Raw genomic sequence first — 115343 nt, forward strand, 5'->3', positions numbered from 1 at the left:
CCTTCGACGAGCTGCAGCGACGCTCAGCGTCAGCCCACAACGCCTATCGCCTGTGGCGCGCGTTCGGAGACCTCGACTGCACCGAGGCCGCCCGCACCCTGGACGTGCCGACCCTGATCATGCACTCGTCGGACGACCGGGTTTGGTCCTTCGCCGAGGCAGAGGAGCTGCATTCCATGGTCCGCGGGAGCCGGCTGGTCAGGCTGGACAGCAAGAACCACATCCTGCAGGGCGCCGAGCCGGGGTTCGGGGTGTTCATCGACGAGGTCCACTCCTTCCTGGACAGCTGACCGGAGAGGTGGGATCTCCTGACGTCACAGAGTGGCCGGAACACGACTCGGTCAGCGGCGTACGGCTCAGGAAGCCAGGAACCGACTACCCGGGTGGCCCGCCCACAGGCTGAGCCGTGGACCGGTGTGGACAGCGCGTGGAGACTGCCCACCACCGGTGGTCGTTCCCGCTGGTCAGCTGGGTGCCGAAGGCGGGACTTGAACCCGCACGCCCTTTCGAGCAGAGCATTTTGAGTGCTCCGTGTCTGCCATTCCACCACTTCGGCTTGCCGAACCTCAGACGCTTCGGCCGTGGCCACCTCAGCGGCCTCGGAAAGGATAGCGGTGCGGTGCGCCCGGACGACAAAACGGCACAGCCTCTGCCGCCGGACGACCAGGTGCGGGGCCGCGGCACCACGGTGAGCACGCGGCATACCGGAGCGGCACGGTGCTGGTCGTCGGGCGGCACGCGACTCAGAATGGGGTCCGGCGCAGCGGGTTGGCCACGTAGCCGGCGCCGCACGCCAGGACCAGGATCGCCGCGGCCACGACCCCCGCATCACCGACCGGGACGTGGGCTAGTGGGGCCCACCATCGAGCCGGCTCCCCACGGGAGGTCAGGACGCAGGTGGCGAACAGCAGGAAGCCGTAGAGCATCGACGCGCCTTCTGAGGTCAGCGCGAGGAGCCCGGAAAGCCCTGCGCCCCACCCGATCACGAAGACCAGTCGTCGGGGCACGAGGTCGAACCCCGCCACCGTCTCCGCGACCGTGGCCACCAGGAGGAGCTGGATCACGAACCACAGCAAGCGATACCGCGCACCCGACCGGACGCCCAGGGCCGCTGCCGCGCAGGACCGCAGGCTCAGCGCGAAGCCCATACAGCTGCACAGCACGGCGAGCAGACCGACCGTGATCCCTTGGTACGACTCGCCCAGCGGGCTGGCCAGGATCGGCTGACCGGTGGCCAGGGCGACGCTTGCCAGACCGGTGGACAGCACCGCCAGGCGCCAGTCGTGGTCGGCCAGCCAGCCGCGGATCACCCTGCCCCTACTGGTTGCTGAACGATGGTGGCACCTTCGACAGGTCGCACTCCTGGAGCGCCGTCGCCGCCTGCGTGACCAACGCTCGCGACTCCTCGGCGCCCTTCGAGGTGAGGAGTCGGCCGTAGGGCTCGGCAGTCTTGCCGGTGATCTCCGTCATCACATAGGACTCCACCAGCGCCTCGCTGTAGAACCACGAGTACGGCGGCGGCTCGGGGCCAGACCACAGCCTGCAGGACTTGGGGGCAACAACTTCGCCCAGCACATCTCCCAGCACCAGTGGGGAACGAAGTTTGTCGGAGATCAGCATCAAAAAGTCCATGTGGTCCCTGCCGGGTTGCCACATCACGAAGCGGCTCGGTGACCGGACCCCGAGCTCGCGAAGCACCGCGCCGGTCTCACCGGCCATCTGGGCGGCTCGCTCAGCCCGGGCCCGGAACTCCGGCGGCGCACACACGACGACGGGCGTGCTGGTGCAGATGTCCGTGCGACCAGGCACGACCCGGTAGCTGTCGTCGGTCTCGAAGACCAGCGCGCCGACCACCAGGGCCAGGGCCACAGCCGTGAGCAAGCCGGCTCGGCGACGTCGGTCGGTCACGAGCAGGGCGATGATGGGGGCTCCGACGAGCACCATCCAGACCAGTCGCTTCGCGAAATAGGCCGGGTTGGCGACGGTCCCCAGCATCGTCCCGCTGGAGGTGTACTCGGCCAGGCCGGTGACGATCACCCCCATTCGGTCGAGGATGAGCACCGCGACGGTGAGCAGGGCCGCCACCACCGACCCCAGCCAGGACCTCAGCACGACCCCCAGGGCGTACCCGACGACGAAGACGAGCAACGCTCCGCCGGTCTGGGTGAGGGCCGGCCACGGCGTGGCGTTGGGGATCGACGGCTCACTCCACCGGGAGGTGAGCACGACGAACAGGTTGCCCACGGCATACAGCGCCACGACGGGGACGGCCCACGCCGCGAACGTCGCGCAGAAGTGCCGCCACCGCTGTCGGCCGGCGGGGATCAGGGTGAGGATGCCTCCGACGTCGCGCCAGCCGACGACGGCCGCGCCACCGGTGAGCAGGGGAAGGACGAGGACCTGGGCGACCCCGATCGTCTCCTGGCCCCAGAGCGGGTCACCCACCCAGCCGGCGTCGCGCCCCGACAGCACCGTCGCCATCGCCACAAGCATCAGCCCGGTCACCAGCCACGGCATGCCCTTGCCCCACTGTGCCCTCATGCGCTGCGCTCCTCGGGCTCGATCAGGCCGAGCAGGAAGCTCTCGGCCGACTCGGGGGCACGACCCAGGTCGGCGCGCAACAGGTCGCCCTCGAGTGCCGGGCCGACCACGCCGGCCTGGACGGTGACCATCTGGTCGCAGAACTCGAGGGACGCGGACGCCTCGTGGGTGGCGACCACCACCGGCAGCCGCTCCGAGAGCTCGCGCATCAGCTCCCAGATGCTGCGCGCCGCGCCGACGTCGAGGGAGGCGGTCGGCTCGTCGAGCAGCAGGACTGTCGGCGAGCCCAGCAGGCACTGACCGACCAGCGCTCGCTGCTGCCAGCCACCGCTCAGCTGCCGCATCGGGATGAACGCGTGCTCGACGAGCCCGGCCAGCGCGAGGGCCGACTGCACCTCGGGCTCGCGATCACGGCGCCGGACCCCACGCAGGGCGGCGAGGTAGCGGTAGAGGTCGACCACCGACGAGGCGTTGGCCAGGCGAGCGACCTGCGGCAGCACGGTCGTCCGGTCGGCGAGCTCGACCTCGCCGCGGGCGGGACCGAGCTGCCCGGAGAGCAGCTGCAGGAGCGTCGACTTGCCCGCCCCGTTGAGACCCACGACCGCAGTCAGCCCGGGCCGGGTGCGCCAGTCGGGGCAGGCGAGCACGAAGCTGCCTCGCCGGACCGTGACGTCCCGCAGCCGAGGGCGGAGGTCACCCTCGTCGCCCTCGACTGCGAGCTGATCGGCCGCAGTCACCACTTCTGGTTGGTCCAGGCGCTGCCCTTGCACACGTCCGGGCTGAGGTTGTCGTCCTGGCAGGCCTCGCCACGGAGCTCCGCGGCGTCGTACATGGTGTTGAGGTTGCCGTTGACGAACTTGTCCACCCACACGGCCTTGTAGTTGTTGACCCCCCGCGCATCGTGGGGACCGTCGAACTGCGGGACCGTGTAGTTGTAGTGGATCTTGGCGTAGGCGGGACTGCCACCCGGACGTGGGTCGGACGAGGTGGCGTGTCCGCCGATCACGTCGAGCCCGTAGTCGACCCCCACGGTTCCCTTGCCCTGCGCCACCAACCTCCCACCCTCGTAGGCGTTGACGATGCCCCAGTTGTAGTAGTTGGCGAAGGCCGGTGCCGCCAGCACCGTCAGCCCGAGACCGCACACCACCGGGACGGTTGCCCAGCGCTTGATCGATGTCATGAATATCCCCTCTACCTGGAAGAGCCCACCGGGGAGGCAGAAGCGCCCCACCGGCCGGGCCGTGCCCCAGCAGAAGCCACCCACGGGAGCCGGTGTCCAGCGCCCGCGGACGGCTCCGCTCACCCTTGAGACCCGCCCCGTTCGAACGCGGCCATACAACCACAGTCGGCTATGGTTGGCTAGGTTTCTTCCACAGTCTTCGACGAGAAGGGGTCAATCGAGCGTGACAGAACCGGCCAGGGCGAGGCTCAGTCGTCGAGGTCCTCGTAGGCGGGGGCCACCTTGTTGATGGCGTCGCCCATCTTGTGCACACGCAGCGCGTTGGTGGAGCCCGGGATGCCGGGGGGCGAGCCGGCCACGATGACGACGAGGTCGCCCTCCTGCGCGCGACCCGAGGCGAGCAGCGACTTGTCGACCTGCTGGGCCATCTGGTCGGTGTGCCGGGCCATGGGGACGAGGAAGGTCTCGATGCCCCACGCCAGGGACAGCCGCGAGCGGGTGTGCGGTTCGGGGGTGAACGCCAGCATGGGGATCCGCGGACGGATCCGCGACATCCGCTTCGCGGTGTCACCGGACTGGCTGAACGTGATGAGGTACTTCGCGCCGAGCAGCTCGCCGATCTCGACGGCCGCTGCGGCCACGGCGCCACCCATCGTGTGGGGCTTGGTGCCCAGCGGACGGATCCGCTCGAGCCCGTGCTCCTCGGTGCTCTCGATGATGCGAGCCATCGTCTGCACGGCCACGATCGGGTAGGCACCGACGCTGGTCTCGCCCGAGAGCATGAGCGCGTCAGCACCGTCGAGGACGGCGTTGGCGGCGTCGGAGGCCTCGGCGCGGGTCGGGCGGGGGTTCTCGATCATCGACTCGAGCACCTGGGTGGCGACGATGACCGGCTTGGCGTTGCGGCGCGCGATCTCGATGGCTTCCTTCTGGACGATCGGCACCTCCTCGAGCGGCAGCTCGACGCCGAGGTCGCCACGAGCCACCATCACGCCGTCGAACGCCTCGATGATCTCGACGAGGTTGTCGACCGCCTGCGGCTTCTCGATCTTGGCGATGACGGGCAGCCGGACCCCGACCTCGTCCATCACGGCGTGGACGTCGTCGAGGTCGGCGGCCGAGCGCACGAAGGACAGCGCGATCATGTCGGCGCGCAGCCCGAGGGCCCACCGCAGGTCTTCCTTGTCCTTCTCGGACAGCGCGGGCACGGACACCGCGACGCCGGGGAGGTTGATCCCCTTGTTGTTGGAGACCGTGCCGCCGACGGTGACGACACACGTCACGTCGGTCTCGCTGACGGCGGTCGCCTGGAGGCAGACCTTGCCGTCGTCGATGAGGAGCAGGTCGCCGGGGCGGACGTCGCCGGGCAGGCCCTTGTAGGTCGTGCCGACCTCGGTCACCGAGCCCTCGACGTCGCGGGTGGTGATGGTGAACTCGGCGCCGTTGACGAGGTCGACCGGGCCGTCCTTGAAGCGCGCGGTGCGGATCTTGGGACCCTGCAGGTCGACCAGGACACCGACCGCGTGACCGGTCTCGTCACTGGCCCGGCGGATCTCCTGGTAGATCTTCTCGTGGTCGGCGTACTCGCCGTGCGAGAGGTTGAGGCGGGCCACATCCATCCCCGCGTCGACGAGCTGGCGGATCCTCTCGGGAGTGGATACAGCCGGGCCCAATGTGCAGACGATCTTGGCGCGACGCATGTCCTCGACCTTATCGGTCGACCCACCCGGAACGTGACCCCGGTCACCCTGCGGACAGCCGAGCTCCGGGTATGCCGCGGGCCCGCCGCTGGGGTCAGACGACCAGCGGGCGGTCGTTCGGGTTGATCGGGCGCGGCAGCGCTGTGGCGCCGGTCAGGAAGCGGTCGACCCCGGCCGCGGCAGACCGGCCCTCGGCGATGGCCCACACGATCAAGGACTGCCCACGACCGGCGTCACCGGCCACGAACACACCGGGCACCGACGACATGTAGTCCTGGTCGCGCTTGACGTTGGAGCGCTCGTCGAGCTCGACCTCGAGCTGCTCGACGACGCCCGGGCCCTGCGGGCCGAGGAAGCCCATCGCGAGCAGGATCAGCTGGGCCGGCAGCACGCGTTCGGTGCCCTCGACCTCCTCGAAGCCCCGGTCGCCCATGCGCACGTCGACGACGCGGATGCCGGACACCCTGCCGTCCTCGCCGAGGATCTCCTTGGTGGAGGCGGCGTAGACGCGCTCGCCACCCTCCTCGTGGGCCGACGCGACGCGGAACAGCATCGGGTAGGTGGGCCACGGCTGACCCGCGACCCGCTCCTCACCCGGCTGCGGCATGATCTCGAGGCTGGTGACCGAACGGGCGCCCTGGCGGTGCGAGGTGCCGATGCAGTCGGCGCCGGTGTCGCCACCGCCGATGACGATGACGTCCTTGCCCTCCGCGGTGACCTGTCCCTCGACGGTCTCCCCGAGCGCGACCCGGTTGGCCGGCGGGAGGAAGTCCATCGCCTGCATGACGCCGTCGAGCTCACGCCCGGGCACGGGCAGCTCGCGGGGCACGGTGGCCCCGATGGCCAGGACGACCGCGTCGTAGCGGTCGCGCAGCTGCTTGCCGGTCACGTCGCCACCGACGTCGACCCCGCTGCGGAAGCGTGTCCCCTCGGCCTCCATCTGGGCGATGCGACGGTCGAGGACCGACTTCTCCATCTTGAACTCGGGGATGCCGTAGCGCAGCAGTCCACCGGGCTTGTCGGCGCGCTCGTAGACCGCGACGGTGTGGCCAGCCCGGGTGAGCTGCTGGGCCGCAGCCAGGCCCGCCGGACCGGAGCCGACGACGGCGACGGTCTTGCCGGAGAGCCGCTCGGGCGCCTGCGGCTGGACGTAGCCGGCGTCGAAGGCCCGGTCGATCGTCGTGACCTCGATCTGCTTGATGGTCACCGCGGGCTGGTTGATCCCGAGGACGCAGGCCGTCTCACAGGGGGCCGGGCAGAGCCGACCGGTGAACTCCGGGAAGTTGTTCGTGGCGTGCAGGCGCTCGATGGCCTCGCGCCAGTCGCCCTTCCAGGCGAGGTCGTTCCACTCGGGGATGAGGTTGCCCAAGGGACAACCGCTGTGGCAGAACGGGATCCCGCAGTCCATGCAGCGCCCGGCCTGACGCTGGAGCTGGCCGAGCTCCTGCTCCTCGTAGACCTCTTTCCAGTCCCTGATCCGGACCGGCACGGGGCGACGGGCGGGCAGCTCGCGCTCCCGCGTCTTGAGAAAACCTTGGGGGTCAGCCACGGGAGGCCTCCATGATCCGCTCCCAGACCTCGGAGCCGTTGACGTCTAGTCCCTCCGCCTCGGCGGCGGCGCGCACGTCGAGGACGCGCTGGTAGTCACGTGGGAGGACCAGGGTGAACCGCGACCTGGCCGACTCCCACTCCTCGAGCAGCCGGGCCGCGATGGGCGACTCGGTCTCCTGCAGGTGCTGGGCGAGCAGCTCGCGCACGACCGTTTCGTCGTCGGGACGAAGCCCGGACACGTCGACGAGCTCGGGGTTGACCCGGCCCACGTCGAGGTCGAGGACGTAGGCCACTCCCCCGGACATGCCGGCCGCGAAGTTGCGCCCGGTCGGGCCGAGCACCAGGACGATGCCACCCGTCATGTACTCGCACCCGTGGTCGCCGACCCCCTCGACGACGGCGGTCGCACCGGAGTTGCGGACGCAGAAGCGCTCGCCGACCAGCCCACGGAGGAACAGCTGCCCCGTGGTCGCGCCGTAGCCGATGACGTTGCCGGCGATGACGTTCGCCTCAGCCTGGAGCGGGGCCGCGCGGTCAGGGCGCACCACCACGCGACCGCCCGACAGACCCTTGCCCACGTAGTCGTTGGCGTCGCCGACGAGCCGCAGGGTGACACCCCGCGGGAGGAACGCCCCGAGGGACTGACCGGCCGAGCCGGTCAGGGTCAGGTCGATCGTGTTGTCGGGCAACCCGTCGGGATGGGCCTTGGTGACCTCGTGGCCGAGCAGCGTGCCGATCGTGCGGTTGACGTTGCGCACCGCGACCTCGCCGAGCACCGGGGTGCCGTCGTTGATGGCCTCCCGCGCGATGGTGATGAGGTGGTGGTCGAGGGCCTTCTCGAGCCCATGGTCCTGGGTCGTGGTGTTGCGGCGGGCTGAGCCGTCAGGGCTCTCCACGTCGGCGAAGATCGGCGCGAGGTCGAGCCCAGCGGCCTTCCAGTGGTTGACGGCGCGGGTGGCGTCGATCGCCGACACCTGGCCGATGGCCTCCTCGATGCTGCGGAAACCCAGGGCCGCCAGGTGCTCGCGGACCTCCTCGGCGATGTACTCGAAGAAGGTCTCGACGAACTCGGGCTTGCCGGAGTAGCGCGCGCGCAGCTCCGGGTTCTGGGTGGCGATGCCGACCGGACAGGTGTCGAGGTGGCAGACGCGCATCATGATGCAGCCGCTGACGACGAGCGGAGCCGTGGCGAACCCGAACTCCTCGGCGCCGAGCAGGGCGGCGATGATCACGTCGCGCCCGGTCTTGAGCTGACCGTCGCACTGCACGACGATGCGGTCGCGCAGACCGTTGAGCACCAAGGTCTGCTGGGTCTCGGCGAGGCCGATCTCCCACGGGCCGCCGGCGTGCTTCAGCGAGGTGAGGGGCGAGGCGCCGGTGCCACCGTCGTGGCCGGAGATGAGGACCACGTCGGAGTGCGCCTTGGAGACACCTGCCGCGACCGTGCCGACCCCGATCTCGGAGACCAGCTTGACGTGGATCCGGGCCTCCGGGTTGGCGTTCTTGAGGTCGTGGATCAGCTGGGCGAGGTCTTCGATCGAGTAGATGTCGTGGTGCGGCGGCGGGCTGATGAGACCCACGCCGGGCGTCGAGTGACGGGTCGTGGCGATCCACGGGTAGACCTTGTGACCGGGCAGCTGTCCACCCTCACCGGGCTTGGCCCCCTGCGCCATCTTGATCTGGATGTCGCCCGACTTGGTGAGGTAGAGCGAGGTGACGCCGAACCGGCCGGAGGCGACCTGCTTGATCGTCGACCGCCGCTCCGGGTCCATCAGGCGGTCGACGTCCTCGCCGCCCTCGCCCGTGTTGGAGCGTCCACCGAGGCGGTTCATGGCGACGGCCAGCGTCTCGTGGGCCTCCTGGCTGATCGAGCCGTAGGACATCGCCCCGGTGTTGAAGCGCTTGACGATCTCGCTGATCGGCTCGACCTCGTCGATCGGCACCGGCTGCCGCGGCGAGGCGCCACCGAGGTTGAACAGGCCACGCAGCGTCATGAGCCGCTCGGACTGCTCGTCGATGCGCGAGGTGTACTGCTTGAAGATGTCGTAGCGCCGCTGCCGCGTCGAGTGCTGCAGGCGGAAGACGGTGTCGGGGTCGAACAGGTGCGGCTCACCTTCGCGTCGCCACTGGTACTCACCGCCGACGCCGAGCTTGCGGTGCGGGAGCCGCACCCCGTCCGGGGGGTATGCCGCGGCGTGCCGGGCCGCGGTCTCCGCGGCGAGGACGTCGAGGCCGACGCCACCGAGCTGGCTCACGGTGCCCGTGAAGTAGCGGTCGACGAGCTCCTGCGAGAGCCCGAGGGCCTCGAAGACCTGGGCGCCGCGGTAGGACGCGACGGTGGAGATGCCCATCTTGGACATGACCTTGAGGACGCCCTTGCCGAGCGCCTTGATGAGGTTCTTGACGGCCTGGTCGGCGGTGACGCCTTCAATGGCGCCAGACCGCACCAGGTCCTCCACCGACTCCATGGCGAGGTAGGGGTTGACCGCCGCCGCGCCGTAGCCGATGAGAAGGGCGACGTGGTGGACCTCGCGCACGTCGCCGGCCTCCACGACGAGCCCCACGAGGGTGCGGGTCTTCTCGCGGATGAGGTGGTGGTGGACGGCCGAGGTGAGCAGCAGCGACGGGATCGGCGCGTAGTCGCGACCGGAGTCGCGGTCCGAGAGCACGACGAAGCGGGCCCCCTGGGCGATCGCTGCCGACACCTCGGCGAAGATCTCCTCGAGCCGCGCGGTCATCGCAGCGGCCCCACCCGTGACGTCGTAGAGCCCGCGCACGACGTGGGTCGCGTAGCCCGGCAGGTCGCCGTCGGCGTTGACGTGGACGATCTTGGCGAGGTGGTCGTTGTCGATCACCGGGAAGGGCAGGACGACCTGGCGCGCGTGCGCGGGGCCGGCCGAGAGGGCGTTGCCCTCCGGACCGATGACGGTGCCCAACGAGGTGACGAGCTCCTCGCGGATCGCGTCGAGCGGTGGGTTGGTCACCTGGGCGAACAGCTGGGTGAAGTAGTCGAAGACGAGCCGCGGGCGGTCCGACAGCACCGCGATCGGGGTGTCGGTGCCCATCGAGCCGAGCGCCTCTCCCCCCGTCCTGGCCATCGGCGTGAGGAGGATCTTGAGCTCCTCCTGCGTGTAGCCGAAGGTCTGCTGGCGCCGCGCCACCGAGGCCGCGGTGTGCACGATGTGCTCGCGCTCGGGCAGGTCGTCGAGGTGGATGAGGCCGGCGTGCAGCCACTCGTCGTAGGGGTGCTGGGCCGCCAGCGACGACTTCACCTCGTCGTCGGACACGATGCGGCCGTGCTCCGTGTCGACGAGGAACATCCGCCCCGGCTGGAGCCGTCCCTTGCGCACGACACGGGTCGGGTCGAGGTCGAGGACCCCCGACTCGGAGGCGAGGACGACGAGGCCGTCGTCGGTCACCGAGTAGCGCCCGGGACGTAGGCCGTTGCGGTCCAGGACGGCGCCGATGAGCGATCCGTCGGTGAAGGTCACGCAGGCCGGACCGTCCCACGGCTCCATGAAGGTCGAGTGGAACTCGTAGAACGCCCTGCGGGCGGGGTCCATCTCGTCGTTGTTCTCCCACGCCTCCGGGATCATCATGAGGACCGCGTGGGGCAGCGGACGTCCGCCGAGGTGCAGCAGCTCGAGCGCCTCGTCGAAGGAGGCCGAGTCGGAGGCCTCGGGCGTGCAGATCGGGAACAGCCGGTCGAGGTCACCCGGGATGACGTCGGAGACCAGCTGGCTCTCGCGGGCGCTCATCCAGTTGCGGTTGCCCTTGACGGTGTTGATCTCGCCGTTGTGGGCGATCAGCCGGTAGGGGTGGGCCAGCGGCCAGCTCGGGAAGGTGTTGGTGGAGAACCGCGAGTGGACCAGCGCGAGCTGGGTCTCGAACCGGCGGTCGGACAGGTCGGGGAAGAACGGCTCGAGCTGCCCCGTGGTGAGCATGCCCTTGTAGACGAGCGTGCGACACGACAGGGACGGGAAGTAGACCTCGGTCTCGCGCTCGGCGCGCTTGCGCAGGCAGAAGGCGAGACGGTCGAGCCCCAGGCCGACCATGCGGCCGACCGCAGCCGAGACGAACAGCTGCCGGAAGAACGGCATGCAGTCGCGGGCCGCCTGGCCCACGAGCTCAGCCGCGACCGGCACGTCGCGCCACCCCAGGACGGTGAGCCCTTCCTCAGCTGCGAGCTCCTCGATCCGGGCGACCACCTGGGCACGTTCGGTCTCGTCGGTCGGCAGGAAGGCGGTGCCCACGGCATACGCGCCGTTGACCGGGAGGTCGAACTCGACGACCTCGCGGAAGAACGCGTCGGGGATCTGGGTCAGGATGCCGGCACCGTCGCCCACGAGCGGGTCGGCGCCGGTGGCGCCGCGGTGGTCGAGGTTGCGCAGGGCAGTCAGGGCGTGGTCGACGATGTCGTGACCTGCGCTTCCCCGCATCGTCGCCACGAGGGCCACGCCGCAGGCGTCGTGCTCGTGCTCGCGGCGGTAGAGGCCCGTGTTGGCGGGCTGGGCGGAGAAGCGCGCAGGAGTCACGTTCGGGTCACCGTCCTTGGGGGGAGTCAAGTGCGTTGTGGAACCCAAGTTGGGCACACCATTTCACGCGCGTGGACGGCCTTGGCCACGGCTGCAGGAAGGATAGCCGGTGGGCCGTTTGTCCCGCCATGTGAGCCGACCTATTCCGTATGTTGAGACGCGACCTCTCGGGGAACCGCCACCTCGCGGCGCCTCCCGAACCAGACGATGGCGATGCCGAGCAGGAAGACCAGAATGCTCGTCCACACGTTGACCCGCACGCCGAAGATGGTGTTGGCCTCGTCGCTGCGCATCAGCTCGAAGACGATCCGGCCCATCGGGTAGCCGATGACGTAGAGCCCGAAGAGCTGGCCCTTGCGCAGCGCCCAGCGGCGGTCGGCCAGCACGAGGAAGAGGGCGAGGAGCAGGCACCAGAGCGACTCGTAGAGGAAGGTCGGCTGGAAGGTGCCGAGCACGATGGCCTTGCCGTTCGTGTCGCGCACGGCGTGGCCGGCGGACTGGTCCCACTCGTGGATGGTCAGGCCCCACGGGACGTCGGTGGCCCGGCCGTAGAGCTCGTTGTTGAACCAGTTGCCCCAGCGGCCCAGCGCCTGCGCGACGGCCACCCCTGGGGCAGCGGCGTCGATGTAGTCGAGGAAGGGCACCCCGTGGCGGCGGGCGCCGACCCAGGCCCCGAGCGCACCCAGGGAGATGGCTCCCCAGATGCCGAGGCCGCCCTCCCAGATGTATAGCGCCTTGAGCGGGTGACCGCCCGCGCCAAAGTAGGGCTCGGGCGTGGTGATGACGTGGTAGATCCGGCCGCCGATGATGCCGAACGGGACCGCCCAGGCCGAGATGTCGACGGCCTTCTCCTTGGCGTGGCCCCGGTCGACGAGGCGCCGACCGGTGATCCAGACGGCCACGACGATGCCCGCGAGGATGCACAGCGCGTAGCCACGCAGCGGGAACGGCCCGAGGTGCCAGACCCCGGAGGTCGGGCTGGGGATCACCATGGTCACGCAGGTGAGGCTATCCAGTCACGGGCGTGGGAAGTACGGCAGGTCGGGGTACAGGTCCGCCAAGGCCTTCGTGAGACAGTCCCGACCGGCTTGAACCCGCTCGCCCTGAGCCTCCCCCCGCACCGCGCCGACCATGCCACCGAAGTCGGCGATCCCCTGCACCGCGTATCCCCGCTCGCCCATGCACTGCTGCATCGCGGAGGCCAGCCGCGGCTCCATGTGGGGCGGTGTCTCGGCCGCGTACACGGCCGAGACCGGGAACCAGTACTCCTCTTCGCAGGCGTCAACCCGCTCGGCCTCCCCGTCGGTCATCGCGTCAAGGGTCGGCGCCGTGGTGGGCGTCGCGGAAGTCGTCGGTGCGGTGGTCGTCGCCCCCACCCTCGCGTAGGTGAAGATCCGGCTCGTGCCGGTGACCGGGTCCCAGACCGACGTGGTGACGGCGAAGCCGGCTCGGCGCATGCACTGCGCGTACCCCTCCCAGGCAGCATCCACCTCGCTCCGCGTCACGTGGCCGTCGGCGAGAACGGCCCGCTGGGGCGAGTCCGGGTCCAGCTCGTCGACGATGCGCCGCAGTTGCGCCCGCCCGACGCGGTAGACCCCGGGGTCGGTGTAGGTCGCCACCGCCCGCCCCTGCACGGCGGGCGGCTCGTCGACCTCAGGTCCACACGCGCCGGTCAACGCGAGCACGAGCAACGTCACCGCCGCCCCCCACGGCCGACGAGCCGCCGCCCGACGATCTCGATGCGTCATCTACTGGGGCGTGAGCACGGCCAGGGCCGCGGCCATGCGACCATAAATCTTTCTGGTAGTTATAGTCATGTGGATGACTATAACTACCTATATATGGGCAGTCCTCCGGTCGTCCACAGGCCCGCCCACCAGCGGTGGGCGGCTCGGTGCTGCTACTTCGTCGCCGCCTTGACCGCCGCGGCCAGCTTGTCGCGGGTCAGGCCGCTGAGGTCGACGACCGTGCCGTCCAGCTTGACCGTCGGGGTGCCGTTGACGCCGTCCTTCTCCGACTGGGTCTGCACGGACTCGACCCACTGGTTGTGCGACTTCGCCGTGTAGCACTGCTCCCACGTCGTCAGGGTGGGACCCGTGAGCCCCGCCTGCACCGCGAACTGCCTGAGCTGGGCATCGGTGTAGCCGGCGCCCTCGGTCTTCGGCTGACCCTGGAAGGTGGCCGCGTGGTACTGCAGGAACTTGTCCGCGTCAGCGGCGCACGAGGCGGCGTTCGCGGCGCGGTTCGAGGAGTCGTTGCGCAGGTTGTCGTCGAGGAAGGACAGCGGGTGGGCGACCAGCTTCACCTGGTTGGCCTTGACCAGGTCGACGATCTGGAGCCCGAAGATCTCCTCGAACCGCGCACAGACCGGGCACTGGAAGTCCTCGTACAGGTCGAGGGTGGGCACGTTCGCGGGCGCGCCGGGGTTCACGACCAGCCCGGCGCCCATCGCCGCGACGTTCTTGGGGAGCACCGACCCGCCCGCGGTGGTCGCCTCCTTCTTGTCGCTACTGCCCAGGATCACGGCGGTGATGACCGCTGCGAGCACGACCACGACGACCACGGTCGCCACCACGATGCGGTTCGCTCCCCCGCTCCCACCGCTCTTGGCGTTGCGGATCCCGCCCTTGGGGGCGGCCGCCTGGATCTTCGCCTTGCGGCTGGCGCTGCTGCTGGTCATGCGTGGGGCTGCCTCTCGTGGTCCGGGCTGGCCGGGTGGTTCTCGTGGTCTGGGTGGGAGCCGTCCGGGTGGTCCGAGCCGAGTGGGTCGCCGAACAGGGTCCGCTCGAGGCTGAGGGCCGACCGAGGTCGGACCATCAGCCACAGGGCGCAGGCGAGCAGCCCGACGTCGCGGGCGATCTCCTGCGGATACTGCGTCTGGGAGGCCGCAATGGTTCCCCCCTTGCCGAAACAGCCGCAGTCGATGGACAGGCCGCGCGCCCAGGCCGAGGCGATCCCGATGATGAAGACCACCATCAGGAAGTCGCCCACCACGGCGCTGAACCGGGTGAACAACCCCAGGACCAGCAGCACGCCGATCGCGACCTCGAGGATCGGCAGGCCGTAGCCGAGGTAGCCGGCCACGTCGTAGGGCAGCAGCTGGTAGGCGCGGACCGACCTCGCGGACGTCTCGAGGTGGCCGACCTTGAGCAGTCCGGCCACGAGGACCACGCCACCCAGGACCAGACGGGCGAGCAGCCCGATGACGTCGCGGACCCGCGGGGCCGACAGCGCGCTCATGTCAGCGACCGCTCCGGACGCCTTCGGCCAGCTCACCGACCAGGGCGCGGAGCGAGGCGATGCCGGAGGCCGGGTCGTCCGCCTCGGTGAGGCACCGCACGAGCGCCGAGCCCACGATCACCCCGTCGGCGTAGGCGGCGACCTCGGCCGCCTGCGACCCACCGGAGACCCCGAGGCCCACGCACACGGGCTTGTCGGTGACCGCCTTGGTCCGGTTGACGATGACTGCCGCGGCGTCGCCCATCGACGTCCTCGCGCCGGTCACGCCCATGTGCGACACGGCATACACGAAGCCACGGCACTGGGCGGTCACGGCGGCGATGCGCTGCTCCGTGGAGCTCGGGGCGACGAGGAAGACCCGGTCGAGACCGGTCTCTTCGCTCGCCGCGATCCACTCGGCGCCCTCGTCGGGGATGAGGTCGGGGGTGATGATGCCCGCGCCACCGGCGGCCGCGAGGTCACGCGCGAAGGCGGTGGGCCCGTGGCGCAGGATGAGGTTCCAGTAGGACATCACCAGCGGCGGAGCCCCTGCGTCGCGGACGGCTCGCGTCGCGGTGAAGGCGTCGGCGACGTGGACCCCGCGCTTGAGGGCCTGGTCGGCGGCATAGGCGATGACCGGACCGTCCATGAGCGGGTCGCTGTAGGGGATGCCGACCTCGACGATGTCGACACCCGCCTCGACCATCGCGACCATCGCCTCGATCGAGCCCTCGACCGAGGGGAACCCGACGGGTAGGTAGCCGACGAGGGCGGCGCGGTTCTCCGCGCGGCACTGCTCGAGGACGCGACCGACCCCGATGCCCGTGGTCGTGGAGCTCACAGCTGGGTCCTTCCGTCGCCCTCGGCGCGCGGCTCGTCGGCCGCGCCGCCGGGGACCGTGCCGCTGGGGGTCGCGTCGCCGTCGATGAGGCCGAACCACTCGGCAGCCGTGTGCATGTCCTTGTCGCCACGCCCCGACAGGTTGACCAGCAGCAGGGCGTCGGGGCCGAGCTCACGACCGACCTCGATCGCCCCGGCGAGGGCGTGCGCCGACTCCAGCGCCGGGATGATGCCCTCGGTGCGGCACAGGAGCTCGAACGCCTTCATGGTCTGCTCGTCGGTCGCGTAGCGGTACTCGGCCCGCCCGGTGTCGCGGAGGTGGGCGTGCTCCGGGCCGACGCTCGGGTAGTCGAGTCCCGCCGAGATCGAGTGCGACTCGAGGGTCTGGCCGTCGTCGTCCTGCATGAGGTAGCTAAACGTGCCGTGCAGCACCCCGGGCGAGCTGGCCGCGAACCGCGCTGCGTGCCGGCCCGACTCGATGCCCTCTCCCCCGGCCTCGATGCCGATCAGCCGCACCTCGGCGTCGTCGATGAACCGGTGGAAGATGCCCATGGCGTTGGATCCGCCACCGACACAGGCGATCACGGCGTCGGGAAGGCGTCCGGTGAGGTCGAGCACCTGGGCGCGCGCCTCGACCCCGATCACCCGGTGGAAGTCACGGACCATCTCGGGGAACGGGTGCGGACCCGTCACGGTGCCGAGGATGTAGTGGGTGTTGCCGACGTTGGTGACCCAGTCGCGCAGGGCGTCGTTGATGGCGTCCTTGAGGGTCGCGCTGCCGGTCGGGACGGCGACCACCTCGGCGCCGAGCATCCGCATGCGGGCGACGTTGAGGGCCTGCCGCTCGGTGTCGACCTTGCCCATGTAGATGACGCACTCGAGCCCCATCAGGGCGGCTGCGGTGGCGGTCGCGACGCCGTGCTGACCGGCGCCGGTCTCGGCGATGACGCGCGTCTTGCCCATCCGCTTGGTCAGGAGGGCCTGCGCCAGCACGTTGTTGATCTTGTGGGAGCCGGTGTGGTTGAGGTCCTCGCGCTTGAGGATGATCCGGGCGTCGCCGGCGTGGGCGGCGAACCGCGGCACCTCGGTGATGATGCTCGGACGGCCCGTGTAGGTGCGGTGCAGGCGCTCGAGCTCGCCCATGAACTCGGGGTCGACCATCGCCTTGCGGCGCGCCTCGTCGAGCTCCTCCAGCGCGGGAATGAGTGCCTCGGGCACGTAGCGGCCGCCGAAGTCGCCGAAGCGTCCGGGACGGGCCAGCGGCTCGGGGGTCAGGCCGGTCATGGTGTGGCTCCCGCCGCGATGAGTTCGTATGCCGCGCGGCGCGGGTCGCTGCCACGCACCAGTGCCTCGCCCACCAGCACGGCGTCGGCGCCTTCACCCGCGAACCGGGCGGCGTCCTCCGGTCCACCGACTCCGGACTCGGCCACCTTGACGCAGGTGTCCGGGATCAGGGGCGTGAGCCGGGCGAAGGTGTCGGGGTCGACGGCAAGGGTCTTGAGGTTGCGGGCGTTGACCCCGATCACCGAGGCGCCTGCGTCGACGGCCCGGCGGGTCTCGTCCTCGTCGTGCACCTCGACGAGCGCGGTCATGCCCAGCTCGTGCGCCAGCCCCTGCATGCGGACGAGGTCGTCCTGCCCCAGCGCCGCGACGATGAGCAGGATCAGGTCGGCACCGTGGGCGCGGGCCTCGAACAGCTGGTAGTCGTCGACCATGAAGTCCTTGCGCAGCACCGGGATCCGCACTGCCTTGCGCACCGCGTCGAGGTCGTCGAGCGAGCCGTGGAACCGGCGTCGCTCGGTGAGCACGCTGACCGCCGTGGCTCCACCCGCCTCGTACTCCGCGGCCAGGGCGGCAGGGTCGGCGATCGGTGCCAGCGCACCCTTGCTCGGGCTGGCTCGCTTGACCTCGGCGACCAGCGCCAGACCCGGACGTCGGAGGGCTGCCTCGGCGTCGAGGACGGGGGCGGCTGACGCCGCCAGCTCCTCGATGCGGTCACGGCCGACGACCGCCTGTGCGCCGGCGAGGTCTTCGCGGACGCCGGCAACGATGTCGTCGAGCACGGTGGGCATGTCGACAGGCTATCCAGCGGAACTGGGAGCTCCGTGCTGGGGTCAGCCGGTGGACGGGTGGCCCTCCGTGTTACTTGACGCCCACCTCGGGCTTGTTGCTGTCGGGGCTGTCCGGACCGTCGAGCGAGGTCGCGCCGTAGCCGGCGAGTGACAGCACCTTCCCGGCCACCGCACCGATGACACAGATGACCATGCCGATGACGAACACCGCGGTGTTCGCGATGGCGACGCCCCAGGCAGCAATGGCCGACCCGAGGAGGATGACGCCGACTCCCGTCCACGCCGCGAGGCTGTGTCCGTGGTCTTCGTGGATCTCTTGCTCTGCCATCGGCTTGGCTCCTGCTGGTGGTCGTGGTCGTGTGGGGTGGGCGCGGTGGGTGCGGGTCGCGGCCGGGTCGGCACCCATTCTGTCAGGTGGCTGCGCCGCCGTCGCGCAGCGTGGGGTCGTCACCGGCATCCAGCCGGTCCCAGTCCGTCGCGACGCGCTGGCCCCGCGCGCCCGCGGACGTCGTGGGGGCCTCGTAGCGGGCGCCCAGCCCCCGCCAGCGGGAGGCACCCAGCCACCCCGCGACGGAGGCGAGCAGGAGCAGCCCGCCGGCGACCACACAGATCCAGGGCCACGCGGTGATCGTGGCGTGCGTCTCGATCGACCCCGTCCGCCCCGCGGCCTTGGCGGCGATGGCGCCCAGGGGGTCCTCGGGCGCCAGGGCGACGCGCGCGGCCACCACCGCCTCCGCGATGCCGGCAAGGGCCAGCACGGCCAGGGTGAGGCGGCGCACCAGCGCACCGCCGGTGGCGCTGGCCAGGGCAGCCGCGGCACCGACGAGGGCGAGGGCGATGACCCCCGAGGCGACCTCGGTGCCGGTGCCGGAGATCCTGCTCGCCCCGAGCACGGCGTCGTCCACCGTGCCGTTGACCCACACCCGGCCGCCACTGGACAGCAGGATGCCGGAGCCGAGGAGGGCCAGCAGCACCACCGCGAGCTTGGAGGTCAGCCGGGAACGGTTCACTCGACGGTCCTCAGGGCGGCGGCCGTGGCCACGGCACGCAGCGCCGCCGCAGCCTTGTTGACGGTCTCCTCGAACTCCGAGGTCGGCACCGAGTCGGCGACGATCCCGGCGCCGGCCTGGACGTGGGCGGTGCCGTCCTTGATGACGGCGGTCCGGATCGCGATGGCCATGTCGAGGTCGCCGTGGAAGTCGAGGTAGCCGACTACTCCGCCGTAGACCCCACGACGGCTGGGCTCGTAGTGCTCGATCAGGCTGAGCGCCCTGGGCTTCGGGGCACCGGACAGGGTGCCGGCCGGGAACGTCGCGACGAGCACGTCATACGCGGACTGGTCGGGGCGGATGTCGCCGACGACGGTGGACTCGAGGTGGGTCACGTGCGAGTAGCGGCGGACGTTCATGAACTCGACGACGTCGACCGTGCCCGCGGCGCACACGCGCTGGAGGTCGTTGCGGCCCAGGTCGACGAGCATCACGTGCTCGGCCCGCTCCTTGGGGTCGGCGAGGAGGTCCTCGGCGAGGCGCTGGTCGTCCTCAGGGGTCTTGCCCCGAGGACGTGAGCCGGCGATCGGGTGGGTGATGGCGCGACGGCCGGTCACCTTGACCAGGGCCTCCGGTGACGAGCCGACCACGTCGTAGGTCGTGCCGTCGCCTGCCGGGAGCCGCAGCAGGTACATGTAGGGACTGGGGTTCGAGGAGCGCAGTGCGCGGTAGACGTCGAGGGCGTCGGCGGGGCATGGTGTCGAGAACCGTTGCGACAGAACGACCTGGAAGACCTCCCCCGCCCGGATGTCCTCCTTGGCCTGCTCGACCATCTCCTCGAAGTGGGCCTGCGTCAGGTTGCTGCGCACCTCGTCACGGGCCGCGGCGAAGGCGACCCGGTCCACGGTGGCGACCGTCGACGCGGCATCGGCCGCGAGGTCGCTCGTCATGGCGTCGAGCCGGAACACGGCGTCGGCCCAGGCGTCCTCGACGCGCTCGTCGGTGGCGTCGTAGTTCACGGCGTTGGCCACGAGCAGCACCGAGCCGTCCGCGTGGTCGAGCACGGCGAGGTCGGTCGCGAGCATCATCGAGATCTCGGGCAGTCCGAGCTCGTCGGGCAGGGTGGCCGGCACCTTCTCCCACCGGCGCACGGCGTCGTAGGTGATCGCGCCGACCATGCCGCCGGTCAGCGGAGGCAGGCCCTCGATGGGTTCGGTGGCGAGGGCGGCCACGGTGTCGCGCAGTGCTTCGAGGGGGTTGCCGTCCGTGGGCACGCCCACCGGCGGCTCGCCGACCCAGTGGGCCTGACCGTCGCGCTCGGTCAGCGTCGCCCGACTGGCCGCACCCACGATGGAGTAGCGCGACCAGACGCCGCCGTGCTCGGCGGACTCGAGCAGGAACGTGCCGGGCGCGTCCTTGGCGAGCTTGCGGTAGACGCCGACCGGCGTCTCGGCGTCGGCCATCAGCCGGCGCACCACCGGGATGACCCGCCGGTCCTTGGCCAGGATCTGGAAGGTCTCGAGGTTCGGCCAGGTGGTGCCGAACGACAGGTCGGGGCTGACGTCCGTCACGGCTCGACCACGCTCGCCCCGAGGTCGCCGGCGTCGAAGCAGGTGCGGTCGCCGGTGTGGCACGCGGCACCGACCTGGTCGACCTTCACGAGCAGCGCGTCACCGTCGCAGTCGAGCGCCACCGAGCGCACGTGCTGGACGTGGCCGCTGGTGTCGCCCTTGCGCCAGTACTCTCCCCGGCTGCGCGACCAGAACGTCACGCGTCCCTCGCCGAGCGTGCGGCGCAGCGCCTCGTCGTCCATCCAGCCGAGCATCAGCACCTCACCGGTGTCGTGCTGCTGGACGATGGCCGCCACGAGGCCCTGCGCGTCACGCTTGAGGCGCGCGGCGATGGCCGGGTCGAGGACTGCTGGCGAGGTCACCCGGCCATTCTGCCGTGCGTGCGTCCGAACGGTCCGCGCCGCCCACCATCCGACGCGTGGCCGGTGCCCGATGCCGCCCATCCGCCCGGCCGCCCATGAGCACGGGGGATGCCGCGTGCCGGCGCGCCGCGCCGCACGACCCTCAGGTGACGAGGTGGGCCACCGGCCAGGCGATCAGCGCGAAGCGCGCCAGCCGTCCGGTCAGGCACCCGGCGACGAAGAGTGGCAGCCGAAGCCGCGCAGTCCCGGCCACGACGCTGACCGCCGCCAGAGGAGGCAGTCCGACCGTCGCGCTGAGGAGGACGACGGAGGTGCCGGGTAGCGGTCGGGCGAGCAGCCGCACGAGGCGTTCGGGCCGAAGCCACACCGGGACCCGTGCCCCGTGCCCCACTGACCACGGTCGGCGGGTCCTGCCACCGCTGCGAGCCCGTGCGCGGGCGCGCACGCGGTCCACGACTCGTCCGACCCTGCCGTCGGGGTGGAGGCGGTGCGGCCCTTCGCGGGCCGTGAGGTAGATCAGCACCTTGGCGAAGCACTGCCCCACGGTGAGGCTGACGGCCAGGCCCAGCCAGAGGTGCGGGTTGCCTGCGGTGGCCGCCGTGAGCAGGGCCTCCGCGTTGATCACCGGGACCAGTCCCGAGACCGCACCAGCGCCCAGGGCCCCGAACAGGAGACCGGCACCCGCGAGCTCACCTGCAGCGCTCATGGCTCACCTCCCGGGTGGTCTTGCTGACGAGCTGGTGCAGGCGGAAGCAGGACCACACCTTGGCCGCGAGGACGGCGGCCGCGAAGAAGGTCGCCACCCCCACCTGACCAGCGAGGCAGGCCAGCACGATGCAGGAGGTGTTGAGTGCTTTCGCCGGGCGGGACCAGTTCCACCGCCAGAGGAGCAGGTCGACGCCGTGGAAGTCGTTGGGGCCCAGCACCTCGAAGGCCAGGAACCCGAGGGAAAGCATGGTGTCCACGACCGCGAACTCGATGACGTAGATCGCCATGGGTACGGCGAGCCGCGGGTCGAGTGCGACGAAGCAGGCCGCGCAGGTGAGGCTGTTCGCCCGGTCGGCGACGATGTCGAACACGGCGCCGATCCGCGTCTCGAGGCCCATCCGGCGGGCCACCTCGCCGTCGGCCATGTCACCGACCCAGTAGACGAGGTAGGACGCGACCAGCAGACCGGGGCTCTCGTGGGCCAGGGCTGCCATGGCGAGGACGAGCGAGCCGACCGTCCTCAGCAGGGTGATGGCGTTGGGAGCCGTGAGCACGGGTTCGTGGTCGATCCCTCTGGGGCTGGGGGCCACCGCGGCGGGTGACCACACCTCAGCCCAGCGCACGAGCCCACTCCCCCAGCTGGGCGTCGGGCGCCGACGGACGGGCGAACTGGGTGACCGTGCCGGAGGCATCGACGAAGGCGACAACTCCCTCGTCCCAGGCGTTCTGGTTGCCGCGGTTGGCCGCGGAGTCCAGGAACCAGACCGCGGACAGGGGCACGGCGGCATACCCGACAGGCACCCCGAGGTCGCCGACCTCCGACTCGATCTCGGACACGGGCCGGGGGTTGAACTTGTCTCCGGACGGGTCGCTGACCAACCCGAGCAGCGTTGGGGGCGAAGGGTTTCGCGCGACGATGGGCTTCAGCCGCCGCACGGTGGCAGACACCTGGGGGCCGGTGCCGACCACCAGCACGAGCGGCTTGCCCTGGTAGTCGGCCCACGCCAGCTCCCCGCCGCCGAGTCGTTCCACCGTGAAGTCGGGGACCGTGGAGTTGTCCAGAGCGTCCGGACCGCCGCCCAGCTCGTGAAACACCTCCTTCCCGGGTGTGGTGCCGCAGGCCTCGTCCATCCACCCGGCCGCCTCGGGGGTCGGTGGCGGCAGTGACCCGACCGGCGTCGAGTCGCCTACCCGCCGCAGGGCGGAGAGTGCTCGGACCGCCGGCGCGATCCCGTCGCCGCCAGGCCGCTCGCGGAAGTCGGAGAGGGTGATCACGAGCTCACCGGTGACCAGGGTCAGCTCACCCATGACGACACCGGCAGGCACGCCGAGCTGTGGCTCGAGGCGCCGGCAGGCGATCACCTCCACGTCCGGCCGCCAGTCGTTCGTGGAGACGACGACCGGGTCCGAGCACCCACCGTCGCCGGTGGACTCGCAGGTGCCGTAGTCGGCCTGGACCTGGAAGGACGGGGCGTTCTCCTCCACGAGGTCGAGCAGGGTCAGCGGGAGGTCGTCGTAGGAGGAGCCCAGGTAGTAGGCCGGTTTGCCGGCGGCCCCGATCTGGTCCACCGCCGCACGGAACTCGTTGCTGCTCAACGATTGTCCGGCGGTGAAGCCGCCGCCCTCGCCGCAAGCGGCCAGGGCCAGCACGAGGACGACGGCAGTCGTCGCAGGGAGCAGGGTGGGCGGTCTCATCGAAGGTCCTCTCGTTGCCCCTGCTCTGGGTGGATGGCTGCAGCGTGCCGCTCCGGGACGGCCAACCGCGTCGCCGGTGGAGTCCGACCTCGTCATCCCCTGGGGTGGTTCGGGTGTGGACCACAGGACGACGTCCCGAACGCACCCACCCGCGTAGCCTTGGGTCATGTCGGGGCTGGTGCGCCGCCTCACCTGGCGGGACTGGGCAGTCCCTGCGGCGCTCTGGGCCGCGGGGCAGGTCGAGCTGTGGGTGGTCGGCCCGCAGACGGTCGCCGTGCACGGCCCGCGCTGGCCGTTCGCGCTCGTCCTGACCGTCTGTGCCCTGGCCGAGTGCTTCCGTCGCACGTACCCCGTCCCAGCCCTGCTGGTGGTGGTCGGTGCACTCGCGCTCACGACGACGGCGGACCTGCACGCGTTCTTGTTGTCGTCCCTGTACCTGTTGGTCGTCGCCGTGTTCGCCTGCGGGCGCTACGGGAGAGGTCCGACCCGGTATGCCGCGTTGGTGCTTCCCGAGCTGCCGGTGCTCTTGTGGACGTCGGTCATCCCGCAGATCGAGGTGGGCAACGCGTGGGCGTGGGGCCTCAATGCGTGGTGGGTCTTCGCCCTGGGAGCCGCCTTCCAGCACGAGCGCCAGCTGCGCGAGCACGTGGCGCAAGCCGTGGCCGCCCAGTCGCAGGCCGCGTCAGCGGAGCAACGGCTCACCCTGGCCCGCGAGGTCCACGACGTGGTCTCGCACGGCTTGAGCGTCGTGGTGGTGCAGTCGGAGCTCGCGCGGCTGTTCATGACCTCCGACCCGGCGCGCGCCGACGAGGCGATGCGGCGGGTGCAGGACACCGGCCGCGAGGCCCTCGGGGAGACGCGTCGCCTCCTGGAGTCGCTGCGGGACCCGACCCAGAGCGGTCAGACAGCGCAGGCCCCGACGTGGCCCGACGTCCCGGAGCTGGTCCGACGGATGCGGGAGTCCGGCCTGGAGGTCACGCTCGACGCGCCCGGCGACCAACCCACCCTGACCCCGGAGGCGTCTGCGACGGCATACCGAGTCGTGCAGGAGGCGCTGACGAACGCGCTGCGCCACGCGCACACCTCGCCGACGTCCGTCGAGGTGACGCAGCAGGCCGACCTGCTCGTCATCGACGTGCAGAACGAGAGTGAGCCGGCGAGCCAGGCCAACGGGTCGGCGGCCACGCCGGGCTACGGCCTGTCGGGGATGCAGGAGCGGGTGGCCGCCTGCGGTGGCCTGCTGACGACGGGACCCCGGCCCGGTGGTGGCTACCGCGTGCGAGCGGTCCTTCCCTTGCGCGGCAACCCGTGACGACCATCGTCGTCGTCGACGACCAGTTCCTCATCCGCGACGGGGTCGCCGCGATCCTCGACGCCGAGGAGGACTTCACCGTCCTCGGCACCGCGGCCGACGGGGCGGAGGCCGTGGGCCTCATCACGACACTCGCCCCAGACATCGCGCTCATGGACATCCGCATGCCCGAGGTCGACGGGATCGAGGCGACCCGTCAGGTGATCGAGTCGGGGTCTGCCACGAAGATCCTGATCCTCACCACGTTCGGCGCGGACGACTACGTCCTCGCCGCACTCCGGGCGGGCGCGAGCGGCTACCTCCTGAAGGACGCACCACGGGAGTCGCTCGTCGCAGCGATCCGAGCCGTCGCGGCCGGTGACGTCGCCGTCGAGAAGCAGGTGCTGGCCCAGCTCGTGCGCGGCCAACCAGCACGGCGACACCCTGAGGCAGTGGCCGCCGTGGGTCGCCTGTCACCGCGGGAGTCGCAGGTGCTCGAGCTCGTGGCCCAGGGCGCCACCAACCCCGAGATCGCGACGAGCCTGTTCATCGGTGAGACCACCGTCAAGACCCACGTGTCGCGCATCCAGGCCAAGCTCGACGCCCGTGACCGGGTCCACCTGGTCGTCATCGCCCACCGAGCCGGACTCGCCTGACAGCAGCGGCGCGGGTGGATCCGCAAGCCCGGCCCCGGGGGCGATCTCACTCCATGGCACACCTCAGGTGGTCAGGCGGCGACCCAACCAGACCGGGCGTGACGGGTCGCCCGACTCGAAGGCGACCCAGACGCCGTCGCCGACCGCCGGCACCCCGGGGGGATCGGGTACGGGCAGGCAGGACATCGCCCACAACGCCTGATCGCCACTCACGTCGGGCACCCGAACCAGCAGGCGACGGCGCATCAGCGGATCCGTGTTGTCGAGCACCACACCAGCGTGGATCCCGTCGGTGTGACCGGATGCGGCCTCGCTCCAATCGGCGTCAAGGATGACTCGCCCGTTCTGCACGATCACCGACGAGTACTCGCGGTCGTTCCGGTAACGAACGCCGATCGAGCTACCGGACGGCGGTCTCCGGCCATGCACGCCGTCCCCGAACTCGATGATGCTCGCCCCATCAGCGCGTTGGCTGACGAGGTAGTGGTGGTCCCCCGCATCCGAGTCGCCGAAGTCGCTGACGCGGCGCCACGGCCGACCGTCGACCACGACGTCCACCGTGGCTCGGCGCGCAGATCCGTGACGTTCGGTGCCGAGATGGGCCTCCCCCGTGACCCGGTCGGAGTAGCTGCTCAGCAGCTCGGCGACGTAGGCGAACAGCTCCAGGAGCGCCACACCCGGATCGTGCTCGTGAGCGTCCGTCCAGTCCCTCAGCTCTGTGCGGGCGCGGTGGACCAGGTCCTCGAGCGTGGGCCGATCACGACGACCACCCGTCCCGCTCATGGACCCTGGCGTCCGCTCATGACGCCATTATGCGCTCGGAGCCCTCCGAGCCAGGAGCCAGGCGCGCCGCTTCCACCAGCCCTCTCTCACTATCCCTTGGGCGCGGCCGACGCCTCATCGCGAGCCACGGCAAGCAGCGTGGCGAACCGTCCTCCGGGGATCGCCGCCAGCTCCTTCGGGGTGCCCTGCTCCATCACCGAAGCGTGATCCCCAAGAACGACGACATGGGTGGCACTCGAGGCAAAGGCAAGTCGGTGGCTCACGATGACGACTGTGCGCCGCGGATCCGCCATCCACACTGACAGCGGTCCACGAATCTCGGCGAAGGTGAAGCCATCCACGCCGGCCAAGGGCTCATCCAGGACCACGATCGGTGCCGTGTCAGCCAGGATTCGGGCCAGTGCCAGGCGCTGCTTCTGGCCTTCGGACAACGTCTTCGCGCGCTTGTCCAAGAGGTCGCCCGAACCCTCCCCGTGGAGACCTGCCGCGCTCAGGGCCGACGTGAGCAACGAGTCCGCCATGTCATCCGCAGCGAAGAGATTTTCCCTGACCGAGCCGTCGATGACGTGTCCGGTCTGGGCCAGATAGCTCATCTGGAGCAGCATCTCGTCGCTGTTCCAGTCCCGTGTGGGCACTCCGTGAACACGCACTTCGCCTTCGGTGGGCTCGATGAATCCGAGCAACAGTCGTGCAAGGGTTGTCTTGCCGATGCCCGAGCGCCCAACGATGAGCGTGACCCCACCTGACGGGACTCGGAATGAGCAGCCGGCCACAACAGCTGGGCCCTCGCTGGAGTAAGCGAACTGGACGTCTTCGAAGACGACCGCATCGTCTCCAACAGCCGCAGGAGAACCCGACCCCGCACTGCTGGTCAGCCGCTGGCCCAGCAGGTCGACCAATGTCTTGGACGTCGACATCGAACGGCGAACTGAGTCGTATCCGTTCAGCAGTCCCCTGATGGGACTGGTCAGCCGGGCAAAGAGTGAAACGTAGAAGTAGGCGTCGCCGACGCTGGTGACGTCGGTCCCTTGCATGGACACGGCGAGAACGACGGCCAGAATGCCGATCTGCCCGAGGTCGTTGATGAAGTTGATGGATCCCAGGTACCTGCTTTCACGGACCGAGAGGTGCCTGTCGATCTTCCCAAGGCCAAGGCTCGAGGCACGGAGCCGCTCGACGTAGGTGTCCCTACGCTCGTGAGCCAGCAGGACGTCCCGGTTCGCGAGCACGTCCGCCGTGAACGAGAAGAGTGAGCGGCGCCGGTCGTCGAACTCCTCACGCTGAGAGCCCAGACGGCGGCCTTGCACGAAGCTGATCGTGGCGAACAGGAGGGCCACTGCTGCACACAGCCCCGCAAAGCCAAGGTGTACCCGCACGAGAACGATCAGGATGGTTCCGAGCGTGAAGAGGTACTGCACGGCCTCAACCAGCAATGCGTAGGCGCCTGACACTGCGCGGGCGCCCTGTTGGATGGCGCCCGCAGCGCCGCCAGGTTCGTCATCCTGTTGGTCGAGTCGAGTCGTCGCCCTGGTGAAGGCGCTCTTCACTCCAGCTTCGAACAGCTCGGAGAAGAGCCGGCAGGAAATGGTCTCCCTGGCGGCCGAGGTGATGACGATGAGGAGTGCAGTGACTGCACTGATCAGCACATAGACCACGACTGCCTGCCCGAACTCCATGCCCGTCAGGAGAGAGCCGGCAACTCTCGACACGGGATCAGAGTCATCCGACCCGACCGCCCCGATGGGCGCGGTGAACAGCGAGGAGTAGTCGTGGTTGTCCACCATATTGGCAACAGTCGTGATGACTCGGGACTCGATCAGGGACTTGGTCGTGGCTACTACACCCGAGACAACCGAACACGCGATCACGGCCACAACGCTGAAGCGGCTTCCGCGAAGTGTGCTCCTGAGAAACGGAAGAGTTGTCCGCCACATGGCTCCCCCCAACGTGGTGCGCTGGCACTACCCCTCGTGCCAGCAGTCAGCTGGTGCACAGCGAGCCGGAGCCCACTCCGAGATTGTCGGCTGGCCCAGGGCGCCGCCATCCCTCCCGCAAGGCTCCCAGAGCGGGGCGTGAAAGGAAACCGTCAGGCGCGGATGGCGACCAGGTGCCGGTACCCGGTGAGGAGCGCGGCCCCGTAGAGGACCGCCACCACGACCAGCAGGGCGTTGAAGCCGAAGATCAGCGCGAGGTACTCCAACGCCCCGCCGACCATGGCGCCGAGGAGGTTGGCTCCGAACGCGACGGTGCTGGAGCCGGCGCCCTTGAACCGCACCGCGAAGAGCAGGTTGGCGATGAAGATCGGCGCGAACGCGATGGTCACGCCCGCCAGGAACCGCGGCACGAGGGACAGGTCGAGCAACGCGTCCTGCGGGATCAGCCAGGCCGCCGCCAGCGCGGCCAGCAACGCGGCATACAAGAGGACGGGGCGACCGATGGTGACGCGCCGCGCCACCTCGATCGCCGCGAGGACGCTGAGGAGCACGCCGGCGAAGACCGCCGCGTTGACCGCCCAGGTGGTGCCGAAGAGCAACGCGAACTGCACGACGTTCTTGGTCTCCAGCAACAGGAACGCGGCGCCCATGAAGAAGAGGTCGACGTAGGGCCGCATGGTCCGCAGCGGACCCGCGACCGTGCGCACCCCGACCAGCGAGGCCAGCAGGACCAGCCCGAGCATCCAGAGGTAGAACGAGGGGATCGTGCGCGACCCGAGGTATGGGAACGGGCGGTCGTCGACGGACGGCTCCAGCGCGGCGCTCCGGGGCGACCACGTCGTCGTGCACCCACCGGTGCTGGCGTCCTTGCGCAGCGTGAGCACCGCCTGCTGGCGCGGTCCGTAGCTCGGTCCGAGCTGCACGCACGGGGCCGCGTCGTAGACGGTGCGCACGGTGTTGGCGTAGCGGTCGAGCAGCCACGGCTCGTAGTAGTTGTACATCGCGAACGTGCCGTCCGGCTTGAGCAGCGAACGGGCCTGGGTGAGCGCCTGGGTGGTGAACAGGTAGTTCTCCAGCCGCAGCGCCGACTGTCCCGTGACGATGGTCGCGGAGTCGGGCAGTGCGAGCAGGATGAGGTCGTAGTGCCGGTCGGTGCGCTCCATGAAGGCCCGGCCGTCGTCGACGTGGGTGGTCACACGCGGGTCGGAGAACGGACGGTCGGGGTGGTGGTCCCGGCCGAGCTGCATGATCGCGGGGTCGATCTCGACCGCGTCGACGCGCTTGGCGCCCTGCGCGAGCGCCACCGCCACGTCGTTGCCGGTGCCCGCGCCGATGACGAGCACGTCGTCGCGGGAGCCGGCATAGGTGTAGGGGTAGAGGTAGAACGGCGAGTCGCGCCGGATGTCGGCCACCGGGAGCGCGGTCTGGAGCGGAGTGTTGTTGACCTCGACCCGGAACAGGCCGCCGGCCAGCTGGGTGGTGTGGATCTTGTAGTACGGCGACCACTGGAAGCTGCCCACGACGGACTCGGCCCCGAGCATCAGGACCAGGGCCGCGAGGGCGATCGCCGGCCACCGCCGCAGCAGCCGCAACCGGCGGCCGAGCAGGACGACGAAGACGGCCACTGCGACCAGCCCCCACCCGAGCGGAGGCAGCCGCAGGAACGACAGGGCCGCGAAGCAGACGATGCCGGTCAGGCTGCCGACCACGTCGAGGCGGTAGGCCTCGAGCGGCTCGAACCGCGCGAAGGTGCGCGCGACCTCCTGGGCGAGGGCCATGAGCGTCGCCACGGCGAGGACGAAGATGACACTCAGGCTGAGCCACCGTGGGAGGGGTGCCAGGTCGAACATCCCCACCAGCTGCCACCGCCCGCCACGACCCGTCCCCGTGCGGACCGGAAACGCCAGGACGAAGCCGACCAGCGCGACGAGGAGGAGCGGCGCCAGCGGGAAGAGGTCGCGGGTGGCCCTGGCGCGCAGGAAGCCCATGCCGATGCCCAGGAAGCTCGCCAGCAGGACGAAGTTGGTCATGTGGACGAGGTAGAGGTTGTTGGACGAGGTCCACCGGATCAGCGCCAGCTCCACGAACAGCATGAGGGCGCTGGCGAGGACCAGCCTCGTGCGGTCGCCTGGTGCGAGGAGGCGCTCGGCACCCGTGGGGCGCGCCTCCGCCCGCACGGGGGTGGGCTGGGCGGCGTGGCCCACCTCGTCGTCCAGCTGCATCGCATCCCCCTCGTATGCCGGTCGGCACTGACCGAGGGAACCGTAGCAACAGCGCGGGCTAGTGGCCCGCCAGAGCGGCCACGACGGGGGCCATCACCTCCGCGAAGTCGGCACCGATCACCACGTAGGAGAACCCCAGCTCCGCGCGTCGTCGCTGGAGCTCCTCGATGGCGGCCGCGGGGTCGCCCGGGAGCACGAGCAGCGAGTCTGCCTCGCGCAGCGCGGCCGGGTCGGTCTCCCGCGCCGACGCCATGAACGCCGCGATCCCGTCACCGATGACCGGCACGTGGAGCGCGAGCTCGACGTCCCGGGTGGACCGGAAGCCGAGGGCGAGCTCGGCGACCTCGGCGCGGGTGTCCCGCGACGTCGTGGAGAAGGTGACCGTGTCGGCGACCTCGCTCGCCAGCGCCTGCGCCTTCGGTCCACGGACCGCCATCACGACCGGCGTGTGGACCTCGGGTCCGTCCAGCTCGCGCAGCTGGGATACGGCTTCGCGCACCTCGCGCAGCCGCTCAGCCGGCGAGGTGACGGGCAGGCCGCGCTCGCGCAGCTCGTCCTCGATACCGGGCCGACCGGTGCCGATGCCCAGCTCGAACCGACCTTCGGTGAGCACCGAGAGTGAGTGCGCCTCCCACGCCAGGCTCCACGCCGGCCGCATGGGCGCGGCAGACACCCAGGTCCCGACGCGGAGGTCGGGAGCGACCGCGGCAGCCAGCGCGAGAGTCGGTGCAGGTGCGGGCTGCCAGAGCGGGACGTCGGGCATGAGCAGCGTCGAGTAGCCGAGGTCGGCGATGCGGCGCACCCGGTCGCGCCACGTCGGCAGGTCGGTGAGCACGGGGGCCACGACCCCGAAGCGGAACGGTCTCGTCATGTGGCTGATCCTGCCCCTGACCCCACGAGGTCGCAGCGTCAGATACCCACGCCTCCCCCGCCGTTGCGCATGCCCCGGATCATCACCTCGGCCTCGTCAGTGCGTGCGCCGGCACGGTGCCTGCCACACCTCACGCAGCGCTCGTCCAGTCCCCTGTCGTCGCTCACGACGTCCCAGCGGTGGCCACGGATCAGGCAGTGGATGTTCCGTCTCGTCCCCATGGTCGAGGGTCCCATCGGAGGCGCGAACGCGCCATACCTCGCCCTCCACGCCCCGTCAGGCGTCAGTAGCCGGAGGCCGGCCAGCCCTTGGCGGCGAGGTACCAGACCGCCGAGGTCAGCACCGCGGCCATCAGCAGCGTGAAGAGCAGCCCACCTGCCACGGGGAGGAACCACCCGGGCGCGTGCTTCGACCGCACCGCGACCACCTTGGTCACCAGGGCGCCGATGACGAGGCAGCCGAGTATGCCGTGCACGAGCGTCCGGGTGGACACGGGCTCTCCGTCGGGCAACGTCCCGTACTCCAGGCCAAGAGCCCAGAGGCAGTGGTAGGCGACGAAGGCGATGAGCAGGACGCCGATCGATCCGGAGACGCGGTGCGCAGTCCCGAGCCACGCGGGCGCCGCTGCGCCCAGCCTGCCGTAGAGCCAGAGTGCACCGAGGAGCTGGAGGACGGCGATCACGCCGATGGCCACGGTGACGACCACCTTCATGGCCAGGACCGTCCGGAAGCCCAGGGTGGTGGTGCCGGCGAGCGTCGGGTCGTGCGCTCTGCCGAACACGCCGAGGAGCACCGCAACCACCGCGCCGACCGCGAATCCCGTGAGGGGGACGGTCATGCTCCGAGCGGGCGTCGGCCCAGGCGACGAGCTCTCTGCCATGAGGTCAGGATGCTCCTGCGCCCCCACCCCCGCCAGTGTCTGCGACGCCCAGCCGTGGCGCACACAGCTGTCGACCTCCATCGCGCGGCCCTCCGCTCGAGGCCATCAGCCGCGTTGTTGCGCCGCCCACGAGGCGTGCAGCGCGGCATACACGCCGTCCTGGCGGACCAGGTCTCGGTGCGGTCCGCGCTCGACGATGCGGCCACGGTCGACGACGACGACCTCGTCGGCGGCCTCGGCCGTGGAGAGCCGGTGCGCGATGGCGATCGAGGTGCGACCTCGGGTGAGGCCTTCGAGGGCCCGCTGGAGGCGGACCTCCGTGGAGGGGTCCACCGCCGACGTCGCCTCGTCGAGGACCAACAGGTCGGGGTCGGCGAGGTAGGCGCGGGCCAGGGCGACGAGCTGGCGCTCACCCGCGGACAGGGACTCACCGCGCTGCCCGACCTCGGTCGCCAGTCCCTGCGGCAACCCGGCCAGCCAGGCGTCGAGGCCGAGCTCGGTGATGGCGAGGCGCACGTCCTCGTCGGTGGCCCCGGGTCGACCGAAGCGGACGTTCTCGCGCAGCGTCGCGTCGAAGAGGAAGCCCTCCTGCGGCACGAGCACGACGCGGTCGCGCAGCGAGGAGAACCGCACGTCGCGCAGGTCGACCCCGTCGATCCGCACGGTGCCCTCGGTGGGGTCCATCAGCCGGGTCAGCAGCTTGGCCAGGGTGGACTTGCCCGACCCGGTCTCCCCCACGATCGCCACCCGCGACCGCGGAGCGATCGACAGGTTGACGTCGTGCAGGACGGTGTCACCACCGGGATACGCGAAGGACACCGCGTCGAAGTCGACGGTGATCGGCCCGCGGGGCAACGTCTGGCCCTCGTCGCCCGGGTCGGCCACGTCAGCCGGGGTGTCGATGACCCCGATCACCCGGCGCCAACCGGCCACGGCGTTCTGGAGCTCGTTGAGGATCTCGGTGGCCTGCTGCACCGGCTGGGTGAACAGGTTGACGAGGAAGAGGAAGGCCAGCAGCTTGCCCAGGCTGAGGTGACCGCCGGTGGCCTGGACGGTGCCGACGACGAGGACGACGGCCAGGGTCAGGCCGGCCACCAGCTGCCCCGACGAGAACGCCACGACCGACCGGACCTGGGCCCGGATCGAGGCCGCGCGGTGCGCCTCGATGGCCGCGTCGATGCGGGTGGCCGTGCGCTCCTCGACCCCGTAGGCGCGGATGGTGGCGGCTCCCACGACGGACTCCGACACGGCCGCCAGCAGGTCGCCCACTCGTTCGCGGACGATCGTGTAGGCCCGGCCGACGATGGCCTGGAACCGGCGGATCACGAAGAGCAGCGGCACGAAACAGAGCCACACCACGCCGGTGAGCAGCGGGCTGTAGTAGAGCATCAGCCCCGTCGCCACGGCGATCTGTCCGAGGCTGAGCACCAGGATGATGCCGCCGAACTGGACGAACTGGCTGATCGTGTCGACGTCGGAGGTGACACGGCTGACCATCGAGCCGCGGCGCTCGGTGTTCTGGGTGAGCATCGACAGGTCGTGGATGTGGCGGAACGCCTTGAGCCGCAACGACGCCAGCCCGGCCTCGGAGGACCGGAAGAGGCGCACGTTCACGGCATACGCACTCGCGGCGGTGATGGCCACGGCGATCAGGGCGAAGAGCACGTAGCGGGTCACCAGGCCGGGGTCGGGGCCGTTCTTGCCGACCAGCCCGTTGTCGGTCGTCTGCTGGACGACGAACGGCACGACGATCCGGCCGACGGTGGTCACGGCGGCGAGCCCGAGGGTGACCCCCAGGCCGCGGCGCAGCTCGGGCGACAGGTCGAGGCCGCGCTTCAGGGTGGCGACCGTGCCCAGCGAGGACGTGGCGTCGATCGAGGTGCTCACGCGTCCACCTCCTCGTCTGCGGCGACGGCGGCGCGCTCGGCAGCCTCGCGGGCGTAGGCGGTGACGAGCCGCTGGTAGCCGATACACCGCTGCTCGAGCTCCCTGTGGGTGCCGTGGTCGACGACCCGACCCCCTTCGACGTAGACGATCTGGTCGGCGAGCGTGATCGTCGACATGCGGTAGGCGACGACCAGCACCGACGTGCCGGCGCTCGTCCTGCGCAGGCCGGCGAGGATCGCCTGCTCCACCGCGGGGTCGACGGCACTGGTGGCGTCGTCGAGCACCAGCAGCTGAGGGCCACGGATCACGGCTCGGGCCAAGGCGATCCGCTGCCGCTGGCCACCCGACAGGGAGGTGCCGCGCTCCCCCACCCGCGTCTCGATGCCGAGCGGCAGCTCCGTGACGAAGCCGGTGGCCTGCGCGACGTCGAGCGCGGCCCACACCTGCTCGTCGGTGTAGTCGCCGCCGAGCGTGACGTTGCCACTCACGGTGTCGTCGAACATGAAGGTCTGCTGTGGCACCAGCGCCGCCACCGCGGACACCCCGCCGCGAGCCACCTCGCGGAGGTCGAGCCCGTCGAGGGTCACCCGTCCGTGGTGCGGGTCGACGAGGCGGAGCGTGAGGTTGGTCAGCGTGGTCTTGCCCGAGCCGGTGGGTCCGACCAGCGCCACCGTCGAGCCGGCCGCGACCTCGAGCGACACCCCGTGGATGGCCTGGAAGGTCGACTCCTCGCCGGCCTCGTCGATGATGTCGTAGGAGTAGTCGACCCGGTCGAGTCGGGCATGGGAGGCCCCCCGCCGGTCCAGCTGCACCGACCCGAACTCCAGCTCCCCTCGTGCCTTGAGCACGGCGTCGACGCGGTTCCAGCCGACGACGGTGCGCGGCAGCTCGCCGAGCACCCAGCCGAGGGCGCGCACCGGGAAGGCCAGCACGGAGATGAGGTAGGCGACCTGGACGACCGCGGCGGGCGTGAGGGCACCGTTCGCGACCTGGTGCGCGCCGACCGCGAGGACGGCCAGGGTGCCGAGGGTCGGGATCGACTCGATGACGGGGTCGAAGGTGCCTCGGGTGCGACCGACCTCGACGTTGGCCGCCTGCAGCCGTCGGGTGACCTCCTCGAACCGGTCGGACTCCTGCTGCTCGCGACCCATCGACTTCACGATGAGCGCCGCCTCGAAGCTCTCGTGGGCCACCTCGCTGACTTCGGCGCGCAGCTGTTGGGCCCGCGAGACCCGCGGCGACATGGCCCGTTGGAAGACCATGTTGGCGAGGAACAGCGCCGGGAAGACGGTCAGGCCGATGATCGCCATCACCGGGTCGACCAGCACCATCTGCACGATGCCGGCCACCAGCATGATGATCACGCCGATCGCCATCGGCAGCGGCGCGAAGACGTTCCAGGTCGCCTCGACGTCGGCGTTGGCGTTGGAGAGCAGCTGCCCCGACGGGTGTCGGTGGTGCCACGCGAGCGGGAGCCGAAGGTACTGCCGCGTCACCTCGCGGCGGAAGCCGGCCGCGACGTTGTACATCGTGTAGCCAGCAGCGATGCGCCGGATCACGACACCGACGACGTTGATGACGACGACGCCGGCGATCCAGCCGAAGATGGTCCACAGCTGGGCTGCGGTCGCGTGCCCGGCGGCCACGGCCGGCTGCACCTGCTCGCGCGTGACCTTGCCGATCGCCCAGGCCGTGAGCACCGTCATCACGCCGTAGAGGGCGCTCCCGGCGACGGCGAACGCGAACCAGCGTGGCTCGCGCCGCACCCCCACCCACACGATCTGCAGGCTGCGCTTCAGCGACGGCGCCGCATCGGCTGACGCGTCGAGCGACACTGCTGACCTCCGAGAGCTGGGTGGGAAACCCAACCCTCTCACGGGGCAGGCATGATGACGTCATGACCCACCTCGCCCGGCTCGAGCGCGAATCCCTCTGCGACACCTTCGACGAGGTCGGCCCCGGTGCGCCGACCTTGTGCTCGCCGTGGACCACGGCAGACCTGGCGGCACACCTCGTCGTCCGCGAGCGTCGACCCGACCTCGCCCCCGGGATCTGGCTGCCCCCCCTGGCGGCCCGGCTCGAGGACGGGCAGGCCGAGTACGCCGCCAAGCCGTGGCCGGAGCTCGTCGACCTGATTCGGTCGGGACCGCCGTCCTGGGCACCGACCCAGCTGTCCTCGGTCGACGACGCGGTGAACTTCGTGGAGTTCTTCATCCACCACGAGGACGTCCTGCGCGGCGACGGGGAGGTCGGGCCTCGACGCGAGGTGCCGCTGCGCGAGCAGAAGGCCCTGTGGAAGACCCTGAAGCGGATGGGCAAGATCTTCTTCCGACGCAGCCCCGTCGGCGTGGTGCTGCAGCGGACCGACGGCAAGTCGCTCACCGTGCGGGGGGAGACCGAGCTCGGCACCGTCACGCTGCGCGGGGAGGCGACCGAGCTCGTCCTGGCCGCCTACGGTCGCCGTCGCGTGGCCGACCTCCAGGTGACCGGCAGCGACGAGGCCGTCCAGGCGCTCTGGGACGCGCCGCTCGGGCTGTCCTGATCTGACGCAGGAGGAGCCGTGGGAGAGGAGGTCGAGTTCACCGCCCCGTTGTGGGAGTGGGGCGCCCGCGACTCCTGGTACTTCGTGACCCTCGACGAGGAAGCCAGCGAGGTGGTCAGCGAACGTCCACCTCCCGGTCGCGGCTTCGGCTCGGTGCGGGTGCGGGTCACGGTCGGCGCGACGACGTGGACGACCTCGGTCTTCCCCGGTGACGACGGTCGCTACGTCCTGCCCGTCAAGAAAGCCGTGCGGGTGGCCGAGTCGATCGAGGAGGAGGACCCCGTGACGGTGCTCCTCGAGGTGCTCGACTAGCCGCGTCCGGGTGACTCAGTCGTGTCGAGTTTTCGTCGCTCATTCATGCAAAAGGCGAGTTAGCGCCGCGCTGGCACGGCGCTAACTCGCCTTTTGCATGAGATATCGTCGCTAGCGGACCGGTATGCCGTCCTGCCGCAAGGCGTCCTTGACGTCACCGATGGTGAGTTCGCCGAAGTGGAAGACACTCGCCGCGAGCACCGCGTCCGCCCCCGCCCGGACGGCGGGGGCGAAGTGCTCGACGCGACCGGCTCCCCCACTGGCGATCAGCGGGATCCACACCTCTCGGCGCACCAGCTCGATCAGCTCGACGTCGAAGCCGTCCTTGGTGCCGTCGGCATCCATCGAGTTCAGCAGGATCTCACCGGCCCCCAGTGCGGCGGCGCGAGCGCACCACTCGACCGCGTCGAGGCCGGTGCCCTGGCGGCCGCCGTGGGTGGTGACCTCGAAGCCGCCGGTGGGGTTGCCCGCAGGGTCGACGCGCCGCCGCACGTCCGCCGAGAGCACGAGCACCTGCGAGCCGAACCGGTCGGCGACCTCGGCGATCAGCTCGGGTCGGGCGATCGCGGCGGTGTTGACACCCACCTTGTCGGCACCCGCCCGCAGGAGGCGGTCGACGTCGTCCACCGTGCGGACTCCCCCGCCGACGGTCAGCGGGATGAAAACCTGCTCGGCGGTCCGGCCCACGATGTCGTAGGTCGTCTCGCGGTTGCCACTGCTGGCCGTCACGTCGAGGAAGGTCAGCTCGTCCGCACCCTGCTCGCCGTACAGCTTGGCGAGCTCGACCGGGTCGCCCGCGTCGCGCAGGTTCACGAAGTTCACGCCCTTGACGACACGTCCTGCATCGACGTCGAGACAGGGGATGACGCGGGTCGCAACACTCACCCGGCGAGCCTAGCGATCTAGTCTGGAACGCATGCCCGTCGACCAGAGAGCGACCACGCCTGTCGACAAGAGAGCGGTGGTCGCGGCGATCGTCGCCCTCGTCGACGCCAGCCAGCCTCTCTGCGGCACGACCCACCTCATCTGTGTCGACGGTCCGAGTGGTGCCGGCAAGACGACGCTGGCCGCTGACGTGGCTGCCGACCTCGCCGCCCCCACCGTGCACATGGACGACCTCTACCCGGGGTGGGACGGCCTGCGGGCCGGCACGCACCGCGCCCAGGAGTGGGTCGTCGGCCCGCTCACCGAGGGCCTGCCCGCCCGCTACCGCCGGTGGGACTGGGCGGCCGGCCAGTACGCCGAGTGGGTGCAGCTGCCGTCCTCGGAGGTGGTCGTCCTCGAGGGTTGTGGCTCCGGCGCGCTGCCCGTGGGCAAGGCTGCCTCGGTGCTGGTCTGGGTGGAGGCCGAGGAGTCGGTGCGCCGGGCCCGTGGGCTGGCGCGCGACCCCGGCTACGCGCCGTTCTGGGACCGCTGGTCCACGCAGGAGCGCCGGCTCTACGAGGCCGACCGCACCTGGGAACGCGCCGACCTGTTCCTCGACACGACCCGCGACCGCCGCTAGCTGTACCCAGCCCGGCTCGGCGTTCGGAGCACGCCGGCCACGCGGCAGACATAATCGGGGCCATGGAACCCGCAGACATGATGGCCGCGGTCACCGGGTCGATGCAGGAGCGCACCGGTCGCACGCTCGACGAGTGGGTCGCGCTGGTCGACGGGTCGGGCGTCGACGGGCTGGACCAGAAGGCCGTGCGGGCCTGGCTGCGTGACGTCCACGGTGTGCAGCAGAACTCCCAGTGGGCCATCGCCGACGCGGCGGCCACGGCGGCCGGGTGGAAGCGACCGGACCCCGACGGCTACACCGATGCCCTCTACGGCGAGGGCAAGGCGCACCTGCGCCCGATCCACGACGCGATCGTCACGCTGGCGGAGGGGCTCGGCGACGACGCCCACCGCGAAGGCCGCGGCACCTACATCCCGGTCGTCCGCCGCACCCAGTTCGTGGCGGTGGCTCCCGGACCCCGCGACACCGTACGCGTGGGCTTCCGGTTCCGCGGCCAGGTGCCCGACGACGAACGGCTCTCCCCCGCCAAGGGATTCGCGCAGGCGACCCACTGGCTGCACCTCACCTCCGACGCGGACGAGGACGACCTGCGCTCGCTCGGGCCGCTCCTCGAGGCCGCCTACGCGCAGAACGGCTGACGTGTCGACCGTCGACCTGGCCCGCGCGGCGCGACGATCGCGCCGCGAGGCACGGGTGCGGACCGACCGGCTGGTCAGCCGGATGTTCTTCATCGTGCAGTGCGGCCTCGGCGCGGCCACGGCATGGTGGGTGGCCAGCGACGTGCTGCACCACAACCGGCCGTTCTTCGCCCCGGTCACGGCGATGATCTCGCTCGGGATGTCCTTCGGCCAGCGGCTGCGCAGGGTCACCGAGGTGATGATCGGGGTCGCCGTGGGGGTCTTCGTCGGCGACGTCTTCGTGCACTTCTTCGGGTCGGGTTTCTGGCAGATCATCGTCGTGGTCGTGCTGTCGATGAGCGTCGCTGCCCTGCTCGGCGCGGGCATGCTGCTCATCACCCAGGCCGGCGTGCAGTCGGTGATCGTCACCACCCTGGTCGCCGGCTCGGGGCAGGCGTTCACGCGCTGGCTCGACGCCGTGGTGGGTGGCTGCGTGGCGCTGGCCTTCACGCTCGTGGCGCCTGCCGCTCCCCTGCGCCGACCACGCCAGCAGGCGTCCCTCGTCGTCCACGAGATCGGCGAGGTGCTCGCCGACACGGCGCGTTCCCTGCGCACCGGAGACTCCGACCTGGCCTCGGCCACCCTGTCCCGCGCGCGGGACTCCGAAGCCATGCTCGACGAGGCCCGGGCGCTGTCCGCCGAGGGCATCGCGGTCGTGCGGCTGTCGCCGTTCCGGCGTCGCCACCTCCCGGGGGTGCAGGCGATCGCCGACCTGCTCGAACCGCTCGACCGCGCCATCCGCAACCTGCGGGTCCTGGTCCGTCGGGCCGCGATCGCGACGTGGCGCGAGGAGGCCGTTCCGACGGCCTACCTGCGGCTGCTCGACTCTCTCGCCGAGACCTGTGAGGACATCGCCCGCGAGCTGGGCGAGCGACGGCTGCCCACCAACGCCCGGGTCGGCCTGCAACGGATCGGTGAGGCCAGCGCGGTCATCGACCCGTCCGCCGGCCTGTCGGGAGAGGTGATGCGCGCCCAGATCCGGTCGATGGTGGTCGACCTGCTGATGCTCACGGGCATGCCGTTGGACGAGGCGCGCGACATGGTGCCCGAGTCGATGACCACCGGCCCGCAGGACGACTGAGCGCGGCTGCGAGACTGGCGGGGATGTCCACTCGCCGCCACCCCCACCTGCCCCCGGTCTGGCTGATGGCGCTCGCGCTCGTCGCCGTCGCTGCCAACCTGCGCACCGCGATGGCCAGCGTGCCGCCGCTCACCGAGACCATCGCCGACGACCTCGGCCTGTCCAACACCGCACTCGGCGCGCTCACCACGCTGCCGGTGCTCTGCATGGGGCTCTTCGCGCCGAGCGCGCAGCGGATCGCCGCGCGGCTGGGTGCCGCGGCCTCGGTCGAGCTGTCGATCGTGTGCGTCGCCGTGGGGCTCGGCCTCCGGCTCGCGGGTGGCGCCACCTGGCCCTTGTATGCCGGGACGTTCCTCGCCGGGGTCGGCATCGCCATCGGTGGCACGCTCCTCCCCGGTCTGGTCAAGGAGCTCTTCCCACCTGAGCGCGCCGGGCTGGTCACCGGGCTGTACATGCTCGCGATGATGGGCGGGGCCGGCGCGTCGTCCGCGTTGTCGGTGCCGCTGGAGGGCTGGCTGGGCTCGTGGCAGGCCTCACTGGCGTCCTGGTCGCTGCTCGCGGTGGTGGGAGTCCTCGCCTGGGTGCCGGTGCTCACGGGGCACGCGCGGCACCGTGCCGCGAACCCGTCCGTCGTGGCCCCGGCCCGGCTCCCTTGGGGTCACGCGACGGCCTGGCTGGTCGCCGGTTACCTCGCGGTCCAGTCGGTCGAGTTCTACTCCACCCTGGCCTGGCTCGCCCCGTCCTACACAGCGCGCGGCTGGGACCCGACCGACGCGGGTTACCTGCTCTCCGTGTTCACCGCCGCCCAGCTGGTCTCGGGACTGCTCGCCCCGGCCCTCACCGACCGCATCCACGACCGGCGAGTGCTGCTGCTCTCGGCCTCGGTGCTCGGACTCCTCGGGCAGGCGGGACTGTGGCTGTCTCCCCACGGCGCGCCCTGGGTGTGGGCGACCGTCCTCGGGTTCGGCCAAGGGGCGTCGTTCGCCCTCGGTCTGGTCCTCATGGTCGACTACGCCGGATCCCCCGCTGCCAGCGCGCGGCTGGCCGGCATGGCGTTCCTGTTCAGCTACACGATCGCGTCGTTCGGTCCCGCCAGCATGGGTGCGCTGCGCGACCTCACGGGCGGGTTCACCGCCATCTGGGGCACGCTCACGGTGCTGATGCTGGCCCAGGTCGGTTTCTCCGCCGTGCTCAGGCCCGGCCTCCGCAAGGTCGAGTGACCTCACCCAGCACGAGCCGCCTCAGTCAGGGGCCGCACCAGGCGCGTCAGTCGAGGGTGACGTCGGGGCTGGTCGCCGACGGCCCGAGCGCCTGCACGAGCGCGGCGAGGCGTCCTGCCTCGGCCCGCCCGAACTCGGCGTCGGCCTTCTGGATCGCCATCACGGCGAGCGTGTCGGTGTCGGACAACGCGAGGCTGACCCACGGGTCACCGCCGGAGAAGCGCACGTCGAGCACCTCCTGCCAGGCCAGCGTGCGGGTCGTGAAGAGGTTGCGCACCGTCAGGCCGTCACGCGTCGGCACCGCCCGGATGGCGGCAAACCTCCACAGCATCAAGGCGATCGCGACGCCGACGCCCACGAAGAAGATCTTGTCGCCGGTGCGCCAGGTGCCTCCCTCGGCGGGACCGGGCAGGAGCACGGCGATCACCGCGAACAGCACCAGGGTCAGCGCAGCGAAGCCGTAGGCCACCTGTCGCCCCCGGCGCGGACGGAAGACCGCGAAGGCAGCTTGCTCGTCCGCGCTGTCGGCGGCCCGGTCCGGAGTCCGACCCGAGGGGGTCACGGCCGTCACAACCGGCAGGCGGCGATGTCGGTCACCAGGATGGCCCGAGCGCCCAGCTCGTAGAGCTCGTCCATGATCGCGTTGGTCCGCGCCCGAGGGACCATGGCCCGCACGGCGGCCCAGTCCTTGTTCTGGAGCGCCGAGACGGTCGGCGACTCGAGCCCCGGGGTGATGGCGCAGGCCGCATCCACCAGCGCGGCCGGCACGTCGTAGTCGAGCATCACGTAGTGACGGGCGGTGACCACGCCGGTCAGCCGGCGGCGCAGCACCTCGACGGCCGCGGTCTCGTGCGAGCCCTCGCGACGGATCAGCACCGCCTCGCTGCGCAGGATCTCCTCGCCGAAGATCTCCAGGCCCTGCTGGCGCAGCGTCGTGCCGGTCTCGACCACGTCGGCGATGACATCGGCCACCCCGAGGGTGATCGCGGTCTCGACGGCGCCGTCGAGGCGGACCACCTGGGCGCTGACGCCCTGGTCGGCCAGGTGCTTGCCGACGAGCCCCGGGTAGCTGGTCGCGACGCGATGACCCGAGATCTCGGCGACGCTGGAGCAGGTGCCGGGCTTCGCGGCATACCGGAACGTGGAGCCACCGAAGCCGAGCGTCATCACCTCGATGGCGGCGCTGCCGGCGTCGAGCAGCAGGTCGCGGCCGGTGACCCCGCAGTCGACGGTGCCGGAGCCGACGTAGACCGCGATGTCCCGCGGTCGCAGGTAGAAGAACTCGACCTCGTTGTCGGTGTCGGTGAGCACGAGCTCCTTGGTGTCGCGGCGCGTGCGGTAGCCCGCCTCGCGCAGCATCTCGACAGCCGGCTCGGACAGCGAACCCTTGTTGGGGACGGCGATGCGCAACATGTGCGTGCCTTCCTGAATGTGGTGGTCTGGCGGCGGTTGCCGGAGGACGGTGGTTGCTGGCGGCGGTGGTTACTGGCGCTGGTGGTTACTGGCGGTGCCGGTGGTGGGTGCTAGAGGTGGCTGTAGACGTCGTCGAGGGAGATCTCGGCCGCGACCATGAGCACCTGCAGGTGGTAGAGCAGCTGGCTGATCTCCTCGGCCGTGCGGTCCTTGCCCTCGTGCTCGGCGGCCATCCAGACCTCGGCCGCCTCCTCCACGATCTTCTTGCCGATGGCATGCACGCCGGCGTCCAGCGCGGCGACGGTGCCGGACCCCTCGGGTCGGCTCACCGCCTTCTCGGCCAGCTCGGCGTACAGGTCGTCGAAAGTCTTCACGCGCCAAGGGTACGGGGAGCGAGGTCGCCGAGGGTGACCGCGGTCGCCACGGCGGCCATCGCCGCCTCGTGCCCCTTGTCCTCACTCGATCCCGGCAGCCCCGCGCGGTCGAGCGCCTGGGCGTCGTCGTCACACGTGAGCACCCCGAACCCGATGGGTATCCCCGTGTGCACGCTCACCTGGGCCAGCCCGTGCGTGACCCCCGAGCAGACGTAGTCGAAGTGCGGGGTGCCACCGCGGATCACGACCCCCAGCGCGACCAGCGCGTCGTATGCCGGGGCGAGCCGCGCGCACGCGACGGTGAGCTCCACCGTGCCCGGCACCCGCACGAGCGGCACGTCGACGACGCCGGCCTCGGCCAGGGCTCGTTGCGCACCCGCGACCAGCCCGTCCATCACCTCGGTGTGCCACGAGGCGGCCACGATCGCGACGCGCAGGCCGCTCCCGTCCGCCGTGACAGCAGGGGCACCGTGTCCGCTCACGCGCTGGCCCCCTGGTCGCTCGCGTCAACCACGAGGTCGTGGCCCATCCGGTCGCGCTTGGTGCGCAGGTAGGCACGGTTGGCGGCGTTCGGCGCGATCGACAGGCGCTCGACGGCCGCCACGTCGATGCCGTAGCGCGAGAGCGCCTCGACCTTCGCCGGGTTGTTCGTGAGCAGCCGCACCGACGACAGGCCGAGCGCGGAGAGGATGGCCGCGCCGGCGGCATACTCCCTGCCGTCGACGGGCAGGTCGAGCTCGAGCTGGGCGTCGACGGTGTCGAGCCCGGCGTCCTGGAGGGCGTAGGCCTGCAGCTTCGACACCAGGCCGACGCCGCGCCCCTCGTGCCCGCGCAGGTAGACGAGCACGCCACCCTCGGCGGCGATCCGCTCCATCGACCGCTCGAGCTGTGGCCCGCAGTCGCAGCGCAGGGACCCGAAGGCGTCGCCCGTCAGGCACTCGGAGTGCAGTCGCACCAAGGGAGCCGGACCGTGGGCACCCCTGGGGCTGACCAGGGCGACGTGCTCGTCACCGGTCAGCCGGTCACGGAACCCGATCGTCGCGAACTCCCCGTGCCGGGTGGGCAGGGTGGTCTCGGCCAGCGTCTCGACGCGGTCGTGCAGCTGGCGCCAGGCCACGAGCTGCTCGATGGTGATGACCGGCACGTCGTGGACGGCACCGGTGGCGAGCACTTCCGGCAGGCGCATCATCGTGCCGTCGTCGTTGACCAGCTCGCCGATCGCTCCGGCAGGTGCCAGCCCGGCGAGCCGACACAGGTCGACTGCCGCCTCGGTGTGGCCCGGCCGCTCGAGGACCCCACCCGCCTTGGCCCGCAACGGGATCACGTGTCCGGGACGCACGAACGACGCCGGGGTCGAAAGGGGGTCGGCGAGGAGCCGGATGGTCCGGGCGCGGTCCGCGGCGCTGATGCCGGTCGAGACTCCCTCGGCCGCGTCGATGCTCACCGTGTAGGCGGTCCGCAACGGATCGCGGTTCTCGGCCACCATCAGCGGCAGGCCGAGGCGGTCGGCGGTCGCGTCGGTGACCGGCGCGCAGATGTAGCCACTCGTGTGGCGGATCGTCCAGGCCAGCCACTCGTCGGTGAGGGTCTGCGCCGCGAGGATCACGTCGCCCTCGTTCTCCCGGTCCGCGCTGTCGGTGACCAGCACCGGCCGTCCCTCGCACAGAGCTGCGAAGGCGTCCTCGACGGTGGCCAGGCCGATCATGCCGAGACCTCACTCAGCTCGGGCGCCGGGTCGCGCTCCTCACGAGAGGCCTTGAGCCACACGAAGAACCCGTAGATGACCAGGGCGCCGTAGACGACGTAGAGGATGGCCGACGGGTAGAACTTCGAGTGCCACAGGAGCGGCACACCGACCAGGTCGACGGCGATCCAGGCGAGCCAGAAGTCGTTCCAGCCGCGCGCCATCGCGTAGGTCGCCACGATGGAGCCGATGAAGATCCAGGCGTCGCACCAGAAGTACCAGCGCGGCGCCTGCCAGAACGGACCGCTGCCGATCGACGCGAACACCCACTGGATCACGACGACGCCGGCGACCCAGAAGCCCACGTACTGCAGTCGTTCGGTGGCGGTGGCCCACCGTGGCGTGATGGCAGGGGCGTCGTCAGCGCCATGCCGGCGGGACCGCACCTGGTTCCAGCGCCACCAGCCGTAGACGCTGGTGATGATGAAGAAGATCTGCCGCCCGGCCTGGCCGTACAACGTCTCCTGCTGCGGGTTGCTGAACGCGACACCGAAGAACACCGTGAACAGCAGCGCGTTGCCGATGATGCCGACGGGCCAGGCCCACACGCGCCGACGCATGCCGCCGATCGCGGACGCGAAACCGAAGGCGTTGCCGACGATCTCACGCCACAGGATGTGGCTGCTGCCGATGGTGAGCTCGGCCGAGAAGAGCTGTTCGAGCCAGTTCATGCGATGGTCTCCTTGGAGGTGATCAGGCGTTCGACGTACTTGGCCAGGACATCGACCTCGAGGTTGACTTGATCGCCAACTCCCTTGTGTCCCAATGTGGTCAGGGCAAGCGTGGTGGGGATCAGCGAGACGCTGAAGGTGGCGGCGCCGTCGGTGGACCCGGTGAGGGCCGACACCGTGAGGCTGACCCCGTCGACCGTGATCGACCCCTTCTCGACCACGTAGCGGGCCAACGACTCGGGGAGGCTCATCTGCACGACCTCCCAGCGGTCGCCGGGGATGCGGTCGAGGATCTCGGCGGTGCCGTCGACATGGCCCTGGACGATGTGCCCACCGAACCGGCTCGTGGCCGACATCGCCCGCTCCAGGTTGACCGGGTCACCCACCCCGAGCCCCCCGAGGCTGCTGCGGTCGAGGGTCTCGGCCATGACGTCGACGGTGAACTGCCCCTCGCCGTGCTCCACGACCGTCAGGCAGACGCCGTTGACCGAGATGGACGCCCCGTGGACCGCGTCGGACGTGACGAGCGGCCCCGCGACGGTGAGTCGGGCCGACGTGGCGCCGGGCTCGAGCGCGACGACGTGGCCGAGCTCCTCCACGATTCCGGTGAACATCAGGCGGTCTCCTTCAGGGCTGCGGTGATCCGCACGTCGTGGCCGATCAGCGTGATGTCGGTGGGACGCAAGCGAAGTGCCTGGTCGATGGTGGTGATGCCGAGGTCGCTGACCGAAGGACGACCGCGGCCCAGCAGGACCGGGGCGACGTAGGCGACGATCTCGTCGACCAGGCCGCCCGACATGAGGGCCGCCGCGACGGTGGGCCCGCCCTCCAGCCAGACGTGGTGGACGCCGGCCTCGGCCAGCGCAGTCAGGACGTGCTTGGGGTCCCGGGTGCGCAGCTGCCAGGTCGGCGCCGCGTCGTCGAGCACCCGTGCCGTGGCGGGCAGGTCGCGCTCCCCCATCACCACCCGGATCGGCTGGTGCGGGTAGAGCGAACCGTCGGGCTTGCGGGCGGTCAGCTGGGGGTCGTCGAGCAGGGCCGTGCCGGTGCCCACCAGGATCGCCCCACACCGCGACCGCTGCTCGTGCACGTCGGCCCGCGCCTCCTCACCGGTGATCCACTGGCTGGTGCCGTCGGCTGCCGCGCTGCGGCCGTCGAGGGTGGTCGCGAGCTTCCACGTCACCCACGGGAGGCCGGTGGTGACCAGGTGCGTCCAGGTCGGGTTGAGCGCCAGCGCCTCCTCGGCGAGGACGCCCGACTGCACGACCACGCCCTTGCGGAGCAGCCAGGCCGCCCCGCCGGCCGCGACCGGGTTGGGGTCGGCCTGGGCGTAGACCAGGCGGCTCACGCCCGCGGCATACAAGGCCCTGGCACAGGAGGGCGTGCGCCCGACGTGGTTGCACGGTTCGAGCGTGACGTATGCCGTGGTGCCCGCCGCGCGTTCGCCCGCCGCCTCGAGCGCGTCGGCCTCCGCGTGCGGGGTGCCGGCCCCGTGGTGCCAGCCCGCTGCCACGACCTCACCCTCGGGGTCGACGAGCACACACCCGACTCGCGGGTTGGCGTCGGCGTCCGGACCGTGGGCAGCCAGCGCCAGGGCACGGCTCATCATCGCCCTGTCGTCTGGTTGCTCTGCCACTGTCCTGCCCTCGCTCGAGACCGATGGTCGAGCTCCGGGGGTCGTGCAGGGCTGGCCTGCTGGGCGAGATCAGTGACGCGGGGAGGCTGGTGCCACACCGCGGACCCATTGGTCCCGCTGTTGCGTGCTGCCTACCATCCGGACTCTCACCGTCGGTCTGGGAGTTCCACCCAGTCAACCGGCCGCTGGCTGCGGTCGGGTCGCGGACTGTCACCGCCGGTTCGGAATTGCACCGACCCCGGAGCACGTCAGCCTCCAGTATGCCGCAGGGTCAGCGGGTCGGCGCCGACCGGTCCGCGTGATGGTCCTCACGACCGGTCGGTGGACCCCGGGTCCTCGGGGACGAACCGGTCGACCATGCGGTCGACATCCGCGGCGGCTGCACGGGCCGCCGGCGTGAAGCCGAGGACCACCGCCAGGAACCGGGTCGAGAGCAGGGCGCGCAGCCGTACGTCGGTGCGCGCCACCACGGTCGCGGTCCTGCGGGAGTCGCGCAGGAGGGCGATCTCGCCGAAGCCCTCCCCCGGCCCGAGGGTGGTGACGAGCGCCCCGTCGCCCAGGACCTCGACCGCACCGGACTCGATGACGAAGTAGCGGTCGCCCACGTCACCCTGGCTGAACACCACCTGCCCGGCGGGGACGGCGACCGGTTCCAGACCGCGAGCCAGCTGCTCGATGGACGGCAGCGGCAGGGTGCGGAGCATCGGCACCTGCTGGAGGAGCTGGACGTCGAGGTCGTGGCCGCCCACCGAGCGGTCCAGCTGCCGCAGCCGCCCCCACGAGGCCACGGCGAGCACCGGGCACAGGAGGCCGATGCCGAAGAGCGCCGAGCGCGGGCCGAACCCGTCGACGACCCACGCCGCGACGAGCGCGCCGACGCCGACCGACACCGCGACCAGGCTCTCCAACACCCCGAACACCCGCGCCAGCACCTCGTCGGGGGCCATCCGCGCCAACAGGGTGAACCCGGCGACGTCGACCAGCGCGTTGCCGATGCCGACGAGGGCGATCAGGCCGAGCGCCGCCCCCTCCTGCGGGACGACGCCGATGAGCGCGATCGGCAGCCCCCACAACGCGACGCCGACCGCGAACCACACTGCCAGACGTCGGGTGCCCACGAGGAGGGAGGCAGCCAGCGAGCCGAGCACCGCACCCACCCCGACCGCCGTCATGAGCGCGCCGGCCCCGGACTCCCCCGTGCCGAGCAGCTCGATGGCCACGACGACGGACAGCACGGTCAGCGCGCCACGGGTGAAGGACTGAGCCGCCGCCAGGCCGAGGACCAGGGCCAGACCCCGGTGGCGGGTGACCGCCTTGAGCCCGTCGACCACCTCACGGACCAGGCGGGGGCTGCTGGCCGCCGCCGGGCGAGGCGGGGCCTCGTACCGAAGGCGGAGCAGCAGCAGGGCCGACCACCACGACGCCGCGGCGGCCACCCAGAAGACCGCGGACACGTCGGCGACCTCCAGGAGCACCGCGGCGAGCAGCGGTCCGACCAGCGTGGCGGCGGAGTCGAGCAGCCCGCGCACCACGTTGGCGCTGGCCAGCTCGCTGCCCGTGTGGCACAGGGACGGGAGCAGCGCGGAGTGGGCAGGCCGGAACAGGGTGGCCGCGATCGTCGAGAGGACGGCGAGTGCATAGATGAGGACCGGTGGCGCGCCGACCGCGGCCACCACCGCGGCGGCAGCCGTGACGGCCCCACGCACCATGGAGACCACGACCAGGACGCGTTCGCGCCGGCCACGGTCGGCCAGGGGCGAGAGGAGGGGCGCACACACAGCGGCAGGGACCATGCGGATCAGCCCGACGAGCCCGAGGGCGGTGGCACCGCCGGCGCGGTAGGCGACGATCCCGAGGGCCACCGTGAAGGCCCACTCGGCGGTCCAGGCCCCGAGGAAGCTCAGCTGCGCCCGCCGCAGCTGGGGGTTGCGGGCGTTGCTGGTGAACGCGACCGCGGCGTTGGCCAGCCGGCTGCGACTGCCCGCCTCCGCCATGAGCAGACTCTAGGCCCGCACCGCGAGGTGGCTCCAGACCTGCGGTCGGTTATCACCCGCCTACCCGGGGGTGGGACGAGTCCGGCTGACCAGCCACGGCTTCCGGCGTTCGGCTGACCGAGGCGGGCGTAAGTCAGCTCAGTGCTCGTGACCTGCGGCGAGCTCGCGCAGCTCGTCGACCGCTGCGGCGGCGTCCTCGGCCCCGTAGACGGCCGACCCCGCCACGAACACGTCAGCCCCTGCCTCGGCGCACTGCTCGATGGTGCTGGCCGACACTCCCCCGTCGACCTGCACCCAGATCTCACCACCGTGGCGCCGGACCGCTTCGCGGACCTGGGCGACCTTGGGCATCTGGTCGGCCATGAACGACTGGCCACCGAACCCGGGCTCGACCGTCATCACCAGGACCATGTCGAGGTCTGGCAGGAGGTCCTCGTAGGGGGCGAACGACGTGCCCGGCTTGATCGCCATCCCTGCGCGGGCGCCGAGCCCGCGGAGGTTCCGGGCCAGGGAACGCGGGTCGTGCGCAGCCTCGATGTGGAACGTCACCGACGAACCGCCCGCCTCGGCATACATCGGCGCCCACCGGTCGGGGTCCTCGATCATGAGGTGGCAGTCCAGCGGGATGGGGCTGACCCGGGCCAGTGCCTCGACGACGGGGAGCCCGAGGGTGAGGTTGGGCACGAAGTGCCCGTCCATCACGTCCACGTGGGCCCAGTCGGCGTTCGCGATGCGGCGGAGCTCGGTCTCCAGGTTGGCGAAGTCCGCGGACAGGATGCTGGGCGAGATCTGCACGCGGGCAACAGTAGTAGGGGGCCGTCCTAGTCCCAACGGACGGCCTCGGGCCAGACCCGCACGAGCGCCCGGCCCCACCCGCCAGACTTCGAGCGTGACCCCGCTGATGACCGCCGTGCTCGGGTTCGCCCTCGTGGCCATCCTGATCGTCGCCGTCGCGCACTGGCGGGCCCGGCGCACCATCACGTCGATGACGACGCTGTTGATGGGTGGCGACCACGAGCGCGTGCTCGCACACCGTGCCCCACCGAAGGCCTACCGACCGTTGGCCGACCGGCTCCGCGCCACGAGCGCGCTGCTGACCGGCCGGAACGAGCTCGCCCTGCGCCTCCTCGACACGAGTCGAGTGCCCACCTCGGTGTCCGACCGCGTCGGCGACCTCGACCTGCACCTCCGAGCCGGGGCCCTGATCGCCATGGGTCGCTACGCCGAGTCCGTCGCCGTCCTCGGCGACGACCCGAGCGGGGGCATCGTCCGCCACCAACGTGCCCAGGTGGCCATCGAGACTGGCGACGACGCCACCGCCCTACGACTGCTCGCGGCCCCCGACGCCGAACCGGACGAGGAGTCCGGCCGCCTGCGCATCCTCGGTGACCTGCACATCCGCAGGGGGCGGCTGACAGAGGGCGAGGCCCTGGTTCGACAGGCCCGCGCCGCCTACGCCGGCTCCAGCATGGCCGGTCGCGAGGTCGACACGGGGTACTGCCACCACCACCTCGGCGAGGCTGCCCTGGCTCGGAGCGACGCGGCGGGCGCCCTGGCCCAGTTCACGACGGCGCTGGCGCTGCTGTCGGTCCGACCGGACAACGCCCCCGGACTGGCCGCCGTCCATGCCAGGCTCGCGGAGGCCTACGCCCTGTCCGGGGAAGCTCGGCTCGCGCAGCAGCACCTCGACGAGGCCGTGCAGCGCGGCGACCTCGTCGGCTCGCCCAGCCTGTCGACGACGCTCGAACGCACCCAGGGGGTGGTCGCCCTCCACCTCGGGCGACTCGACGACGCTCGACGTCACCTGCGCACCGCCCGCGTCGGCCACCTCGAGCTGGGCGAGCTACCTGCCGCCGCGGAGGTCGCCGAGCTGCTCGCCGACCTCGACGCCACCCGCTGACCTCGGACCCTGGCGGGTAGTACCCAGGCGGCTCAGGCGGCCTGCTGCCCGAAGGCCTCGGCCAGCAGGGACAGGGTCGCCTCTCGAGCCGGGGCCCGGTCGGCCGGCGTACCCGCCAGTGCACCCGCGACGGGATGCACCATGACCTCGTCGACGGCGTGCTCGGCCGCCAGCGCAGCCACCTGAGCGGCGACCGCGTCCGGCGTACCGACCACCCAACGGCTCCGCATCTCGTCGGCGAGCGCCCGGTGCGCGTCCGCGATCCCCGCGTCCTCGGCGTGCTCGACGAGCAGCTGGGCCGCCAGCGGGCCACCGGTGCGCAGCGCCACCATCGACGCCAGGTTGGGCAGCACGAGCCGGTCGGCCTCGGCCTGGGTGGGCGCCACCACGACGTTGAGGGTGAGGAAGGTGCGAGGGGTCGGATGGCTCGCAGTCGGCGTGTACCCCGACCGGTAGAGCTCCAGGGCAGCCGCGGTGCCCCGACCCGAGAAGTGGTGGGCGAAGACGTACGGCAGTCCGCGCTCAGCGGCGAGCCGAGCTGAGTAGTCCGACGAGCCGAGCAGCCACACCTCCGGCACCGACTCGGCGCGTGGGGTGGCGTTCAGCGGGTGGACCTCGCCGCCGACCCGGATGCCCACGCCCTCGGTCGACATCAGCGAGATGACGTCGTCGACGTACTGCGGGAACCGCGCCACCGCGTCGGCCTCCACTCCCCCGGCGCCGTGCCGCAGGGCGTAGCTGGTCACCGGGTCGGTGCCGGGCGCCCGACCGATGCCGAGGTCGATCCGCCCCGGGTGCGCCGCCTCGAGCAGCGCGAACTGCTCGGCTACCACGAGGGGTGCGTGGTTCGGCAGCATCACGCCGCCAGAGCCGACGCGGATCCGTTCCGTGGCCGCCGCGACCATGGCGATGAGCACAGGCGGGTTCGTCGCCGCGACCGCGGGCATGTTGTGGTGTTCTGCCAGCCAGTAGCGCCGGTAGCCGTGCCGATCGGCGACCTGCGCCAGTGACCGGGTCGCGGCCAACGCCTGACCAGTGCTCTGGTCCTGACGGACAGGGACGAGGTCGAGGACGGACAGCGCGGGGGTGTTCACCTGTGGGCCAACCTGCCACCCGTGGCGACTATTCCGGTGGCCGGACCGAGGTCAGGCCTTCTTGCGCAGCAGCGCCAGGAACATCCCGTCGGTGCCGTGGACGTGCGGCCACAGCTGCACGGTCGGTCCCGCTCCCGGCACGACGACCTGCGCACCGTCGGCCCCCAGCACGAACTCGCGGGCGTCGAGGAGCTCGACGTCGGTGCGCCGTTTGGTCACGTCACCCACGACGAACGACGTCTCGGCCAGGTGGGGACTGCAGGTCGCGTAGGCGATGACCCCACCGACGGCCGTGGCGTCGATCGCGGAGGCGAGCAGCTCGCGCTGGAGCTTGCCCAGGTCGGCGAGATCGGCCGGCGTTCGGCGCCACCGCGCCTCCGGGCGACGCCGCAGCGCGCCCAGCCCGGTGCAGGGGGCGTCGACCAGCACCCGGTCGTACCGGCCGGGCTCGTCCTCGCCCACCAGCCGGCCGTCGCTGGTGCGCACGATGACGGATCGGCCCTCGGCGCGCGCCCTCGCGATGGCCGGTCGCAGCGTCTGCCGCACCAGGTCGGTGCGGTGGTCGCTGACCTCGTTGGCGGTCAGGTCGGCGCCGGCCTCGACGGCCAGTCCGGCGAGCAGCCCGGCCTTCCCTCCCGGGCCTGCGCAGAGGTCGAGCCACTGCTCGGCACCCGAGGACTCGACCGGCACGCGTGCGAGCGCGAGGGCGACCAGCTGCGAGCCCTCGTCCTGGACCGCTGCGCGTCCCTCACGCACCGCCGGTATGCCGCCCGGGTCGCCTCCCTCGAGCACCGCACCGAGCGGTGAGAGCGGCGAGGCGGACGCCCCGGCGTCGACGAGCTCGCGCACGGTGGCCAGCCCGGGGCGGGCGACCAGCGAGACCTTGGCCGGGGCGTTGTCCGCGGTCACCAGCGCGGTGAGCTCGGCGTCCACGGTCTCTGCGGTCGCGGCGCCGTGGCCGAGCAGCGCAGCGCGCAGGGCCTTGACGATCCATTCGGGGTGGGACTGCTCGACGGCCAGCTGTGCGGTGAGCTCGCCCGACGGGACGACCTCCGCCAGCCACGCCTCGAGGTCGCGCTCGCTGACCCGTCGCATGACGGCATTGACGAACCCGGCCGCCCCGGCACCGTTCACCTTGCGCGCCAGGCCCACCGTCTCGTCGACGGCGGCGTGGGTCGGTACCCGCATGCCCAGGAGCTGGTGGGCCCCGAGCCGGAGCGTGTCGAGGACGTTGGGGTCGATCTTGTCCGGGGCCCGCCCGGCCGCCACGGCGATGACCGGGTCGTAGAGGCCGTGCATCCGGATCGCGCCGTAGACGAGCTCCGTCGTGAACGCGGCATCACGCCCCTGGATGCCACGGTCGCGGAGCACCCTCGGGAGCTCGAGGTTGGCGTAGGCGCCGTCGGCGACGGCCCGCAGGACCGTGTAGGCCGCGAGCCGCTGCGGGTCACCACCACGGTTGCGCTCACTCGGTCGCTGCGCAGAGCGTTCCCGGCCACCATGCGTGCGCTCTGGTCGCTGGCGACCCCTGGCATTGCGCCGGCCGCCCTCGTCCGGGTGCGGGTTCCGTGGTCCCTGATCACTCATGGCTGAACCGCTCTCCCACGTCGATACGGACGCCGCGGGCCCAGTCGGCCGCGGCCATCTCCTTCTTGCCGTGCGGCTGCACCGCCGAGAGGCGCACCACGCCACTCGCCGTGCCGACGTGCACCTCACGCTTCCCCGCAGCGAGCTCCCCCGGCGACAGCGCCGGACCGGCATACGCGAGGTCGGGGAGCACGGGGGCGAGCTTGACCCGGGTGTCACGGAAGGTGGACCACGCGCCGGGTGCGGGGGTGCACCCGCGCACCAGGCGGTCGACGGCGACCGCCGGACGGTCCCAGCGCACCTGGGCGTCGGCGACCTCCAGCTTGGGGGCGAGCGACACCCCTTCGTCGGACTGTGGGACCGGGGTCAGGGAGCCGTCGGCGAGCCCGTCCATCGTGGCGACGAGCAGTCCCGCCCCACCCTCGGCGAGCCGGTCCAGCAGGTCGCCCGAGGTGTCGCGGGGGCGGATCCGCTCGGTCATCAGGCCGAACACCGGGCCGGTGTCGAGACCGGCCTCGATGAGGAACGTCGACGCACCGGTCACCTCGTCGCCCGCCATGACGGCGTGCTGCACCGGCGCGGCCCCGCGCCAGGCGGGCAGCAGCGAGAAGTGCAGGTTGACCCAGCCGTGGCGCGGGATGTCGAGCGCGACCTGCGGGATCAGGGCGCCGTACGCGACGACCGGGCACGCGTCGGGGGCGAGCTCGCGGAGCCGGTCGAGGAAGTCGGGGTCCCGGGGACGGTCGGGCGTCAGCACCTCGATGCCGAGCTCCTCGGCCCGCTGGCGGACCGGCGACGTGACGACCCCCCGACCACGCCCGGCCCGGGCGTCGGGGCGGGTGATGACGGCCACGACGTCGTGGGGGGAGGCAACCAGGGCGTCGAGCGACGGCACCGCCGGCGCGGGAGTGCCGGCGAAGACCAGACGCATCACATACCCCGGCCGAAGGTGGCGTGCGGGCTGACCTTGACCACCGGGGTCGTGCCACCGCCCCACTCGGCCTCGCGGATCGCCCGCATGGCCGCCTTGCGCTGCTCGCGGTCCATCCGGTCGATGAAGAGGATCCCGTCGAGGTGGTCGGTCTCGTGCTGGAGGCAGCGGGCGAGCAGCTCGGACCCCTCGATGACCACCGGCTCACCGAACTGGTTGAAGCCCTTGGCGACCGTGCGCAGCGCGCGCGGCGTCTCGAAGCGCAGCCCGGGGAAGGACAGGCAGCCCTCCTCGCCCTCCTGCAGGTCGGTCGACAGGTCGAGGTCGGGGTTGACCAGGTGGCCCAGCTCGCCGTCGACCCAGTAGGTGAACACCCGCAGCCCGACGCCGATCTGCGGAGCCGCCAAACCTGCTCCTGGCGCGTCCACCATCGTCTCGGTGAGGTCCTTCACGAGCTGGCGCAGCTCCCGGTCGAAGTCCACGACGGGCGCCGCGGGCGTGCGGAGGACGGGATCACCGAAGAGGCGGATGTTCTGGATCGACACGCGCAGCAGTCTAGGCGGGGCCTCGCGGCGCCCGATGCAGGGCAAGACCCGCCGCCCGGGGACGACGCGGTCAGGTGGCGGGGTCGCGCGGGTCCATCCGCACCTGGATCGAGGCCTTCTCCTTGCGGGCGCTGCGGACCGACCGCATGGCTGCCAGCGACTCGGCGAGGGCCGCCCGTTGGTCCAGGGGACACCGCAGGAGCATGCGGTCCGCGTCGTCGGCCACCTGGAGCGGTCCGAGGCGGTCGACGCCGTCAGGCAGGTGGGCCAGCCGCAGCGCCGCGTCAACGGCCCGGCGCTCCCCGGTGACCGCGGCGAGGGCCACGGTCGGAGGCAGGGAGAGCTCCCGACGGTCGGCGAGCTCGCGAGCCGCGAACCACGCCGGGTCCCAGCGGACCAGGGCCTCGACCACGGGCAGCGTCGTGTGGGTGGGGGCACCGCACAGCACCAGCTGCCCACCGTCGAGGGCGCCGCGAGTGAGGGCGCCGGCGGCGGTCCAGCGCCGCAGGGCCTCCTCACCAGCATCGAGGGTTGGCCGGTCGAGACTGGCCCAGGCGTCGAGCAGGAGGCACGCGGCATACCCGCCCTCGGCCACCGGCTCGGCGCCCGGGGTGGCGATGACGAGGGCCGGCGTGGCCGCCACCCGCTCGAGGACAGCGCCGGCGCCCGAGGTGTGCACCGGCACCCCGGGGAAGGCCCGGCCCAGCTCTTCGGCGGTGCGCCGGGCGCCGACGACCGACGAGCGCAGCTCGCGACCGCCGCAGTGCCGGCACTCGAACCGGCCCACGCCACGACCGCACCAGCGGCAGGCGGGCTCGGCCCGGCGGGACCCGAGCGCGACGGGGCCGCCGCAGTGCCCGCAGCGCACGGCGGTGCGGCAGGTCTGGCAGGAGAGGGAGGGCACGTAGCCACGGCGGGGCACCTGGACGAGCACGGGTCCGCTCTCCAGCGCAGCCTTGGCCGTGCGCCAGGCGATCGACGGCAGGTGGGCCGATGCGGCCGCGGCATCGCGCTCGACCTCGACGCCCTCGCCCGCGACCTGGACCCGAGGGACCACCCCGCGCACCGACGCACCAGCGATGACGCGCAGGTCGCCGGTCTCGACGAGGCGCTGCACCGCGGCGGTGCGGGTGAAGCCACCGGAGAGCACCGCGGCGCCCTCCACCCGTGCTCGCGCGAGCAGTACGTCACGCACGTGGGGGTAGGGGGCCCGGGGCTCGTCGAGCAGGTCGTCGCCGTCGTCCCACCACGCCACGAGGCCGAGCTCGCGGACCGGCGCGAAAGCAGCTGCGCGGGTGCCGACCACGACGGACACATGGCCCCGCAGGACCTTGAGCCACGCGGTGTAGCGGGCCTGGGGACCTTGGTCGGCGGTGAGGCGGACGTGCCGCCCCGGTCCGAGGGCGGCGGTGAGCGCGGCGTCCACGCGGGCGACGTCGCGGTGGTCGGGCACGACCAGCACGCTCCCGCGCCCGGCGGCGAGCGTGGCGGCGGCAGCAGCGGCCAGCGCGGCCGGCCAGTCCTGCTCGGGGGACACGGTCGGCAGCGCGAGCCACGAGGCGGCGGGCGACTCGCCCGCCGCGAGCCGCGCGAGGTAGGCCGGCCCCGCGGCATACCTGCTCCAGGCCGGGCTGGCGGCGGCCGGCGCCGGGAGCGGGTCCGGAGTGGGCGCCTCGAGGGCGAGCGCCTTCTCCGCTGCCGCGTGGCGGGGCGGGACAGCCAGTCGGAGCACGTCGCCGAGGGTGCCCGCGCACGACGCGGCGACCTCGGTCGCCACCTGCAGCTGGGTCGGCGTCAGCACCGGCTCGGCCGACACCACCCGACGGATCAGCGCGAGCCGTCCCTCGTGCTCGGCCTGCGGTTGCCGGTCGACCACGAACCCGTCGAGGTCCTGACCGGCGAAGCGCACCTTGACCCGGACACCCGGCACAGCCGTCTCGGCCAGCGCCTCGGGCACGAGGTACTCGAAGGGGCGCGCGAGGTGGGCCAGCCCGGTGTCCACCACGACCGAGGCCACCGGGTCGGTGGACGCGGTGGCCTGGTCGGTGGTGCGGGGCGTGCGGGCGGGCTTGGTGAGGGCAGAGCGGATCAGCGCGAGCTGCTCGCCCGCCTGCTCACCCTGTCCGCCCGGTCCACTCACGGGAGCGAACCTAGCGAACGGGTCCGACTAGCCCTTGACTGCCTTCTGCAGCGCCTCGACGCGGTCGGTGCGCTCCCAGGTGAAGGGGTTGTCGACGTGGCCGGCCTCGGTGCGACCGAAGTGGCCGTAGGCCGCGGTCGGCTTGTAGATCGGACGCAGCAGGTCGAGGTCCTGGACGATGGCGCCGGGGCGCAGGTCGAAGACCGACGCGATGGCGGCCTGGATCTTGTCGACCGGCGCCGACTCGGTGCCGAAGGTCTCGACGTAGAGACCGACCGGCTGCGCCTTGCCGATGGCGTAGGCGACCTGGACCTCGCAGCGGCGGGCCAGCCCGGCGGCGACGACGTTCTTGGCGACCCAGCGCATGGCGTAGGCGGCCGAGCGGTCGACCTTCGACGGGTCCTTGCCGGAGAAGGCACCGCCACCGTGGCGGGACATGCCGCCGTAGGTGTCGACGATGATCTTGCGACCGGTGAGGCCGGCGTCACCCATCGGGCCGCCGATGACGAAGTTGCCGGTGGGGTTGATCAGGGTGCGGTAGTTCGACACGTCGAGGTCGGTGCCCTCGTCGGCGAGCTCGGCCAGCACCGGCGAGATCACGTGCTCGATGATGTCGGGGGCGAGCAGGCCCTCGAGGGAGATGTCCTCGGCGTGCTGCGTGGACAGCACCACGGTGTCGAGCCGGACCGCCTTGTCTCCGTCGTAGCCGATGGTGACCTGGGTCTTGCCGTCGGGGCGCAGGTAGGCGACGTCGCCGCTCTTGCGGACCGCGGTGAGGCGCTCGGCGAGGCGGTGCGCCAGGTGGATCGGCAGCGGCATGAGCTCTGCGGTGTCCTCGCACGCGTAGCCGAACATCAGGCCCTGGTCGCCGGCACCCTGCTTGTCGAGCGGGTCCACGCCACCGGTGCGGTTCTCGTAGGCGGTGTCGACGCCCTGCGCGATGTCGGGGCTCTGCTGACCGATCGACACCTCGACCCCGCACGAGGCCCCGTCGAAGCCCTTGGTCGACGAGTCGTAGCCGATGCCCAGCACGGTGTCACGGACGATCTTGGGGATCTCCACGTAGGCCTCGGTGGTGACCTCTCCGGCGACGTGCACGAGGCCGGTGGTCACCATCGTCTCCACCGCGACCCGGCTGCCCGGGTCCTGGGCGAGCATGGCGTCGAGGATCGAGTCGGAGATCTGGTCACAGATCTTGTCCGGGTGACCCTCGGTGACTGACTCGGACGTGAACAGGCGTGCAGACACTCAAATCTCCTTCGGGGCGGCGATCGCTGTCGGTGCTGTCGGTACTGACGGTGGTGACAAAGGGCCGCGAGGACGAGCACGGCTGCGCGACCCCGAGAGTGTACCTAGGTCAGAGGATCTCCTGAACGGCGTCCCACACCGCGGCGGCGACGACCTCCTTGGAGGCCGGCCCGGCGTCGACGACGTGGCTCGAGCCCTGGCGGAGGATGTGCACGGTGTTGTCATCGCGGCCGAAGGTCTTGTCGACACCCACCTCGTTGACCACGAGGAGGTCGCACCCCTTGCGGGCCAGCTTGGCGCGCCCGTGCTCGAGCACTCCACCGTGCTCGTCACCGGTCTCGGCGGCGAACCCGACGATGACCGGTGTGGCCTCCTCGCCGCGCGCCTCGACCAGCCCTGCGAGGACGTCGGGGTTGCGCACGAGCGTGATGGTCGGGGCCGCGTCGGGGTCGGCCGGGTCGTGCGACTTCTTGATCTTGGCGTCGGTGTAGTGCGCCGGGCGGAAGTCGGCCACGGCGGCTGCCATCACGACGACGTCGGCGTCCTTGGCGGCTCGCTCGACGGCGGCCTGCAGCTCGAGGGCGGTCGACACGGGCACGACGGTGACCCCGGGGGGCGCGGCGAGCGCGGTGTTCGCGGCGACGAGAGTCACCGAGGCACCCCGGCTCGCGGCCACGGCAGCCAGGGCGTACCCCTGCTTGCCCGAGCTCCGGTTGCCCAGGTAGCGCACGGGGTCGAGCGGCTCACGAGTGCCTCCCGCCGACACGACGACGGTGCGACCCGCGAGCTCCTGCGAGCCCGGCAGGATCGGCGCTGTCGCGGCTGGCTGGTCGGCGTCGAACGCCATCCGCGTGTGGGGGGCGGGGTGGGCGAGGATCCGCTCGCACACGGCAAACATGGCCTCGGGCTCGGGGAGCCGCCCGGGTCCGGTGTCGGCGCCAGTGAGGCGCCCCGACGCCGGCGGGATGATGTGTATGCCGCGTTCGGCCAGCGTGGACACGTTCGCCTGCGTGGCCGCGTGCTCCCACATCTCGGTGTGCATCGCCGGGGCCATGACGACCGGGCAGCGGGCGGTCAGCAGGACGTTGGTGAGCAGGTCGCCGGCCAGCCCGTGGGCGGCCTTGGCGAGCAGGTCAGCCGTGGCGGGCGCGACGACCACGAGGTCGGCGGTCTGGCCCAGCCGGACGTGCGGCACCTCGTGCACGGAGTCCCAGACCTCGGTGTGCACGGGTTTGCCCGACAGCGCCTCCCACGTGGGTGCGCCGACGAACTGCAGCGCGGAGGCGGTGGGCACGACCGTCACGTCGTGCCCCGCCTCGGTGAACAGCCGCAGCAGCGAACAGGCCTTGTAGGCCGCGATGCCACCACTGACACCGAGGACGATGCGCGCCATGGTGGTGGTTCTCAGCCCTCGATCGGCTCGGAGGTGACGAGGCCCTCGTTGATCTCACGCAGCGCGATGGACATCGGCTTCTCGTGCACCTGGCTGTCGACCAGCGGGCCCACGTTCTCGAGCAGGCCCTCCTGGAGCTGGGAGTAGTACGCGTTGATCTGGCGGGCGCGCTTGGCCGAGAAGATGACCAGGGCGTACTTGGAGTCGGCCTTGGTGAGCAGGTCGTCGATCGGCGGGTTGGTGATGCCGATCGGGTTGGCGACGGTTCCAGACACGGGGGTACTCACTTCTGTAGGTCTTGTCTTGACTGCTGACGTTCTCGTGGTGACGGCGTCGTCAGTGCGATCGCATCAATGATACGAGTTCTTCGGCCGCACGACGAACGTCGTCGTTGACGATGGTCACGTCGAACTCGTCCTCGGCGGCCATCTCGACCTTGGCCGTCTCCAGCCGACGGGTGCGTTCCGCCTCGTCCTCGGTGCCGCGACCGACCAGCCGACGGACCAGCTCGTCCCAGCTCGGCGGGGCCAGGAAGACGAACAGGGCCTCCGGCATGGTGGCCCGCACCTGGCGCGCGCCCTGGAGGTCGATCTCCAGAAGCGCCATCCGGTGGTCGCGCAGCGCCTGCTCGACGGGGCCACGTGGGGTGCCGTAGTGGTTGAACCCGTGCACGATCGCCGACTCGAGCAGCTCGCCGTCCCGCTCCATCCGGGCGAACTCGTCGGTGTCGACGAAGTGGTAGTGCGTGCCCTCCACCTCGCCGGGGCGGGGCTGGCGGGTCGTGGCACTCACGGAGAGCCACACCTCGGGGAAGTTGTCGCGCACGTAGGCGGACAGGGTGCCCTTGCCGACCGCGGTGGGACCGGCGAGCACGACGAGCCGCCTCGGGCGGTCCTCGCCTGCGGGAACGGGTCGGCTCACGCCTCGTCGAAGCGCGTGAGCAGAGCCGAGATCTGGTTGGCGCCGAGACCACGGACGCGGCGGCTCTCGGAGATGCCGACCTCCTCCATGATCTGGCGGGCGCGGACCCGGCCGACACCGGGCATCGACTCCAGCAGCGCGGAGACCTTCATCTTGCCGACGACCTCATTGGCCTTGCCGTCGGTGATGACCTCCTTGAGGGAGCCTTGCGCGTACTTCAGACGGTTCTTGACCGCAGCACGCTCCCGGCGGGCGACTGCAGCCTTCTCGAGGGCCGCGGCACGCTGCTCCGGGGTCAACGGGGGTAGGGCCACGGTGGTACTCCTTGCAGGCAGGTCGGCACGTACTTCGTGTCACGTCATGGGTCGATCCGTGATGTCTTCCGACAATAGCAACCGCGCACGGGGGTTTCGCGTCGAGGTGGCCCCCACGTGCCCTCCAGGGGAGCCGTCAGCGCAGCAGGGCGCCCAGCGCGGCGCTGGTCTGGAGGGCGCGGTCACGCAGGGACGCGACGTCCGGTCCGGCCGTCAGCACCTCCCGGCTGCTGGCCGGCAGGACGTTCGGGAGCGCATCGCCGAAGACCCGGCGCAGGTCGTCCGTGGTGCCTCCCTGGGCACCCACGCCCGGTGACAGCAGCGGTCCGTTGACCGCTGCCAGGTCGAGCTGGAGCTCCTGGACGGCTGTCCCGACCGTGGCCCCGACGACCAGGCCGACGCTCCCCAGCTCACCCCTGGCGGCCGCGGCGGCGTTCTCGGCGGCCGCCGACGTGACCATGCTCTCAGCGACGCTCATCTCGCGCAGTCGGGCGTGTTGCACCGTGCGCCCCTCCGGGTTGGAGGTGAGCGCGAGCACGAAGACCCCTCGGTGGGTCTGCGCTGCCAGGTCGAGCGCGGGCCGCAGCGACTCGAAGCCGAGGTAGGGGCTGACCGTCAGGGCGTCGCCGGGGGCGACGGCGTCCTTGCCGAGGTAGGCCTCCGAGTAGGCCGCCATGGTCGAGCCGATGTCGCCGCGCTTGGCGTCGAGGATGACCAGGGTGCCCGCCTCGCGCAGCGCGTCGATGGCGCCCTCGAGGATGGCCACGCCCCGCGACCCGAAGACCTCGAAGAACGCGGACTGGGGCTTCACCACGCCCACGTGCCCGGCGAACGCCTCGACGCAGGCGTCGGTGAACCGGGCCAGGCCGTCGAGGTCGTAGCCGAGGCCCCACGACTCGACCAGCGCACGGTGCGGGTCGATGCCGGCGCAGAGCGGGCCGTGGGTGTCCGTGGTGGCGCGCAGCCGCTGCCCGAAGGTCAGTCCGGTCATGCTCGGCTCCGTGGTCGTGCTCGTGGTGTTCGTCATGCCACCCTCCCGTGGGCCACACCGACGACGTCGGTGAACCGCTCGAATCCCTTGTCCTCCAAGAGCCCCGCCAGCTCTCGGCCCACGCGCACCGGGGCGCTCGGGTCGTTGAAGGTCGCCGTGCCCACCTGGACGGCACTGGCTCCGGCGGCGACCAGCTCGAGGGCGTCGCGTCCGGTGCGCACTCCCCCGACGCCGATGATCGGCACCGTGGGCAGCCGCCCCTCGAGCATCGCCGCCCGGGTCTGCCAGATCGCGCGCACCGCGACCGGGCGGACCGCTGGCCCGGAGAGGCCGCCGGTGACCCCGGCCACCTGGGGCCGGAGCCGGTCGGTGTCGATGACCATGCCGAGCAGGGTGTTGATCATCGTCAGTCCGTCGGCGCCGGCCTTCACGCAGGCCTGCGCGACGCCCACGATGTCAGTCACGTCGGGCGTCAGCTTGGCGAAGATCGGCACGTCGCGGGGCAGCTGCTCGCGGACCAGCGCGACCACCTTGGCGCTGGCCATCGGGTCGCAGGCGAAGACCAGCCCGCGGTTGGCGACGTTGGGGCAGGAGATGTTGACCTCGACCCCGACGACCGCGTCGAAGGCGGCACTGGCCCGCAGGGTCGCCGCCACGTCGGCGAACTCGCCGCTGGTGTTGCCGGCGATGGACACGAGGGTGCGGGCCCCGGCCTGCTTCAGCCAGGCGAGGTCCTGGTCGACGAACGCGGAGATGCCCGGACCCTGGAGTCCGATCGAGTTGAGCATCCCCGAGGGCGTCTCGGCCATCCGTGGGGTGCCGCGGCCGGAGCGCGGGTCGGCCATCACGGACTTGGTCACGAAGGCCCCGAGCTCACGGATGTCGAAGAACCGGGCGAGCTCGCGCCCGTTGGCCGCGCAGCCGGAGGCGGTCATCATCGGGCTCGGCAGGGTCGCGGCGCCGAGGCGCACCGACATGTCGACCGGCATCAGTGACCCCCCACCCGAGGTGCACCGAGGGCGTCGGCGGGCACGGCGCACCGCCCGTCCGAGAACGCGTCCCAGCGCACCCGGTCGCCGCGGAAGACCGGGCCCTCGACACACGAGCGCACCATGCGGGTCGCCCCGTCCGTTCCGGTCACCGGCATCACGCAGGTCATGCAGACGCCCACCCCGCACGCCATCGACTCCTCGACCGCCACCTGCGCCACGGCGCCCTCGGCCGTGGCGACATCGGTGACGGACTTCAGCATCCCCATCGGCCCGCAGCCGTAGACGACGGCCGCGCCGGTGCGCCGGATGACCATCGCGAGGACGTCGGACACCCAGCCCTGGTTGCCCATCGAGCCGTCATCGGTGGTGACGGTCACGCCGTCGGCGTAGCGGCGGGCCTCCAGGACGCCGAAGAGCTTGGACTCCGTGGCGGCACCGAGCACCATCTCGACGTGGCAGCCACGCCCGCGCAGCGCCTCGGCGAGCCAGAACAGCGGTGCGCTGCCGTAGCCACCGCCGACGAGGACGCACGCCACCGGCTCGGTGGGCAGTGGGAACGGGCGGCCGAGCGGGCCGACGATGTCGACCTCGTCGTGGGCCCGCAGGGTGCTGAGCCACTCGGTGCCGGCGCCGACCGCGGAGATCACCACGTCGACCGTGCCGCCGTAGGTGCCGGACGGGCTCACCTTGTGGATCGAGAAGCACCGTCGCAGCAGGTTCGCGCTGGTGTCGCCGCCGACCGCCAGGGCGACGAACTGACCGGGGCGGGCCAGCTCGGCCAGGCCGGGTGCCACGAAGGTGAGGTGGTGGTAGGCGCCGGCCCGGCGGGTGGCGATCAGCTCGCCCGTCACCTGGACGACGCTGGACCCCTCGAGGCCGGTATGCCGCGTGCTCGCCGCGCTCACGCGACACCCCCCGCGTTGCCGGGCTTCCTGGGCGCGGCCCCCACTCCGGTGCCGACCCCGTAGAGGTCGAGGTCGCGGGCGTGCTCCTGGAGCGGCTTCACGGTGAACTCACCCTGCATCTGGGCCTCGATGCCCTGCACGGCGGCGGCCAGCTCCTGGACCGTGGTGACGATGGGCTTGTCCATCGAGGTCGTCGCCGCCCTGATCGCGTAGCCGTCGGCCCGCGCGTTGGGACCGCTCGGCGTGTTGACGACCATGGCGATCTGGCCGTCGAGGATGAGGTCGACGATGCTGGAGTCGCCTTCCTCGCGCTCACTGTGCTTGTGCACGACGTCGGACGGGATCCCGTTGCGCCGCAACACATCCGCGGTGCCCGTGGTCGCGACGATGGTGAAGCCGAGGTCGGCGAGCCGCTTGACCGGGAAGATCATTGCCCGCTTGTCGCGGTTGGCGACCGAGACGAAGATCTTGCCCTCGCGCGGCAGGCCGGAACCCGCCGCGAGCATGCCCTTGGCGAAGGCGGTCCCGAAGTCCTGGTCGATGCCCATGACCTCGCCCGTGGAGCGCATCTCCGGCCCCAGCAGGCTGTCGACCACCTGTCCGTCCTTGGTGCGGAACCGCTTGAACGGCAGGACCGCCTCCTTGACCGCGACCGGGGCGTGGCTGGGCATCGAGCCCCCGTCACCGTGGGGCGGCAGCAGGCCCTCCTCGCGCAGCTCCTTGATGGTGGCGCCCAGCATCACCCGGGCCGCGGCCTTGGAGACCGGGACGCCCGTGGCCTTCGCGACGAACGGCACGGTCCGGGAGGCCCGGGGGTTGGCCTCGAGCACGTAGAGGATGTCCTGCGCGAGGGCGAACTGGACGTTCATCAACCCGCGCACACCAATGCCTTCCGCGAGCTTGAGGGTGGCCTCGCGGACCCGCTCCAGCTCGGCGACCCCGAGCGTCACCGGCGGGAGGGTGCAGGCCGAGTCGCCGGAGTGGATGCCGGCCTCCTCGATGTGCTCCATGATCCCGCCGAGGTACATGTCCGTGCCGTCGTAGATCGCGTCGACGTCGATCTCGATGGCGTCGTCGAGGAAGCGGTCGACCAGCACCGGGTGCTCTGGGCTCGCGACGGTGGCCCGCGTGACGTAGGTGGCCAGGGTCTCGTCGTCGTAGACGATCTCCATGCCGCGTCCACCGAGCACGTAGGAGGGCCGCACCAGCACCGGGTAGCCGATCTCGCGCGCCACCTCGACCGCCTCGGCGGCGCTGTAGGCCGTGCCGTGCTTGGGCGCCGGCAGCTGGGCTTCGGCGAGGACCCGGCCGAAGGCGCCACGGTCCTCGGCGAGGTCGATCGCCTCGGGGCTGGTGCCCACGATCGGCACACCGGCCTCCTTCAGCGCCTTGGCGAGCCCGAGCGGGGTCTGGCCACCGAGCTGCACGATGACCCCGGCGACCGGACCGGCCTGCTGCTCGGCGTGCACGACCTCGAGGACGTCCTCGAGGGTCAGCGGCTCGAAGTAGAGGCGACTGCTGGTGTCGTAGTCCGTGGAGACGGTCTCGGGGTTGCAGTTCACCATCACCGTGTCGTAGCCGGCGTCGCGCAGGGCGAAGCTGGCGTGCACGCAGGAGTAGTCGAACTCGACGCCCTGGCCGATCCGGTTCGGGCCGCTGCCGAGGATGAGGACCGCCGGCCGCTCGCGGGGCGCGACCTCGGTCTCCTCGTCGTACGCGCTGTAGTGGTACGGGGTCGTCGCGGCGAACTCGGCCGCGCAGGTGTCGACGGTCTTGTAGACCGGGCGCACCCCGAGGGCGTGCCGCACGCCGCGGACGACCGCCTCCGGCATGCCCCTCAGGGAGGCGAGCTGGGCGTCGCTGAAGCCGTGCCGCTTGGCCAGCCGCAGCAGGGCCGGCGTGAGCTCGGGCGACGCCGCGACCCGGCTGGCGATGGCGTTGATGAGGGCCATCTGGTCGAGGAACCACGGGTCGATGCCGGTGGCCTCGTGCACCTCCTCGACCGAGAGCCCGCCGCGCATGGCCTGCTGCACGGTGACGATCCGACCGTCGGTCGGTGTCTTCGCCGTGTGCAGGAAGGTGCGGGCCTGCTCCTCGCTGGGGGTCGGGCCATCCCAGTGGAAGGTGCTGCCCTTGCGCTCCAACGAACGCAGGGCTTTCTGGAGCGCCTCGGTGAAGTTGCGGCCGATGGCCATCGCCTCGCCGACGGACTTCATCGTCGTGGTGAGGGTCGGGTCGGCGGCAGGGAACTTCTCGAAGGCGAACCGCGGCACCTTGACCACCACGTAGTCGAGGCTCGGCTCGAACGATGCCGGGGTCTCGCGGGTGATGTCGTTGGGCACCTCGTCGAGGGTGTAGCCGATGGCCATCTTCGCGGCGATCTTGGCGATCGGGAAGCCGGTCGCCTTGGACGCCAGGGCAGAGCTGCGCGAGACGCGCGGGTTCATCTCGATGACGATGATGCGGCCGTCGACCGGGTTGACCGCGAACTGGATGTTGCAGCCACCGGTGTCGACGCCGACCTCGCGGATGATCGCGATGCCGATGTCGCGCAGCCGCTGGTACTCGCGGTCGGTGAGGGTCAGCGCCGGGGCCACCGTGATCGAGTCGCCGGTGTGCACGCCCATCGGGTCGAGGTTCTCGATGGAGCAGACCACCACGACGTTGTCGGCGTGGTCGCGCATCACCTCCAGCTCGTACTCCTTCCACCCGGTGATCGACTCCTCGAGGAGCACCTCGGTGACGGGCGAGTACTGCAGGCCGGCACCCGCGATGCGGCGCAGGTCGGTCTCGTCATAGGCGAAACCGGACCCGAGGCCACCCATCGTGAACGACGGGCGGACGACCACGGGATAGCCGAGCTGCGTTGCGGCACTGACGCATTCGTCCATCGAGTGGCAGATGACGGACTTGGCCGACTCCGCACCGCAGCGCTCGACGACGCCCTTGAACTTCTCGCGGTCCTCGCCGAGCTGGATGGCGTCGACGTTGGCCCCGATGAGCGGGCAGTCGTACTTCTCCAGGACTCCGGAGTCGTGCAGCGAGATCGCGCAGTTGAGGGCGGTCTGGCCGCCGAGGGTCGCGAGCACCGCGTCGGGACGCTCGCGGGCGATGATCGCCTCGACGATCTCGGGGGTGATCGGCTCGACGTAGGTGGCGTCGGCGAACTCCGGGTCGGTCATGATCGTCGCCGGGTTGGAGTTCACCAGGATGACGCGGATGCCCTCCTCGCGCAGCACGCGGCAGGCCTGGGTGCCGGAGTAGTCGAACTCGCAGGCCTGGCCGATGACGATCGGCCCCGACCCGATGACGAGGACGCTCTTGATGTCTTCCCGCTTCGGCATCAGGCGCGGTTTCCCTTCTCGTTGTTGCTCATCAACTCGACGAACCGGTCGAACAGGTAGGCAGCGTCGTGCGGACCGGCGGCCGCCTCCGGGTGGTACTGGACCGAGTAGGCGGGGAGGTCGAGGCACTCGAGGCCCTCGACCACGTCGTCGTTGAGACACACGTGCGAGACCCTCACCCGCCCGTAGGCCGTGCCGTCGGCATCGGCGGGCGCCGTCACCTCGCGGTCGGTCGGGGCGTCGACGGCGAACCCGTGGTTGTGGGCGGTCACCTCGACCTTGCCGGTGGTCCGGTCCATCACCGGCTGGTTGATGCCGCGGTGGCCGTACTTCAGCTTGTAGGTGCCGAAGCCCAGCGCGCGGCCGAGCAGCTGGTTGCCGAAGCAGATGCCGAAGAAGGGGATCCGCGCGTCGAGCACCTGGCGCAGCACCGCGACCTCCGCGTCCGCGGTGGCGGGGTCGCCCGGGCCGTTGGAGAAGAACACGCCGTCGGGGCCGCCCTCCCCCACCGCCACGATGTCGTCGATGGTGGAGGTGGCCGGGAGCACGTGCACCTCGATGCCGTGCTGCGCCATGAGGGTGGGCGTCATCGCCTTGATGCCCAGGTCCAGGGCGGCGACGGTGAACCGCCGCTCCCCCACGGCCGGCACGACATACGCCTCGTCGGTGCTCACCTCGGCGGCCAGGGCCGCTCCCTTCATCAGCGGCGCCTGCTGGACCGTCTCGACCAGCTCGGCGACGGACCGCTGCGCCTTCTCGCCGGAGAAGATGCCCACGCGCATCGCCCCGCGCTCGCGCAGGTGGCGGGTCAGCGCGCGGGTGTCGATCCGGCTGATGCCGACCACGCCCTGCTCGACCAGTGCGTCCTCGAGCGAGCGCTGCGACCTCCAGTTGGACGGTCGCAGGGCGGGGTCACGCACGACGTAGCCGGCGACCCAGATCCGCCCCGACTCGTCGTCCTCGTCGTTGATCCCGGTGTTGCCCACGTGCGGCGCGGTCATCACGACCACCTGCCGGTGGTAGCTCGGGTCGGTCAGCGTCTCCTGGTAGCCGCTCATCCCGGTGGAGAAGACGGCCTCCCCGACGGTCTGCCCGGTCGCGCCGTAGGCGTCACCGCGGAAGGTGCGGCCGTCCTCGAGGACGAGGACGGCGGGGGCCCGGTCCAGGCCCAGGTCGAACCCAGTGGCAACGGCGCTCATGATGTCGTCTTTCCGGTGCTGTCGGTGTGCTCGTCGGACCGCTGTGCGGACGGTGCGGCGTCGGTGTGGCGTGCGGACGGGTCGCCGGACTGCTCGACGGTGGAGGTCTCGGAGCTCTCGGTGGTCTCGGAGCTCTCGGTGGTCTCCGAGGTCTCAGCGGTCTCAGCGGTCTCGGCGGGCTCGGGGGTCTCGGCGGGCTCGGGGGTCTCGGCGGGCTCGGGGGTGTCCCCGGTGTGCCACCACAGGGCCGACTCGACCCGCTCGACGTCGGCCTTGTAGCGCGGCAGGAAGCCGGTCTCGTAGACGTCGCCGTTCTCGGCGCGCCACTGCAGGACGACGAGGCGGTTGCCGCCGACGAACTTGCCGACCATGCCGCGCTCGCGCCGGGCCGAGCGCAGGCGCGCCGCGGGGATGACCACCGTCGCCTCGCCCTGGCGGTCGATGCGCACCAGCTCGTCGGCGTCGCCCCGGCTCACGATGAGGGTCGCCTTGGCGCGGTTGCCCAGCCCCTCCACCGTGACCCGCTCCAGGCGGTTCTCGGCCGTGGTGGTGCTGACGTAGATGCCCTCCACGATGACCTGTGCGGGCTTCTCCTTCAGCGCGGGCGCCTCGAGGGAGTGGTCGCGGGACGTCCGGCTGCGCTCCGCGGCGATCGCCGCGGACTCGTGCTGGTGGCGCTTGCGCACCCACGCGGCATACAACAGGGCGTAGATGAGCCCGAGGGCCACGAGCATGACGCCCACGGCTTGCAGACGGGTCACGCGACGGCTCCCTTCTGGGCCGTCACGCGGCCGCCGAACACCGTGGCGTGGACGGCGCCCCGGAGCGTGCGGCCGTGCCACGGGTTGTTGCGCGACAGCGAGAGGGAGGCGCTGCGGTCGACCGTCACGGTGGCGGTCGGGTCGACCAGCGTCAGGTGCGCGGGCGACCCCTCGACGAGGGGCTGGCCGTGGGAGGTCAGCCCGGCGATGCGGGCCGGTGCCTGCGACATCACCCGCGCCACGCCCGCCCAGTCGAGGAGGCCCCCGGCGACCATCACGTCGCTCACCACGGACAGTGCCGTCTCGAGCCCGAGCATGCCGAACGCCGCGTCGACGAAGGCGTGCTCCTTGTCGTGTCGGGCGTGCGGCGCGTGGTCGGTCGCCACTGCGTCGATGGTGCCGTCGGCCAGTGCGGCGCGCAGGGCGTCGACGTCCTCCTGGGGGCGCAGCGGCGGGTTCACCTTGTAGGTGGGGTCGTAACCGCTGAGCAGGTCGGTGGTGAGGACGAGGTGGTGCGGCGTGACCTCGGCCGTGACGGCGATCCCCTGCGCCTTGGCCCACCGGATGACCTCCACGGTCCCGGCCGTCGACACGTGCGCGACGTGGACCCGGGAGCCGGTGTGTCGCGCGAGCATGACGTCGCGGGCCACGATCGACTCCTCGGCGATGCCGGGCCACCCCGGCAACCCGAGGCGACCGGAGAGCTCGCCCTCGTGGGCGCAGGCCTGGGCACCGGCGAGGTGGGGGTCCTGGGCGTGCTGGGAGACGACGCCACCGAAGGCGCGGACGTACTCCAGGGCGCGACGCATCACCCGCGAGTCGTGGACGCAGTGGCCGTCGTCGGAGAAGACCATCACCCCGGCGCGGGAGCGGTGCATGAGCCCGAGCTCGGCGAGCTCCTCGCCGGCCAGGCCCTTGGTGACGGCCCCGACCGGCACGACGTCGACCAGCCCGGCGGCCCGACCGAGGTCGAGGATCCGCTCGGCCGCCTCCGCGGTGTCCGTCACCGGGGTGGTGTTGGCCATGGCCAGGATCGCGGTGAAGCCACCGATCGCGGCGGCGGCAGACCCCGAGGCGATCGTCTCCGCGTCCTCGCGGCCCGGCTCGCGCAGGTGGGTGTGCAGGTCGACCAGCCCGGGCAGCGCCACCAGGCCGTCGGCGTCGAGGACGTCGGCCCCCTTGGCCGAGCGGATCGTGCCGACCTCGACGATCCGGCCGTCCTCGACGAGCAGGTCCTGCGCCCCCGCTCCCGCGAGGTCCGCTCCGGTGACCAGCAGCGTGCTCATGCGGTGCCTTCCTCTCCGGCCAGCAGGTGGTAGAGGACGCTCATCCGCACCGCGACCCCGGCGCTGACCTGGTCGAGGATGAGCGACTGTGCTGCGTCAGCCGCGTCCGCGCCGATCTCGAGCCCTCGGTTCATCGGGCCCGGGTGGCAGATGACGACGTCGGGGTTCGCGGTGACGAGGGTGTCGAGCCGGGGGCGGGTCAGGCCGTAGCCGACCGTGTACTCGCGCGCCGTCGGGAAGAATCCGCCGCTCATCCGCTCGCGCTGCACCCGGAGCATCATCACCGCGTCGGCAGTGGGCAGGACCGCGTCGAAGTCGTGCGTGAGGTCGAAGCCCTCGGCCTTCGCCCAGGCCGTGATGCCGCTGGGCATCAGCGTCGGCGGCGCGACCAGGGTGACGCGGGCGCCGAGCGTCTTGAGGGTGATGAGGTTGGAGCGTACGACGCGCGAGTGGGTGAGGTCGCCGACGATGAGGACGTGCCGGCCCTCCAGGCTCCCGAGCCGGCGCTCCATCGTGTAGGCGTCGAGCAGGGCCTGGGTCGGGTGCTCGTGCATGCCGTCACCGGCGTTGATGACGTGGGCGTCGACCCACTGGCTGACCTGGTGGGCCGCGCCGCTGGCGTGGTGTCGGATGACCAGCGCGTCGACTCCCATCGCCGCGACGGTCAGCACCGTGTCGCGCAGGGACTCGCCCTTGGACGTCGAGGAGCCCTTGCCGCTGATGTTGATGACGTCGGCCGACAGCCACTTGCCGGCGATCTCGAACGAGCTGCGGGTGCGGGTGGAGTCCTCGAAGAAGAGGTTCACCACGGTGCGCCCGCGCAGGGTGGGGAGCTTCTTGACCTCGCGCTGCTGCACTCCGTGCATCTCCGCCGCGGTGTCGAGGATGGCCCGGACCTGCTCACGGTCCAGGTCCGCCGACGACAACAGGTGCCGCTTGGTATGCCGAGTGCTTGCCTGCTGCTCGCGGGTCACGGTGCTGCTCGTGGTGGCGGTGGTCATCGGGTCTCCCCTCCGGCGATGGTGACCTGGTCCTCGACGTGGTCGGGCTCGCTGAGCCGCACCCTGACCTTCTCGCTGCTCGAGGTCGGGAGGTTCTTGCCGACGTGGTCGGCGCGGATCGGCAGCTCGCGGTGGCCGCGGTCGACCAGCACGGCGAGACGCACGATCCTCGGGCGGCCGAGGTCGGAGAGGGCGTCGAGCGCGGCCCGGACCGTGCGGCCGGAGTAGAGCACGTCGTCGACCAGCACCACGACCTTGTCGTCGATCCCGGTGGGCGGGATGTCGGTGTGCATCGGGCTGCGGGTGGGCTGGCGGCGCAGGTCGTCGCGGTGCATGGTCACGTCGAGCGCACCGACCGCGACCGGGGTGCCCTCGACCTCCTCGATGAGCGCCGCGAGCCGTCGCGCCAGGGCAACCCCGCGGGTCGGGATGCCCAGGACCACCAGGTCGGCCGCGCCCTTGTTGTGCTCGAGGATCTCGTGCGCGATCCGCCGCAGGACGCGCGCGATGTCCGACTCGGTCATCACCGAGCGGGCGTCGTCACCGGAGACGGCTTCGGGGACGGGAGCCGTGGGCGGGGCCGCCGAGGGTGCCGCAAAGTCAGGACGCATCGCGTCAGGACCTCCTTCCCTGCCTCACAGGACAGGTCGTTAAAGGATGTCGTTCGCGGGCGACTCTACCTCGTGTCGTGGGCCCGCGGCATACCGGCCCACCGAAGTCGGGTCGCCGTTCTCGGGGGCACCTCGGTCAGCGCCTCGTCACGCGAGGGTGGGCTTGACCTCGGCCAGCCGACCGAGCAGGCCGTTGACGAACTTCGGCGAGTCGTCCGTGGACAGGCTCTTGGCCAGCTCGACCGCTTCGGCGATCGCGACGCTCTCCGGGACCTCGGTCGCGTAGAGCACCTCGAACGCCCCGAGCCGCAGGATGGCGCGGTCGACACTCGGCATCCGCTCGAGGGTCCAGCCCTGCGAGTAGGTCGACAGGAGCTCGTTGATGTCGTTCCAGTGCGCGACGACACCCTCGACCAGGTCGGAGGTGTACTGGTTGAGCGGGACCTCGGTGACCGGCTTGGCCAGCCGCTCGGCCAGCAGGTCACGCGCGTTCATGCCGCGGTTCTCGGCCTCGAACAGGAGGTCGATGGCCCGCTTGCGGGCTTTGCTTCTAGCAGACACGGTGTGCGGGCTCCGATGCGGTTGAGACGGCGCTAGTTGACTCGGCCGAGGTAGGAGCCGTCGCGGGTGTCGACCTTGACCTTGGTGCCCTGCTCGAGGAACAGCGGGACGTTGATCGTCGCGCCCGTCTCGAGGGTGGCGGGCTTGGTGCCACCGGTGGAGCGGTCGCCCTGCAGGCCCGGCTCGGTGTAGGTGATCTCGAGGACGACCGAGGTCGGCAGCTCGACGTAGAGGACCGTGCCGTCGTGGGTCGCGACCTGGGCCGTCTGGTTCTCGAGGAGGTAGTTGGCGACGTCGCCGACGGTGGCCTCGGGGATGTGGATCTGGTCGTAGGTCGAGCCGTCCATGAAGACGTAGTCGGACCCGTCCTTGTAGAGGTACTGCATGTCGCGACGGTCGACGTTCGCGGTCTCGACCTTGACGCCCGCGTTGAAGGTCTTGTCGACCACCTTGCCCGACAGGACGTTCTTGAGCTTGGTCCGCACGAAAGCCGGGCCCTTGCCGGGCTTGACGTGCTGGAACTCCACGACGGTCCACAGCTGGCCCTCGAGGTTCAGGACCAGGCCGTTCTTGAGGTCGTTGGTCGATGCCACGTGAGTGTCTCTCTCTGTTCAGGTGCGCAGGCCGGTCGAGGGCCATCGGTATGCCGCGGGCGTGCGAGCGCGCGGCAGTCCCGGGACGTTGTCATTTCCTGCTACGCCCGGATGTTGCGGGGTGGGAGTCGGCGGACAGTCTAGCCGTCGGCCCCACGCTCCCCCGAATCGCTGACGAGCGCCAGGGTCTGCGCGGCGAGACCGACCTCGATGCGCTGGCCCCACGAGAGCTCGAGGTTGTCGTTCTCCATGCCGTCGCCGAAGACGACGAGGCGGTCGCTCAGCACCTCGAGTCCGAGGGTCCCCGCCGTGAGCAGCCCTTCGGTCAGGGCGGTCCCGGTCGTCGGCGACGGCCACGCCTCGCGGACGAACCACGCCAGCCTGCCGTCCTCGGGAGTGGGGAGCGCGAGGCCGCTGTGTCGTTCGGCCGCCAGCGAGGCACACCAGCCGGTGGCGCCGGTCCCGGTCGAGACGACCAGCCCCGAGGAGGCCTGCCGCTCGGTCAGGTCGTCGACGGCGAGCCGGTAGCGCGCCGTCTGGTGCGACTGGTGCCCGACGAAGACCTCGTTGAGGGCGAGGAGGCGCTGCCCGTCGTCGGTGGACGCCTGCACCATCGTCCGCCGCTGCACGGCGGCTGCTCCGCTCGACGCCTGGAGCAGGACGTGGCGCAGGTGGGCCGGAGCCGGATGGACCAACCCGCCCGCACCGGCGCCCGGCCACGGGTCGATGCCCACCACCGGCTGGCCGTCGAGGTACTTCGCGGCGTTGGCGACCAGCCCGTCCTGACCGACGACGACCACGACGTCGTCGGCGGCGAACAGGAACCGCGGGAGGTCGGCTCGTTCGACGACGCCACGGCGCCAGTCACCGGGGACGGCGCCGGCCACTTCACGCAGCGCCTCGGCCTGGGCCTCGTGGGCCGCCTCCACCCCGGCCAGGTCACGCCCGCGCTGGCGGAGGAAGAACTCGGCCGCCCCACGGGTGCCGTGCCGGTCCAGCAGGGCCTCGAGCTCGGTCCTGCGGTGGACGACCACGACCCGTGGCGCGAGGGTGGCCACGGTCACCCCTCCTCAGGTCGGCCCAGCCTGGCCAGGATGGGGCTGATCAGGTCGGGGGTGAGCACCAGGCTCTGGATGGCCGGGAGGTTGGTGGCGAGCTCCCTGAAGGCCAGGCCGGTGAGGACTCCCTCCGGAAGCGTCGCGTAGACCTGCACCCGAGCCGCCTCGGCCCCGGCCTCCGCCTCGCCGACCTCGCGGATCCTCGAGGCCTGGCTGGTCGAGAGCATCTCGTCGCGGGCGGCCTGGGCCCGGGCCTCGATCTCGGCGGAGGCCGCCTCCTCCTCGGCCTTGCGGCGGGCGTTGGTGCCCCGCTGGCCCACCAGCTCCTGCTCGCGGCGGGCGAGCTCGATCTGGCTCTGCATCTCGTTCTCGGCGATGGTCCGCTCGCGCTCGACCGCGAGCGCACGTCGCTCGTAGGTCGCCTTGTCGGCGTCCTGCTGGACCTGCTCGCGGGTGGGCGTCTGCAGGGCCCGTTCGACGTCGGGCTCCGGTCGCACCGCCACCACCCGGACCTCGACGACCTCCAGGCCCGTCGCCCCGACGCGCCCGTCGGCCCGAACTCCCTGGGTGACCGCTGCACGGACCTCGGCGTAGCCGCGGGTGAGGGCCTCGACCAGGGTCAGTCCGGCCAGCACCTCCAGCGCGTGCTGCTGCGCGCTCTGCGTGAGCAGCGCCCCGAGCTGCCCCAGCGGGTCACTGCGCCAGCGGCCGGTCGCGTCGTCGAGGCCGAAGTCGAGGCGCTCGGCGGCCAGCGCCGGCTGCACGACCCGGAACGTGATGGCCGCCTGCACCGTGACGTCCTGGAAGTCGAGGGTGCGCGCGTGGAACAGCATCGGCAGCTCGCGGTCGTCCACCGGCACCTCGGACAGGATCGCTGACAGCGGCCGGAACCAGAAGGACTGTCCGTTCCCCTCGTGCACGATGGTGCCCGACCGGTTGTGCCGGACCCACGACGTCGAACCGCTGCGCAGGTGCCGAAGGAACGGCACGGTGGTGATGTCAGCCATCTCGAGCTCCTTAATCGTCGTTATGACGATTACTACGATACGACGCTTCTGCTATTCTCGTCAAGGTGACGAATAAGACTCCTGTCCTGGCCGTCGACGTCGTGCTCCTGACCATCCGCGACCACACCCTCCACGTCCTCCTGGTGCGTCGCGGTGTCTCCCCGTTCGCCGGCCGGTGGGCGCTGCCCGGGGGCTTCGTCGAGCCGGACGAGGGACTGGACGACGCCGCCCAGCGCGAGCTCGTCGAGGAGACCGGCATCGTCTCCCCTGCCCACCTCGAGCAGCTCAAGACCTATGGCGACCCGGACCGCGACCCCCGCTCACGGGTGGTCTCGGTGGCCTACATCGCCCTGGTCCCGGACCTTCCCGCGGCGACCGGCGGCAGCGACGCGTCGGAGGCGAGGTACGTCCCGGTGGCCGACGCGCCGCCCCTCCCCTTCGACCACGACACGATCCTCGGCGACGCGGTGGAACGGGCCCGCTCCAAGCTGGAGTACACCTCGCTGGCCACCGCCTTCTGCCCACCGGAGTTCACGGTCGCCCAGCTGCGCCGGGTCTACGAGACGGTCTGGGGGGTCCGGCTGGACCCGAGGAACTTCCACCGCAAGGTGACCGGGGCCAAGGGCTTCCTGGCAGCCACCGGTGCGACGACCAACGTGGACGGCGGGCGCCCCGCCGCGCTGTTCCGGCGCGGTCCGGCCGCCCTCCTGCACCCCGCCCTGCTGCGCACCGACGCATGACCGTCGCTGGACGCGCTCAGACCCCGATCGTCAGGTTGGCGACGTAGCCGTCGGTGGCGTTCCCGGTGACCGTGGCGAGCTGGTAGATGCCGCCGTCGTTGCCGAAGACGTTGTCCGACGTGAGTGACGTCTGCGCCAGGTTGCCGACGCTGGCCTCGTAGCCCGACGTGGCGTACACCTGCGCACAGGGGGCCTCGGGCAGGGCGATCTGGGAGGTCTTGACGATCTGCCCGCTGCTCGTGGCCTGTGACAGGGACTGGTAGACCTCGAAGTGGATGTGCGGCCAGCGGCCCGAGTATGCCGCGGGGAAGATGCTCGTGAAGGTCGCCGTGCCGGAGCCGTTGGTCGCCTGCACCCCGCGCAGGTAGTTCTCGTCGGTGACGCCCTGGGAGTAGAGCGAGTACTGGCCGTCGCGGTCGCAGTGCCAGAGGTAGACGGCGGCCCCGGACAGGGCGGCGTAGCCGTTGCCCGCGTCGGTGACGGTGAGGTTGATGGTGAGCGGGACGCCCTGCGCCTTGGTCGTCGACGAGCCGAAGCTGCTGGTGATGTCGGACCGCACGATGCCCGAGTCGTCGAGTACGTTGGGCCCGTTGGAGCCGTCACCCGGGTAGGGGCCGCCGGTCTCGTCGGGAACCTCGGCCTTAGGGGTGGTCCCGGTGCTGGCGCTCGAGGCGGAGGTCGAGGACGTCGAAGAGGTCGCCGAGCTGGTGCTGGAGGTGGACGACGTGGTCGAGCTGGTCGAGGCCGCCGAGTCGCCGGCGGCGCCGCACGCGGCGAGCGCCGCCGTGGCCCCGAGGCCGCCGAACAGGCCGAGCACCCGACGCCGGTCGAAGAGCGTGGCGATGTCGAACTCGAGCCCGCGGTCGTGGCGCTCGTCGTGCGGCGACCCGAAGTGGTCGGTGCCGTGGTCCTCGTCCTGTTGAGGCGTCTGCTGGTTCGTCGTCATGCGTTCACTCTCGGTGAACGGTCCATGTGATGCATTTGCGGCTGCTGTGCGCTTGCTATGAGCGCACCTAGGGACGCCTTCACCTCGAAAGGTTGTGCTTCACCCGGGAACCGTTCCGGGGTGAAGGTCAACCTTGTCCCTGGACCCGATAAAGGTGGGGCCGAGGAGGTGGGGCCGGGGCAGGTGGGGCCGGGGAGGTGGGGCGGGGGGACGAGCTCAGCGGGAGACCTCGGCGTAGGCGGCCTGGAGCAGCGCCGGGTCGGGGCCCTCGAGCCGCACCGGCCGACCCACGTCGGACAGCACCACGAACCGCAGCAGCGAGCCGCGCGACTTCTTGTCGCGCTTCATCGCGTCGAGCAGCTGCGGCCACCGGTCGCCCCGGTAGGACACCGGCAGCCCCAGCGAGGTGAGGATGGCCCGGTGCCGGTCGACGAGGGTGTCGTCGAGCTTGCCGGCGAGGCGGGCCAGCTCGGCGACGTAGACCATGCCGATCGAGACGGCCGCCCCGTGCCGGAACGCGTAGCGCTCGACCTGTTCGACGGCGTGACCGAAGGTGTGGCCGTAGTTGAGGATCTCGCGCAGGTCGGCCTCCTTGAGGTCCTGCGCGACGACCTCGGCCTTCACCCGGATGGCCCGCTCGATGAGCTCGCGGACGTGGGGGCCGTCGGCGCGCGTGGCGCCCTCGGGGTCGGACTCCACGAGGTCGAGGATCGCCGGGTCGGCGATGAAGCCGCACTTCACGACCTCGGCCAGCCCGGCCACGAAGTCGTGCTTGGGGAGGGTCTCGAGCGTCGCGAGGTCGCAGAGCACCCCGGCCGGCGGGTGGAACGACCCGACGAGGTTCTTGCCCTCCGCGGTGTTGATGCCGGTCTTGCCCCCGACCGCCGCGTCGACCATGGCCAGCAGGGTCGTCGGCACGTGGACGACCCGGATGCCGCGCAGCCAGGTGGCCGCGACGAAGCCCGCCAGGTCGGTGGTCGCCCCTCCCCCGACGCTGACGATGGCGTCGGTGCGGGTGAAGCCGGCCTGCCCGAGGACTCCCCACAGGAAGGCCGCCACCTGTGCGGTCTTGGCTTCCTCGGCATCGGGCACCTCCGCGGCATACGCTTCGAAACCCTTGGCCACCAACGCTTCTCGCACGCCTTCACCCGTCGCCGCGAGGGCGCGCGGGTGCACCACGAGGACCCGCTGGGTGCCCGCGCCGAGCAGCTCGGGCAGCTCACCCAGGAGACCGGTGCCCACGACGACGTCGTAGTCGCCTCCGACACTGATGCGGGTCGTGCTCATGCGGTGGGTCTGTTCATGTGATGTCTCCGGTCGGGGCGCCGAGGAACGCCAGGATCTCCTCGACCACCGCGGCCGGCTTGCGGCCGGCGGTGTCGACCCGCACGGTGGCGAGTCGCTGGTAGGTCGGGCGTCGCTCGTTCATCATCTTGGTCCAGCTGGCCCGGGGGTTGACCATGAGCAGCGGGCGGCTGGCGTCGAAGCCGATGCGGCGGGCGGCGTCGGCGATGCCCACGTCGAGGAAGACGACGGTGTGCCCGGCCAGCGCCGCCTGCACCTGGGGGTCCATCGGGGCTCCCCCACCGAGCGAGACGACGCCGACCTCCTCGGCCAGGGCGCGTAGCACCTCGGTGCGTTCCAGGTCGCGGAAGTGGGACTCGCCGTGGTCGACGAACAGGTCGGGGATGGACTGGCCGGCCGCCACCTCGATGGCTCGGTCGGTGTCGTGGGCGGGCAGGTCGAGCGCGCGGCCCAGCCGGCGGCCGATCGTGCTCTTGCCCACCCCGGGCGGACCGATGAGGACCAGCCGGGGAGTCGTCGTGGCACTCACCACGTGCGCATCGCCTCGGGGATCGCCGCGAGGTATGCCGCGTGGTTGCGCGACGTCTCGGCGACCGAGTCGCCGCCGAACTTCTCCACGCAGGCCTGGGCCAGCACGAGGGCGACCATCGCCTCGGCGACCACCCCGGCCGCAGGGACCGCGCACACGTCGGAGCGCTGGTGGATGGCCTTGGCTGCCTCCGCGCCGGTCGTGTCGACGGTGTCGAGGGCACGAGGGACCGTGGAGATGGGCTTCATGGCCGCCCGTACGCGGAGCACGTCACCGGTGGACATGCCACCTTCGGTGCCACCCGCGCGACCGGTGCGCCGGTGGATCACCCCAGCGGTGTCGCGCTCCATCTCGTCGTGGGCGGCCGAGCCCCGCCGCGCCGCGGTGCGGAAGCCGTCGCCCACCTCGACCCCCTTGATGGCCTGGATGCCCATCAGCGCTGCTGCGAGCTGCGCGTCGAGCCGGCGGTCCCAGTGCACGTGCGAGCCGAGGCCCGGGGGCAGCCCGTAGGCCACGACCTCGACCACGCCACCCAGGGTGTCGCCGTCCTTCTTGGCCGCCTCGACCTCGGCGACCATGGCGGCCGAGCCGACGGCGTCGAGGGTGCGCACCGGGTCGGCGTCGATCTGCTCGACCTGGTCGGGGGTGGGCAGCGGCGCATCCTCGCCGACGCCCGCCATACCGATCGCCACGGTGTGCGAGACCAGCCGGATGCCGTAGGCCTGCTCGAGGAAGCGGGCGGCCACCTCGCCCAGGGCCACGCGGGCGGCTGTCTCCCGGGCCGAGGCGCGTTCGAGCACCGGCCGCGCGTCGTCGAAGCCGTACTTCTGCATGCCCACGAGGTCGGCGTGCCCCGGACGCGGACGGGTGAGCGGCCGGTTGCGGGCGACCTCCTTGTCGGCGTTGACGTCGTCGGCGGCGGCGTAGGCCTCGTCGGAGACGGGGTCGGGCGACATCACCGTCTCCCACTTGGGCCACTCGGTGTTGCCGATCCGGATCGCCACCGGCGAACCCATCGTCACGCCGTGGCGCACTCCCCCGAGGAACTCGACCTCGTCCTGCTCGAACTTCATCCGGGCACCCCGTCCGAAGCCGAGCCGACGTCGGGCCAGCGCGGCGGCGACGTCCTTGGTCGTCACCTCGACCCCGGCCGGAAGGCCCTCGATCGTCGCGAGGAGGGCCGGGCCGTGCGACTCACCTGCGGTCAACCAGCGGAGCATGTGCCGATCCTCCCATGCAGGTCACGGTGCGGTTCCGCTAGGCCACCACGTGGTACTGCACGAGCACGCCGACGAAGGCGCCGACCAGCATCGACGGCCCGAAGGCGATGTGCGAGCGCATCCCCACCCGGCGGCCGACCAGCATGACGAGGGCGATCAGGCCACCCACGAGGAAGCCCGCCATCAGGGCCACGACGGCCTCGCCCACCCCGAGCCACCCCAGCAGCAGGCCGATGAGACCCGACAGCTTCACGTCGCCGAAGCCCAGCGAGCTCGGCGAGAGGAGCAGCATGACGAAGTAGATGGCGTACATCACCGCCAGGCAGGCCAGCGCCCGCACGAGCGCGCCCCAGTCCCCCAGCCCGGCGGTCGCCAGGACCACGAGCGCGAGCAGCGCCGGGTAGGAGGGCAGCACCAGCCCGTCCGGCAGGCGGTGCACGTCGGCGTCGATCCAGACCAGGGCCACCGCCAGCCAGGCGAAGTAGAGGAACGCCGGCAAGGCGGCCCAGCCGGCCTGGTCGCCGATCCGCCAGCCGAGCACGGCCCACTCGCCCGCCACCGCGACGGCCGGCCACCACCAGTGCCGCGGCAGGTCACCGGCCTCGTCCGACTCGACGCGGTAGCCGCCGGTCGCGAGGGCACGTCCGGTGAGCCCGCCCACCACGGCTCCCGCGAGCGCGAGCAGGACCAGCGCCCAGGGAGCGGTCCCGGCGCCGTCCGCCAGCTCGATCACCGGCGCTGTCCCCTCATCGACCCAGCGCCTGTCTCCCGGCGGCATACATCGCCTGGACGGGGGGCTGCTGGCCGGTGAACAGCCGGAACTGCTCGGCGGCCTGGTAGACGAGCATGTCCAGCCCGGACACCACGTCCATGCCGGTCGCCGCCGCGGCCCTGGCCAGCGGGGTCGGCCAGTCGGCGTAGACGACGTCCATCAGGGTCCCGCGGCGCTTGCGCGTGCCGAGCGCCCGCGCAGCGAGCTCGCCCGCCGCCGGCGGCAGGGTGCTCACGACGAGCCCACCCGGGTGGGTCGACCCCCACGACTCCAGGGGCACGAGGTCGATCGCGATCCCCGCGTGCACGGCGAGGCGCAGGGTCTCCGGGCGGACGTCGCCGCGCACCACGAGCCGGATCCGGTGCACGCCGAGCGACCCGAGTGCCAGGACCGCCGACCGAGCGGTGGCCCCGCCCCCGAGCAGCGTGGCGGTGCCGTCGTGCTCGACCTCGGCGAGGGCAGCCTCGAGTCCCCGGACGTCGGTGTTGTGGGCGTCCCAACCGCCGTCGCGGCGCCGCACGAGGGTGTTGACCGAGCCGGTCACCCTGGCCGTCTCGGTGACCGTGGTGGCCACCGAGAACGCCGCTTCCTTGAGCGGCATGGTCAGGCTCAGCCCTCGCCAGGTGGCGTCCAGGCCGGCGACCCACGCGGGCAGCTCACCCTCGGTCAGCTCGTGCGCGACGTAGGACCAGCCGGTGAGCCCCAGCGTGCGGTAGCCCGCCCCGTGCAGCACCGGGGACAGTGAGTGCTCCACCGGTGACCCGAGGACCGCCGCCCGGCGCGGCTCAGCCACCGCCCTCGCACTTCGGCTTGTTCTCCTCGCACCACGTCTGGCGCTGGGCGTTGTTGCGGTCGTGCTCGGCCTGCGTGGTGGCGAACAACGTCTCGCCGGTGTCGTAGTTGACGGTCACGAAGTAGAACCACGGGCCCTCGGTCGGGTTGGCCGCAGCCTCGATCGCAGCCGCACCCGGGCTGCTGATCGGCCCGGGCGGGAGTCCCTTGTGCGTGTACGTGTCGTAGGGGTTCGACTTGGCCGAGTCGTACTCGGTCTTGGTGAGGTTGCCCCGCTTCTTGAGCACGAAGTTCACCGTGGAGTCCATCTGGAGCAGCCCGACGGTCGGACCCGACGGGTTCTCCAGCCGGTTGTCGATGACCCGGGCGACCTTGCCCCGGTCGGCCACGCCGGCCTCACCCTCGACGATCGAGGCCACGATGAGGGTCTTCTGGTAGTCGGCCTCCTCGACCCCGGCCTTGGCCAGCTCGCCGACGGCCTTGGCCACCATGATCTTGAGCTGCTGGGTCGCGGTCGACTTCGCGGGGAACTCGTAGGTCGCCGGGTAGAGGTAGCCCTCGACGTTGCCCTTCGCGACGGCCGGCAGGCCGATCGCGGCCGCGTCCTTGGTCGCTGCGGTGTACTCGGCGACGGGCACACCGGTGCCCTTGGACAGCGCGGCGAAGACCTCCGACTTCCACAGGCCCTCCCGCACCGTCACCCGGGGCACGCTGCGGTTCTTCGGGTCGAGCAGGATGGCCAGCGCTCCCGCTCCGGACATCTGCTTCTTCATCGTGTAGGTGCCCGGCTGGATCGCGGCCGCGCGCGAGTCCCCGGCCGCGGCGTCGAGGTAGGCGCCTGCGCTCTTGACCACGTCGGCCTTCTCCAGCGTCGCGCCGATGGCGCTGCCGGTGTCGCCGTCGTTGACGACGATCTGCACCTCACCGGTGCCGGGACCGGGGTAGTCGTTGCTCTCGAAGAAGCCGTCGACGACGGGCCGCAGGACCGTGTATGCCGCGAACGCCGCGACCGCGACGATCGCCAGCGCGATGAACAGGCATCCCGTGCGCCGGCCCCTGCGCTTCTTCGGGCGGGCGCTGCGGTGGCGTTCGGCACGGGTGCGGACCGGCTGCTCGGCCTCGGGCGTGCCCTCGCGCGCGTCGTCGTGCCCCCCGAAGATCGAGTGCTCCAGATGGGGCTCGGTCATCGCCGCCTGTCCTTCGTCCGGGGCTTGCGCCCACCTGTCCTGACCAGCTCGCCGGGCGGCTGCCCGGAACTACGCTCCGTGTCGAGCGCGGTCTGCAGGATGAGGACTGCAGCCGCTTGGTCGACCACCGAACGTTGCCGCCGGCCGTCGACCCCGCTCGCACGGAGGTTGCGGTGGGCATCGACCGTCGTGAGCCGCTCGTCGACCAGACGGACGGGCACGGGGGCGATGCGCTCCGACAGCCGCCCAGCATACGTGCGCGCGGCCTCCGCGGCGGCACCTTCGTCACCGGCGAGTGTCCTCGGGAGGCCCACGACCACCTCCACCGCCTCCAGCTCGGCGACGACGCCGGCGACCTCCTCGAGGTCCGTGGGGTGGGCGGACGCATCGTCGGGATCCCGCGCGACGGTCCGCACGGGCGTGGCCAGCAGGGCCGACGGGTCGCTGGCGGCGACCCCGACGCGGACGCTGCCGACGTCGATGCCCACCCGCCGTCCTGGGCGGGTGGGCATCGAGGTGGGGGTGGGCTGGTTCACCCAGCGCCCCGGCTGGCGGCCTGGACGGCCCGGTCGACCTGGCCGAGGGCCTCACCGGTGCGGGTGGCGTCGGTGCCGCCGCCCTGGGCGAGGTCGTCCTTGCCGCCTCCGCCACCCCCGAGCGTCTGGGCGGCGAGCCGCACGAGGGCTCCCGCCTTGATCCCGCGGTCGCGGGCACCAGCGTTGGTGGCCACGACGATCGCCGGTCGGCCACCGGAGGTACCGGTCAGCGCGACGACGGATGGCGCGGCGTCGCCCAGGCGGTTGCGCAGGTCGAGCACCATGGTGCGCAGGTCGTCGGCAGTCGTCCCGTCACCGGCGTCGTGGGTCAGGACGCGCACCCCGTCGACGTCGTGGGCATACTCGACGAGCTGGCCGGTCGCGGCCTGCACCTGCTCGCGGCGGAGCTTCTCGAGCTCGCGCTCGGCGTCACGGACGCGCGTCACCAGCGCGGCCACCCGCTCCTTGAGCTCGCCCGGCTGCACCTTGACGATGTCAGTGAGCTCGGCGACGAGCGCCCGCTCCTTCGCGAGGTAGTGCAGCGCCTCCATGCCGACGAAGGCCTCGAGGCGACGGACGCCCGAGCCCACGGACGACTCGCCCGTGACCGTGAGGGCACCGATCTGGCTGGAGTGGCCGACGTGCGTGCCACCGCAGAGCTCGCGCGACCAGGGGCCACCGATCTCGATGACGCGGACCTGCTCGTCGTAGTTCTCGCCGAACAGCGCCAGGGCCCCGAACTCACGGGCCTCGGGCAGCGTCATGTACTGCGCGGAGACCGGCAGGTCCTGGCGCACCGCGAGGTTGGCGACCTCCTCGATCTCGCTGCGGGTCTCGGCCGACAGGCCTTGTCCCCAGGCGAAGTCGAGCCGCAGGTAGCCGGGCTTGTTGTAGGAGCCCGACTGGAGCGCCGTCGGGCCGAGCACCTGGCGGAGCGCGGCGTGCACGACGTGGGTGCCGGAGTGTGCCTGGCAGGCTGAGATGCGCCAGTCGGCATCCACCGCGGCGGAGACGTCCTGTCCCACGCGCAGCGGGCCGGTGACGACCTCGACGGTGTGCGCGACCAGGCCCTTGACCGGGCGCTGGACGTCGACCACCTTCAGGTGCGCCCCGTCGGCGGTGATGATGCCCTCGTCGGCGATCTGGCCACCGGACTCGGCGTAGAACGGGGTGCGGTCGAGGACGACCTGACCCCGCTGACCCGGCTCGAGCTCCTGGACGGCGACACCGTCGACGACGAGGCCGAGGACCTTCGCGTCGGAGGTCAGCTCCTGGTAGGCCCGCCAGTCGGTCGCACCCAGCGCGCGCAGGTCCCTCCAGACCTCGGTGTTGGCGTGCCCACCCTTCTTGGCCTTCGCATCGGCCTTGGCCCGGTCACGCTGCTCCTGCATCAGGCGCGTGAAGCCCTCGCGGTCGACCTCCAGCCCCTGCTCGGACGCCATCTCGAGGGTGAGGTCGATCGGGAAGCCATAGGTGTCGTGCAGCGCGAACGCCTCGTCACCGGCGAGCGTGCTGCCACCGGACGACTTGGTCCGTGCGACCGCGGTGTCGAGGATGGTCGTGCCCGAGGCGAGGGTGCGACGGAACGCCTCCTCCTCGGCATACGCGATCTGCGAGATGCGGTCGAAGCCCGCCTCGAGCTCGGGGTAGGAGTTCTTCATCCGCTCCACCGAGACCGGCAGCAGCAGCGGCAGGCTGGGCTCGTCGTACCCGAGGAGGCGCATCGAGCGCACCGCGCGGCGCAGCATCCGGCGCAGCACGTAGCCACGGCCTTCGTTGCCCGGGGTCACCCCGTCACCGATGAGCATGAGGCTGGAGCGCACGTGGTCGGCCACGACGCGGAGCCGAACGTCGTCCGGGTGGGACTCGCTCGCCGCGTGACCGGAGTGGGCGCCGTACTTCTTGCCGGTGAGGTCGGCGGCCCGCTCGAGGACGGGGTAGACCTCGTCGATCTCGTAAAGGTTGTCGACGCCCTGCAGGAGGGTCGCCATCCGCTCGAGGCCCATGCCGGTGTCGATGTTCTTCTTCGGCAGCTCACCGGAGATGTCGAAGTCGTCCTTGGCGCGGACGGCCGACAGCTCGTACTGCATGAAGACGAGGTTCCAGAACTCGAGGTAGCGGTCCTCGTCGACGGCCGGGCCGCCCTCGCGGCCGTACTCGGGGCCGCGGTCGAGGTAGAGCTCGCTGCACGGCCCGCCCGGACCGGGCACACCCATGTGCCAGTAGTTGTCGAGCTTGCCTCGGCGGGTGATCCGCTCCGCGGGCACCCCGATGGTCTTGTGCCACAGCTCGTAGGCCTCGTCGTCGTCCTCATAGACGGTGGGCCAGATCTTGTCGGCGTCGAGGCCGTAGCCACCCTGGCCCTGCGGCGTGGTGATGAGCTCCCACGCGAACCGGATGGCGCCTTCCTTGAAGTAGTCACCGAACGAGAAGTTGCCGTTCATCTGGAAGAACGTGCCGTGGCGGGAGGTCTTGCCGACCTCCTCGATGTCACCGGTGCGCACGCACTTCTGCACCGACGTGGCGCGGTCCCACAGGGGAGCCTGCTGGCCGAGGAAGTAGGGCTTGAACGGCACCATGCCGGCGTTGACGAACAGGAGGTTGGGGTCGTCGTACACCAGCGGTGACGACGGAACGATCGTGTGGCCCTTGCTCTCGTAGAACGAGAGGAAGCGGCGCCTGATCTCGGCGGTTTCCATGAAGTACTCAGTCCTTAGGCGCATGCGGGGCCACCGGCGGGCCGGCATGACGAATCGTACGGGCAAACAACGGGGGTGTGCCGGGGCGGCGACGCGGGTGCGCCAGCGCCCCTACCGAGCTCGCGGGCCCGTGGGGTCGTCGAGGAGGGCGCGCGCCGACGCGGCGTCGAGTCGGGCCGCACTCGCCTCGGGGTCGTCGGCCGTGCCCGCGTCGATGCCCAGCGCCAGGCGCAGCTCGCCCTCGCGCTCGGCCATGCCCTCGCGCACCGCGGCCGCGAGCTCGCGCAGACCCTCACCGAAGTCGGACAGGCCGTGGGCGACGCCGGCCGGGGTGTAGGCCTCGGCGGCCTTGCTGACCTTGCGCACGGCATACACACCGGCTGCGGCGCCCAGCGCCACCCAGAAGAGACGTGCCACGGTGATCAGCCCCTGCGGCGGCGACGGCCGCCTGCGTTCTTGGTGCCGCTCGCGCTCAGGGCCGAGCGGACACCGTAGGTGAACGCCGCGACCTTCACGACGGGCGAGCCGAGGGTGGCCGCGAACAACGAGGTGAGCGCGCTGGCGTTGGTCGTCATCGCCGACACGTTGGTCGTGATGCCGTCGACCCGCGCGAGCTGCTCGTTGGTGAGGCTGACGGTGTCGGTGAGCTTGAGCAGGGTCGGCTGCACGTTCTCCGTGGTGCTGCGCAGGCTGACCCTCGTCTCGTCGAGGATCTTGCCGGCCTTGCCGATGACGCTGCCCAGTCGGAAGACCAGGAACGCGAAGGCCAGCGCCGCGATCATGCCCGCGATGTCGCCCAAACTCACTGAATCCATGCGGGCACCCTACCCCGTGGCGCCGCAGGTCAGGAGCGGCGGATGCGCGCCTTGAGCCACTCCCAGCGTGGCCCGAGGCGCTCCTCGAACCCGCGGTCGGTCGGCCGGTAGTAGTCGGTCTTTCCCTGCAGGTCGTCGGGCAGGTAGTCCTGCTGGGCCACCCCGTCGGCCTGGTCGTGGGCGTAGACGTAGCCGTCGCCGTGACCGAGCCGGGTGGCGCCGGCATACCCGCTGCCGCGCAGGTGAGGGGGCACCAGGCCGCCCTTGCCCGCCCGCACGTCGGCGATCGCCTCGTTGATGCCGGTGTAGGCGGCGTTGCTCTTGGGGGCCAGCGCGTTGTGCACGACCGCCTGGGCGAGGATGATCCGCGCCTCGGGCATGCCGATCTGGGCGACCGCGTGCATCGCGGCGACCGCCGTCTGCAGGGCCGTGGGGTCGCCCATGCCGACGTCCTCGGACGCGGAGATGACGATGCGCCGGGCGATGAACCGCGGGTCCTCGCCGGCCTCGAGCATCCGGGCCAGGTAGTGCAGGGCGGCGTCGACGTCGGACCCGCGCATCGACTTGATGAGCGCCGAGGCCACGTCGTAGTGCTGGTCGCCGGTCTTGTCGTAGCGCACGCTCGCGAAGGCCACCGCCTGCTCGGTGTGCGCGAGCGTGATCTCCACGGGCCCCTCGTCCGAGGAGCCCGTGGAGATGCCGTCCTGCGCCACCCCAGCGGCTGCCTCCAGGGAGGTGAGGGCTCGCCGCGCGTCGCCGCCGGCGATGCGGACGAGGTGGTCGGTGGCGTCGGCTGCGAGCGCGTAGTCGCCACCGAGCCCGCGCTCGTCGGTGACCGCGGCGGCCAGCACGTCGCGGATCTCCTCGTCCGAGAGCGGTCCGAGCGTGATGAGCATCGACCGCGAGAGCAACGGCGCGATGATCGAGAACGACGGGTTCTCGGTCGTCGCCGCCACGAGGATCACCTGGCGGGTCTCGACACCGGGCAGCAGCGCGTCCTGCTGGGCCTTGGTGAAGCGGTGGATCTCGTCGAGGAAGAGCACGGTCTGGCGGTCGTACATGTCGCGCTCGCGCGCGGCCTGGTCCATCACCGCCCGGACGTCCTTGACCCCCGCGGTGACCGCGGAGAGCTCGACGAACCGGCGGTCGGCCGCGGTCGCGACCAGGTGGGCCAGCGTCGTCTTGCCGGTGCCGGGCGGACCCCAGATGATCGCCGACAACGGGCCGGCGGCTCCCGCGGACCCCTCGATCAGCCGGCGCAGGGGGCTGCCGGGCCGTAGGACGTCGGACTGGCCCCGCACCTCGTCCAGTGAGGCGGGTCGCATCCGCACGGCCAGGGGTGGGAGGGAGGCGCCGGTCGGCATGCTGTCGCCGTTCCGCCCGGCCGACGCCGCGCCCCCATGACCTTGTCGCGACTGCGTCGCGAAGAGATCATCGCCGATACCACTAGTTCCCACGGGTGGCAGGCTATCCCCCGTGCCCGACGCCCCTGACCACGCCGTCCGTCCACGGGACGTCGCGCCGAGCGCCGCGTCGCACCCCGACCGGTCCCGGTCCGCGCTCAGCCACCTGGGCGCCGGGCTGGGGCGGCGCCCGGGAGTCGTCGTGGTCACCTGGGTGCTGTTCGTGCTGCTCGGCTTCGCCGCGGCCGGCGGGGCCTTCGGCAACGAGCGGCTGTTCGACCGGCTCACGACGGGAGAGCCGACCGTGCCCGGTGAGAACGAGACCGGGCGCGACCTGATCGCCGACTCCGGGACCTCGGGGTTCCAGACCATCACGGTGCGCATCGACGGGGTGGACGTCACCAGCCCGGCGGTCGGGCAGGCCGCGCAGCGAGCGGCCGAGCAGGTCGGGGCGCTGCCCGGCGTGACCCGCGTGGCCTCGCCCTTCGTCGTGCCGGGCGGGCTCACCTCTCCGGCCGCCTCGACGATGCTCGAGGGCGGTTCCCCCACCGCCGACGGATACGTCACCGTGGTGACGGTCGACGACCTGCCCGACGAGTCCGCGTTCCACGCGCTGGAGGACCAGGTCACCGCAGCCGTCCGGACGGCTACCGCGGGCGAGGGGGCCACGGTGACCTCCGGCGGCGTCCGTGACCTCGTCGACGCGATCACGGGACAGCTCGAGGTCGACCTGCGCACCGGTGAGGGCATTGCCCTGCCCGTGAGCTTCCTCGTGATGATCGTCGTGTTCGGTGGTTTCGTCGCCGCCGGCATGCCGATCGCCGGCGCGATCGCCTCCATCGCGGGAGCGCTCGCGTCGCTGCTGGGCTTCTCCTACCTCATCGACCTCGACACCACGGCCGTCAACGTGGTGACGGTCCTCGGGCTCGGCCTCTGCATCGACTACGGGCTGCTCGTCGTGAGCCGGTTCCGCGAGGAGCTGCGGGCCCGCGCCGCCGGCCTGCCCGTCGCGCAGATCCCCCGCGCGATGGTCGTGGACGCCGTGGCTCGCACCGTCGACTCGGCCGGCCGCACCGTGGTCTTCTCCGGCCTCACGGTGGCCATCTCCCTCGGTGGCCTGCTGGTCTTCCAGTCGCCGCTGATGAAGGGCATCGGCGCGGCAGGGGTCTCGGTCGTCGTCATCGCCGTCCTCGTCGGGCTCACCCTGGTGCCCGCGCTCTGCGTGCTGGGGGCGCGTCGGCTGCTGCGCCGGGGCACCGAACAGGCACCGGAGCACGGGGTCTTCTCGCGGCTCGCGCAGTGGGTCCACCGCTTCCCGATCCCGATCATCGTCGTCGTCGCGACCGCCCTGCTGGCCCTGGCCGCGCCCGCCCTCGACCTTCGGCTCACCTCGTCCGGCTCGCAGCTGCTGCCCGTGTCGGCGCCCGAGCGGGTCTTCTTCGACGGGTTGGCCACGGACTACCCCGTGCTGGGCGGAGCCGACGTGACCGTCGTCGCCAAGGCGCCGCTCGACCACGCGCAGCGGTATGCCGCCGACCTGCGGCTGCCCGACGGCGCCCGGGTCCTCGACGTCACGACCTTGCAGGGCGCCGAGAGCATGGTGCGGATCGACGTGCCGGGTGGTCCCCTCGACCAGCCCGCGCGCGACCTGGTCGACCAGCTCCGCGACCAGCGCCCGGAGTTCGGGACCTACGTCGTCGGGCCGGCCTCCGGGCTCAAGGACTTCACGGACTCGATGTGGGAGCGCGCGCCCTATGCGTTCGCCCTCGTCGCCCTCGCCACCCTGGTCCTGCTGTTCCTGATGACGGGGTCGGTCGTGATCCCGATCAAGGCACTCCTGCTCAACGTCGTCTCCCTCGGGGCGTCGCTCGGCATCATCGTGCTGGTCTTCCAGAAGGGCCACCTGGAGGGATTCCTCGGGTTCGACTCGGTGGGGGCCGTCGAGTCCACGATCCCGTTGCTGGTGCTCGCGTTCGGGTTCGGGCTCTCGATGGACTACGAGGTGTTCCTGCTGTCCCGCATCGTCGAGCTGCACGAGCGCGGCTACTCCAACGACGATGCCGTGGTCGTGGGACTGCAGCGCTCGGGTCGCATCATCACCTCGGCCGCCCTGCTCGTGGTCATCGTCTTCTCCGGCTTCGTGGCCGGCCAGCTGCTCATCATCAAGCAGACCGGCGTCGGCCTGGCCACGGCCGTCGCGCTCGACGCCACGCTGGTGCGCATGCTGCTCGTACCCGCCACGATGACGCTCCTCGGCGACTGGAACTGGTGGGCGCCGCAACGCCTGCGCGGGCTGCACGCGCGGTTCGGGATCACCGAGTGACCGAGGCGGTGCGCCCGATCCGGACCCACGAGGAGGCGCTCGAGGCGAGCTCCGGCAGCGCGTTCGTGCGCTACGACGTGCCCGCGCCGCTCGAGGGTGACGGGTTCGCCCTCGGCCGCGCCCTGGCGCTCCCCCGCCGCACCCACACCCGTCGCCTCGGGCTGCTCGTCCTCGGACCGCCTGCCGACGTCGACCCCCTGGTCGCCGCCATCTTCCAAGGAGACCTGCTCGACGCCGAGGTGCGGTCCGTCACCGTGCAGCGTGGCTCGCTCGACGCGGTGGCCAGGCACGTGCGGCTGCAGGAAGGCAACGAGTGGGAGTGGCTCTGCACGACTGCTCCCCCGCCGGAGGTCCCAGCCGAGTCCCGGCTGGTGCCGCTCAGCAGCGGTCACCAGCCGGAGATCGACGACCTCCTCGCCGCGGCCAACCCCGGCACCGACGCCCGGCCGTTCGAGCACCCCGGTCAGCACTGGGTCGGGGTGCGCGACGACCGCGGACGGCTGGTCGCCTGCGGCGTCCGCGAGCGCAGTCTCGCGGGTCACCCGATCCTGTCCGGGATCACCGTCGACCACGCCCACCGCGGGCTCGGGCTGGGCCTGGCCATCACGGCATACCTCACCCGTCGGGCGGTCGAGGACGACGGCGTCTGCACGCTCGGTATGTACTCGCACAACGCCGTCGCACGGCGGCTCTACCTGGGGCTCGGCTACGGGGACGTGCACGAGTGGTCGAGCCGCCGCTTCGGTTGATCGAGCACGGGCTCGACCTCCCGACCTGCGAGGAGGCGGGCGATGTGCCTACATTCGTGCTGACCCCGCAGCAACGCTGAACGGGACTCCCGGCGAGAGGACTGACATGCCCACCCTGTCCAACGGTGACGTCGAGATCCACTACGAGGACACCGGCGGGTCTGGCCGCCCTGTCGTCCTGATCCACGGCTGGCCGCTCAGCGGTGCCTCCTGGTCCACCCTGACGCCGGCTCTTCGCGACGCGGGCTACCGGGCCATCGCCTATGACCGGCGCGGCTTCGGGCAGTCGGCCAAGCCCGGCGAGGCCTCCTCCTACGACTACGACACCCTCACCAGCGACCTCGACGCCCTGGTGACCGAGCTGGACCTCACCGATGCCAGCCTCGTGGGCTTCTCCATGGGTGGTGGCGAGGTGGCCCGCTACGTCGGCACCCACGGCGAGGGCCGCGTCCACAGCATCGTCTTCGCGGCCGCGATCCCGCCGTGCCTCCTCAAGGACGAGGACCACCCCGACGGCGCCGTCGACCTCGACACCGTGGCCGAGTGGCAGGGCCAGCTGAGGGCCGACCCGGCCGGGTTCCTCGACGGGTTCCTGACGAACTTCTTCAGCGCGAACGGCGAGCTCAAGGTCACCGAGGACCAGCGCCAGGAGGCGCTCGCCCTCGCAGGCCAGGCCGACGTGCACGCCGCGGCCGAGTGCATCCGCTCCTGGCTGAGCGACTTCACCGGCGACCTGGCCAAGGTCACCGTGCCGACCCTGGTCCTGCACGGCGACAGCGACGCCATCGTCCCGATCGAGGTCTCCGGCCGGCGCACCCATGCGGCCGTTGCCGGCAGCGAGCTCGTCGTGGTCGAGGGCGGCCCGCACGGGGTGTTCGCGAGCCACACCGCGCAGTTCAACGCCGCCATCGTCGAGTTTCTTGCGAAGTAGGGCCAGGCGACGGAGGGGTCAGGCGAAGTCCTCCGGGGTGTACTCGCTCTGCTCTACGAGGACGAGCCAGTTGCCGGAGTTGTCGCGGCAGAGGGCCTCGGTCCCGTAGGGCCGCTTCGACGGGGGCTGGATGAACTCGACTCCCTTGGCGCTGAGCTCCTCGAAGGTCTTCTGGCAGTCGTCGACGCTCAGGCCCAGGCCGTTCATGCCGCCTTCGTCCTGCGCACGCCGGATGGCCGCGACCATCTCGGGGGCCAGCGGCGGACCGGGCACCGCGAGGTTGACGTTCAGCTCGGGCTGCCTGGGGTGCACGACGGTGCACCACCGATAGCCGTCACCGAGCGTGATGTCGTCCTTGAGCTCGAAGCCGAGGACGTCGGTGTAGAAGGCCAGGGCCTCGTCCTGGTCCTTCACGAAGACGCTGACGATGGAGATGTTGGTGATCATGGGTCGACCCTAGGAGGAGGTCGGCTCGGCGTGCTTCTCCTCGATTGCGAGATCGGGCTTCGTGGCAGGCTGCTTCTCGGCCAGGCCCCACATGAACACGAAGCACCCGGGGATGTGCGGCGCCCCCGCGGCATACCGGCGCTGGAAGTCACTCGGGCTCTCACCGACGACCGCCCTGAACCGGCTGCTGAACGACCCGAGGCTCGAGAACCCGACCGCGTGGCACACCTCGGTCACGGTGAGGTTGGTGGCCCGGAGCAGGTCCTGTGCGCGCTCGATCCGCCGCTGCGACAGGTACTCCCCCGGGGTGAGGCCGTAGGTCGCCTTGAACAGCCGCAGGAAGTGGTACTTGCTTAGCCCGGCCACGGCCGCCAGCGAGTCGACGTCGACCTGCTCGGCGTAGCACCGGTCGGCGTGGTCGCGCGCCCGACGCAGGTGCACGAGGACATCGCCCGGTGCGCGTAGTGCCTTGTCTCCCACGGACCCATTCTGCCGGTGGTGGACTAGGCAGAACGCGGGATCTGCCCGACCCGCCCGGCTCCTAGGCTCGTCCTCACCCACCCAGTTGCTCGCAGGGGGCTCGAAAGGATGTCCGATGCGATCCGCTGCCCGCCTGACCATTGCAGCAGCCCTCACCCTTCCCCTCGCCGCGGCAGCCGTCGTGCCGGCCTCCGCGGCCCCTGCCCGGGCCGGGCTCGTCACCGTGCAGTGCGGCTCCACGCTCTACCAGACCTGGGTCAACGGGAACGGCGCGTTCACCCCGGCCCACGACCTCGGGAGCACGAGCACCCTCGTGCCGCTGGCGTTCGGCCCCAGCACCTTCACCCTCACCGACCCCAACGGCGTCGTCGTCGACTCGGGTACCGACCCCGGAGCGGCGAAGGGCCGGTCGGCGAACGCCGCCGGAGCCCAGTGGTGCAGCTACTGGCTCAGCGGGACCGACGGGGACGGCTTCACGTTCTCGGTCACCGGCACCGTCCTGGGCAAGGTGACACCCATCGGCTGAGCGTCTTCCGTCGCCGGCCCTAGCGGGTCAGGGCCTCCCGGACCGCTGCGAAGAAGGCGACGGCCCAGGGCTCGTGCGGCTGCGGGATGTCGGCCGCCAGCTGCTCGAGCCCGCCCGGCCGACCGGGCACCGCGTAGCGGCGGGACATGAGATCGTCGTGGTTGAGCTGCACCACCCGGTGGGCGACCGCGACCGGGTCGCGCTGGGTGATGGCGCCGCGCAGGTGCAGGCCCGACCACACCTCGTCGAAGTCCTGGAGGCCGTTGAAGAAGTTGCGGATCAGCACCCAGAAGACGAAGTCGATCACCTCGTCGGCCCAGCCGTGCACCCGCACGATGCCCGGGACGGTCTCGCCGACGAAGGTGTACTCGTGCTCCACATCGACCACGCGGCCGTAGGCCATCAGGGTCGGCAGGGTGCTGGTGTCGAGCACCCCGAGCCACCGGACCGCCCGGGACAGCAGGCCGACTCCCGCGGCGCTGTCCGAGTAGAGGAAGGTGCTGCGGGCCATCGCGTCCGCTGCCGTCTCGACGAGGCGCCGCAGCGCCGGAAGGGCGTCGGGCAGCTCCTGCCCTACGAGGTCGAAGAACTCGCCCTCGTCCATCAGCCGGCCCTCGACCGCGAAGCGCAGCTCGATCGCGGCGTCCTCCGCCCGACCCGCGAGGTCCGGTGTCATCTCGGCCGTCAGGGCGTCGAGGGCCTCCGTCACCCCGGCAGTGGTCCACGCGGGGACGCTGATCGTGATGCGGTTGGTCGGTTCGCCGGCCGGTGGTCCTGCGGGCGACCCGCCGGGGGATCCGTCCGGCGTGGCGGGGGTGAGCAGGGCGGCGGGGGTCGCCAGCGCGGGGGTGGGCAGCGCGGGGGTGGGCAGCGCGGGGGTGGGCGCGGCGCTCGGGACCCAGCCGTCGCGCTCGACCGGGATCACCGCGGGGTGCATGACCTCGACGGAGGGTGCGCCGTCGAGGATCGCCGCGCCGTCGCCGAAGGTCTCGCGGGCTCGACGACCCGGCAGGGCCTCGAGGTGGTAGCTGTACTCGGCGCACGGCACCCAGGTGTTCGGCATCAGGCCCTTGCGCTCGAGCCACAACCGGGGCGAGGCGGTTCCGTCGAGTCCCACGCAGCTGTGGAAGCCGTTGGTCCGCACCCAGAAGGCCTGGCCGTCGGGCTGCCACGCGGCGAAGTCGGCCCAGCTGTCGGCCAAGGTGTCCAGGTCGTCGGCGGCGGCGCGGACCAGTCGCTCGTCGGCCTGGAACCACGCGGGGTATGCCGTGGGTGGCGGCGCGTCGTCCTCCGGACCGCCGCCGTGCTCGAGCATCGTCCAGGCGATCGCGTCCCAGTACGCCTGCCGCTGGGCCCGGGCCACCCGGCGGTCCTCGCTGCGGAAGTAGCCCATCGCGTCGGGCATGTCCTCGACCGACAGCCAGGCCACCACCACCCGACCGAGCAGGCGGGCCGGTTCGAGCTCCCACAGCTGGTAGCACAACCCGTACCGGCGCTCGACGGCCACGGGCGTGGGCTTCGCGCGACCGAACAACCCCCTGGGCGCAGCGCCGGCGCCCGGGATCGGCACCTCGTCGACTGCCACCCGGGTGATGTCCTTGCGCACGGCGTGGCGACCGTCGGGGCTCGGGATGAGGACAGGCGTCCGGACCATGCGCGGAGCCTAACTTTCGGGCGCGCGTCGCGGCGGCGGTTCCGCCCCACGCCCTGGTCCCCGCCGGAGATTTCGGCCGATCGGCCGACTTGAGGTGCGCCCGAGGGTGCCGGGCGTGGTGGGCTCAGGCCCCGGCGTCGGCCTTCGCGTCGGCCTTCGCGTCGGCTGGCTCGGGCCGGGCGTCGACCCCGGCCTCCTTGCGCTGCTCGGCCGTGATCGGGGCCGGTGCGGCGGTCAGGGGGTCGTAGCCGCCACCCGACTTCGGGAAGGCGATGACGTCGCGGATCGACTCGGTGCCCGCGAGCAGCGAGACGATGCGGTCCCAGCCGAACGCGATGCCACCGTGCGGCGGCGCGCCGAAGGCGAAGGCGTCGAGCAGGAAGCCGAACTTCTCCTGCGCCTCCTCCTCGGACAGGCCCATCACCTTGAACACCCGCTCCTGCACGTCGCGGCGGTGGATACGGATCGACCCGCCACCGATCTCGTTGCCATTGCAGACCATGTCGTAGGCGTAGGCCAGCGCGGGACCGGGGTCGGTGTCGAAGGTGTCGAGGAACTCGGCCTTGGGCGAGGTGAACGCGTGGTGCACCGCGGTCCAGGCACCGGCACCGACGGCGACGTCACCAGCCGCGACCGCCTCGGACGACGGCTCGAAGAGCGGGGCGTCGAGCACCCAGAGGAACGACCAGGCGGCTTCGTCGATGAGCTCGCAGCGGCGGCCGATCTCGAGCCGGGCGGCACCCAGCAGGGCGCGCGACGACTTGGTGGCACCGGCGCCGAAGAAGACGCAGTCGCCCGGCTGGGCACCGACGTGGGCGGCCAGGCCGTCGCGTTCGGCGTCAGTGAGGTTCTTGGCGACCGGACCGCCCAGCGTGCCGTCCTCCTGGACGAGCACGTAGGCCAGGCCCTTGGCACCGCGGCTCTTGGCCCAGTCCTGCCAGGCGTCCAGCTGCTTGCGCGGCTGCGAGGCGCCGCCGGGCATGACGACCGCGCCGACGTACTCGGCCTGGAACACCCGGAACGGCGTGTCCGCGAAGTAGTCGGTGCACTCGACCAGCTCGGTGCCGAACCGCAGGTCGGGCTTGTCGGAGCCGAACCGGCGCATCGCCTCGGCATAGGTCATCTGGAGGAACGGCGTCTGCAGCTCGACCCCGATGAGCTTCCAGACCTCCTTGACGATCTCCTCGCCGAGCTCGAGCACGTCGGCCTGCTCGACGAAGGACATCTCGATGTCGAGCTGGGTGAACTCGGGCTGGCGGTCGGCGCGGAAGTCCTCGTCGCGGTAGCAGCGCGCGATCTGGTAGTAGCGCTCCATGCCGGCGACCATGAGCAGCTGCTTGAACAGCTGGGGGCTCTGCGGGAGCGCGTACCAGGAACCGGGCGCGAGGCGCGCGGGCACGAGGAAGTCGCGGGCACCCTCGGGGGTGGACCTGGTCAGCGTCGGCGTCTCGATCTCGATGAAGTCACGGGCGCCGAGCACGGTGCGGGCCGCAGCGTTGACCCGCGAGCGCAGCCGGATGGCCGACCCCGCCGAGGAGGCACCGGGGCGGCGCAGGTCGAGGTAGCGGTGCTTGAGACGCGCCTCCTCGCCGACCGTGACGCGCTCGTCGATCTGGAACGGCAGCGGCGCGGAGGCGTTGAGCACCTCGATCGAGCTCGCGACGACCTCGACCTCGCCGGTGGGCAGGTCGGGGTTGACGTTGTTCTCGGTGCGGGCGACGACCTCGCCGGTCGCCCGGATGCAGTACTCGTTGCGCAGGTCGTGGGCCGCACCGGTGAGGACCTCGTCCCGAGCCACGACCTGGACGATCCCGCTGGCATCGCGCACGTCCAGGAAGGCCACTCCGCCGTGATCGCGCCGACGGGCGACCCAGCCCGTGAGCGTGACGGTCTGACCGGCGTGGTCGGCGCGCAGGGTGCCGGCCTCATGGGTGCGGAGCACGAGAGATCCTTCGATTCAGTCGGGTGGTGAACCCGGCCATCCTACGGACCGGCCCACACGGCATACGAATCGGTTTGTCCGGGGGTCCCTGGTGGTGGCGGCTCAGCCCACGTCGCCATCGACGTAGACCCAGCGTCCTGCTCGCTTCACGAACCGGCTCCGCTCGTGCAGCACGCCGTCGGCGTGCGCCGCCTCGAACTCCACCTCACCGACCGAGTCGCTGTCTCGTCCGTCCGCGGTCTCCAGCACGGTCAGTCCCTGCCAGGCCGGGCCGCTCGACGCGTCGAGGTCGCTCGGCCGGGTGCGCGGGTGCCACGTGCGCAGCAGGTATGCCGTGTCGTGGACGACGTAGGCGCTGTAGCGGCTGCGCATGAGCCGCACCGCGGACTCGGCGTGCGTGACACCGTCGTGCAGTGGTCGGCAGCACTGTGCGTAGGTCAGGCCGGTGCCGCACGGGCAGGCGTCGGCAGCGGCCGCGTCGTGGGCGACGGCCCCGAAGGCGCTCACTGCGACCTCGACGGGAGGAAGCAGAACTCGTTGCCCGAGGGGTCCTGGAGCGAGGTCCAGGGCAGGTCGCCCCAGTCGTGGTCGAGGCGCACGGCCCCCAGGCCCTCGACGTGGTCGATCAGCGCGGCCAAGTCGTCCCGGGCCTCGAGCCGCAGGTCGAGGTGCAGCTGGTTCTTGCCCATCTTGGGCCTCTCCCGCTCCGCCCGGAGGAACTCCAGGACCGGTCCGCGGCCGGAGGGGTGCCGCAGCGACTGGGGGGCGCTCCCGGCGTAGTCGCGCCAGCCGGTGAGCTCGGCCCAGAACGCCGCATCGCGCGCCGGGTCGTCGCCGAGGATGGGGACCGCCGCGATCGGGCCGGTGTCGCGGTAGGCCTCGCGCTCCTCCATCACGCAGAAGGGGTGACCCTCCGGGTCGGCCAGCACCACCCAGGGCACGTCACCCTGACCGATGTCGAGGTGGGTGGCGCCGAGGCCGATCAGCCGCTCCACGGTGCCGGCCTGGTCGGGACCGGCGTGCAGGTCGAGGTGGAGCCGCGGCGCGGGCAGCAACGGGTCGGTGACCTGCTGGAAGCAGAGGTCGAGGGTCGGCCCACCGTCCACCGACAGCCGGGTCTCGACGATGTCGGACTCATCGGTCAGGGTCTGGGTGCCCAGCGCCTGCTCCCAGAAGTGCCCGAGCACCTGCGACTGGGCAGCATCGAAGACGAGGTTCTCCAGGTACATGGGAGGGACCCTACGCGCGGTGGCCGGGCCAGGGTGCGTCCACCGGTCGCACGGTGGCCCAGTCCTGGTCGCGCGCCGCGAGGGCCGCGAGCACGGCGATGCCGAGGGTGGCGTTGTGGAGGCGACCGGCGAGGAACGCGTCGCGGGCCTCCTCGAGCGCGACCCAGCGCACCGGCATACCCAGCTCCTCGCTGTCGCGCTCGTGGCGCTCCCCCGCCGGCACCGTGGCGAGGTCACGCGCGAGGTAGATGCGCAGCACCTCGTCGAGCCCACCGGGCGAGCTGACGTAGTCGGCGAGCACGTGCCACGTGCCGGCGACCAGGTCCGCCTCCTCGTGCAGCTCACGGGCGGCACCGACGTGCGGCGGCTCCCCGTCGACGTCGAGCAGCCCCGCGGGGATCTCCCACTCGTAGGCCCGCACGGGGTGGCGGTACTGCTGGATGAGGCAGATCCGGCCCCGGGCGTCGAGCGCTGCCACGGCCACCGCGCCGGTGTGGCGGACGTACTCACGGGTCACCTCGCCGGCCTGACCGAGGTCGACGCGGTCACGCACGACGTCCCAGACGATGCCGTGCAGCGCCACCTCGGAGTGCAGGACGGGCAGGTCGGCGTAGCGGTCGGCCAGCTCCCCCTCAGGGCCGCCTGAGCCGTCGAAGCCCTCGAAGCCCTCGGCTCCTTCGGTCACGCCGTGGCGTCCGCCGTGCTGCGCGGGCGCTCCACCTCGACCAGCCGAGCGGCGCGCTGGGCGTTGATCGCGGCCTCGACGAGACCGGCGAAGAGCGGGTGGGCCCGGTGCGGGCGCGACTTGAACTCCGGGTGCGCCTGCGTCGAGACGTAGTAGGGGTGCACCTCGCGGGGCAGCTCGACGAACTCGACGAGGTTCTTGTCCGGGGACAGCCCGGAGAAGACCAGGCCGGCGGCCTCGAGCTCTTCGCGATAGCTGTTGTTGACCTCGTAGCGGTGCCGGTGGCGCTCGTCGACGGCGACCGCGCCGTAGGCCTCGGCGATGACCGAGCCCTCGGTCAGCTTGGCCGGGTAGGAACCGAGCCGCATCGTGCCACCGAGGTCACCGGCACCCTCGACGAACGCCTTCTGCTCCTCCATGGTCGCGATGACCGGGGCGGGGGTGTTCGGGTCGAACTCGGTCGAGCTCGCGCCGTCGATGCCCGCGACGTTCCGGGCGTACTCGATGACCATGCACTGCAGGCCGAGGCAGATACCGAGCGTGGGCACCTGGCGCTCGCGGGCCCACTTCAGGGCCCCGAGCTTGCCCTCGATGCCACGCACGCCGAAGCCACCGGGCACCAGCACGGCGTCGACGCCGCCGAGCGCCTTCTGCGCACCGGACTCGGTCTGGCACTCGTCGCTGGCGACCCACCGGATCGAGACCTTGGCGTCGTGGTGGAACCCACCAGCGCGCATGGCCTCGGTGACCGAGAGGTAGGCGTCGGGCAGGTCGATGTACTTGCCGACCAGCGCGATCTCGACGGTGTGCTCCGGGCTGTGCACCCGGCGCAGCAGCTCGTCCCAGTCGTGCCAGTTGACGTCGCGGAAGTTGAGCCCGAGCCGGCGGATCACGTAGGCGTCGAGGCCCTCCTTGTGCAGGACCTTCGGGATGTCGTAGATGCTCGGGGCGTCGACCGCTGCGGCGCAGGCCTCGGTGTCGACGTCGCACATCAGCGAGATCTTGCGCTTGATGCTGTCGGGGATCTCGCGGTCGGCCCGCAGCACGAGGCCGTCGGGCTGGATGCCGACCTGGCGCAGGGCGGCCACGGAGTGCTGGGTGGGCTTGGTCTTCAGCTCGCCACTCGGGGCGAGGTAGGGCACCAGCGAGACGTGGAGGAAGAACACGTTGTCGCGGCCGACGTCGTGACGCACCTGCCGGGCCGCTTCGAGGAACGGCAGCGACTCGATGTCGCCGACCGTGCCGCCGATCTCGGTGATGATGATGTCGGGAGCCTCACTCGGCTTGACCCCGGGGCTGCCGGCGGCCTGCGCCCGCATCCGTTCCTTGATCTCGTTGGTGATGTGCGGGATGACCTGGACGGTGTCGCCGAGGTACTCACCCCGCCGCTCCTTGGCGATGACCTGGTTGTAGATCTGCCCGGTCGTGACGTTCGCCTTGCCCACGAGGTTGCTGTCGAGGAACCGCTCGTAGTGACCGATGTCGAGGTCGGTCTCCGCACCGTCGTCGGTCACGAAGACCTCGCCGTGCTGGAAGGGGTTCATCGTGCCCGGATCCACATTGAGATAGGGATCCAGCTTCTGCATCGTGACCCGCAGACCGCGGGCCCGGAGCAGATGTCCGAGGCTTGAGGCCGTGAGGCCCTTGCCGAGTGAGGAGGCAACGCCCCCGGTTACGAAGATGTGTTTCGTCTGCTCCACCACGGGATTCAAGCCTACGTCATTCCGAGCATGCCTGAGTACCACTCGTGCCAGCGACTCGCCGTCGCCGTTCCGTCGTCCCACGATGTGGCCCGCTCACGGCCCGCCACGGAGGCGGTATGCCGCGTGGCCGGCTCGGTGAGGTAGCGCGCCACGGACTCGGCGGCCCGACCCGCGTCACCGACCGGCACCAGCGCCCCGATGCCCTCGACGAGGTCGGGCAGCCCGCCCACGTCGGTTGCCACCACCGGCAGCCCGGCGGCCATCGCCTCCTGGACGACCAGCGCCCGGGCCTCCCAGGTCGAGGTCAGGACGAAGACGTCTGCGGCCCGCAGCCAGCGAGCCGGGTCGGGTTGCGGGCCGACGAGGTGCACGGGCAGCCGGTCCGCCTCGATCCGCTGCACGAGGGCCTCGCGCAGGTCGGCGTCGCCGCCCCCGACGACCACTGCCGTGACGGGCACGGGCAGCCGGGCGATCGTGTCGACGAACGTGCCCAGGTCCTTCTGGGGGGCCACCCGCGCGATCGACAGCACAAGGGGCGCGTCGGCGGTCAGCGGCTCGATCCCGTTCTCCTGCAACAGCTCTGCGGCCAGGGCCCGCCGCTCCGCGTCGGGCAGCGGCGCGGCCGCGAGGAGCTCCGGCACCCGCGGGGAAGGAACCGGGGCGAGGCGAGCGTCACGGGCACCCAGACGCTCCGCCTCGACGACCAGGTCGCTGCTGGCGCCCGTGACGACGGTGGCCCGCCGCACGACCAGTCGCTGGACCAGGTCGAGGACACGGCGTCGCGCGCCGCCTCCCAGCACCGCGTTGTGGTGGCTGACGACCACCGGGGTCCGGGTGCCCGCCGAGGCCACGACCGCGACGAGACCGCCTTGGTGGCCGTGGGCGTGCAGGACGTCAGCGCCCCGCACGAGCCCGCGCAGCCGCCGCAGGTCCCTGAGCGAGCCGAGGACGCCGGCGGCCCTGCTCGGCCACCACAGGCGCGCGCCGGCCAGGTCGAACCGTTCCGCGGTGGACCCGTCGGTCACCACGGTGACGTCGTCGCCGAGGGCGCGCAGGTCCGCCGTGAGATCGGCCACGTGGGTGCCGATGCCGCCGGCGCTGCGGCCCAGGAGCATCACGACCCTCACGCGGAGGTCCCCCTGCGCCGGGCGCGGCCGCGTTCGCGCAGGGCCTTCATGGCCTTGCGGTCCGCAACCATCATCACGCCGAGGTAGGCCAGCAGGGTCATCAGCCCGACCAGGAACCCACTGCCGAGGGCCGACCAGAGTGAGTGCGGAGACATTCCGCGCGCCACGGTGTCACCCACGACCAGCCCCACTGCCACGGAGACGACAGCGGCGCCGAGCGTGCGCCCGGCACCCTGCACGGCTTCCGGTCCCCAGGCGGCGCGCACCAAGAGCGCCAGCACTGCCGCGGAGGCCGTCATCCCGACGGTCGAGCCCACGCCGAGCACGCCCAGGGTGGTGCCAGCTCTCGAGCCCTGCGGGATCACCGCGATGGGGATGAGGGCCGCGAGGGCCCAGCCGGCGGCCACGGCCAGGGCGGCGTGGAGGGGGCGGCCCCGCACGTAGAGCGCCCTGGTCAGCAACGCCGCGACGGAGAACCCCACCAGTCCCGGGGCGTAGGCCGACAGGGCGCCGGGGAGGGCCGCGAGCGCTGCTCCCCCGCCCGAGTCGGCGGCCCGGTCGAACGACTCGAAGAACACCCCGACCGGACGCGAGACCGCCATCAGCACGGTCGCGGCGCCCGCCGTGAGCAGCAGGATCCCCCGCAGCGCTGCGGCCAGTGTGTCGCGCGCGGAGGTCCCGACCTGTTCCTTCAGCTCCTCGGCGGCGCTGGTGTGCGCCAGCGCAGGGAAGGCGGACGTCGCGATCGGCACGGCCAGTACGGCATACGGGAGGAGGTAGACGGCCTGGACGTAGGTGTAGACGTTGACGACACCGGTGTCGACGGTGCGTGGGGCGTGGGTGAGCCACAGGGTGGCCGCGACGGCGGCCTGCTGGGCCACCAGCGCGATGACGCCGGCACCGGCCAGCGACCCGGCGCGGCGGGCCACCCCCTCGGGGAAGCTGAACGTCGGCCTCAGCCGGACCCCGGCCCGCACCGCAGGCACGAGCAGGGGCAGGCTCAGCACCACGACACCGAGGGTCGTGCCGCCGGCGAGCACCCAGGTCGCGTCGGTGGAGATGTCGGCCGGCGTCGTCCCCGGCTCGGCGGCGAGCCGGTAGCCGACGTAGGCGGCGATGACGACGAGGCTCGAGAGCAGGGGGGCCAGCGCCGCAGCGAGGAACCTGCGGTGCGCCTGGAGGACGCCGGCCAGCACGACCCCGACGCCGTAGAGGGCCACCTGGGGCGCGAACACCAGGAGCATGGTGGTGCCGAGCTCGGCGGCTCCGGGCACGGTCGAGTCGCCGAGCAGCGCGTCGCTGAGCCACGGCGCCGACAGCGCCAGCAGCACCGACAGGGGCACCAGGACGGCGACCGCCCAGGTGAGCAGGGCCGAGGCGGTCCGGTCCGCGTCGTCACGACGCCCCGCCCCCAGCTGGCTCGCGATCAGGGGCACGGCCACGGCGGCGAGGGCACCACCGGCGGCGACCTCGTAGACGACGTTGGGGAGCATGTTGACGGACTGGTAGGTGTCACCCACCCCGCCCGCGCCGACGGTGCGCGAGAACACGATGGTGCGCCCGAAGCCGGCGAGCCGGGCCAGCAGCGTCACGACGGCGATGAGGGCCGCGGCCTTGGCGACCGACGTGCCGACCGTCCTCGCGGTCATCGGCGACACCGCGTCATCGACGGCACCGCACCATCGACGGCACCGCACCATCGACGACCCGCATCATCGACGACCCAGGGCGTCGAGCTCGCGCAGCCCCGGGGTGGACTCGATCACCGAGGTGAACGAGACCTTCTCTGACGCGAGGGTCAGCGCGGTCAGGGCGGCCAACGCGACCCAGCGACCACGACGGCCGGTGCGCTGCACCAGGGCGGCGCCGAGCAGCGCGCCGGCGCCGTTCGCACCGGTGTCGCCGAGCATGGCCTCCCCCGCCAGGTCGGGTCCGAGCAAGCCTGCGGCGGCACCCACTGCGGCACCGGCAGCCGGTGCGCTGCGTGCCGAGGTCGCCGTGAGGGCACCCAGGACGATGGTCGCCTTGAGCGCGCGACCGGGGCGCAGGTCGAGCAGGTTGAGCAGGTTGGCCGAGCCCGCGATGACCGCACCGCCGACCAGCGTGTCCAGGGCGCCACGGCTGCGGACCCCGCGGTCGATGAGGGCCGCCGAGACGAGGCCGGTCACCCCGAGGCCGAGGACCTTGACCGCGCCGGTCGTGACCTCACCGCGGGCGAGCGCGCCCAGGTGGCCCTTCAGTCCCTTGCTGCTCGAGTCGCCCCTGAGGTCGTCCAGGGCGCCGAAGGCCGCGGACGACCCGGCCGCGAGCACCGGCCCCGGCCCGGCACCCAGCAGCGCTGCGGCACCGGCGGCACCCACGGCATACGCAGGGCCCTCGAGGAGGGTGACCGTGCGGCCGGCATGGTTGGTGCGATCCCAGGTGGACGCCCCGCCGGGCGGGTGGTCGCGAAGGAGGCGGAGCGCAGAGGCGGCGAGCGCCCCGGCAACGGCACCGGACACGAGTGCGCGCACGGCGGCTACTTGGTCGCCAGCTGGGGGAAGGCCGCGGTCGCGTCGGAGGCGAGGCCGTACTGCCCGGACTTGCCCGCCTGCTGCTCGAGCAGCCCGAACACGAGGCTGGCCTGCCCCATCGGGAGCTCGGCGTCGTCCACCGTGGACAGCACCTTGGACTGGTCGCTGTCGTCGCGGGAGGTGGTGACGACGGACGTGGTGTTCGTGGCGCCGGGGCTGAGGCTCGCAGCCACGAGGATCGCTCCCGCGCCAGCCTCGTCGAGCGCTCCGGCGAGGTGGCTCAGGCCGGCCGCCCGGGCCTCGCGCGCGGTCGCATCCGAACCGGTCACGGGACCGGCCACGACCACGGCGATCGAGGCGACCTTGACGTTGTCGGGGGTGTAGCGGATCAGGTCACCGGTGCGCATCGCCTCGAGCGCCGACGCAGCACCTGCGGCGGTGGATCCGGCCTTGGCGAGCACGGACCGCGCGAGGACGGCGTCGACGACGTCGCTCCCGGACTGGTCGATCGGGACCCCCACCTGACTGGCCAGCTGCTGCCCGAGCGTCGCGCGGAAGGCGGCCTTGTCGGGGTCGACCCAGTTGTCCTGCACCGAGATCGTGGACCCGACGACCGCGCCCGCCGAGGCGAGCGTGCCCTGCGTGGACTTGACGAGGTTGGGGTCGGCCCCGGGGAGGACGACGAGGGTGACCGTCGTGTCCTTGAGCCGCTCCGCGAGCAGGCTGCGGTTGCTGGCCGAGGTGAACTCGTCGCGCGCCGAGGTCCCCTTCTCCGCGGCGTCGAGCTCGCTGCGCAGGGAGGCCTTGTCGGCGCGCAGGTTCTTCACCTCGGAGGTGAGCGTGTTGCCGATGTCCTCCTTGAGCGGACCGGCACCGAGCACGATCCCCACGGCGAGGGCCATGAAGATCGAGACGATGGAGACGAGGTGGTAACGAAAGTCGATCACGTGACGATTCCTACGACGAAGGACCAGAGGTCGTCCCACCGGGCACCGAGCACCTGGAGGAACGCGCGCCCACCAGTGGTGGACCAGAGCGCCGCGAACAGCGCGCTGAGGCCCCCCAGCAGCATCAGCGTCAGGGCGAGGTTGGAGATGCGGGAGCGGTAGAGCCGGCTGACGCCCTTGGCGTCGATGAGCTTGCCGCCCACGCGCAGCCGGGTGAGGAAGGTGCTGGCCATGCCGCTGCGACCCTTGTCGAGGAACTCGACGAGCGTCGCGTGGGTGCCGACGGCGACGATCAGCTCGGCGCCCTTGTCGTCGGCCAGCAGCATCGCGACGTCCTCGCTCGTGCCGGTGGCCGGGAAGACGACCGGCTCGACGCCGAGCCGCTGGACGCGCTCGAGACCGGGGGCGTTGCCGTCGCGGTAGGCGTGCACCACGATCTCGGCACCACAGCGCAGGGTCGCATCGGACACGGAGTCCATGTCACCGACGACCAGGTCGGGCTTGAGGCCGACCTCGAGCAGGGCATCGGCACCGCCGTCGACACCGATGAGCACCGGCCGGTACTCCCGGATGTAGCTGCGCAGCATGCGCAGGTCTTCCTTGTAGTGGTAGCCGCGCACCACGATGAGGGCGTGCCGGCCGTCGATCTTGGTGGTGATGTCGGGCACGCCGACCCCGTCGAGCAGCAGCTCGCGCTCGCGCCGGAGGTACTCCATCGTGTTGGCGGCGAAGGCCTCGAGCTGGACCGCCAGCCCTGCCCGCGCCTCGGTCATCGCGGACTGCACCAGCTCGTGGTCGAAGGCCTGTCCCTTGGCCACGACCTCGTCGCCGACCCAGATCTGGTCACCGTCGATCCGCACGAGCTGACCGTCGGCGAGGTCGTGCATGACGTCCTTGCCGACGTTGTCGATCAGCGGGATCCCCGCGTCCACGAGGATCTCGGGGCCGAGGTTGGGGTAGCGACCCGAGATCGAGGGGGCAGCGTTGACGACGGCGGCCGGCCGGCACGCCAGCAAGGCCTCCGCGCTCACCTTGTCGATGTCCTGGTGGTCGATGACGGCGATCTCGCCGGGCTTGAGCCGCTTGGTGAGGTTCTTGGTCCGGGCGTCCACGCGCACCAAACCGCGCACCCCCGGGAACTCGGGGTCGCGGGCACGTTGGCGGGTGAACTTCAAAGGCATCCTGACCATCCTCCCATGGGGCAACGGGTATGCCGCACGGCCCACGCGGGCGCGGACCTCGCGACCTGGGTCACGCCCTGCGACGACGGAGCTCCCTAGCTGCGCACCGCGGTGGCGCGACGAGCGGTGGTCTCCTCGACGAGCTCTCGCGCGTGGTCGAGGGCGGTGCCCGTGTCGACACCGGCCATCATGCGGGCGAGCTCGCGCAGCCGTTCCTCGCCGTCGAGCGCGTGCACCCCGCTGGAGGTGATGTGTCCGTCGCTGGCCTTGCGCACGACGAGGTGGCGGTCGGCGTAGGCCGCGACCTGGGGCAGGTGCGTGACCACGACGACCTGGGCGTGCCGCGCCAGCGCGGCCAGCCGGGCGCCGACGTCCAGGGCAGCGGCTCCCCCGACCCCGGCGTCGACCTCGTCGAAGACGAAGGTGGGGACGTCGCTCCCGCCCGCCGCACCGGTCACGACCTCGAGCGCCAGCATGACCCGGGACAGCTCACCGCCCGAGGCAGCCTTGGCGACGGTGCGGGCCGGGCTGCCGGGGTTGGCCGCAAGCAGGATCTCGACGTCGTCGCCGCCGTGCCGCGCGAGCCCTGACGGGCGTGGGGTGACGGCGACGTCGACGGTCGCCTGGCCCATCGCCAGGTGGGCGAGCTCACCGGTCACTGCAGTGGCGAGCCGTGTCGCCGCGGAGCGCCGGGCCTTGCCGAGGGCCTGGGCCGTGGCGGTGCGCTCGGCGTCGAGCCGGGCCACCTCGGGCTCGAGGGCCTCGATCCGGCTGTCGGAGTTGAGGAGGGCGTCGAGCCGTTGCGCCGAGGCCTTGCCCCAGGCCAGCACGTCGTCGATGGTCTCGCCGTACTTGCGGGTCAGGGCGGTGAGGTCGGCGCGCCGCTGCTGGACCCACGCCATGCGGGCCGGGTCGACCTCGATGTCGGACAGGTAGCTGCTCAGGTCGGCGGCGAGGTCGGCCGCCAGGTAACCGAGGTCGGCCATCCGGCGGTCCAGCTCCCGCAGCGCCGGGTCGTGGTCGACCTCGCCCGCGAGGGCCTGCCGGGCCGAGGCGATCAGCTCCACGACGCTGGGCGCCGGCTCCGCGGCATACTCGCCCGCTCCGGCGAGGTGGTCGTGGGCCAGTGATGCGGCACCGCGCAGTCCCTCGGCGTGGCCGAGCCGCTCGTCCTCGACGCGGAGCTCGGCGTCCTCCCCCGACTGGGGGTCCACCTGCTCGAGCTGCTCGAGGCCGTGCTGGAGGACCTCGATCTCGCGGGCCCGGTCACGGGCCTGTTCGCGCAGGTCGGCGAGCTCGGCGGACGCGGCCTGGTGGGCGTCGAAGACGTCGGTGTAGGCCAGCAGGGCCTTCTCGAGGGGAGCTCCCCCGAACTGGTCGAGCACGGCGCGGTGCTGGTCGCTCTGGCGCAGGCGCCACTGGTCGGCCTGTCCGTGGACCGCCACGAGGTGCTCACCGATCTCGGCGAGCACGCCCACCGGGGCGGAGCGGCCCCCCACGTGGGCGCGCGAACGGCCCTCCGCGCTGACCGACCGCACGAGGACCAACCCGTCGGTCACGTCGGCGCCCGCCTCGGCGGCGCGCAGAGCGGCCGGGTGGTCGCTGGCGACGTCGATGAGGCCCTCGACGACTGCGCTCCCCGCACCGGACCGCACCAGGCCGGCGTCGGCCCGGGCACCCAGGAGCAGCCCCAGTCCGGTGACGACCATGGTCTTTCCCGCGCCGGTCTCACCGGTGACGACGTTGAGCCCCGGGTGCAGGTCGAGCACGGCGTCGTCGATGACGCCGAGTCCCTGGATCCTCAGTTCGGACAGCACGGGGCACAGCCTCTCACGCAGGGCCGACCGGGTCGGTCAGGCTGGCGGTCAGGCTGGCGGTCAGGCTGGCGGTCAGGCTGGCGGTCAGGCTGGCGGCTGAACCTCTGCGACGCGGGCGGCATCCTCGCGACGGGCCTCACCGCGCCACCCGTGGATCGACAGGTCGAACTTGGCGACGAGCCGGTCGGTGAACGGCGACGTGCTGAGCCGGGCCAACCGCACCGGCGTCTGCGAGCGCACCACCTCGATCCGCGCGCCCGGGGGCAGGTCCACCGCGCGGCGGCCGTCGCACCACAGGGCGCCGGTGCCCAGCGTGTCGGGCACGACCTCGAGGGCGAGGTGCGAGCTGGGGCCGAGCACGAGCGGCCGCGCGAAGAGCGCGTGCGCACTGATGGGCACGAGCAGGAGGGCCTCGACGTCCGGCCAGACGACCGGGCCACCGGCCGAGAAGGCGTAGGCGGTCGACCCCGTCGGGGTGGCGACGACGACGCCGTCGCAGCCCCAGGTGGTGAGGGGTCGGCCGTCGATCTCGGCCACGACCTCGAGCATGCGTTCGCGGTTGGCCTTCTCGACGGTGACCTCGTTGAGGGCCCAGCTCGTGTAGACCGGGTCGCCGTTGACGTGGGCGGTGACCTCGAGGGTCATCCGCTCCTCGACCGAGTACGTCTTGGCGACGATGTGCTCGACGGTGGCGTCGATGTCCTCGCGCTCGGCCTCCGCGAGGAAGCCCACGTGGCCCAGGTTGACCCCGAGCAGCGGTGCGCCCGTCCCCCGGGACACCTCGGCGCCGCGCAGGATCGTCCCGTCACCCCCGAGCACGCAGACCAGCTCACAGCCCTCCGCCGCGGCGTCCCCGTCGACCAGGGTCACGCCCGGGTGCTGGGCCAGGTTGACGGCGGTGGCCTCGTCGCGCTGGACGACCACCTCGATGCCTGCCGCGTGCAGGCGCTCGACCACGGCGGTGGCCACGTCCTGCGCCTCCTGGCGGCGCGGGTGGGCCACGAGCAGGATCCGGCGACCCGGCGTGCTGCTGCCTGGGTCGGTGCTCCCTGAACTCATGGTGTGCTCCCCACGGTCTGGTGTCCCTTCGAGGTCAGTCATGGCGCGGTCACGTCGTCAGCGGCCTTCACCAGAGCCTCCCATCCCATCGACTGCGCGTCGCGGGGGGTCAGCCACAGGAGGTACTCGACGTTGCCCTCGCCGCCCTCGATCGGGCTGCGGGCCAGGCCCCGGGGGTGCAGGCCCGCGGCCACCGCCGCGCGGGCGACCTCGGTGACCGCCCACGCACGGTCACCCTGCGCCCGGACGATGCCGCCCTTGCCCAGCCGGGTGCGGCCGACCTCGAACTGCGGCTTGACCAGCACCACCACGTCACCCTCGTCGGTGAGCAGCCCCCGGAAGGTGTCGAGCACCAGGGTCAGCGAGATGAAGCTCAGGTCGGCGACGAGCAGGTCGACCGGTCCCCCGATGGCTGCGGCCGTGAGGTCCCGCACCGTGGTCCGCGACCGGTCGGTGACCCGCGGGTCATCGGCGAGGGCTGGGACGAGCTGGCCGTGCCCGACGTCGAGGGCGATGACGTGGGCCGCCCCGTGGTGGAGCAGGACCTGGGTGAACCCACCGGTCGAGGCGCCCACGTCGAGACAGCGTTTTCCAGCGGCCTCCAGGCCCGGTGGCCCGAACGTCTCCAGGGCCCCCAACAGCTTGTATGCCGCGCGGCTCACCCAGCGCGGCCCCTCCTCGCGCACCTCGATGCGCTGGCCGGGGGCGACCGGGATCGAGGGCTTCGCGGCGGGCTTGCCGTCGATGCTCACGTCACCGGCGTCGACCAGCGTGCGAGCGTGCCCCCGCGACCGGGCCAGGCCGCGCCGGACGAGCTCGAGATCGAGCCGAGCCGTGTCGCGCGGCACGGGGTCGCGCGGCACGGCGTCGCGCGGTGTGGAGTCGCTCACTCGCCGCCGAGGTCGGACAGCCGGGCCTGGAGGGTCTCCTGCACCCGCTGACCCGCGTCGATCTGGGCGTCCAGGTCGTCGGTTGGTGCATTCTGCAGGTCCTGCAACGCCGAGTCGATCACGATGTCACCGGTGGCCTGGTCACCCAGGCCCGTACCGAGGGACTCGGCCTGGTCGGCGGGGTTCTCGTGCCGCGAGGCGTGGGCCACGGCGGCGCCCGACGAGGGCGTCTCCGGGTCGGCAGCGCCCTGGTCGTCGCTCGGGTGTTCGTCGCTCATTCTGCTGCCTTCGTGGCTGTGGTCTTCTTCGCGGTGGTCTTCTTTGCGGGCGCAGCCTTCTTCGCAGTGGTCTTGCTTGCGGAGGTCTTCTTCGTGGCCGCCCCCTTCTTCGCCGGCGCAGCCTTCGCGGCGGGCGCAGCCTTCTTCGCAGTGGTCTTGCTTGCGGAGGTCTTCTTCGTGGCCGCCGCCTTCTTCGCCGGCGCAGCCTTCGTGGCGGGCGCTGCGTTCTTCGCAGCGGATTTCCTTGCGGTGGTCTTCGCGGCCGCCTTCGTCGCCGGCGCAGCCTTCGCGGCGGGCGCAGCCTTCGCGGCGGGCGCAGCCGGTGCGGCGGGCGCAGCCGGTGCGGCTGCCGGGGCCGCGGGTCGAGCCGCGGTGGAGATGGCTCCGGAGCGGCTGACCGTCCTGCCGAGCGAGCTGCGGGACGCGCCGGCCACGGCGGAGGCGCCGGTCGCCACCAGGAGCGCTCGGAGCTCGACGATCTCCTTGGTCACCGTGGTCAGGGCGGCGCGGGCGGCATCGACATCCGCCACCCGGGCCACATCAGCCTTCTTGAGTGCTGACTCGACCTCGGTCTGGATCAGGGTGAGCAGGTTGGCGCGGTTGGCCCTGGCTGCTTCGAGGAGCTGGTCGGCGAGCGTGGAGGCCTGCACCGCCCGCCTGGTCACCTCGTCCGCGCCGGGAAGGGCCAGCAGGCCCTGCGCTGCGTCCATCGCCTTGGCCTTGGTCATCTCGCCCAGACCGCTGGCGAGCTGGACATAGCTGCGCACGGATTCGAAAGCCACGGTAGGTCCTCCTCGATGAAGCGGCGGGGTCGCTCGCGCCCCTCACGCTACTGCCAAGCGTCGATCTCGGGAACGAGCCGCTGCACCGCGTCCTCGTCCAGGTCGCCGAGGTCCAGGGCCTCGTGGAGGCACGCCACGCCGGCGCGGGCGGCCTCGATGGCGCTCCCCTTCGACGCCACCTCCCAGGCTCCGTCGACGACGCGCCGCCGGTCGTCCCCGCAGACCCACCACGAGTAGTCGGTCTCGGCGGGCACATAGGCGGCGGACAGCGACCGCAGGTCCTCGAGCAGGTAGGTGGGCCGCATGGCTGCCGGGGCAGACACCAGCGTGGTCACCGAGTCGATGCCGGTCAGCACGAGCGCCGAGTCCATGCCGGCGGCAACCGCTCCGGCGATGTCGGTGTCGAGCCGGTCTCCCACGGCCAGCACCCGAGCCGGGGCTGTCTCCAGCCGAGCGGCACAGAGCTCGTACAGCGGGGCATACGGCTTCCCGACGACTCGCGGCTCCTGCCCCGTGGCCCGCTGGACCGCGGCCACCAGGGTGCCGTTGCCGGGAGCGGTGCCCCGGTGGGTGGGCAGGGTCGCGTCGGTGTTGGTGGCGACCCAGACGGCCCCGGCTGCCACGGCATACGCCGCCTCCGACAGATCGGCAGCGGTGACGGCCGCGCCGTACCCCTGGAGCACGGCGGCCACGACGTGGTCCAGCGACTCGCGCGTCTGGTGGGGGGTGGCCACCTCGAATCCTTGGTGTTGCAACGCTTCCCGCACCCCGATCCCACCGATCGCCAGGACCCTCGAGCCCGCCGGCACCAGGGTGCGCAAGACCGCCGCCCCTGCCTGCGAGCTCGTCGCGACATCGCGCGCCCGCACGTGCAGGCCGAGATCGGTCAAGTGTCCCGCGACCTCGTCCGGCGGCCGCGACGCGTTGTTGGTGGCGTAGACGATCGGGACCGTCAGGGCGGACAGCGCCGAGACGGCGTGCTCCACCGCGTCCGGACCCCGGTAGACCACGCCGTCGAGGTCACAGACGACCGCGGCATACCGGTCGACGAGGTGCGGCCCGCTAGCGGGCATCGCCACCGGGCTCGCGGCTCTGGGCAGGGGCGGCGTCGCCCTCGTCGTCGTCCTCCTCACCGTCGAGCAGGTCGGTGAGGATCACCCCGTCGAGCTCGGCCAGCCGCTCCGCGGCGTCGGTCTCCAGCTCGTCGTCGGCATCCGCGGCGCGCGCGAACCAGTCGCGGGCGTCGTCGTCGCGGCCGAGGGCCAGCTGGGCCTCGGCGTAGGCGTAGGACAACCGGGCCGACCACGGCTTGCGAGCAGAACCCTTGAGCTGCGGGATCTGCAGTGCCTGCTGCGAGGCCTCGAGCTGTCCGAGGTCACGCCGGATGCCGGAGATGACGATGGCCAGCTCGACGCGGTCCTCGACGGCGAGCGTCTTGGCCTCGGGCGACATGGCGAGCTCGAGCGCCCGCTCCGGGCGGCCCAGGCCACGCTCACAGTCGACCATCAGCGCCAACAGGTGCGAGGAACCGCTCAGCCGACGCGCGGTGCGGAACTCGCTCAGTGCCCGGGCCCACTCACCCTTGCGATAAGCCACCAGGCCCAGGGCCTCGCGCGCGGCGGGAACGCGACCCGCGCGACGGACGGCCGTCTCGGCGTGGGCCTCGGCGCTCTCGAGGTCGTCGACCTCGAGCAGCGCAGCGACCATGACGAGGTGCTGAGCCACGCCCTCGGCGTTCTCCTTGCTCAGGGTGCGCAGCTGCTGGTGGACGGAGCGGTCGAGCTCCTTGCCGGTCACGCCTTCGGCGATCCGCGGTTCGGGGAGCTTGGGCTTCTTGGGCGCCAGCCGGGGACCCGTCGTCCTCGCGTCTCCGGCGCCGCCGGCGCCACCGTCGCGGCGGTCACCACGGCCGGCACCGCCACGCTCGGGTCGACCGCCCGAGCCACCGCGGCCGCCCCGGGACGGACCGTCACCTCGACTGGTGGAACCACCGTCCCGACGAGGGCCCGAGGAGCGCCCACCGCCTGCGCCGGGGGGACGACCACCACCCGATGAGGGTCGACGGTTCTGGCCACCACGGCCTGGCTGGTTCTCGGGCACGTTTTGCTCCTCGCTGTGCAGTAATCGTGTGCAGTCTACGGACTGTCGCCGTGGCGGGACACCGTGGTCCGCGCCGGCCGGCGACGTCGCGCGGCCCGTGCAGGTCCTTTCCGACCATGCCCGGAAAGGCAGAGCCAGGAAAAGACAATGCAAAAGGGCCATCCCGAGTGGGATGGCCCTTTTGAAAGTATGTCCGGCTGCGTCCTACTCTCCCACACCGTCACCAGTGCAGTACCATCGGCGCTGAAGGGCTTAGCTTCCGGGTTCGGAATGGAGCCGGGCGTTTCCCCTTCGCTATGACAGCCGAAACTCTATGGAGATTTCAATCGATTCCCGACCGTATCTCGGGAACCACACAGTGGACGCGTAACATCTTTGTTAGTCAAGTTATCGGCTTATTAGTACCAGTCAGCTACATGCGTTACCGCACTTCCACGTCTGGCCTATCAACCCAGTAGTCTAGCTGGGAGCCTCTCGGACCGAAGTCCATGGAAACCTCATCTTGAAGCACGCTTCCCGCTTAGATGCTTTCAGCGGTTATCGTTTCCGAACGTAGCTAATCAGCCGTGCTCTTGGCAGAACAACTGACACACCAGAGGTTCGTCCATCCCGGTCCTCTCGTACTAGGGATAGCCCTTCTCAAGTTTCCTACGCGCACAGCGGATAGGGACCGAACTGTCTCACGACGTTCTAAACCCAGCTCGCGTACCGCTTTAATGGGCGAACAGCCCAACCCTTGGGACCTACTCCAGCCCCAGGATGCGACGAGCCGACATCGAGGTGCCAAACCATGCCGTCGATATGGACTCTTGGGCAAGATCAGCCTGTTATCCCCGGGGTACCTTTTATCCGTTGAGCGACGGCGCTTCCACAAGCCACCGCCGGATCACTAGTCCCGACTTTCGTCCCTGCTCGAGATGCCTCTCTCACAGTCAAGCTCCCTTGTGCACTTACACTCGAAACCTGATTGCCAACCAGGCTGAGGGAACCTTTGGGCGCCTCCGTTACCTTTTAGGAGGCAACCGCCCCAGTTAAACTACCCACCAGGCACTGTCCCTGATCCGGATCACGGACCGAGGTTAGATATCCAGAACGACCAGAGTGGTATTTCAACGTTGACTCCACCGACACTGGCGTGCCGGCTTCAAAGTCTCCCACCTATCCTACACAAGCCGTACCGAACACCAATACCAAGCTGTAGTAAAGGTCCCGGGGTCTTTCCGTCCTGCTGCGCGTAACGAGCATCTTTACTCGTAGTGCAATTTCGCCGAGTTCATGGTTGAGACAGTGGAGAAGTCGTTACGCCATTCGTGCAGGTCGGAACTTACCCGACAAGGAATTTCGCTACCTTAGGATGGTTATAGTTACCACCGCCGTTTACTGGGGCTTAAATTCTCAGCTTCGCTCCGAAGAACTAACCGGTCCTCTTAACCTTCCAGCACCGGGCAGGCGTCAGTCCGTATACATCGTCTTGCGACTTCGCACGGACCTGTGTTTTTAGTAAACAGTCGCTTCTCCCTGGTCTCTGCGGCCGATCACGCTCGGGCAGCAAGTGCCGTCACGATCAGGGCCCCCCTTCTCCCGAAGTTACGGGGGTATTTTGCCGAATTCCTTAACCATGATTCACTCGATCGCCTTGGTATTCTCTACCTAACCACCTGAGTCGGTTTGGGGTACGGGCGGCTCGAACCTCGCTAGAAGATTTTCTAGGCAGCATAGGATCACCCTCTTCCCGCATACGCGGTCACTATCAGGTCTCAGGATATGTGTGAGGCGGATTTGCCTACCTCACTCCCTACACCCTTGGACGTGGACTACCATCGCCACGCGGAGGCTACCTTCCTGCGTCTCTCCATTGCTTGACTAGTACTAGATCGGGTCGCGCGCTCCACTCGAATCAGTCCGAAGACGTCATCGAGCTTCAGGCGCTTAGCATCACTAGGTTCGTCATGGGCGGTTCTTCGCCGGTTCCGGAATATCAACCGGATGTCCATCGACT

At 71.4% G+C, this 115343-nt stretch carries 109 protein-coding genes, 1 tRNA gene, 2 rRNA genes and 1 riboswitch (2 of these 113 running past the window's edge); of the genes, 15 read left to right on the top strand and 97 right to left on the bottom strand.

Going from position 1 to position 115343, the window contains the following annotated elements; genetic code table 11:
• A protein-coding gene (locus tag AC1DWJ_RS02690) for a bifunctional AfsR/SARP family transcriptional regulator/alpha/beta hydrolase (protein WP_477619933.1) crosses the window boundary here: on the top strand, positions 1–290 show its 3' end. It extends 1324 nt beyond the left edge of the window; only the last 290 of its 1614 coding nucleotides appear in the window; its start codon lies beyond the left edge, outside the window; the stop codon is at positions 288–290.
• A gap of 183 nt (positions 291–473) precedes the next feature.
• Here AC1DWJ_RS02690 and AC1DWJ_RS02695 read toward each other — a convergent pair.
• The 22 genes from AC1DWJ_RS02695 to AC1DWJ_RS02800 all read right to left on the bottom strand — a co-directional run bounded on the left by AC1DWJ_RS02695 (position 474) and on the right by AC1DWJ_RS02800 (position 22963).
• Positions 474–556, bottom strand: a tRNA-Leu gene (locus AC1DWJ_RS02695).
• 187 nt (positions 557–743) lie between these two features.
• On the bottom strand, positions 744–1310 hold the full coding sequence (locus AC1DWJ_RS02700; protein WP_457255455.1) for a hypothetical protein: 567 nt from the start codon (positions 1308–1310) through the stop codon (positions 744–746).
• Between the two features lie 7 nt (positions 1311–1317).
• The gene (locus AC1DWJ_RS02705) at positions 1318–2541 is read right to left on the bottom strand and encodes a hypothetical protein (RefSeq protein WP_457255456.1); all 1224 of its coding nucleotides are present in this window, start codon (positions 2539–2541) and stop codon (positions 1318–1320) included.
• Positions 2538–3278, bottom strand: a complete 741-nt coding sequence (locus AC1DWJ_RS02710; RefSeq protein WP_457255457.1) for an ATP-binding cassette domain-containing protein — start codon at positions 3276–3278, stop codon at positions 2538–2540. Before AC1DWJ_RS02710 ends, AC1DWJ_RS02705 begins: the two co-directional genes overlap by 4 nt.
• Positions 3275–3721 (bottom strand): hypothetical protein, encoded by a 447-nt coding sequence (locus tag AC1DWJ_RS02715; RefSeq protein ID WP_457255458.1) that lies wholly within the window; start codon positions 3719–3721, stop codon positions 3275–3277. The genes AC1DWJ_RS02710 and AC1DWJ_RS02715 overlap by 4 nt, the downstream gene beginning before the upstream one ends.
• Positions 3722–3969: 248 nt before the next feature.
• The gene (gene pyk, locus AC1DWJ_RS02720; RefSeq protein WP_457255459.1) at positions 3970–5421 is read right to left on the bottom strand and encodes a pyruvate kinase; all 1452 of its coding nucleotides are present in this window, start codon (positions 5419–5421) and stop codon (positions 3970–3972) included.
• A 94-nt stretch (positions 5422–5515) separates the two neighbouring features.
• Entirely contained in the window at positions 5516–6970 is a 1455-nt protein-coding gene (locus AC1DWJ_RS02725) for a glutamate synthase subunit beta (protein WP_457255460.1), read from the bottom strand.
• Positions 6963–11537: a glutamate synthase large subunit gene (gene gltB / locus AC1DWJ_RS02730; RefSeq protein WP_457255461.1), complete on the bottom strand. Its 4575-nt coding sequence runs from the start codon at positions 11535–11537 to the stop codon at positions 6963–6965. The genes AC1DWJ_RS02725 and gltB overlap by 8 nt, the downstream gene beginning before the upstream one ends.
• A gap of 110 nt (positions 11538–11647) precedes the next feature.
• The gene (gene lgt / locus AC1DWJ_RS02735; protein WP_457255608.1) at positions 11648–12499 is read right to left on the bottom strand and encodes a prolipoprotein diacylglyceryl transferase; all 852 of its coding nucleotides are present in this window, start codon (positions 12497–12499) and stop codon (positions 11648–11650) included.
• A gap of 24 nt (positions 12500–12523) precedes the next feature.
• On the bottom strand, positions 12524–13204 hold the full coding sequence (locus tag AC1DWJ_RS02740; protein ID WP_457255462.1) for a hypothetical protein: 681 nt from the start codon (positions 13202–13204) through the stop codon (positions 12524–12526).
• 203 nt (positions 13205–13407) lie between these two features.
• Positions 13408–14187 carry a DsbA family protein gene (locus AC1DWJ_RS02745; protein WP_457255463.1) on the bottom strand — a complete coding sequence of 260 codons (780 nt, stop codon included), beginning with the start codon at positions 14185–14187 and terminating at the stop codon, positions 13408–13410.
• The gene (locus AC1DWJ_RS02750; RefSeq protein ID WP_457255464.1) at positions 14184–14747 is read right to left on the bottom strand and encodes a DoxX family protein; all 564 of its coding nucleotides are present in this window, start codon (positions 14745–14747) and stop codon (positions 14184–14186) included. Before AC1DWJ_RS02750 ends, AC1DWJ_RS02745 begins: the two co-directional genes overlap by 4 nt.
• Position 14748: 1 nt before the next feature.
• The gene (trpA, locus tag AC1DWJ_RS02755; RefSeq protein ID WP_457255465.1) at positions 14749–15567 is read right to left on the bottom strand and encodes a tryptophan synthase subunit alpha; all 819 of its coding nucleotides are present in this window, start codon (positions 15565–15567) and stop codon (positions 14749–14751) included.
• Positions 15564–16850, bottom strand: a complete 1287-nt coding sequence (gene trpB, locus AC1DWJ_RS02760) for a tryptophan synthase subunit beta (protein ID WP_457255466.1) — start codon at positions 16848–16850, stop codon at positions 15564–15566. Before trpB ends, trpA begins: the two co-directional genes overlap by 4 nt.
• The gene (trpC, locus tag AC1DWJ_RS02765) at positions 16847–17638 is read right to left on the bottom strand and encodes an indole-3-glycerol phosphate synthase TrpC (RefSeq protein WP_477619934.1); all 792 of its coding nucleotides are present in this window, start codon (positions 17636–17638) and stop codon (positions 16847–16849) included. Before trpC ends, trpB begins: the two co-directional genes overlap by 4 nt.
• Before the next feature lie 70 nt (positions 17639–17708).
• Positions 17709–17966 carry an HGxxPAAW family protein gene (locus AC1DWJ_RS02770; RefSeq protein WP_457255468.1) on the bottom strand — a complete coding sequence of 86 codons (258 nt, stop codon included), beginning with the start codon at positions 17964–17966 and terminating at the stop codon, positions 17709–17711.
• Positions 17967–18048: 82 nt separating this feature from the next.
• Positions 18049–18648, bottom strand: coding sequence for a Trp biosynthesis-associated membrane protein (locus AC1DWJ_RS02775; RefSeq protein WP_457255469.1), 600 nt, complete (start codon positions 18646–18648; stop codon positions 18049–18051).
• The gene (locus AC1DWJ_RS02780) at positions 18645–20198 is read right to left on the bottom strand and encodes an anthranilate synthase component I (protein ID WP_457255470.1); all 1554 of its coding nucleotides are present in this window, start codon (positions 20196–20198) and stop codon (positions 18645–18647) included. Before AC1DWJ_RS02780 ends, AC1DWJ_RS02775 begins: the two co-directional genes overlap by 4 nt.
• Positions 20195–20560: a phosphoribosyl-AMP cyclohydrolase gene (gene hisI, locus AC1DWJ_RS02785; RefSeq protein ID WP_457255471.1), complete on the bottom strand. Its 366-nt coding sequence runs from the start codon at positions 20558–20560 to the stop codon at positions 20195–20197. The genes AC1DWJ_RS02780 and hisI overlap by 4 nt, the downstream gene beginning before the upstream one ends.
• Positions 20561–20702: 142 nt before the next feature.
• Positions 20703–21266 (bottom strand): hypothetical protein, encoded by a 564-nt coding sequence (locus AC1DWJ_RS02790; protein ID WP_457255472.1) that lies wholly within the window; start codon positions 21264–21266, stop codon positions 20703–20705.
• Positions 21250–21822, bottom strand: coding sequence for a CDP-alcohol phosphatidyltransferase family protein (locus AC1DWJ_RS02795; protein WP_477619935.1), 573 nt, complete (start codon positions 21820–21822; stop codon positions 21250–21252). The genes AC1DWJ_RS02790 and AC1DWJ_RS02795 overlap by 17 nt, the downstream gene beginning before the upstream one ends.
• A gap of 55 nt (positions 21823–21877) precedes the next feature.
• The gene (locus AC1DWJ_RS02800) at positions 21878–22963 is read right to left on the bottom strand and encodes a hypothetical protein (protein WP_477619936.1); all 1086 of its coding nucleotides are present in this window, start codon (positions 22961–22963) and stop codon (positions 21878–21880) included.
• 166 nt (positions 22964–23129) lie between these two features.
• Between AC1DWJ_RS02800 and AC1DWJ_RS02805 the strand changes: the two genes are divergently transcribed.
• A complete protein-coding gene (locus AC1DWJ_RS02805) occupies positions 23130–24275 on the top strand; it encodes a sensor histidine kinase (protein ID WP_457255475.1) in 1146 nt (381 codons plus the stop codon).
• Positions 24272–24910, top strand: a complete 639-nt coding sequence (locus AC1DWJ_RS02810) for a response regulator (protein ID WP_457255476.1) — start codon at positions 24272–24274, stop codon at positions 24908–24910. Before AC1DWJ_RS02805 ends, AC1DWJ_RS02810 begins: the two co-directional genes overlap by 4 nt.
• A 63-nt stretch (positions 24911–24973) precedes the next feature.
• On the opposite strand, the gene AC1DWJ_RS02815 is transcribed toward AC1DWJ_RS02810, so the two are convergent.
• The 7 genes from AC1DWJ_RS02815 to AC1DWJ_RS02845 all read right to left on the bottom strand — a co-directional run bounded on the left by AC1DWJ_RS02815 (position 24974) and on the right by AC1DWJ_RS02845 (position 35322).
• The gene (locus AC1DWJ_RS02815; protein ID WP_477619937.1) at positions 24974–25585 is read right to left on the bottom strand and encodes a phage baseplate assembly protein V; all 612 of its coding nucleotides are present in this window, start codon (positions 25583–25585) and stop codon (positions 24974–24976) included.
• Between the two features lie 197 nt (positions 25586–25782).
• Positions 25783–27477 carry an ATP-binding cassette domain-containing protein gene (locus AC1DWJ_RS02820; protein WP_477619938.1) on the bottom strand — a complete coding sequence of 565 codons (1695 nt, stop codon included), beginning with the start codon at positions 27475–27477 and terminating at the stop codon, positions 25783–25785.
• A gap of 302 nt (positions 27478–27779) precedes the next feature.
• Positions 27780–29849 (bottom strand): spermidine synthase, encoded by a 2070-nt coding sequence (locus AC1DWJ_RS02825; protein WP_477619939.1) that lies wholly within the window; start codon positions 29847–29849, stop codon positions 27780–27782.
• Between the two features lie 58 nt (positions 29850–29907).
• A complete protein-coding gene (locus AC1DWJ_RS02830) occupies positions 29908–30720 on the bottom strand; it encodes an LLM class flavin-dependent oxidoreductase (protein ID WP_477619940.1) in 813 nt (270 codons plus the stop codon).
• Positions 30721–31003: 283 nt separating this feature from the next.
• On the bottom strand, positions 31004–31558 hold the full coding sequence (locus tag AC1DWJ_RS02835; protein ID WP_477619941.1) for a DUF6529 family protein: 555 nt from the start codon (positions 31556–31558) through the stop codon (positions 31004–31006).
• A gap of 147 nt (positions 31559–31705) precedes the next feature.
• Positions 31706–33487: an ABC transporter ATP-binding protein gene (locus tag AC1DWJ_RS02840; RefSeq protein WP_477619942.1), complete on the bottom strand. Its 1782-nt coding sequence runs from the start codon at positions 33485–33487 to the stop codon at positions 31706–31708.
• Complete coding sequence (locus AC1DWJ_RS02845) at positions 33484–35322, bottom strand: ABC transporter ATP-binding protein (RefSeq protein WP_477619943.1); 1839 nt, start codon at positions 35320–35322, stop codon at positions 33484–33486. The genes AC1DWJ_RS02840 and AC1DWJ_RS02845 overlap by 4 nt, the downstream gene beginning before the upstream one ends.
• A 62-nt stretch (positions 35323–35384) precedes the next feature.
• On the opposite strand from AC1DWJ_RS02845, the gene AC1DWJ_RS02850 reads away from it, so the two are divergent.
• A complete protein-coding gene (locus AC1DWJ_RS02850) occupies positions 35385–36029 on the top strand; it encodes a TIGR03085 family metal-binding protein (protein ID WP_477619944.1) in 645 nt (214 codons plus the stop codon).
• Between the two features lie 18 nt (positions 36030–36047).
• A complete protein-coding gene (locus AC1DWJ_RS02855; RefSeq protein WP_477619945.1) occupies positions 36048–36341 on the top strand; it encodes a DUF1905 domain-containing protein in 294 nt (97 codons plus the stop codon).
• Between the two features lie 111 nt (positions 36342–36452).
• On the opposite strand, the gene hisF is transcribed toward AC1DWJ_RS02855, so the two are convergent.
• Entirely contained in the window at positions 36453–37226 is a 774-nt protein-coding gene (gene hisF, locus AC1DWJ_RS02860) for an imidazole glycerol phosphate synthase subunit HisF (RefSeq protein ID WP_477619946.1), read from the bottom strand.
• A gap of 31 nt (positions 37227–37257) precedes the next feature.
• Here hisF and AC1DWJ_RS02865 point away from each other — a divergent pair, with 31 nt between their 5' ends.
• From AC1DWJ_RS02865 to AC1DWJ_RS02880, 4 genes are all read left to right on the top strand, one after another.
• Positions 37258–37845, top strand: a complete 588-nt coding sequence (locus AC1DWJ_RS02865) for a nucleoside/nucleotide kinase family protein (RefSeq protein WP_477619984.1) — start codon at positions 37258–37260, stop codon at positions 37843–37845.
• A 62-nt stretch (positions 37846–37907) separates the two neighbouring features.
• Entirely contained in the window at positions 37908–38483 is a 576-nt protein-coding gene (locus AC1DWJ_RS02870; protein WP_457255488.1) for a DUF5655 domain-containing protein, read from the top strand.
• A gap of 1 nt (position 38484) precedes the next feature.
• Complete coding sequence (locus tag AC1DWJ_RS02875) at positions 38485–39603, top strand: FUSC family protein (protein WP_457255489.1); 1119 nt, start codon at positions 38485–38487, stop codon at positions 39601–39603.
• A 23-nt stretch (positions 39604–39626) separates the two neighbouring features.
• The gene (locus tag AC1DWJ_RS02880) at positions 39627–40823 is read left to right on the top strand and encodes an MFS transporter (protein ID WP_457255490.1); all 1197 of its coding nucleotides are present in this window, start codon (positions 39627–39629) and stop codon (positions 40821–40823) included.
• A gap of 46 nt (positions 40824–40869) precedes the next feature.
• Here the strand turns inward: AC1DWJ_RS02880 and AC1DWJ_RS02885 are convergent, their stop codons facing one another.
• The 10 genes from AC1DWJ_RS02885 to rpe form a co-directional block, all read right to left on the bottom strand.
• A complete protein-coding gene (locus AC1DWJ_RS02885) occupies positions 40870–41394 on the bottom strand; it encodes a PH domain-containing protein (protein WP_457255491.1) in 525 nt (174 codons plus the stop codon).
• Positions 41391–42236, bottom strand: a complete 846-nt coding sequence (gene hisG, locus AC1DWJ_RS02890) for an ATP phosphoribosyltransferase (RefSeq protein WP_457255492.1) — start codon at positions 42234–42236, stop codon at positions 41391–41393. The genes AC1DWJ_RS02885 and hisG overlap by 4 nt, the downstream gene beginning before the upstream one ends.
• Positions 42237–42346: 110 nt before the next feature.
• Entirely contained in the window at positions 42347–42610 is a 264-nt protein-coding gene (locus AC1DWJ_RS02895; protein ID WP_457255493.1) for a phosphoribosyl-ATP diphosphatase, read from the bottom strand.
• Complete coding sequence (ribH, locus tag AC1DWJ_RS02900) at positions 42607–43092, bottom strand: 6,7-dimethyl-8-ribityllumazine synthase (protein WP_056923324.1); 486 nt, start codon at positions 43090–43092, stop codon at positions 42607–42609. The genes AC1DWJ_RS02895 and ribH overlap by 4 nt, the downstream gene beginning before the upstream one ends.
• Complete coding sequence (gene ribB / locus AC1DWJ_RS02905) at positions 43089–44315, bottom strand: 3,4-dihydroxy-2-butanone-4-phosphate synthase (protein ID WP_477619947.1); 1227 nt, start codon at positions 44313–44315, stop codon at positions 43089–43091. Before ribB ends, ribH begins: the two co-directional genes overlap by 4 nt.
• Positions 44312–45025: a nicotinamide riboside transporter PnuC gene (gene pnuC / locus AC1DWJ_RS02910; RefSeq protein WP_477619948.1), complete on the bottom strand. Its 714-nt coding sequence runs from the start codon at positions 45023–45025 to the stop codon at positions 44312–44314. The genes ribB and pnuC overlap by 4 nt, the downstream gene beginning before the upstream one ends.
• The gene (locus tag AC1DWJ_RS02915) at positions 45022–45639 is read right to left on the bottom strand and encodes a riboflavin synthase (RefSeq protein WP_457255496.1); all 618 of its coding nucleotides are present in this window, start codon (positions 45637–45639) and stop codon (positions 45022–45024) included. The genes pnuC and AC1DWJ_RS02915 overlap by 4 nt, the downstream gene beginning before the upstream one ends.
• The gene (gene ribD / locus AC1DWJ_RS02920; protein WP_477619949.1) at positions 45639–46661 is read right to left on the bottom strand and encodes a bifunctional diaminohydroxyphosphoribosylaminopyrimidine deaminase/5-amino-6-(5-phosphoribosylamino)uracil reductase RibD; all 1023 of its coding nucleotides are present in this window, start codon (positions 46659–46661) and stop codon (positions 45639–45641) included. Before ribD ends, AC1DWJ_RS02915 begins: the two co-directional genes overlap by 1 nt.
• A 120-nt stretch (positions 46662–46781) precedes the next feature.
• A riboswitch (FMN riboswitch) is annotated at positions 46782–46912 on the bottom strand.
• Positions 46913–46969: 57 nt separating this feature from the next.
• Complete coding sequence (locus AC1DWJ_RS02925; RefSeq protein ID WP_457255498.1) at positions 46970–48655, bottom strand: MFS transporter; 1686 nt, start codon at positions 48653–48655, stop codon at positions 46970–46972.
• 138 nt (positions 48656–48793) lie between these two features.
• Positions 48794–49450, bottom strand: coding sequence for a ribulose-phosphate 3-epimerase (rpe, locus tag AC1DWJ_RS02930; protein ID WP_457255499.1), 657 nt, complete (start codon positions 49448–49450; stop codon positions 48794–48796).
• 94 nt (positions 49451–49544) lie between these two features.
• On the opposite strand from rpe, the gene AC1DWJ_RS02935 reads away from it, so the two are divergent.
• Positions 49545–50555, top strand: coding sequence for a tetratricopeptide repeat protein (locus tag AC1DWJ_RS02935; RefSeq protein ID WP_457255500.1), 1011 nt, complete (start codon positions 49545–49547; stop codon positions 50553–50555).
• A 32-nt stretch (positions 50556–50587) separates the two neighbouring features.
• Here the strand turns inward: AC1DWJ_RS02935 and AC1DWJ_RS02940 are convergent, their stop codons facing one another.
• The 23 genes from AC1DWJ_RS02940 to AC1DWJ_RS03050 form a co-directional block, all read right to left on the bottom strand.
• Complete coding sequence (locus tag AC1DWJ_RS02940; RefSeq protein ID WP_457255501.1) at positions 50588–51649, bottom strand: LLM class flavin-dependent oxidoreductase; 1062 nt, start codon at positions 51647–51649, stop codon at positions 50588–50590.
• Positions 51650–51700: 51 nt separating this feature from the next.
• Positions 51701–53236, bottom strand: coding sequence for an RsmB/NOP family class I SAM-dependent RNA methyltransferase (locus tag AC1DWJ_RS02945; RefSeq protein WP_457255502.1), 1536 nt, complete (start codon positions 53234–53236; stop codon positions 51701–51703).
• A complete protein-coding gene (gene fmt, locus AC1DWJ_RS02950) occupies positions 53229–54167 on the bottom strand; it encodes a methionyl-tRNA formyltransferase (RefSeq protein WP_457255503.1) in 939 nt (312 codons plus the stop codon). The genes AC1DWJ_RS02945 and fmt overlap by 8 nt, the downstream gene beginning before the upstream one ends.
• A complete protein-coding gene (gene def, locus AC1DWJ_RS02955; protein WP_457255504.1) occupies positions 54167–54712 on the bottom strand; it encodes a peptide deformylase in 546 nt (181 codons plus the stop codon). Before def ends, fmt begins: the two co-directional genes overlap by 1 nt.
• Before the next feature lie 70 nt (positions 54713–54782).
• The gene (locus AC1DWJ_RS02960) at positions 54783–56852 is read right to left on the bottom strand and encodes a primosomal protein N' (RefSeq protein WP_457255505.1); all 2070 of its coding nucleotides are present in this window, start codon (positions 56850–56852) and stop codon (positions 54783–54785) included.
• A 27-nt stretch (positions 56853–56879) separates the two neighbouring features.
• Positions 56880–58100 carry a methionine adenosyltransferase gene (metK, locus tag AC1DWJ_RS02965; protein WP_457255506.1) on the bottom strand — a complete coding sequence of 407 codons (1221 nt, stop codon included), beginning with the start codon at positions 58098–58100 and terminating at the stop codon, positions 56880–56882.
• A gap of 109 nt (positions 58101–58209) precedes the next feature.
• Positions 58210–59493, bottom strand: a complete 1284-nt coding sequence (locus AC1DWJ_RS02970) for a bifunctional phosphopantothenoylcysteine decarboxylase/phosphopantothenate synthase (RefSeq protein ID WP_477619950.1) — start codon at positions 59491–59493, stop codon at positions 58210–58212.
• Between the two features lie 11 nt (positions 59494–59504).
• Complete coding sequence (rpoZ, locus tag AC1DWJ_RS02975; RefSeq protein WP_457255508.1) at positions 59505–59768, bottom strand: DNA-directed RNA polymerase subunit omega; 264 nt, start codon at positions 59766–59768, stop codon at positions 59505–59507.
• Between the two features lie 61 nt (positions 59769–59829).
• Positions 59830–60414 carry a guanylate kinase gene (gene gmk, locus AC1DWJ_RS02980; RefSeq protein WP_457255509.1) on the bottom strand — a complete coding sequence of 195 codons (585 nt, stop codon included), beginning with the start codon at positions 60412–60414 and terminating at the stop codon, positions 59830–59832.
• On the bottom strand, positions 60411–60728 hold the full coding sequence (gene mihF / locus AC1DWJ_RS02985) for an integration host factor, actinobacterial type (protein ID WP_056923337.1): 318 nt from the start codon (positions 60726–60728) through the stop codon (positions 60411–60413). Before mihF ends, gmk begins: the two co-directional genes overlap by 4 nt.
• A 136-nt stretch (positions 60729–60864) precedes the next feature.
• On the bottom strand, positions 60865–61755 hold the full coding sequence (pyrF, locus tag AC1DWJ_RS02990; protein WP_457255510.1) for an orotidine-5'-phosphate decarboxylase: 891 nt from the start codon (positions 61753–61755) through the stop codon (positions 60865–60867).
• Positions 61752–62708, bottom strand: a complete 957-nt coding sequence (locus tag AC1DWJ_RS02995; RefSeq protein ID WP_477619951.1) for a dihydroorotate dehydrogenase — start codon at positions 62706–62708, stop codon at positions 61752–61754. Before AC1DWJ_RS02995 ends, pyrF begins: the two co-directional genes overlap by 4 nt.
• The gene (locus AC1DWJ_RS03000) at positions 62708–63616 is read right to left on the bottom strand and encodes a dihydroorotate dehydrogenase electron transfer subunit (RefSeq protein ID WP_477619952.1); all 909 of its coding nucleotides are present in this window, start codon (positions 63614–63616) and stop codon (positions 62708–62710) included. The genes AC1DWJ_RS02995 and AC1DWJ_RS03000 overlap by 1 nt, the downstream gene beginning before the upstream one ends.
• Entirely contained in the window at positions 63613–66960 is a 3348-nt protein-coding gene (carB, locus tag AC1DWJ_RS03005) for a carbamoyl-phosphate synthase large subunit (protein WP_477619953.1), read from the bottom strand. The genes AC1DWJ_RS03000 and carB overlap by 4 nt, the downstream gene beginning before the upstream one ends.
• Positions 66960–68159 carry a glutamine-hydrolyzing carbamoyl-phosphate synthase small subunit gene (carA, locus tag AC1DWJ_RS03010; RefSeq protein ID WP_457255514.1) on the bottom strand — a complete coding sequence of 400 codons (1200 nt, stop codon included), beginning with the start codon at positions 68157–68159 and terminating at the stop codon, positions 66960–66962. The genes carB and carA overlap by 1 nt, the downstream gene beginning before the upstream one ends.
• Positions 68156–68920, bottom strand: a complete 765-nt coding sequence (locus AC1DWJ_RS03015) for a PH-like domain-containing protein (RefSeq protein ID WP_457255515.1) — start codon at positions 68918–68920, stop codon at positions 68156–68158. The genes carA and AC1DWJ_RS03015 overlap by 4 nt, the downstream gene beginning before the upstream one ends.
• Positions 68917–70206, bottom strand: coding sequence for a dihydroorotase (locus AC1DWJ_RS03020; RefSeq protein ID WP_457255516.1), 1290 nt, complete (start codon positions 70204–70206; stop codon positions 68917–68919). The genes AC1DWJ_RS03015 and AC1DWJ_RS03020 overlap by 4 nt, the downstream gene beginning before the upstream one ends.
• On the bottom strand, positions 70203–71207 hold the full coding sequence (locus tag AC1DWJ_RS03025) for an aspartate carbamoyltransferase catalytic subunit (protein ID WP_457255517.1): 1005 nt from the start codon (positions 71205–71207) through the stop codon (positions 70203–70205). Before AC1DWJ_RS03025 ends, AC1DWJ_RS03020 begins: the two co-directional genes overlap by 4 nt.
• Positions 71204–71818 carry a bifunctional pyr operon transcriptional regulator/uracil phosphoribosyltransferase PyrR gene (gene pyrR / locus AC1DWJ_RS03030; protein ID WP_457255518.1) on the bottom strand — a complete coding sequence of 205 codons (615 nt, stop codon included), beginning with the start codon at positions 71816–71818 and terminating at the stop codon, positions 71204–71206. The genes AC1DWJ_RS03025 and pyrR overlap by 4 nt, the downstream gene beginning before the upstream one ends.
• 147 nt (positions 71819–71965) lie before the next feature.
• Positions 71966–72379 carry a transcription antitermination factor NusB gene (gene nusB / locus AC1DWJ_RS03035; RefSeq protein ID WP_457255519.1) on the bottom strand — a complete coding sequence of 138 codons (414 nt, stop codon included), beginning with the start codon at positions 72377–72379 and terminating at the stop codon, positions 71966–71968.
• Positions 72380–72411: 32 nt separating this feature from the next.
• Positions 72412–72972: an elongation factor P gene (gene efp / locus AC1DWJ_RS03040; protein ID WP_457255520.1), complete on the bottom strand. Its 561-nt coding sequence runs from the start codon at positions 72970–72972 to the stop codon at positions 72412–72414.
• 140 nt (positions 72973–73112) lie between these two features.
• Positions 73113–74030: an NAD(+)/NADH kinase gene (locus AC1DWJ_RS03045; protein ID WP_457255521.1), complete on the bottom strand. Its 918-nt coding sequence runs from the start codon at positions 74028–74030 to the stop codon at positions 73113–73115.
• 2 nt (positions 74031–74032) lie between these two features.
• Positions 74033–75037, bottom strand: coding sequence for an SPFH domain-containing protein (locus AC1DWJ_RS03050; RefSeq protein WP_477619954.1), 1005 nt, complete (start codon positions 75035–75037; stop codon positions 74033–74035).
• A 65-nt stretch (positions 75038–75102) separates the two neighbouring features.
• On the opposite strand from AC1DWJ_RS03050, the gene AC1DWJ_RS03055 reads away from it, so the two are divergent.
• Entirely contained in the window at positions 75103–75777 is a 675-nt protein-coding gene (locus tag AC1DWJ_RS03055) for an NUDIX hydrolase (RefSeq protein ID WP_457255523.1), read from the top strand.
• Between the two features lie 16 nt (positions 75778–75793).
• On the opposite strand, the gene AC1DWJ_RS03060 is transcribed toward AC1DWJ_RS03055, so the two are convergent.
• From AC1DWJ_RS03060 to AC1DWJ_RS03115, 12 genes are all read right to left on the bottom strand, one after another.
• Positions 75794–76723 carry an intradiol ring-cleavage dioxygenase gene (locus tag AC1DWJ_RS03060; protein ID WP_457255524.1) on the bottom strand — a complete coding sequence of 310 codons (930 nt, stop codon included), beginning with the start codon at positions 76721–76723 and terminating at the stop codon, positions 75794–75796.
• Positions 76724–76939: 216 nt separating this feature from the next.
• On the bottom strand, positions 76940–78010 hold the full coding sequence (aroB, locus tag AC1DWJ_RS03065) for a 3-dehydroquinate synthase (protein WP_457255525.1): 1071 nt from the start codon (positions 78008–78010) through the stop codon (positions 76940–76942).
• Between the two features lie 13 nt (positions 78011–78023).
• Positions 78024–78557 (bottom strand): shikimate kinase, encoded by a 534-nt coding sequence (locus AC1DWJ_RS03070; protein ID WP_457255526.1) that lies wholly within the window; start codon positions 78555–78557, stop codon positions 78024–78026.
• Positions 78554–79777 carry a chorismate synthase gene (gene aroC, locus AC1DWJ_RS03075; protein WP_457255527.1) on the bottom strand — a complete coding sequence of 408 codons (1224 nt, stop codon included), beginning with the start codon at positions 79775–79777 and terminating at the stop codon, positions 78554–78556. The genes AC1DWJ_RS03070 and aroC overlap by 4 nt, the downstream gene beginning before the upstream one ends.
• A 37-nt stretch (positions 79778–79814) precedes the next feature.
• Complete coding sequence (locus tag AC1DWJ_RS03080; RefSeq protein WP_457255528.1) at positions 79815–80510, bottom strand: prepilin peptidase; 696 nt, start codon at positions 80508–80510, stop codon at positions 79815–79817.
• A gap of 13 nt (positions 80511–80523) precedes the next feature.
• Positions 80524–81342: a shikimate dehydrogenase gene (locus tag AC1DWJ_RS03085; protein WP_457255529.1), complete on the bottom strand. Its 819-nt coding sequence runs from the start codon at positions 81340–81342 to the stop codon at positions 80524–80526.
• Positions 81335–82528: an endolytic transglycosylase MltG gene (gene mltG / locus AC1DWJ_RS03090; RefSeq protein ID WP_457255530.1), complete on the bottom strand. Its 1194-nt coding sequence runs from the start codon at positions 82526–82528 to the stop codon at positions 81335–81337. Before mltG ends, AC1DWJ_RS03085 begins: the two co-directional genes overlap by 8 nt.
• Positions 82525–83040 (bottom strand): Holliday junction resolvase RuvX, encoded by a 516-nt coding sequence (gene ruvX / locus AC1DWJ_RS03095; protein ID WP_457255531.1) that lies wholly within the window; start codon positions 83038–83040, stop codon positions 82525–82527. Before ruvX ends, mltG begins: the two co-directional genes overlap by 4 nt.
• A gap of 20 nt (positions 83041–83060) precedes the next feature.
• A complete protein-coding gene (alaS, locus tag AC1DWJ_RS03100; RefSeq protein ID WP_457255532.1) occupies positions 83061–85763 on the bottom strand; it encodes an alanine--tRNA ligase in 2703 nt (900 codons plus the stop codon).
• A 111-nt stretch (positions 85764–85874) separates the two neighbouring features.
• The gene (locus tag AC1DWJ_RS03105; RefSeq protein ID WP_157692923.1) at positions 85875–86180 is read right to left on the bottom strand and encodes a DUF6167 family protein; all 306 of its coding nucleotides are present in this window, start codon (positions 86178–86180) and stop codon (positions 85875–85877) included.
• 5 nt (positions 86181–86185) lie between these two features.
• The gene (locus AC1DWJ_RS03110) at positions 86186–86569 is read right to left on the bottom strand and encodes a DUF948 domain-containing protein (protein WP_056923355.1); all 384 of its coding nucleotides are present in this window, start codon (positions 86567–86569) and stop codon (positions 86186–86188) included.
• Positions 86570–86607: 38 nt separating this feature from the next.
• A complete protein-coding gene (locus tag AC1DWJ_RS03115; protein WP_477619981.1) occupies positions 86608–87942 on the bottom strand; it encodes a replication-associated recombination protein A in 1335 nt (444 codons plus the stop codon).
• A gap of 112 nt (positions 87943–88054) precedes the next feature.
• Between AC1DWJ_RS03115 and AC1DWJ_RS03120 the strand changes: the two genes are divergently transcribed.
• The 3 genes from AC1DWJ_RS03120 (at position 88055) to AC1DWJ_RS03130 (ending at position 91984) form a co-directional block, all read left to right on the top strand.
• Positions 88055–90304, top strand: a complete 2250-nt coding sequence (locus AC1DWJ_RS03120) for an MMPL family transporter (protein WP_477619955.1) — start codon at positions 88055–88057, stop codon at positions 90302–90304.
• Positions 90301–91053 carry a GNAT family N-acetyltransferase gene (locus AC1DWJ_RS03125; RefSeq protein ID WP_457255534.1) on the top strand — a complete coding sequence of 251 codons (753 nt, stop codon included), beginning with the start codon at positions 90301–90303 and terminating at the stop codon, positions 91051–91053. The genes AC1DWJ_RS03120 and AC1DWJ_RS03125 overlap by 4 nt, the downstream gene beginning before the upstream one ends.
• Before the next feature lie 106 nt (positions 91054–91159).
• Positions 91160–91984, top strand: a complete 825-nt coding sequence (locus tag AC1DWJ_RS03130) for an alpha/beta fold hydrolase (RefSeq protein WP_457255535.1) — start codon at positions 91160–91162, stop codon at positions 91982–91984.
• Between the two features lie 18 nt (positions 91985–92002).
• Here AC1DWJ_RS03130 and AC1DWJ_RS03135 read toward each other — a convergent pair whose 3' ends face one another.
• Complete coding sequence (locus tag AC1DWJ_RS03135) at positions 92003–92431, bottom strand: VOC family protein (protein WP_477619956.1); 429 nt, start codon at positions 92429–92431, stop codon at positions 92003–92005.
• A 9-nt stretch (positions 92432–92440) separates the two neighbouring features.
• Positions 92441–92911: a helix-turn-helix domain-containing protein gene (locus tag AC1DWJ_RS03140; protein ID WP_457255537.1), complete on the bottom strand. Its 471-nt coding sequence runs from the start codon at positions 92909–92911 to the stop codon at positions 92441–92443.
• A 115-nt stretch (positions 92912–93026) separates the two neighbouring features.
• Here AC1DWJ_RS03140 and AC1DWJ_RS03145 point away from each other — a divergent pair, with 115 nt between their 5' ends.
• Positions 93027–93437 (top strand): hypothetical protein, encoded by a 411-nt coding sequence (locus tag AC1DWJ_RS03145; protein WP_457255538.1) that lies wholly within the window; start codon positions 93027–93029, stop codon positions 93435–93437.
• A gap of 19 nt (positions 93438–93456) precedes the next feature.
• Here AC1DWJ_RS03145 and AC1DWJ_RS03150 read toward each other — a convergent pair whose 3' ends face one another.
• The 20 genes from AC1DWJ_RS03150 to AC1DWJ_RS03245 form a co-directional block, all read right to left on the bottom strand.
• Positions 93457–95091, bottom strand: coding sequence for a hypothetical protein (locus AC1DWJ_RS03150; RefSeq protein WP_457255539.1), 1635 nt, complete (start codon positions 95089–95091; stop codon positions 93457–93459).
• 124 nt (positions 95092–95215) lie between these two features.
• Positions 95216–97033 (bottom strand): aspartate--tRNA ligase, encoded by a 1818-nt coding sequence (gene aspS / locus AC1DWJ_RS03155; RefSeq protein WP_457255540.1) that lies wholly within the window; start codon positions 97031–97033, stop codon positions 95216–95218.
• Positions 97034–97135: 102 nt separating this feature from the next.
• Complete coding sequence (locus AC1DWJ_RS03160) at positions 97136–97540, bottom strand: YchJ family protein (RefSeq protein WP_457255541.1); 405 nt, start codon at positions 97538–97540, stop codon at positions 97136–97138.
• Positions 97537–98262: a VOC family protein gene (locus tag AC1DWJ_RS03165; RefSeq protein ID WP_457255542.1), complete on the bottom strand. Its 726-nt coding sequence runs from the start codon at positions 98260–98262 to the stop codon at positions 97537–97539. The genes AC1DWJ_RS03160 and AC1DWJ_RS03165 overlap by 4 nt, the downstream gene beginning before the upstream one ends.
• 10 nt (positions 98263–98272) lie before the next feature.
• Positions 98273–98947 (bottom strand): NUDIX domain-containing protein, encoded by a 675-nt coding sequence (locus AC1DWJ_RS03170; protein ID WP_457255543.1) that lies wholly within the window; start codon positions 98945–98947, stop codon positions 98273–98275.
• Positions 98944–100650 (bottom strand): CTP synthase, encoded by a 1707-nt coding sequence (locus tag AC1DWJ_RS03175; RefSeq protein WP_457255544.1) that lies wholly within the window; start codon positions 100648–100650, stop codon positions 98944–98946. Before AC1DWJ_RS03175 ends, AC1DWJ_RS03170 begins: the two co-directional genes overlap by 4 nt.
• 11 nt (positions 100651–100661) lie before the next feature.
• Positions 100662–101777 (bottom strand): glycosyltransferase family 4 protein, encoded by a 1116-nt coding sequence (locus AC1DWJ_RS03180; RefSeq protein WP_457255545.1) that lies wholly within the window; start codon positions 101775–101777, stop codon positions 100662–100664.
• Positions 101774–103426, bottom strand: coding sequence for a murein biosynthesis integral membrane protein MurJ (murJ, locus tag AC1DWJ_RS03185; RefSeq protein WP_457255546.1), 1653 nt, complete (start codon positions 103424–103426; stop codon positions 101774–101776). The genes AC1DWJ_RS03180 and murJ overlap by 4 nt, the downstream gene beginning before the upstream one ends.
• Before the next feature lie 63 nt (positions 103427–103489).
• Entirely contained in the window at positions 103490–104290 is an 801-nt protein-coding gene (locus tag AC1DWJ_RS03190; protein WP_457255547.1) for a hypothetical protein, read from the bottom strand.
• Between the two features lie 5 nt (positions 104291–104295).
• Positions 104296–105237 carry a copper transporter gene (locus AC1DWJ_RS03195; protein ID WP_457255548.1) on the bottom strand — a complete coding sequence of 314 codons (942 nt, stop codon included), beginning with the start codon at positions 105235–105237 and terminating at the stop codon, positions 104296–104298.
• Positions 105234–106418: a putative cytokinetic ring protein SteA gene (gene steA, locus AC1DWJ_RS03200; protein WP_457255549.1), complete on the bottom strand. Its 1185-nt coding sequence runs from the start codon at positions 106416–106418 to the stop codon at positions 105234–105236. Before steA ends, AC1DWJ_RS03195 begins: the two co-directional genes overlap by 4 nt.
• Before the next feature lie 95 nt (positions 106419–106513).
• Positions 106514–108235, bottom strand: a complete 1722-nt coding sequence (gene recN / locus AC1DWJ_RS03205) for a DNA repair protein RecN (RefSeq protein WP_477619957.1) — start codon at positions 108233–108235, stop codon at positions 106514–106516.
• An 84-nt stretch (positions 108236–108319) separates the two neighbouring features.
• On the bottom strand, positions 108320–109294 hold the full coding sequence (locus AC1DWJ_RS03210; RefSeq protein ID WP_457255551.1) for an NAD kinase: 975 nt from the start codon (positions 109292–109294) through the stop codon (positions 108320–108322).
• 38 nt (positions 109295–109332) lie between these two features.
• A complete protein-coding gene (locus AC1DWJ_RS03215; RefSeq protein ID WP_457255552.1) occupies positions 109333–110184 on the bottom strand; it encodes a TlyA family RNA methyltransferase in 852 nt (283 codons plus the stop codon).
• Positions 110181–110462: a hypothetical protein gene (locus AC1DWJ_RS03220; RefSeq protein WP_457255553.1), complete on the bottom strand. Its 282-nt coding sequence runs from the start codon at positions 110460–110462 to the stop codon at positions 110181–110183. The genes AC1DWJ_RS03215 and AC1DWJ_RS03220 overlap by 4 nt, the downstream gene beginning before the upstream one ends.
• Positions 110459–111244 carry a hypothetical protein gene (locus AC1DWJ_RS03225; RefSeq protein ID WP_457255554.1) on the bottom strand — a complete coding sequence of 262 codons (786 nt, stop codon included), beginning with the start codon at positions 111242–111244 and terminating at the stop codon, positions 110459–110461. Before AC1DWJ_RS03225 ends, AC1DWJ_RS03220 begins: the two co-directional genes overlap by 4 nt.
• Positions 111245–111291: 47 nt before the next feature.
• On the bottom strand, positions 111292–112317 hold the full coding sequence (locus tag AC1DWJ_RS03230; RefSeq protein ID WP_457255555.1) for an HAD-IIA family hydrolase: 1026 nt from the start codon (positions 112315–112317) through the stop codon (positions 111292–111294).
• Positions 112307–113344 (bottom strand): tetratricopeptide repeat protein, encoded by a 1038-nt coding sequence (locus tag AC1DWJ_RS03235; protein WP_457255556.1) that lies wholly within the window; start codon positions 113342–113344, stop codon positions 112307–112309. The genes AC1DWJ_RS03230 and AC1DWJ_RS03235 overlap by 11 nt, the downstream gene beginning before the upstream one ends.
• Before the next feature lie 191 nt (positions 113345–113535).
• A 5S ribosomal RNA gene (gene rrf / locus AC1DWJ_RS03240) occupies positions 113536–113652 on the bottom strand.
• Between the two features lie 70 nt (positions 113653–113722).
• A 23S ribosomal RNA gene (locus AC1DWJ_RS03245) occupies positions 113723–115343 on the bottom strand (it continues 1493 nt past the right edge of the window).

This window comes from Pedococcus sp. P2_D7, from assembly GCF_056404295.1.

What these genes read in the sequence shown, in the direction of transcription:
- AC1DWJ_RS03165 (WP_457255542.1), bottom strand. Translation starts at nt 98,262, where the DNA reads ATGTACCTGGAGAACCTCGTCTTCGATGCTGCCCAGTCGCAGGTGCTC.
- AC1DWJ_RS02945 (WP_457255502.1), bottom strand. Translation starts at nt 53,236, where the DNA reads ATGAGTGATCAGGGACCACGGAACCCGCACCCGGACGAGGGCGGCCGG.
- AC1DWJ_RS02820 (WP_477619938.1), bottom strand. Translation starts at nt 27,477, where the DNA reads ATGGTGGACAACCACGACTACTCCTCGCTGTTCACCGCGCCCATCGGG.
- steA (WP_457255549.1), bottom strand. Translation starts at nt 106,418, where the DNA reads ATGCCTTTGAAGTTCACCCGCCAACGTGCCCGCGACCCCGAGTTCCCG.
- AC1DWJ_RS03135 (WP_477619956.1), bottom strand. Translation starts at nt 92,431, where the DNA reads ATGATCACCAACATCTCCATCGTCAGCGTCTTCGTGAAGGACCAGGAC.
- AC1DWJ_RS02925 (WP_457255498.1), bottom strand. Translation starts at nt 48,655, where the DNA reads ATGGCGGAGGCGGGCAGTCGCAGCCGGCTGGCCAACGCCGCGGTCGCG.
- AC1DWJ_RS03230 (WP_457255555.1), bottom strand. Translation starts at nt 112,317, where the DNA reads ATGCCCGCTAGCGGGCCGCACCTCGTCGACCGGTATGCCGCGGTCGTC.
- AC1DWJ_RS02865 (WP_477619984.1), top strand. Translation starts at nt 37,258, where the DNA reads ATGCCCGTCGACCAGAGAGCGACCACGCCTGTCGACAAGAGAGCGGTG.
- aroC (WP_457255527.1), bottom strand. Translation starts at nt 79,777, where the DNA reads ATGCTCCGCTGGTTGACCGCAGGTGAGTCGCACGGCCCGGCCCTCCTC.
- AC1DWJ_RS02835 (WP_477619941.1), bottom strand. Translation starts at nt 31,558, where the DNA reads ATGACCGTCCCCCTCACGGGATTCGCGGTCGGCGCGGTGGTTGCGGTG.
- AC1DWJ_RS02790 (WP_457255472.1), bottom strand. Translation starts at nt 21,266, where the DNA reads ATGAGCGCTGCAGGTGAGCTCGCGGGTGCCGGTCTCCTGTTCGGGGCC.
- alaS (WP_457255532.1), bottom strand. Translation starts at nt 85,763, where the DNA reads ATGGAAACCGCCGAGATCAGGCGCCGCTTCCTCTCGTTCTACGAGAGC.
- AC1DWJ_RS02715 (WP_457255458.1), bottom strand. Translation starts at nt 3,721, where the DNA reads ATGACATCGATCAAGCGCTGGGCAACCGTCCCGGTGGTGTGCGGTCTC.
- AC1DWJ_RS02745 (WP_457255463.1), bottom strand. Translation starts at nt 14,187, where the DNA reads ATGACCAGCAGCAGCGCCAGCCGCAAGGCGAAGATCCAGGCGGCCGCC.
- AC1DWJ_RS03150 (WP_457255539.1), bottom strand. Translation starts at nt 95,091, where the DNA reads ATGGTCCGGACGCCTGTCCTCATCCCGAGCCCCGACGGTCGCCACGCC.
- trpB (WP_457255466.1), bottom strand. Translation starts at nt 16,850, where the DNA reads ATGACCGGCCTGACCCCCGAGCCGCTGGCCCGTCCCGGACGCTTCGGC.
- carA (WP_457255514.1), bottom strand. Translation starts at nt 68,159, where the DNA reads ATGAGCGCCGTTGCCACTGGGTTCGACCTGGGCCTGGACCGGGCCCCC.
- ribB (WP_477619947.1), bottom strand. Translation starts at nt 44,315, where the DNA reads ATGATCGGCCTGGCCACCGTCGAGGACGCCTTCGCAGCTCTGTGCGAG.
- aroB (WP_457255525.1), bottom strand. Translation starts at nt 78,010, where the DNA reads ATGAGCACGACCCGCATCAGTGTCGGAGGCGACTACGACGTCGTCGTG.
- AC1DWJ_RS02870 (WP_457255488.1), top strand. Translation starts at nt 37,908, where the DNA reads ATGGAACCCGCAGACATGATGGCCGCGGTCACCGGGTCGATGCAGGAG.
- hisG (WP_457255492.1), bottom strand. Translation starts at nt 42,236, where the DNA reads ATGTTGCGCATCGCCGTCCCCAACAAGGGTTCGCTGTCCGAGCCGGCT.
- AC1DWJ_RS03050 (WP_477619954.1), bottom strand. Translation starts at nt 75,037, where the DNA reads ATGGCTGACATCACCACCGTGCCGTTCCTTCGGCACCTGCGCAGCGGT.
- carB (WP_477619953.1), bottom strand. Translation starts at nt 66,960, where the DNA reads ATGCCGAAGCGGGAAGACATCAAGAGCGTCCTCGTCATCGGGTCGGGG.
- pyrR (WP_457255518.1), bottom strand. Translation starts at nt 71,818, where the DNA reads ATGCGTCCTGACTTTGCGGCACCCTCGGCGGCCCCGCCCACGGCTCCC.
- AC1DWJ_RS02800 (WP_477619936.1), bottom strand. Translation starts at nt 22,963, where the DNA reads ATGAGACCGCCCACCCTGCTCCCTGCGACGACTGCCGTCGTCCTCGTG.
- AC1DWJ_RS02750 (WP_457255464.1), bottom strand. Translation starts at nt 14,747, where the DNA reads ATGAGCGCGCTGTCGGCCCCGCGGGTCCGCGACGTCATCGGGCTGCTC.
- AC1DWJ_RS02970 (WP_477619950.1), bottom strand. Translation starts at nt 59,493, where the DNA reads ATGGCGCGCATCGTCCTCGGTGTCAGTGGTGGCATCGCGGCCTACAAG.
- AC1DWJ_RS02995 (WP_477619951.1), bottom strand. Translation starts at nt 62,708, where the DNA reads ATGCCGGTCGACATGTCGGTGCGCCTCGGCGCCGCGACCCTGCCGAGC.
- pyrF (WP_457255510.1), bottom strand. Translation starts at nt 61,755, where the DNA reads ATGACGAACACCACGAGCACGACCACGGAGCCGAGCATGACCGGACTG.
- AC1DWJ_RS02915 (WP_457255496.1), bottom strand. Translation starts at nt 45,639, where the DNA reads ATGTTCACCGGAATCGTGGAGGAGCTCGGCCACGTCGTCGCGCTCGAG.
- AC1DWJ_RS02825 (WP_477619939.1), bottom strand. Translation starts at nt 29,849, where the DNA reads ATGCAGCTGGACGACGAGGTGGGCCACGCCGCCCAGCCCACCCCCGTG.
- AC1DWJ_RS02880 (WP_457255490.1), top strand. Translation starts at nt 39,627, where the DNA reads ATGTCCACTCGCCGCCACCCCCACCTGCCCCCGGTCTGGCTGATGGCG.
- AC1DWJ_RS03060 (WP_457255524.1), bottom strand. Translation starts at nt 76,723, where the DNA reads ATGACGACGAACCAGCAGACGCCTCAACAGGACGAGGACCACGGCACC.
- AC1DWJ_RS03130 (WP_457255535.1), top strand. Translation starts at nt 91,160, where the DNA reads ATGCCCACCCTGTCCAACGGTGACGTCGAGATCCACTACGAGGACACC.
- AC1DWJ_RS03145 (WP_457255538.1), top strand. Translation starts at nt 93,027, where the DNA reads ATGCGATCCGCTGCCCGCCTGACCATTGCAGCAGCCCTCACCCTTCCC.
- mltG (WP_457255530.1), bottom strand. Translation starts at nt 82,528, where the DNA reads ATGACCGAGCCCCATCTGGAGCACTCGATCTTCGGGGGGCACGACGAC.
- AC1DWJ_RS02805 (WP_457255475.1), top strand. Translation starts at nt 23,130, where the DNA reads ATGTCGGGGCTGGTGCGCCGCCTCACCTGGCGGGACTGGGCAGTCCCT.
- fmt (WP_457255503.1), bottom strand. Translation starts at nt 54,167, where the DNA reads ATGCGTCTGGTCTTCGCCGGCACTCCCGCGCCGGCGGTGCCGTCGCTC.
- AC1DWJ_RS03220 (WP_457255553.1), bottom strand. Translation starts at nt 110,462, where the DNA reads ATGAGCGACGAACACCCGAGCGACGACCAGGGCGCTGCCGACCCGGAG.
- ruvX (WP_457255531.1), bottom strand. Translation starts at nt 83,040, where the DNA reads ATGCCCACCCGCCCAGGACGGCGGGTGGGCATCGACGTCGGCAGCGTC.
- AC1DWJ_RS03025 (WP_457255517.1), bottom strand. Translation starts at nt 71,207, where the DNA reads ATGACCACCGCCACCACGAGCAGCACCGTGACCCGCGAGCAGCAGGCA.
- AC1DWJ_RS02830 (WP_477619940.1), bottom strand. Translation starts at nt 30,720, where the DNA reads ATGACGAGACCGTTCCGCTTCGGGGTCGTGGCCCCCGTGCTCACCGAC.
- AC1DWJ_RS02850 (WP_477619944.1), top strand. Translation starts at nt 35,385, where the DNA reads ATGACCCACCTCGCCCGGCTCGAGCGCGAATCCCTCTGCGACACCTTC.
- pyk (WP_457255459.1), bottom strand. Translation starts at nt 5,421, where the DNA reads ATGCGTCGCGCCAAGATCGTCTGCACATTGGGCCCGGCTGTATCCACT.
- murJ (WP_457255546.1), bottom strand. Translation starts at nt 103,426, where the DNA reads ATGACCGCGAGGACGGTCGGCACGTCGGTCGCCAAGGCCGCGGCCCTC.
- AC1DWJ_RS03115 (WP_477619981.1), bottom strand. Translation starts at nt 87,942, where the DNA reads ATGCCGACCGGCGCCTCCCTCCCACCCCTGGCCGTGCGGATGCGACCC.
- AC1DWJ_RS03210 (WP_457255551.1), bottom strand. Translation starts at nt 109,294, where the DNA reads ATGAGTTCAGGGAGCACCGACCCAGGCAGCAGCACGCCGGGTCGCCGG.
- AC1DWJ_RS02770 (WP_457255468.1), bottom strand. Translation starts at nt 17,966, where the DNA reads ATGGCAGAGCAAGAGATCCACGAAGACCACGGACACAGCCTCGCGGCG.
- AC1DWJ_RS03020 (WP_457255516.1), bottom strand. Translation starts at nt 70,206, where the DNA reads ATGAGCACGCTGCTGGTCACCGGAGCGGACCTCGCGGGAGCGGGGGCG.
- lgt (WP_457255608.1), bottom strand. Translation starts at nt 12,499, where the DNA reads ATGGTGATCCCCAGCCCGACCTCCGGGGTCTGGCACCTCGGGCCGTTC.
- AC1DWJ_RS02705 (WP_457255456.1), bottom strand. Translation starts at nt 2,541, where the DNA reads ATGAGGGCACAGTGGGGCAAGGGCATGCCGTGGCTGGTGACCGGGCTG.
- trpC (WP_477619934.1), bottom strand. Translation starts at nt 17,638, where the DNA reads ATGCCCACCGTGCTCGACGACATCGTTGCCGGCGTCCGCGAAGACCTC.
- pnuC (WP_477619948.1), bottom strand. Translation starts at nt 45,025, where the DNA reads ATGAACTGGCTCGAACAGCTCTTCTCGGCCGAGCTCACCATCGGCAGC.